Annotated in this window: 105 protein-coding genes, 1 tRNA gene and 1 pseudogene (2 of these 107 running past the window's edge); 92 read left to right on the top strand and 15 right to left on the bottom strand. The window is 49.3% G+C overall.

What is annotated here, in order from left to right; all coding sequences use genetic code 11:
- The 29 genes and pseudogenes from flhA to PJI16_18180 form a co-directional block, all read left to right on the top strand.
- Positions 1-1838, top strand: partial view of a flagellar biosynthesis protein FlhA gene (gene flhA, locus PJI16_18040; protein ID MDT3779468.1) — the 3' portion only. Its footprint begins 268 nt before the window's first position; the window shows 1838 of its 2106 coding nt (coding positions 269-2106); its start codon lies off the left edge, out of view; its stop codon occupies positions 1836-1838.
- Entirely contained in the window at positions 1819-3156 is a 1338-nt protein-coding gene (gene flhF / locus PJI16_18045; protein MDT3779469.1) for a flagellar biosynthesis protein FlhF, read from the top strand. The genes flhA and flhF overlap by 20 nt, the downstream gene beginning before the upstream one ends.
- Positions 3156-4088: a MinD/ParA family protein gene (locus PJI16_18050; GenBank protein MDT3779470.1), complete on the top strand. Its 933-nt coding sequence runs from the start codon at positions 3156-3158 to the stop codon at positions 4086-4088. The genes flhF and PJI16_18050 overlap by 1 nt, the downstream gene beginning before the upstream one ends.
- Positions 4089-4091: 3 nt before the next feature.
- Positions 4092-4886 (top strand): FliA/WhiG family RNA polymerase sigma factor, encoded by a 795-nt coding sequence (locus tag PJI16_18055; GenBank protein MDT3779471.1) that lies wholly within the window; start codon positions 4092-4094, stop codon positions 4884-4886.
- A 278-nt stretch (positions 4887-5164) separates the two neighbouring features.
- Positions 5165-6373, top strand: coding sequence for a SpoIIE family protein phosphatase (locus tag PJI16_18060; protein ID MDT3779472.1), 1209 nt, complete (start codon positions 5165-5167; stop codon positions 6371-6373).
- Between the two features lie 73 nt (positions 6374-6446).
- Entirely contained in the window at positions 6447-7361 is a 915-nt protein-coding gene (locus tag PJI16_18065; protein MDT3779473.1) for a response regulator, read from the top strand.
- 323 nt (positions 7362-7684) lie between these two features.
- Positions 7685-7981, top strand: coding sequence for an STAS domain-containing protein (locus PJI16_18070; GenBank protein ID MDT3779474.1), 297 nt, complete (start codon positions 7685-7687; stop codon positions 7979-7981).
- A 57-nt stretch (positions 7982-8038) separates the two neighbouring features.
- A complete protein-coding gene (locus PJI16_18075; protein MDT3779475.1) occupies positions 8039-9175 on the top strand; it encodes a methyl-accepting chemotaxis protein in 1137 nt (378 codons plus the stop codon).
- A 155-nt stretch (positions 9176-9330) separates the two neighbouring features.
- Entirely contained in the window at positions 9331-9702 is a 372-nt protein-coding gene (locus PJI16_18080; protein MDT3779476.1) for a response regulator, read from the top strand.
- Positions 9703-9752: 50 nt separating this feature from the next.
- Positions 9753-10184, top strand: a complete 432-nt coding sequence (locus PJI16_18085) for a four helix bundle protein (protein MDT3779477.1) — start codon at positions 9753-9755, stop codon at positions 10182-10184.
- The gene (locus tag PJI16_18090; protein MDT3779478.1) at positions 10174-12279 is read left to right on the top strand and encodes a chemotaxis protein CheA; all 2106 of its coding nucleotides are present in this window, start codon (positions 10174-10176) and stop codon (positions 12277-12279) included. Before PJI16_18085 ends, PJI16_18090 begins: the two co-directional genes overlap by 11 nt.
- Positions 12280-12439: 160 nt before the next feature.
- On the top strand, positions 12440-12955 hold the full coding sequence (locus tag PJI16_18095; GenBank protein ID MDT3779479.1) for a chemotaxis protein CheW: 516 nt from the start codon (positions 12440-12442) through the stop codon (positions 12953-12955).
- A gap of 77 nt (positions 12956-13032) precedes the next feature.
- Positions 13033-15270: a methyl-accepting chemotaxis protein gene (locus PJI16_18100; GenBank protein MDT3779480.1), complete on the top strand. Its 2238-nt coding sequence runs from the start codon at positions 13033-13035 to the stop codon at positions 15268-15270.
- 188 nt (positions 15271-15458) lie between these two features.
- Positions 15459-17267, top strand: a complete 1809-nt coding sequence (locus PJI16_18105; GenBank protein ID MDT3779481.1) for a methyl-accepting chemotaxis protein — start codon at positions 15459-15461, stop codon at positions 17265-17267.
- 202 nt (positions 17268-17469) lie between these two features.
- A complete protein-coding gene (locus PJI16_18110; GenBank protein MDT3779482.1) occupies positions 17470-18009 on the top strand; it encodes a DUF3365 domain-containing protein in 540 nt (179 codons plus the stop codon).
- An 833-nt stretch (positions 18010-18842) separates the two neighbouring features.
- Positions 18843-19682 (top strand): protein-glutamate O-methyltransferase, encoded by an 840-nt coding sequence (locus PJI16_18115; GenBank protein ID MDT3779483.1) that lies wholly within the window; start codon positions 18843-18845, stop codon positions 19680-19682.
- A 93-nt stretch (positions 19683-19775) separates the two neighbouring features.
- Positions 19776-20384 (top strand): chemoreceptor glutamine deamidase CheD, encoded by a 609-nt coding sequence (locus tag PJI16_18120; GenBank protein MDT3779484.1) that lies wholly within the window; start codon positions 19776-19778, stop codon positions 20382-20384.
- A gap of 120 nt (positions 20385-20504) precedes the next feature.
- Complete coding sequence (locus PJI16_18125) at positions 20505-21572, top strand: chemotaxis response regulator protein-glutamate methylesterase (protein MDT3779485.1); 1068 nt, start codon at positions 20505-20507, stop codon at positions 21570-21572.
- Between the two features lie 295 nt (positions 21573-21867).
- Entirely contained in the window at positions 21868-22137 is a 270-nt protein-coding gene (locus PJI16_18130; protein MDT3779486.1) for a hypothetical protein, read from the top strand.
- Between the two features lie 502 nt (positions 22138-22639).
- A complete protein-coding gene (locus tag PJI16_18135; protein MDT3779487.1) occupies positions 22640-22987 on the top strand; it encodes an STAS domain-containing protein in 348 nt (115 codons plus the stop codon).
- A gap of 294 nt (positions 22988-23281) precedes the next feature.
- The gene (locus PJI16_18140) at positions 23282-24550 is read left to right on the top strand and encodes a DUF3391 domain-containing protein (protein ID MDT3779488.1); all 1269 of its coding nucleotides are present in this window, start codon (positions 23282-23284) and stop codon (positions 24548-24550) included.
- A 48-nt stretch (positions 24551-24598) separates the two neighbouring features.
- Positions 24599-27589 carry an ATP-binding protein gene (locus tag PJI16_18145; protein MDT3779489.1) on the top strand — a complete coding sequence of 997 codons (2991 nt, stop codon included), beginning with the start codon at positions 24599-24601 and terminating at the stop codon, positions 27587-27589.
- Positions 27590-27709: 120 nt separating this feature from the next.
- Positions 27710-27868 (top strand): annotated as a pseudogene (locus PJI16_18150) (helix-turn-helix domain-containing protein).
- 610 nt (positions 27869-28478) lie between these two features.
- The gene (locus tag PJI16_18155) at positions 28479-28880 is read left to right on the top strand and encodes a chemotaxis response regulator CheY (GenBank protein MDT3779490.1); all 402 of its coding nucleotides are present in this window, start codon (positions 28479-28481) and stop codon (positions 28878-28880) included.
- A gap of 45 nt (positions 28881-28925) precedes the next feature.
- A complete protein-coding gene (locus tag PJI16_18160; GenBank protein MDT3779491.1) occupies positions 28926-29567 on the top strand; it encodes a protein phosphatase CheZ in 642 nt (213 codons plus the stop codon).
- Positions 29568-29655: 88 nt separating this feature from the next.
- A complete protein-coding gene (locus PJI16_18165) occupies positions 29656-31560 on the top strand; it encodes a chemotaxis protein CheA (GenBank protein MDT3779492.1) in 1905 nt (634 codons plus the stop codon).
- A gap of 154 nt (positions 31561-31714) precedes the next feature.
- Positions 31715-32671, top strand: a complete 957-nt coding sequence (locus tag PJI16_18170) for a chemotaxis protein (protein ID MDT3779493.1) — start codon at positions 31715-31717, stop codon at positions 32669-32671.
- Between the two features lie 83 nt (positions 32672-32754).
- On the top strand, positions 32755-34860 hold the full coding sequence (locus PJI16_18175) for a methyl-accepting chemotaxis protein (protein ID MDT3779494.1): 2106 nt from the start codon (positions 32755-32757) through the stop codon (positions 34858-34860).
- 40 nt (positions 34861-34900) lie between these two features.
- A complete protein-coding gene (locus tag PJI16_18180) occupies positions 34901-36577 on the top strand; it encodes a methyl-accepting chemotaxis protein (GenBank protein MDT3779495.1) in 1677 nt (558 codons plus the stop codon).
- 38 nt (positions 36578-36615) lie between these two features.
- Here the strand turns inward: PJI16_18180 and PJI16_18185 are convergent, their stop codons facing one another.
- Positions 36616-36897: a hypothetical protein gene (locus tag PJI16_18185; GenBank protein MDT3779496.1), complete on the bottom strand. Its 282-nt coding sequence runs from the start codon at positions 36895-36897 to the stop codon at positions 36616-36618.
- Between the two features lie 455 nt (positions 36898-37352).
- On the opposite strand from PJI16_18185, the gene PJI16_18190 reads away from it, so the two are divergent.
- The 30 genes from PJI16_18190 (at position 37353) to PJI16_18335 (ending at position 70019) form a co-directional block, all read left to right on the top strand.
- Positions 37353-37838: a chemotaxis protein CheW gene (locus tag PJI16_18190; GenBank protein ID MDT3779497.1), complete on the top strand. Its 486-nt coding sequence runs from the start codon at positions 37353-37355 to the stop codon at positions 37836-37838.
- A 19-nt stretch (positions 37839-37857) separates the two neighbouring features.
- Entirely contained in the window at positions 37858-38616 is a 759-nt protein-coding gene (locus tag PJI16_18195) for a flagellar motor protein (GenBank protein ID MDT3779498.1), read from the top strand.
- Between the two features lie 39 nt (positions 38617-38655).
- Entirely contained in the window at positions 38656-39396 is a 741-nt protein-coding gene (locus PJI16_18200) for a flagellar motor protein MotB (GenBank protein MDT3779499.1), read from the top strand.
- A gap of 330 nt (positions 39397-39726) precedes the next feature.
- A complete protein-coding gene (locus PJI16_18205; GenBank protein ID MDT3779500.1) occupies positions 39727-40446 on the top strand; it encodes a flagellar hook-basal body complex protein in 720 nt (239 codons plus the stop codon).
- Between the two features lie 94 nt (positions 40447-40540).
- Entirely contained in the window at positions 40541-41332 is a 792-nt protein-coding gene (flgG, locus tag PJI16_18210; protein ID MDT3779501.1) for a flagellar basal-body rod protein FlgG, read from the top strand.
- 14 nt (positions 41333-41346) lie between these two features.
- Positions 41347-42099: a flagellar basal body P-ring formation chaperone FlgA gene (gene flgA, locus PJI16_18215; protein ID MDT3779502.1), complete on the top strand. Its 753-nt coding sequence runs from the start codon at positions 41347-41349 to the stop codon at positions 42097-42099.
- Positions 42096-42797: a flagellar basal body L-ring protein FlgH gene (locus PJI16_18220; protein MDT3779503.1), complete on the top strand. Its 702-nt coding sequence runs from the start codon at positions 42096-42098 to the stop codon at positions 42795-42797. Before flgA ends, PJI16_18220 begins: the two co-directional genes overlap by 4 nt.
- Positions 42798-42847: 50 nt before the next feature.
- Entirely contained in the window at positions 42848-44062 is a 1215-nt protein-coding gene (locus PJI16_18225) for a flagellar basal body P-ring protein FlgI (protein MDT3779504.1), read from the top strand.
- 57 nt (positions 44063-44119) lie between these two features.
- Positions 44120-44476 (top strand): rod-binding protein, encoded by a 357-nt coding sequence (locus tag PJI16_18230; GenBank protein ID MDT3779505.1) that lies wholly within the window; start codon positions 44120-44122, stop codon positions 44474-44476.
- Positions 44477-44537: 61 nt separating this feature from the next.
- Positions 44538-44858 carry a flagellar biosynthesis anti-sigma factor FlgM gene (locus PJI16_18235; protein MDT3779506.1) on the top strand — a complete coding sequence of 107 codons (321 nt, stop codon included), beginning with the start codon at positions 44538-44540 and terminating at the stop codon, positions 44856-44858.
- 33 nt (positions 44859-44891) lie between these two features.
- Positions 44892-45389, top strand: coding sequence for a flagellar export chaperone FlgN (gene flgN / locus PJI16_18240; protein MDT3779507.1), 498 nt, complete (start codon positions 44892-44894; stop codon positions 45387-45389).
- A gap of 7 nt (positions 45390-45396) precedes the next feature.
- Complete coding sequence (flgK, locus tag PJI16_18245) at positions 45397-47043, top strand: flagellar hook-associated protein FlgK (protein ID MDT3779508.1); 1647 nt, start codon at positions 45397-45399, stop codon at positions 47041-47043.
- 79 nt (positions 47044-47122) lie between these two features.
- Complete coding sequence (locus tag PJI16_18250) at positions 47123-48274, top strand: flagellin (protein ID MDT3779509.1); 1152 nt, start codon at positions 47123-47125, stop codon at positions 48272-48274.
- Between the two features lie 71 nt (positions 48275-48345).
- The gene (locus PJI16_18255; protein ID MDT3779510.1) at positions 48346-49317 is read left to right on the top strand and encodes a diguanylate cyclase; all 972 of its coding nucleotides are present in this window, start codon (positions 48346-48348) and stop codon (positions 49315-49317) included.
- Positions 49318-49319: 2 nt separating this feature from the next.
- Positions 49320-51674: a response regulator gene (locus PJI16_18260; protein ID MDT3779511.1), complete on the top strand. Its 2355-nt coding sequence runs from the start codon at positions 49320-49322 to the stop codon at positions 51672-51674.
- Between the two features lie 85 nt (positions 51675-51759).
- Positions 51760-52236 carry a flagellar assembly protein FliW gene (fliW, locus tag PJI16_18265; protein ID MDT3779512.1) on the top strand — a complete coding sequence of 159 codons (477 nt, stop codon included), beginning with the start codon at positions 51760-51762 and terminating at the stop codon, positions 52234-52236.
- Positions 52237-52346: 110 nt separating this feature from the next.
- A complete protein-coding gene (gene csrA, locus PJI16_18270) occupies positions 52347-52598 on the top strand; it encodes a carbon storage regulator CsrA (protein MDT3779513.1) in 252 nt (83 codons plus the stop codon).
- A 548-nt stretch (positions 52599-53146) separates the two neighbouring features.
- Positions 53147-57793, top strand: a complete 4647-nt coding sequence (locus tag PJI16_18275; GenBank protein ID MDT3779514.1) for a glycosyltransferase — start codon at positions 53147-53149, stop codon at positions 57791-57793.
- Between the two features lie 243 nt (positions 57794-58036).
- The gene (locus tag PJI16_18280; GenBank protein MDT3779515.1) at positions 58037-59062 is read left to right on the top strand and encodes a glycosyltransferase family 9 protein; all 1026 of its coding nucleotides are present in this window, start codon (positions 58037-58039) and stop codon (positions 59060-59062) included.
- Positions 59063-59130: 68 nt separating this feature from the next.
- A complete protein-coding gene (locus PJI16_18285; GenBank protein ID MDT3779516.1) occupies positions 59131-60948 on the top strand; it encodes a DUF3880 domain-containing protein in 1818 nt (605 codons plus the stop codon).
- Between the two features lie 39 nt (positions 60949-60987).
- The gene (locus PJI16_18290) at positions 60988-62643 is read left to right on the top strand and encodes a glycosyltransferase family 9 protein (protein ID MDT3779517.1); all 1656 of its coding nucleotides are present in this window, start codon (positions 60988-60990) and stop codon (positions 62641-62643) included.
- Positions 62624-63172 (top strand): hypothetical protein, encoded by a 549-nt coding sequence (locus tag PJI16_18295; protein ID MDT3779518.1) that lies wholly within the window; start codon positions 62624-62626, stop codon positions 63170-63172. Before PJI16_18290 ends, PJI16_18295 begins: the two co-directional genes overlap by 20 nt.
- 333 nt (positions 63173-63505) lie before the next feature.
- Positions 63506-64333, top strand: coding sequence for a flagellin (locus PJI16_18300; GenBank protein MDT3779519.1), 828 nt, complete (start codon positions 63506-63508; stop codon positions 64331-64333).
- Positions 64334-64464: 131 nt separating this feature from the next.
- The gene (locus PJI16_18305; GenBank protein ID MDT3779520.1) at positions 64465-64800 is read left to right on the top strand and encodes a flagellar protein FlaG; all 336 of its coding nucleotides are present in this window, start codon (positions 64465-64467) and stop codon (positions 64798-64800) included.
- 129 nt (positions 64801-64929) lie between these two features.
- Positions 64930-66345 carry a flagellar filament capping protein FliD gene (gene fliD / locus PJI16_18310; protein MDT3779521.1) on the top strand — a complete coding sequence of 472 codons (1416 nt, stop codon included), beginning with the start codon at positions 64930-64932 and terminating at the stop codon, positions 66343-66345.
- 15 nt (positions 66346-66360) lie between these two features.
- Entirely contained in the window at positions 66361-66753 is a 393-nt protein-coding gene (gene fliS / locus PJI16_18315; GenBank protein MDT3779522.1) for a flagellar export chaperone FliS, read from the top strand.
- A 13-nt stretch (positions 66754-66766) separates the two neighbouring features.
- Positions 66767-67081, top strand: coding sequence for a hypothetical protein (locus PJI16_18320; protein ID MDT3779523.1), 315 nt, complete (start codon positions 66767-66769; stop codon positions 67079-67081).
- Positions 67082-67398: 317 nt separating this feature from the next.
- A complete protein-coding gene (locus tag PJI16_18325; GenBank protein MDT3779524.1) occupies positions 67399-67650 on the top strand; it encodes a hypothetical protein in 252 nt (83 codons plus the stop codon).
- 85 nt (positions 67651-67735) lie between these two features.
- Positions 67736-68341 (top strand): PilZ domain-containing protein, encoded by a 606-nt coding sequence (locus PJI16_18330; GenBank protein MDT3779525.1) that lies wholly within the window; start codon positions 67736-67738, stop codon positions 68339-68341.
- Positions 68247-70019: a CsgG/HfaB family protein gene (locus PJI16_18335; protein ID MDT3779526.1), complete on the top strand. Its 1773-nt coding sequence runs from the start codon at positions 68247-68249 to the stop codon at positions 70017-70019. The genes PJI16_18330 and PJI16_18335 overlap by 95 nt, the downstream gene beginning before the upstream one ends.
- A 51-nt stretch (positions 70020-70070) precedes the next feature.
- On the opposite strand, the gene PJI16_18340 is transcribed toward PJI16_18335, so the two are convergent.
- From PJI16_18340 to lon, 4 genes are all read right to left on the bottom strand, one after another.
- Entirely contained in the window at positions 70071-71486 is a 1416-nt protein-coding gene (locus PJI16_18340) for an HD domain-containing protein (protein MDT3779527.1), read from the bottom strand.
- Positions 71487-71610: 124 nt separating this feature from the next.
- On the bottom strand, positions 71611-72060 hold the full coding sequence (locus tag PJI16_18345; protein MDT3779528.1) for a DUF2062 domain-containing protein: 450 nt from the start codon (positions 72058-72060) through the stop codon (positions 71611-71613).
- Positions 72061-72081: 21 nt separating this feature from the next.
- The gene (thiL, locus tag PJI16_18350; protein MDT3779529.1) at positions 72082-73125 is read right to left on the bottom strand and encodes a thiamine-phosphate kinase; all 1044 of its coding nucleotides are present in this window, start codon (positions 73123-73125) and stop codon (positions 72082-72084) included.
- An 8-nt stretch (positions 73126-73133) separates the two neighbouring features.
- Complete coding sequence (lon, locus tag PJI16_18355) at positions 73134-75611, bottom strand: endopeptidase La (protein MDT3779530.1); 2478 nt, start codon at positions 75609-75611, stop codon at positions 73134-73136.
- Positions 75612-76310: 699 nt separating this feature from the next.
- Here lon and bamA point away from each other — a divergent pair.
- The 23 genes from bamA (at position 76311) to rfaQ (ending at position 98805) form a co-directional block, all read left to right on the top strand.
- Positions 76311-78512 (top strand): outer membrane protein assembly factor BamA, encoded by a 2202-nt coding sequence (bamA, locus tag PJI16_18360; GenBank protein ID MDT3779531.1) that lies wholly within the window; start codon positions 76311-76313, stop codon positions 78510-78512.
- Positions 78513-78563: 51 nt separating this feature from the next.
- Positions 78564-79139, top strand: a complete 576-nt coding sequence (locus PJI16_18365; GenBank protein MDT3779532.1) for an OmpH family outer membrane protein — start codon at positions 78564-78566, stop codon at positions 79137-79139.
- A 68-nt stretch (positions 79140-79207) separates the two neighbouring features.
- Positions 79208-79663, top strand: coding sequence for a 3-hydroxyacyl-ACP dehydratase FabZ (fabZ, locus tag PJI16_18370; GenBank protein MDT3779533.1), 456 nt, complete (start codon positions 79208-79210; stop codon positions 79661-79663).
- A gap of 68 nt (positions 79664-79731) precedes the next feature.
- Positions 79732-80541 (top strand): acyl-ACP--UDP-N-acetylglucosamine O-acyltransferase, encoded by an 810-nt coding sequence (lpxA, locus tag PJI16_18375; GenBank protein ID MDT3779534.1) that lies wholly within the window; start codon positions 79732-79734, stop codon positions 80539-80541.
- 27 nt (positions 80542-80568) lie between these two features.
- A complete protein-coding gene (gene lpxI / locus PJI16_18380; GenBank protein ID MDT3779535.1) occupies positions 80569-81438 on the top strand; it encodes a UDP-2,3-diacylglucosamine diphosphatase LpxI in 870 nt (289 codons plus the stop codon).
- 87 nt (positions 81439-81525) lie between these two features.
- A complete protein-coding gene (locus tag PJI16_18385) occupies positions 81526-82482 on the top strand; it encodes a Gfo/Idh/MocA family oxidoreductase (GenBank protein ID MDT3779536.1) in 957 nt (318 codons plus the stop codon).
- A 48-nt stretch (positions 82483-82530) separates the two neighbouring features.
- Entirely contained in the window at positions 82531-83661 is a 1131-nt protein-coding gene (gene lpxB, locus PJI16_18390; protein MDT3779537.1) for a lipid-A-disaccharide synthase, read from the top strand.
- The gene (msbA, locus tag PJI16_18395) at positions 83658-85412 is read left to right on the top strand and encodes a lipid A export permease/ATP-binding protein MsbA (protein MDT3779538.1); all 1755 of its coding nucleotides are present in this window, start codon (positions 83658-83660) and stop codon (positions 85410-85412) included. Before lpxB ends, msbA begins: the two co-directional genes overlap by 4 nt.
- A gap of 19 nt (positions 85413-85431) precedes the next feature.
- Positions 85432-85947, top strand: a complete 516-nt coding sequence (locus PJI16_18400) for a lysophospholipid acyltransferase family protein (GenBank protein MDT3779539.1) — start codon at positions 85432-85434, stop codon at positions 85945-85947.
- 2 nt (positions 85948-85949) lie between these two features.
- A complete protein-coding gene (locus PJI16_18405) occupies positions 85950-86156 on the top strand; it encodes a hypothetical protein (protein MDT3779540.1) in 207 nt (68 codons plus the stop codon).
- A 7-nt stretch (positions 86157-86163) separates the two neighbouring features.
- Positions 86164-87525: a 3-deoxy-D-manno-octulosonic acid transferase gene (locus PJI16_18410; GenBank protein MDT3779541.1), complete on the top strand. Its 1362-nt coding sequence runs from the start codon at positions 86164-86166 to the stop codon at positions 87523-87525.
- Between the two features lie 61 nt (positions 87526-87586).
- Positions 87587-88687: a tetraacyldisaccharide 4'-kinase gene (gene lpxK / locus PJI16_18415; protein MDT3779542.1), complete on the top strand. Its 1101-nt coding sequence runs from the start codon at positions 87587-87589 to the stop codon at positions 88685-88687.
- A 68-nt stretch (positions 88688-88755) separates the two neighbouring features.
- Positions 88756-89841 (top strand): lipopolysaccharide heptosyltransferase II, encoded by a 1086-nt coding sequence (gene waaF / locus PJI16_18420; GenBank protein ID MDT3779543.1) that lies wholly within the window; start codon positions 88756-88758, stop codon positions 89839-89841.
- A complete protein-coding gene (locus PJI16_18425; GenBank protein ID MDT3779544.1) occupies positions 89838-90440 on the top strand; it encodes an HAD family hydrolase in 603 nt (200 codons plus the stop codon). The genes waaF and PJI16_18425 overlap by 4 nt, the downstream gene beginning before the upstream one ends.
- An 84-nt stretch (positions 90441-90524) precedes the next feature.
- Complete coding sequence (locus PJI16_18430; protein MDT3779545.1) at positions 90525-91631, top strand: glycosyltransferase family 9 protein; 1107 nt, start codon at positions 90525-90527, stop codon at positions 91629-91631.
- Positions 91632-91649: 18 nt separating this feature from the next.
- The gene (locus PJI16_18435; GenBank protein MDT3779546.1) at positions 91650-92429 is read left to right on the top strand and encodes a glycosyltransferase family 2 protein; all 780 of its coding nucleotides are present in this window, start codon (positions 91650-91652) and stop codon (positions 92427-92429) included.
- Positions 92430-92514: 85 nt separating this feature from the next.
- Positions 92515-93639 carry a glycosyltransferase family 4 protein gene (locus PJI16_18440; protein ID MDT3779547.1) on the top strand — a complete coding sequence of 375 codons (1125 nt, stop codon included), beginning with the start codon at positions 92515-92517 and terminating at the stop codon, positions 93637-93639.
- Positions 93640-93696: 57 nt separating this feature from the next.
- Positions 93697-94467: a polysaccharide deacetylase family protein gene (locus PJI16_18445; protein MDT3779548.1), complete on the top strand. Its 771-nt coding sequence runs from the start codon at positions 93697-93699 to the stop codon at positions 94465-94467.
- A 165-nt stretch (positions 94468-94632) separates the two neighbouring features.
- Positions 94633-95463 carry a glycosyltransferase family 2 protein gene (locus PJI16_18450; protein ID MDT3779549.1) on the top strand — a complete coding sequence of 277 codons (831 nt, stop codon included), beginning with the start codon at positions 94633-94635 and terminating at the stop codon, positions 95461-95463.
- Positions 95442-96647 (top strand): glycosyltransferase family 1 protein, encoded by a 1206-nt coding sequence (locus tag PJI16_18455; protein MDT3779550.1) that lies wholly within the window; start codon positions 95442-95444, stop codon positions 96645-96647. Before PJI16_18450 ends, PJI16_18455 begins: the two co-directional genes overlap by 22 nt.
- Before the next feature lie 25 nt (positions 96648-96672).
- Positions 96673-96993 carry a hypothetical protein gene (locus PJI16_18460; GenBank protein MDT3779551.1) on the top strand — a complete coding sequence of 107 codons (321 nt, stop codon included), beginning with the start codon at positions 96673-96675 and terminating at the stop codon, positions 96991-96993.
- 89 nt (positions 96994-97082) lie between these two features.
- Positions 97083-97721, top strand: coding sequence for a hypothetical protein (locus PJI16_18465; GenBank protein MDT3779552.1), 639 nt, complete (start codon positions 97083-97085; stop codon positions 97719-97721).
- 85 nt (positions 97722-97806) lie between these two features.
- On the top strand, positions 97807-98805 hold the full coding sequence (rfaQ, locus tag PJI16_18470; GenBank protein MDT3779553.1) for a putative lipopolysaccharide heptosyltransferase III: 999 nt from the start codon (positions 97807-97809) through the stop codon (positions 98803-98805).
- Between the two features lie 414 nt (positions 98806-99219).
- On the opposite strand, the gene PJI16_18475 is transcribed toward rfaQ, so the two are convergent.
- Both PJI16_18475 and PJI16_18480 read right to left on the bottom strand, forming a co-directional pair.
- Positions 99220-100281, bottom strand: coding sequence for a hypothetical protein (locus PJI16_18475; protein MDT3779554.1), 1062 nt, complete (start codon positions 100279-100281; stop codon positions 99220-99222).
- Positions 100282-100412: 131 nt separating this feature from the next.
- Positions 100413-100503, bottom strand: a tRNA-Ser gene (locus tag PJI16_18480).
- A 366-nt stretch (positions 100504-100869) separates the two neighbouring features.
- Between PJI16_18480 and PJI16_18485 the strand changes: the two genes are divergently transcribed.
- A complete protein-coding gene (locus PJI16_18485; protein MDT3779555.1) occupies positions 100870-101151 on the top strand; it encodes a hypothetical protein in 282 nt (93 codons plus the stop codon).
- On the opposite strand, the gene PJI16_18490 is transcribed toward PJI16_18485, so the two are convergent.
- From PJI16_18490 to PJI16_18500, 3 genes are all read right to left on the bottom strand, one after another.
- A complete protein-coding gene (locus PJI16_18490; protein ID MDT3779556.1) occupies positions 101152-101481 on the bottom strand; it encodes a hypothetical protein in 330 nt (109 codons plus the stop codon). It abuts the gene before it with no gap.
- Between the two features lie 104 nt (positions 101482-101585).
- On the bottom strand, positions 101586-101801 hold the full coding sequence (locus PJI16_18495) for a hypothetical protein (GenBank protein ID MDT3779557.1): 216 nt from the start codon (positions 101799-101801) through the stop codon (positions 101586-101588).
- Positions 101802-101855: 54 nt separating this feature from the next.
- Positions 101856-102491: a thioredoxin domain-containing protein gene (locus PJI16_18500; GenBank protein ID MDT3779558.1), complete on the bottom strand. Its 636-nt coding sequence runs from the start codon at positions 102489-102491 to the stop codon at positions 101856-101858.
- Positions 102492-103006: 515 nt separating this feature from the next.
- On the opposite strand from PJI16_18500, the gene PJI16_18505 reads away from it, so the two are divergent.
- Both PJI16_18505 and PJI16_18510 read left to right on the top strand, forming a co-directional pair.
- Entirely contained in the window at positions 103007-103327 is a 321-nt protein-coding gene (locus tag PJI16_18505; protein MDT3779559.1) for a cupin domain-containing protein, read from the top strand.
- Between the two features lie 258 nt (positions 103328-103585).
- Entirely contained in the window at positions 103586-103780 is a 195-nt protein-coding gene (locus PJI16_18510) for a hypothetical protein (protein ID MDT3779560.1), read from the top strand.
- Between the two features lie 124 nt (positions 103781-103904).
- Here PJI16_18510 and PJI16_18515 read toward each other — a convergent pair whose 3' ends face one another.
- From PJI16_18515 to PJI16_18530, 4 genes are read right to left on the bottom strand one after another with little or no spacing between them, the layout of a single operon-like run.
- Positions 103905-105278 (bottom strand): DUF4340 domain-containing protein, encoded by a 1374-nt coding sequence (locus tag PJI16_18515; protein ID MDT3779561.1) that lies wholly within the window; start codon positions 105276-105278, stop codon positions 103905-103907.
- 1 nt (position 105279) lies between these two features.
- Positions 105280-106788 (bottom strand): Gldg family protein, encoded by a 1509-nt coding sequence (locus PJI16_18520; GenBank protein ID MDT3779562.1) that lies wholly within the window; start codon positions 106786-106788, stop codon positions 105280-105282.
- 5 nt (positions 106789-106793) lie between these two features.
- Positions 106794-107564, bottom strand: a complete 771-nt coding sequence (locus tag PJI16_18525) for an ABC transporter permease (GenBank protein MDT3779563.1) — start codon at positions 107562-107564, stop codon at positions 106794-106796.
- A 26-nt stretch (positions 107565-107590) separates the two neighbouring features.
- A complete protein-coding gene (locus PJI16_18530) occupies positions 107591-108553 on the bottom strand; it encodes an ABC transporter ATP-binding protein (protein MDT3779564.1) in 963 nt (320 codons plus the stop codon).
- Between the two features lie 244 nt (positions 108554-108797).
- Here PJI16_18530 and PJI16_18535 point away from each other — a divergent pair, with 244 nt between their 5' ends.
- The 4 genes from PJI16_18535 to PJI16_18550 all read left to right on the top strand — a co-directional run bounded on the left by PJI16_18535 (position 108798) and on the right by PJI16_18550 (position 111671).
- Complete coding sequence (locus tag PJI16_18535) at positions 108798-109427, top strand: OmpA family protein (protein MDT3779565.1); 630 nt, start codon at positions 108798-108800, stop codon at positions 109425-109427.
- 187 nt (positions 109428-109614) lie between these two features.
- Positions 109615-109986: a hypothetical protein gene (locus tag PJI16_18540; protein MDT3779566.1), complete on the top strand. Its 372-nt coding sequence runs from the start codon at positions 109615-109617 to the stop codon at positions 109984-109986.
- A 363-nt stretch (positions 109987-110349) separates the two neighbouring features.
- Positions 110350-111144 (top strand): YdcF family protein, encoded by a 795-nt coding sequence (locus tag PJI16_18545; GenBank protein MDT3779567.1) that lies wholly within the window; start codon positions 110350-110352, stop codon positions 111142-111144.
- 203 nt (positions 111145-111347) lie between these two features.
- Entirely contained in the window at positions 111348-111671 is a 324-nt protein-coding gene (locus PJI16_18550; GenBank protein MDT3779568.1) for a hypothetical protein, read from the top strand.
- A gap of 128 nt (positions 111672-111799) precedes the next feature.
- On the opposite strand, the gene PJI16_18555 is transcribed toward PJI16_18550, so the two are convergent.
- Complete coding sequence (locus PJI16_18555) at positions 111800-112351, bottom strand: hypothetical protein (GenBank protein ID MDT3779569.1); 552 nt, start codon at positions 112349-112351, stop codon at positions 111800-111802.
- A gap of 193 nt (positions 112352-112544) precedes the next feature.
- On the opposite strand from PJI16_18555, the gene PJI16_18560 reads away from it, so the two are divergent.
- The 3 genes from PJI16_18560 to PJI16_18570 form a co-directional block, all read left to right on the top strand.
- A complete protein-coding gene (locus PJI16_18560; GenBank protein MDT3779570.1) occupies positions 112545-113126 on the top strand; it encodes an HAD hydrolase family protein in 582 nt (193 codons plus the stop codon).
- Between the two features lie 135 nt (positions 113127-113261).
- Positions 113262-114710, top strand: a complete 1449-nt coding sequence (locus PJI16_18565) for a mannose-1-phosphate guanylyltransferase/mannose-6-phosphate isomerase (protein MDT3779571.1) — start codon at positions 113262-113264, stop codon at positions 114708-114710.
- Positions 114711-114733: 23 nt separating this feature from the next.
- Positions 114734-115343, top strand: partial view of a phosphomannomutase/phosphoglucomutase gene (locus PJI16_18570; GenBank protein MDT3779572.1) — the beginning only. It continues 788 nt past the right edge of the window; 610 of the gene's 1398 nt are visible here — the first part of the coding sequence; its start codon is at positions 114734-114736; its stop codon lies off the right edge, out of view.

The raw sequence follows: 115343 nt of genomic DNA on the forward strand, positions 1-115343 counted from the left end.
CGACGCGGGCCATTCTTATGCATGGGAACGAAGGTCCCGCTGCCGCCGGGCAAGTCATTGCCGTGTTTGGGGAATTTGTGGTCGGGGGAAATTATGCCGTGGGCATTGTGGTCTTCTCCATCCTGGTGATTATCAATTTTGTCGTGATTACCAAAGGTGCCACCCGGATAGCTGAAGTGGCCGCGCGGTTTACCCTGGATGCGATGCCCGGCAGGCAAATGAGTATCGATGCGGATCTCAATGCGGGAATGATTGACGAAGCCGAAGCCAGGAAGCGGCGGGAGGCCATTTCGCAGGAAGCTGACTTTTATGGATCGATGGACGGTGCTAGTAAATTTGTTCGCGGCGATGCGATTGCCGCGCTGCTCATTATCTTTATCAACGTCATCGGCGGGTTGGGCATCGGCGTGTTGGAACATGGGATGTCCATCGTGGAAGCCGCGAAACGCTTTACCCTGCTGACGGTCGGCGACGCGATCGTGGCTCAAATTCCCGCCCTGATTATGTCGACTGCCGCCGGTATCATTGTGACACGGGTTTCGACCAAAACCAGCCTTGGCCGTGATTTAACCGACCAAATCTTTTTTAATCCCCATCTTGTGGCCGCCGTGGCCGGCATGTTGGTCTTTTTGGGATTTCTTCCCGGATTGCCGCATGTCGCGTTTTTGATGTTGGGAGCGATGACCGCCGGTTTGGCTTATGTATTGAGGAATCAAAAGCAAGAAGCCGCTCGCCTCAAAAGTCTCCCCAAGAAAAAAGATCCATCGACATCCCCTAGCACGGAATCGGTGGATACCGTCACTCCTCCGGATCTGATGGAGTTGCATGTCGGTTATGGACTTGTCCCGTTTGTCGATCAGGCCCAGGGAGGGGAGTTGCTAGAACGGATTCGGTCCATCCGGCGCCAAACGGCTCTTGATATGGGATTTGTCGTGCCCGCCGTGCATATCCGGGATAACCTCCAGCTCAAACCGCATGAGTACAGTATTTTGTTGAAGGGGATTCAGGTGGCTAAGGGGGAACTGGTGCCCAGGCATTTATTGGCCATCAATCCCGGTCATGCAAGAAAGGGCCTACAAGGTAAGCCGGGAAAAGATCCGTGTTTCGGTTTGCCGTCGGTCTGGATTGCCCCCTCCGAAAAGGAGCGAGCTCAAATGGAGGGTTATACGGTCGTCGATGGGCCGGCCATTATTGCCACTCATCTAACGGAATTTATTAAATCCAATGGGCATGAATTGCTGGGTCGGCAAGAGGTCCAGAATTTGCTGGATAACCTCGCTAAGACGTATCCCAAGGTGGTGGATGACTTGATTCCGACTCAAATAACGTTAGGAGCAGTGGTGAGAATCCTTAAGAATCTCTTACGAGAACGAGTGTCGATCCGCGACCTGCGGACCATATTGGAGACTGTTGCGGATTACACCACTCAGAGTAAGGATCCTGACACCCTGACGGAATATGCTCGGCAAAATCTATCTAGAACTATTTCGTCCCAATATGCCAATGCCGACGGATTGCTGCAGGTGATAAGTCTGGATCCAATGCTGGATCGCCGCTTGATGGAGGCGATGCGGCCCAGTGGTGGAGAACAAGGGGGATTGCCTCCCAGTTTGTTGAATCAAGTGATTGTGTCCGTCCGTCAGGCCATTGAGCGCGTGGTCAGTCAAGGGTATCAACCCGTGTTGTTATGTTCCCAATCGATTCGATCCCAACTCTATCGGTTAGTCTCGCCGGGTGTACATGCTCTGGCGGTGCTCTCGCCGAACGAGTTGGACCCTAAAACTCAAATTCAAGCTATTGAAGTCGTGAGGATGCCACATGAAGCTGAAACGGTTTGAAGCCCTCTCATTACAAGAAGCTCTCCAAGCGGTGAAAGCGGAACTGGGTCCTGAGGCGGTCATCGTTTCGTCCCGCCGGATTCAAAAAGGGGGAGGCCTGTTTGGTCTGCTCAGTCAATCGATCATTGAGGTGACGGCAGCGGTGGATCGTTCATCTCAGGCGGAAGTTGAGCCCGCACGTGTTGATCGATCTTTTCAGTCCCTTCTCGCCAAACGCTTTGTGCCTGATGCGCCTACTCCTCCACCTCCACCGGTGCCGATCAAAGCCGATCACGGATTTTCGGAAGCCCTGCAAGTCGCGAATGCGCTGGATCCGATGACTCAGCACCTTCATGCGATGCACCAGGAAATTCAACGATTGCGCGAAGAACAACAAGATCCTGAACGGGTGTTGGGGCCCTTGCGACAAGAGTTAGAAGGCTTGCGGATTGTGGTGGGACAAGTGTTGGGAAGTCAGATGGACAAACGGGTTGAAGGCTTACCTGGAGACCTGATGGATGTCTATCAGTCCTTGGTGTCTCAAGGAGTGAACCCTCAGACCGCGCATCATCTGGTGCGTGCGGTGGTGGAAACGCTCGGCACAGCCGGTATTGGCAATCGGGAGGCGATGAAAAGTCTGTTATGGGAACGAATGGAGGAGGCGGTGGCTGTCTCGGGTCCAGCGGTGTCCAAGCATTATGGCCAAAAAGTGATGATGCTGGTTGGACCGACAGGCGTGGGGAAAACGACGACCATTGCCAAGTTGGCGGGGTTGGCCCGTCAACAGGATGACCATCGGCGAACGGTGTTGATTACGTTGGATACGTATCGTGTGGCGGCGGTGGAGCAACTTCGGGTGTTTGCAAAAATTTTAAAAATACCTCTGGAGGTAGCGGTCTCTCACAAAGATTTCATGGAATGCATGGGACGGCATCAGCATGCGGATTTATTGTTGATTGATACGGCGGGACGAAGCCCCAAGGATCAAGCCGGGTATGATGAATTACTCGCGATCACCAGGGGACAAGTCCATGTGGAAACGCATCTGGTCTTAGCCGCCCCCATGGCCGAGTTGGTCCAGATGGAGACCATTCGTCGCTATCAATCGGTCCCTATTCATAAGCTCATCATTACGAAACTGGATGAGGTGTCGATGGGTGGCGGTCTATATAACCTGTTGTCACAGACGGGCCTGCCGGTTTCCTATCTTTCTGCCGGACAGCGTGTACCTGAAGATTTAGAGGTTGCCACCCGAACGCGCCTGGTGGAGTTGGCCTGGGGGCAATCACCGGGGCAGGTTCTTCAGGAACGTGTACCGTTGACGGGGGTCGCGCACTAATGGCCGGGTCATCATCTACACCACTCCTGGTTCCCGGTGTCTCCGTTCAACGACGACTGGATCAAGCTAGTGGATTACGTGCCGCCATGAACTCCAACCTACAGGATCCTTCACGCATTCAGGTGATAGCGGTCAGTTCAGGAAAAGGCGGGGTCGGGAAAAGTAATGTGGTTGCGAATTTAGCGGTGGCTGCGGCTCGTCAGGGACGGAAGGTGTTGATCATGGATGCGGATCTCGCTTTGGGAAATGTCGATATCTTATTAGGACTGACTCCACAGTTTACGATTGAGAACGTGCTTTCCGGGCAACGACGCTTGGAGGAAGTCCTGGTGACCGGGCCCGAAGGGATTCGTCTGTTGCCGGCAACGTCCGGAGGTCAGGCCTTCACTCAACTGACGCATGAGCAGCAACTCCATTTACAATCCGCCTTTCTTCAGTTGGCGTCTCCGCCGGACTTGCTGCTGATTGATTGTGCGGCAGGAATTTCGGCCAATGTGTTGTACTTTAGTTTAGTGGCTCACGAAACGCTGGTGGTGGTCTCGCCCGATCCAACCTCTCTGACTGATGCCTATGCCCTGATCAAAATTCTTTCCACCCGCTATCACTTGCGGAAATTCCGCATGCTTGTCAACAAAGTCAAGCATAGCCAGGAAGGCAAAGAGGTATTCAGAAAATTAAGTTTAGTGACGGATCGGTTTTTGACCATTTCGCTCGATTATCTGGGATGTGTTCCCACAGATGACTATCTGACGATGGCCGTGGCTCAACAACGTGCGGTGTGTGATGTTTACCCGCGCGCTCCGGCGAGCCGGGCCTTTACTTCTTTGGTGAAGGTTCTCAATGAGTGGAGGGGAGATTGTTCCTGGCAGGGGGGATTTCAACTTTTTGGCCCTGCTGCCTTGGGAGCCACTAGAACTGTGACGGAAGGATAACGCATGAAACGTGGCGCAGTAACAACAGTGTCAGAAAGACCGGTTTCGGAAAACACAGCACCGTCAATTCCGACGAAGCTTTCGCTCTCCCCCCAGGAACGCGAAGCGCTGGTTCAGGAGTTTTTGTCGGTCATTAAATACATGGCGATGCGAATGGCCATGCGAGCCTCGAGCGGGCTCAATGTAGAAGATTTGATGAGTGCCGGCATGGTCGGGCTTCTGGATGCCCTGACGAAGTTCGATCCCTCACGAGAAATTAAATTTCGAACCTATGCCGAATTTCGTATTCGTGGCGCAATGCTTGACGAAATCCGCGCGATGGACTGGGTGCCAAGGTCTCTTCGGGAGCGAATCGGGAAAATCCAACATGCGGCCAATGAATGGACAAAACGCAAAGGTCGGCCACCCACAGAAGAAGAGTTGGCGGAATCCTTAGGTATGCAAGCGCAAGAAGTGGATGAGACTCTTTTGCAAGCCAAAGGCGCTGTGGTCTTGAGTCTCGATGATTTGGGCTCCAATGATGAAGATTCCCATCCCATTTTGGATGCGTTGGCGGATCGCGATCAACCTTCGCCGTTGGAGACCCTGGTGTCCGAGGATGCACGCCAAGCCTTGGTTGATGCCATTGAGCGATTGCCTGAGCGCCAACGCCTTGTGTTGACCCTCTATTACTTTGAAGAGCTGACGATGAAAGAGATCGGTGTCGTCTTGCACGTCACGGAATCCCGCATTTGTCAGTTGCATGCGCAAGCCATGATTCGTCTGAAGGCTCTTCTCCATACACGGCTCGGTCCGTAATTAATTTCTGTCTCTGAGGAAAGCCCTCTAGGCGGAAACCTGTATGCGGTTTGTCCATGGGCTTAGGCCCCGCATCTTAACGGAGGTTTTACCCTATGGACGTCATGTCCATGCCGGGAACCCTTGTATCTTCGACCTATCGGATGCCGCACATTGATGGTGGTGAGGAAAGCTCCCTGTTTCCCCATGAAGGGCCATCATCAGAGTTGGATTTGTGCCCATCCCTGGCGAAAAACACAAATATTTAACATCGTCCAATAACTTCATTGAGAAAGATCATGCTACCGATGACGACCGGGAATATCCCGGATGGGGGAACCCTTACGGATAATTTTATCTATACCATTCTCATTGTGAATAATGAAAAAATTATGCGGATGGTTGCCAGGAAGCAATTGGCCAAACTGCAGTGTAGATTATTGGAGGCCAGTAATGGAGACGACGCTCTGGCCCTGCTTGATCAGGAGCCGGTGGATCTCATTCTATCTGATTGGGTGATGCCCGGTCTTGATGGTCCCGGACTTTGTGAAGCGATTAAACAAGATGAACGCTATCGGACGATCCATTTCATCCTGATGACGGAATTGGACCATCCGACGCAGATTGCCGAAGGACTCAGTCGGGGGGCCGATAATTTCTTATCCAAAACCGCTTCCGGTTATGAAATTGTCGCCAGAGTAGGCGCGGGTCTTCGAGCTCGACAGTTGATGCTGGATCTAGAAAAGATCAATCGTTTGTTGTCGCAAAAGCAAGCGGAATTACATTCTGAGCTCCGTTCGGCTTCCACCTTTGTTCGAGATCTCCTCCCGCGGAAAGGGGAAGTGGTTCCCGGAGTTCACGTGGAGTGGGAATTTTTACCTTCCTCGCATTTGGGAGGAGATTTCTTTCAGGTCGCCCGATGGGGGGATGATCACCTTGGTCTCATGATGCTGGATATGTCGGGGCATGGGATCGGGCCCGCCTTACGGGCTGTGGCGTTATCGTTGTTTTTCAAGGAAGAACACATCCAACAAATGTTTCCCTCATACGATCCGGGCGAGATCCTGACGAGTCTGAACAAACAATATCCCATGAGCGATGACGGGGCGTATTTCACAATCTGGGTTGGGGTGTGGCAAAGCTCCACGCGCCTTCTTCGGTATGCGACTGCGGGACATCCCGGGGCCATTGTGGTGAAAAGAGACGGACCTTCGGTTGTGTTGGGAGGGCGATCCTGGCCTATAGGTTTTTCGGGTGATGAGGTGTATGGAACGGATTCCGTCGTTCTGAATCCCAGAGACCGGATGTATCTTTTTAGCGATGGTATTTATGAAGTGATGAATCCTCAGGAAGAGATGTGGGGAAGAAAAAGGCTTCAGAAAGCATTTGAAGAGTTTGCCGGTCAGCCGTTGCAGGCAGGATTGTCCTGTATTATTGAGGGGAGCCGGACATGGAATGCCCAAGCCGGCTTTGAGGATGACGTGGCCTTACTCGGGGTGGAGTTTTAGCCGTGAGAGAGTAAGACCTGAGGAGTTAATTCACCCTCACCCCTCACGTTTGGTCGTTGTCGAGCGCACACACATGAAAAACACATTTTCCCGTATCTTATTAGTAGACGACGATGAGTCAAACCTGGATGTCCTTGTTGAATGTCTTAAGGATGAACCCTATGAACTTGTTCAAGCGCATAACGGCGAAGAGGCCTTAGCGCAATTACAACAGGATCAACAAGGGTTCCATGCCATGGTTCTGGATCGAATGATGCCGGGGATGAGTGGCCTTGATCTGTTGTTGCATGTGAAACGCGAGGAACACCTCCAATGGCTTCCGGTTGTGATGCAAACCGCAGCGGGATCCCCCCAGGAAATATGCGAAGGGATTGAAGCGGGGGTCTTTTTTTATCTGATCAAGCCCTTTGACCAACCGTTGTTATTGCGGATTGTGAACGCAGCGGTGGAAGAGGGGTTGAAATGGAAACGGATATTCCGAAATCTTAGCCAGCAGTCCCGGATTATTGAATTATTACAGCAAGGCCGTTTCCACGTTCGAACCATGGAAGAGGCCTATGATCTCGCCTTCTTGTTGGGGCGAGCCTGTCCCAATTCAGAAAAAGTCGTGTTCGGATTGAATGAATTGCTGATGAATGGAGTGGAGCACGGAAATTTGGGAATCGGGTTCGATGAAAAAACCGCTCTTCAGGCAAGTGGAACCTGGGAGGAAGAAATTCAATATCGGGTGGGACTTCCTGAGTACGTCCATAAAGTGGTCGACGTACTGTTTGAACGATGCTTGGATTGCATCCGGGTGACAATAACCGACCAGGGTTCCGGCTTCGACTGGCGGAGGTATGAACAGATCAACCCCGACCGGATTTTGGAAAGTCACGGACGGGGTATTGCGATGGCCAAAGCCTTAAGTTTCTCACGAGTTGAGTATCGGGGGAAAGGCAATCAAGTCGTGTGTGTCATCAAAACAGACACGCCGATCGGCGAGTAATGTATCTCAATTGGCTCTGAAACCTCCGGGAAGGCTCACCAATTGGAAAAGGCATGAGGAGTAAAGCGTGAAAGTAAGGAATGCGGAAAAAATGATTTTGTCTTTCGGACATTCTTTTTTCCTATCTTCTTTCACTGCGGGTTGTGGCCACAATAAAGGAATGTGGAGTCTTTCTAAAGTAGGGTCCTTTGGGTTCCGATAGTCCTGTTTGTCCCCTGTTTGTTTCTGACCATGTCAAAGGCGCTCAGGCGGGAAACTAAAGCATCAGGCCAGGAGAGTCGTCTGAATATTCACGTTTTTTCCCCGAGAGATGAGAGGATAACATGGAAGAATGTCAAGTCATGCCAACGATTCCTGATGAGTCGATTCTCAGTCCTCTGGGCGATCTCACCATTTTTGAAGCAGCTCAATTTCATGCCGATCTGGTGGCCTTGCATCAACAGGAAGGGCCCCTCAAAATTGATTTAAGCGGGGTGACTTGTATGGATTCCTCCTGTGTACAGCTGATGGTGGCAGCGACCCGATCCGGGCGGGTATCCGTGCAAGGGTATTCCAGTCGTATTCGTGACAAGTTTGAGCAAATTGGATTTGCACAGTTTCTCCCCACCCAGGAGTCGTAATACAGAGCCAATAAATTATGCAATCGATAATCATCGAGATTCAAAATGAGGTGACGTGTGAATGGTGATTGGATCGTATGGATGTGTGTAGTGATGGTCGGAACAGGGATCGGATATGCCTTGGGCGTCAAAAGCCGCCAGACGCGTATCCACATGTTGGAAATGCAACTTCAGGAAGGTATTCAGGCCCAGCGCCGCTGGCTGGAGAACTGGAAGGCCTTTTGCCAATGTTTGGCCCCGGTGTTTCCGGTATTTGTGGGACAGATTAAAGCGGTCATTCAAGAAACGGGACAAGCAGCCGACGGCTTGATTCAGCGATTTCAGGCAATTTCACGGAATGCCAGGGAGCAGGTAGAGGAAACCGAAGCGCTATTAAATATGGCCGAGGGGCATGGCGGGAATGATGACTATACCGTCGATCGGATTCTTCATGACACACAAAAGACCATAGAAATGTTCGTCAACCAAGTCACACAGACGACCACGGTGACGCTCGCAACGGTTAGCGTGATGGAGCAAGCCTTGGAAACCACCTCTCGAATTTCAGAGGTGGTGGAAGAGGTCGAATTCATTGCTGATCAAACACGATTGTTAGCACTCAATGCGGCGATCGAAGCCGCACGGGCGGGAGAGCATGGCCGAGGGTTTGCCGTGGTAGCGGACGAAGTGACGAAATTGGCGAATCGGTCTGCTCAAGCCTCAGAGCAAATTCGAACTCTTGCGACGACGGTCAAAGGTACAACCGAATCCGCAATGTCGGAACTCCAGGTGCTGGCCTCATTAGACTTATCGAAAACGGTTGAGGCTCAGAACAAAGTTCTGGAGATGATCAAGATTATGGGTCAAAAAAATGATGCCCTAAAAAAGAGCGTTGGACACAATTCGGGGCGAACCAAAGAACTTGGAAAGGATATCGGACAAATTGTGATGTCCATGCAGTTTCAAGATATCACCCGCCAAAAGTTGGAACATGTCTACCAACCATTGGAGCGAATTCATGCGCCGCTTCAAGCGGTGGTCAACGATACTGAAGGAATAGACATGATGCCCCAAGTGCTTGAAGAAATCCGGAATCTCGAACACACCTATACGATGGAGTCTGAACGCCTCACCATGGAGGCTGCCAGATCGGGGCAAGGGACGGTGATGGTCGGAACCGGGTCTGATGGAGGGGACAACATCACATTATTCTGAAGAAGTTAGGTGTGGAGGGTCAGGCGTAAAAAGGTGGGTATTTTTCTTCCGTCCCACTCCTGACGCCATACGAAAAATTGGGTAGAAGCCGAACGAACAGTGGTGATCGTACAGGGTTAATAATGAAATACACAGAACCAGAGTGAGGGAATGCTATGGGCAAGACTGTTTTAGTTGTGGACGATTCCGTCTCAATGCGTCAAATGGTGAGCTTTACGCTGACCGGTGCCGGCTACGAAGTGGTTGAGGCTGGAGACGGGAAAGAAGCCGTGGATAAACTCAATGGTGGGGCAAAGCCGAATTTGGTGATTACGGATCTGAATATGCCGAACATGGATGGAATTTCTTTGATAAAGGCAGTTAGAGGGATGCCCGCCCATAAATTCACCCCGATTCTGATGTTAACCACCGAATCATCTGAGGACAAAAAGAAGGAAGGCCAAAGTGCAGGAGCAACTGGGTGGGTCGTGAAGCCGTTTAACCCAGAACAAATGTTAGCCACGATTAAAAAAGTATTGCCAGGGTAGGAGACATGAAGCCTAAGGCGGGAAACGTAAAGCGAAAGTTGATGTGAAATTTGAAAAATTCACACAAAACATTGAATCTATGGAATGTGGCACAGCCACTTGTGGCTAATGAGTACAGAAGATCAAAAACTTATCCTGACCAAAAGAGATTTTGGGCTACCAATCAAATACTGGGAACTGTAGTCCGTATTTCCAGTCATATCGCGGAAGGTGCGGCGGGGCAGACATCAACAGAATGCATTCAGTATTTTCACGTTTTTCAGAGGTTGGGAACCAAACCGGATACTCAACTGGGAATTGCCAAGCGACTTGGGTGGTTACAGAAAAAGAATGGGGATGAGCTTGAGAATGCAATGAGCCGAATGGATAAGATGCCGAGTGGTTTAAACCGGCATCAACAATCGTCCCGCCCTTCACGCGTTATCCTTCACGAAAGAAAAATCCTCAGTACATTCGCAAAGGAGTCGAATAATGGCGGTTGATCTCTCACGTTTTCAAGAGTCGTTTTTTACTGAATCCGCAGAACATGTGGAAACCATAGAATCCGGTTTGTTGGCGTTAGAGCAACGTCCGAAAGACCTGGACTTACTAAATAGAATTTTTCGGGGTGCCCATTCGATTAAAGGTAACGCGGGGATGTTTCATTTTACCGCCATTGCCGGGTTGACTCACAAAATGGAAAACATTCTGGATGATCTCCGGAATGAGAAAATGCCGGTGACCCCTCATGCCATCGATGTGCTGTTGCGGGGGTTGGACGGCTTGAAAAGTCTGTTGGATGCGGCGCAAGGGGGTGAGTCGGCAGATGAGACAGCCATTCAGGTCGTAGAAGCTGAACTGGAAGCCTGTCAGAAGGGATCGACTGCCCATGCACATGAGGAGTCTTCCTCAAAAACTGCTCCCAAGAGTTCTCCCCCTCAAACGGCGGCTTGGCGAATGATCCAAATTGATTGGAGTCCCTTACCTGAATTATTTCAGCGAGGAATGGATCCGGCTCAGATTTTCAAAGAACTTCATGAGTTGGGCCTGGTGAAAGTGCTGCAAGTAAGAACTGATGGTCTTCCTCCCTTGGAAACTCTCGATCCGGAACGTTGTTATCTCAGTTGGACCGTGGAATTGGAAACCGATGCATCTATCGGTCAGGTCGAAGAGGTGTTCGCATTTGTACGGGACGGGAGTGAATTGACCATCATTGATCGTGCTCCGAAACAGGCAGAACGCTATAAACGGGTGGGGGATATTCTGGTAGAAGAAGGGGTGGTGACCCCGGAGCAAGTAACCGAAAGTCTGGCCAAGCAAAAGCCTCTTGGCGAAATTCTGGTGGAAGAGAAAAAGGCGTCTCCTCAACAAGTCGATAAGGCCCTTCAAAAGCAGCAGCAATTGAAAAAGAATGAAGTGGCATCCATTCGGGTCGATACGGAAAAAATCGACAAGTTGATCAATTTGGTCGGAGAATTAGTGATTACTCAATCGATGATTACGGATCTCAGCGAGAAGTTCTCCATCGATCAGCTCCCCGTTCTCCAGGAACGTATTACCCAATTGGAACGCAATACCCGAGAGATTCAAGAACGGGTCATGTCCATTCGGATGATGCCGATCGGCAGTGCGTTCCACCGGTTCCCACGGTTAGTTCGGGATCTCGCAGGCAAAAGTGGTAAGCAGATCCAATTAGTCATGTCCGGCGAGGAAACGGAATTGGATAAAACGCTGATTGAGGCGATTGGCGATCCGCTCACCCATCTGGTTCGCAATTCGGCCGATCATGGATTGGAGCTACCCGAAGACCGGTTGTCACAAGGCAAGTCGGCCCGTGGAACGATTCGACTCCATGCCTATCATGATGGCGGGAATATTTGTGTCGCCGTGGAAGATGACGGGCGAGGATTGAATCGGGAAAAAATCATTAAAAAAGCGGTTGAAAAAGGGATCATTGCCGATGGAAGCAATATGTCGGATGAGGCGGTGTATCAACTGATTTTTCGTCCGGGTTTTTCGACCGCCGAGAGTATTACCGATGTGTCAGGTCGAGGGGTAGGCATGGATGTGGTGAAGCGGAATATCGAAGGGCTTGGTGGGTCGGTGGACATTCAGAGCACGATGGGCAAGGGTTCTCGTCTTACGTTGAAATTGCCGCTCACGCTGGCCATTATTGATGGGATGACTGTCCGGGTCGGTCAGGATAACTACATCATACCGCTTATTGCGGTCACCGAGTCCATTCGGCCTAAACCCAATGAATTGCAACGGATTGTGGGGAAGGGTGAGGTGGTCAGTCTTCGAGGAGAATGGGTGCCTGTGGTCAAACTTTATGAGGCTTTTAACCTCACGCCGGATTTTACTGATCCTTCACAAGCCTTGTTGGTGATCGTGGAAGCCGATGGTCGGCGATTGGCCGTGTTGGTGGATGAACTGACAGGACAGCAACAAGTAGTTATTAAGAGTTTGGAGCAAAATTTCCGAAAGGTTGAGGCTATTTCCGGAGCCACAATTCTTGGGGACGGGCAAGTAGCCTTGATCTTGGATGTGCCGGGGTTAGCCAAATTGGCAAGGGTTGGGCACATCGCGGCGGCATAAGAGACCGTGAGGGGAAAAGGACAAAGGGCACTGAAGTTGTGAAGTTTGTTATGCGCCTTATACTTCACACGTTTCAAGACAAAATAATATATGTGTTGAGCCAAAACCATGACGTACAAAACAAAGGAGTCTAACCATGACCACCGCAACGGCTGAACCGATGGAGCAACGCTCGATTCGAACGACGTATGCCAGCGACGATCAACAATATCTGACCTTTAATCTGGCTGATGAATATTACGGAGTAGATATTCTGAAAGTACAGGAGATCAAGGGATACACCACGGTAACCAGGATCCCCAATACCCCGGATTTCCTCAAAGGAGTGCTCAACCTTCGTGGCACCATTGTACCCATTGTGGATCTTCGGATGAAATTCGGCATGGGGGTGACCGAACCCACTTCGTTTACCGTGGTTGTTGTCGTCAATGTCCGGAATCGTGTGATGGGGTTTCTGGTTGATGCGGTTTCCGATGTGTTGGATATGAATGCCAAGGATATCCAGGCCCCTCCGGACATGGGTACCTCAGTCGATGTCACGTTTATCGCCGGCATTGGTAGTGCCCAGGATCGCTTAGTGACTCTGTTGGACATTGATCGGGTTCTCACGGAGGAGGAAGTCACCGTAGTGGGGAAGATTCAAGATGTGGAAGAAAAAGCTGAAGTCCATGCCTGACCCGAATCGACATAGGCCATGGATGGTCCAGGAGGCCAGAGGCCTTTAACAATTTCAAGGAAATCAGCGAGGCTTTTATGAACAGGATGGTGAACAAAATTTTCCGTTTGGGAATCGCAACCAAGTTGGTGGTGTTGTTCGCCATCTTTGGCATAGTGCCGATGGCCGCGGTGGGGTATTTAGGGGCTTCCGCTACGGGGGAAATGGAAACAGCCGCCGGACTGCGCGTGCAAGCGATGGCTGAGACCATTGGAGATAAAATCGACCGTAATTTATTCGAACGGTATGGGGATCCTCAATCCTTTGGTCTTAATAGGATCGTGGGTGAGCGCTACCATTGGTACAGCAAGGAGAATAATGCGATAGCGAGTGCCATGAATCAATATGTCGCGACTTCCGGAATTTATTATTTGACGATATTGGTAGATCCTGCTGGAGATGTCATGGCTGTGAACTCAAAGGATGCCAAAGGGAATCCGATCGACACCACGGCAATTTATTCAAAAAAATATACGGACGCTCCCTGGTTTAAGGCGGTGGAAGCGAAAGAATTTACCACAAGACAACCCTTTACGAGCCCCGGCAATGATACGGCGACCGGGACCTACATTGAAGACGTTCATGTCGATGAAGATGTGAAGTCGGTGTATTTGGGAGATGACGGGTTGACCTTGGGTTTTTCTGCTCCGGTGTATGTGGATGGCGATTTGATCGGGTATTGGACCAATCGGGTCAAATTTTCTTTGGTGGAAGAAATCGTGCAATCCGCTTATCAAGAGCTTAAAGGGGCCGGATGGATGGGGTCGGAAATTTCTCTGCTCGGAGATAAGGGGCAGGTCATCGTGGATTTTGATCCCTCCAATCAAGGCACAGAGGACATGACCCATGATTTTGAAAAGACGTTGTTTAAACTCAATCTGGCAGACAATGGAGTAGAAACGGCAAAATTCGCCGTTGCTGGAAAAACAGGCTATCAATTAGCCCTCCATGATGAGAAGAACATCTGGCAAATGGGTGGCTATACCCATCTGAAGGGCGCCTTAGGCTATCCGGGGATGAATTGGTCCGTCCTGGTGAGAGTTCCTAAAGCCGAAGCCACTGCTGCGGCCATTGCATTTAATCGAGATTTAACCATTACCGCCATTATTTGTCTGGTTCTGATTTTGGTCGTTGGATTGTGGGTTGGTCGTCGTGGGGCAAATAATCTGGTTCAAATTAGCGAAGTGGCTCAACGGGCGGCCGATGGAGATTTGAGTCGGCGGGTCACCGTGATGTCCAATGATGAATTGGGAACCATGGGCAAGGCGATGAATGTCATGTTGGATAATTTGGTGAGAGTGGTATCGGAAGTCCGCCAGGCTGCGGAACATGTCTCTATCGCATCAGGTGAAATCACCCAAGGTAATGAAGATCTCTCGCAACGCACCTCGGCTCAGGCAGGCGCCTTGGAGGAGACCAGCGCGTCGATGGAAGAGATGACGTCCACCATCAAGCAAAATGCCGATAACGCCAAGCAGGCCAACCAATTAGCGGTGGCCGCGCGGGAAGTGGCAGAGAAGGGTGGCGCGGTCACGGACAAGGCTGTGGTGGCCATGGATGAGATTAATAAGAGCAGCAAGAAGATCGCGGATATTATTAACGTGATTGACGAAATCGCGTTTCAGACAAACCTTTTGGCACTCAATGCTGCCGTGGAAGCTGCACGCGCAGGTGAACAAGGCCGGGGTTTTGCTGTGGTGGCCTCGGAAGTGCGAAATCTGGCACAACGTTCGGCCTCGGCTGCCAAGGAGATCAAGACACTGATCAATGAATCGGTGCAAAAAGTTGGTGACGGCAGCGAGTTAGTGAATCGCTCGGGCCAGACGCTGGGCGAGATTGTGAATTCGGTTAAACGAGTCACGGATATTATTTCGGAAATCAGTGCGGCCTCCCAGGAGCAGGCTGCGGGGATCGATCAGGTGAACAAGTCGGTGATGCAGATGGATCAGGGCACGCAGCAGAATGCGGCCTTGGTAGAGGAAGCTACGTCGGCTTCCCAATCCATGAAGCAGCAAGCGACTGAACTGTTGAATCAAGTCGCATTTTTTAAATTAGAAGATACAGAACAAAAACGGGTTGCAGGGACACAACCCGGATCGGGAGCCAAGGTTGCGCTTTCAAGTGGCAATAATTCCTCCGCCATGAGTAAGCCTTTACATTCAGTGAAGGGTGTCCTCCCTCCAAAGGCCACGGCGAAGACTCAACCGGTTGGCGTGGGCAGTTCGAATGGCCATGACCGCCGTCAACGTCAGGATGATTTTTTTGAAGAGTTTTAGAAGACGTGACGGGTCAATCGTGAGGGGAGAGACGAAATGACAGAAAAGAGGGAGACTGATGGCGTTGCATTTTCGGGCATCCCGGCCGGTTGGTAGGGGGGATCCATCCTACGCCTTACGGTTCACCCCTTACGCGGGACATTGAGGCAGGCAAGTTTGTTTATTTATCAAATAAGATAGGAGGTCGCATGGGTAAAGTATGGAACTCAATAGGCATCGGTCCAAAGGTGGTGATGACTATTATGGTGGTCTTTTCAAGTTTACTTGCAGGGGGAGCGTATTTGCTCGGACAGCAATTGCATTCCGATCTTGAACGGGTCTTGTCCGATCAGGCGTTTATTGTTCAAAAACAAATTGAGGTCACTCGTGCCTATGTGACCAAAGAGTTTGTGGTGAAAGCCAAAGCGGCTGGGATGAACATGGGTGTTGATCATAGTGCTCCCGATACGGTTCCCTTTCCCGCCACATTTGCCCGTGAAACCTCTGAACTATTGGCTGAGGAAGGGGTCTTTAATGCCCGGATCGTGAGTCTCTCTCCCCTGAATCCCAAAAATGCTCCGCAAGATGCCTTTGAGAAAGAGGCTCTAGCTGCCCTATCTGCGGGCCAAAAGGAATTTACCAAAAACGATACCGTGAATGGGAAAATGATGTTCCGGCGTGCGACCCCGGATCTGGCGACGACCCAGGCCTGTATAGGCTGTCATGAGGGTAAAAAAATTGGGGAGATGTTAGGAGCGGTGTCGGTACAAATTCCCATGGATGGTCCCGCGGCACAATTACAAGGGAATCTCAGCAATATGTATATGGGGATACTGGCCGTAGGTGTGTTGATGATGGGGCTGTTGTATCTGATGATTGCGAAGCTGGTGGTCAAGCCGATGAAGAGTCTGGAGTCCATGGCGGAGCGAGCCAAGGAAGGAGATCTCACTGGTCGGGCCAGCGTGAACAGTCAGGATGAAATCGGTCGAACCAGTGAATCGTTTAATATGATGTTTGACCGGGTGAGTGAAGTAATCGGGTCTGTAAAAACCGCTGTTTCCGGAATTACGACAGGGACTTCCGAGATTAATGCAGGAACCTCCGATCTCGCCGGGCGAACCTCGGCGCAAGCAGGAGCCCTAGAAGAAACCAGTGCGTCCATGGAAGAGATGACCTCTACCATTAAACAAAATGCGGATAACGCCAAACAGGCGAACCAATTGGCGGTGGCCGCTCGGGAAGTGGCGGAGAAGGGTGGCGCGGTCACGGACAAGGCCGTAGAGGCCATGGATGAGATTAATAAGAGCAGCAAAAAAATTGCCGATATTATTAATGTGATAGATGAAATCGCGTTTCAAACAAATCTCTTAGCTTTGAATGCCGCGGTGGAAGCAGCAAGAGCGGGCGAGCAGGGTCGGGGTTTTGCGGTGGTGGCCTCAGAAGTGCGAAATCTGGCACAACGCTCAGCCACGGCGGCCAAGGAGATTAAGACGCTGATCAACGAATCGGTGCAAAAAGTTGGCGGTGGCAGTGAGTTGGTCAATCGCTCGGGTCAGACGCTGGCCGAGATTGTGAACTCGGTCAAACGGGTCACGGACATTATTTCAGAAATCAGTGCCGCTTCCCAGGAACAGGCGGCGGGGATTGATCAAGTGAATAAGGCTGTGATGCAGATGGATCAGGGCACGCAGCAAAATGCAGCCTTGGTGGAACAGGCGACTTCAGCATCCCAGTCAATGGCCCAACAGGCTGAGGATCTGTTGCGTCAGGTCGAGTTTTTCAAAGTCCAGACTGAATTCGCGGGGCAACGTTCTGAGCCTGTGGCGAAAACCGGCTCATCTGTTCACACTCAATCAATCAGCGGAACGGGGTCTCAATATTCTCGTTCGGCCTCGTCTATGAATGGTAAAGCTCAGGGAAAACATTCCCCAACTAAAAAAGAGGTCGCTGTGGGTGTTGGAAGTTCGGGGACCAACGGGCATAAAAAGGCCGGGGATGATTTTTTCGAAGAATTTTAGACACCAGTAAGTCGTAAATCATTAATGGTAAGGAGCGTGGGGAAAATCTTTTTGGGATTTTCTTCCGCTCCTTACTCCTGCCTTTTCTCCTTTCGTAAATTTAATTGACTGTTCCTGGTTATGTCGGATAATCTACAGTCCCGAACCAGGGCATCTAATCCGTTCATATCATATTTTCAACACTCACAGGAGGAGGGTTGTTATGAGAAGATGGGCTGCATTCGCAATGATGTTTGTCGTCTTCATGATGGGATTGGCCCTGGTTGTACCGGTGGGCCAAGCCGCAGACGCGGCTAAGGATTTGGCGGCGAAGTACATCCTGGCCACGGCTAAAGCTGCCAGAACGGTGTACGTCAAAGGTGTGGTGGCCGATGCGGGCAAAGGTGGCATGAAACCTGATGAAAATTGGGTGAAGGATGACCACGCTATGATGCTCCCAGCTCAATTCGTGAAAGAGCTCGGAAAGGAATTAAAAGAATTTGATTTGTCCTTGGTGGGAACTGAGCCCTTGTATGCTTCCAATGCACCCAAGAGCGCAAAAGAAAAAGAAATGTTAGCAGAATTAGCCAAGGGGAAAGAAAAAGTGATCGTGGGAGAAGATGGTGGAGTGACCGTCGGTATGTCGGCCGATTATGCTATCGCTGATAGTTGTGCTGATTGCCATAACAAGCACCCTAAAACTACCAAAAAAGATTGGAAAAAGGGTGATTTTATGGGAGCCATTGTTGTCAGACTGAAATAATTTCGTTGTAAGACTAATCGTCTTGAGGAAAGGCGGGGAAGGTATCACTACCTTCCTCGCCTTTTTTATTCCCACCCCGGGCTTCCATTTTTTTAATTACCTCCGGTCCTTACATTCGGTCATAGGTGTGCCGATAACATGAAATGGAAAAGGAAAAAGAAGTGAGACTGAAGGGTGAGTGGTAAAACCAATAGGCCAACGTCGCATGCCACATGAAAAAATTTGATTCTTGTATCCTTCCAATTTTCTTCACTTCATTGATTCCCTGGAGTTGAAAACTTTCAACAGAGAATATGGTTGAAAAAAGTAATTTTTCGAATTGGGCTCTGGTCGGTAAGACCACCGCCCACAATCTTGCTCTTTTTGGGTGCAGGAGAAACTGCTGATGATTTTCCTCGGTATGGTAGCTCTTGAGTCAAAAGTCACCAATTAATTGAATGTCGGACATGAATAGTTGTACGGAACAGTCTGGCAATGTTGGGCCCAAGAATATGCCGAATCCTCGTGTGTATACGGACTCCGCGGGGATCACGATAGGATTGGGAACCACCAATACAGTACTTGAACTCCGGAAGCTTGGAAATGGAGTGGAGTTTGGTGGATGTGGGGAGGGTCACTTGGCATCGTCTTCCTCAGGCATATGATGCAATTGAAATTTCTGGAAAACCTTTTAGCGTTCTATATAGTCCATGGAATCCGATCTTTATGGGTTCCAGGATGGTGAGAAGCAAGGCGTAAGGGAGGTGTGAGGTGTTCTTTGACTCCTTACTTTTCACTCCTCACTATCAATCCCCTCCCTGTTTGGTTTGGATCAATTGAGGATAAAGGACAATATGATGACGACAACGTTGAGTGATAAAGAATTTGAACAGTTTAAACACTTAATTTATCAGCAGGTCGGGATTACCCTCGATGTCCCTAAAAAAACGCTCTTAGTTTCTCGTTTGGGAAAACGGCTTCGGGATCTTCAGCTTTCCTCCTATCAGGCCTATTACGACTGCGTGAGCGGGAAAGGTGGAGAAGAAGAGTTGATGAAGTTGTTGGATCTTGTGTCAACGAATAAAACTGATTTTTATCGGGAGCCTGTGCATTTTGATTTTCTCCGCGACCAGGTTCTTCCAGAGATGCAATCGGCCAAGACTTTGAGAATTTGGTCTTCCGCGTCTTCTTCCGGGGAAGAACCCTATACGATTGCCATGACCTTGTCCGATGCCATTGCCGATATCAATCGATGGGACATCAAAATTCTCGCCTCGGATATTTCTACGCGGGTGCTGGCAAAGGCCTCCTCGGGTATCTATGAGGAGGAGCGGGTGAGTCAACTTCCCAATGATCTGGTGATGCGGCATTTTCTCCGTGGGAAAGGTCCGCAAGAGGGGAAACTACAGGTGCGCCCGCAGATCGCGCGCCTTGTGACCTTTCGACGGATAAATTTGATGGATCCGACATTTCCTATACGCAGTCAACTGGATGTGATTTTTTGTCGAAATGTGATGATTTATTTCGATCGTCCCACACAAGCCAAACTCATGGATAAGTTTTTCCGATATCTCCGCCCTGGTGGATATTTGTTTATCGGGCATTCCGAAAGTCTGCAGTGGATCGACCATCAATTTACGTATCTGCGCCCAACCATTTATCAAAAACCAGTTAGCGTGAAGAGTGAGGCGTAAGGGGTGAAGGGTAAGTAGGGAGGAGTGGCGAAATGGAAATATTCATCCCGTTTCTCATGCTTCTGACTGGTGTCTCCGTACTTTAAGGAAATTATGTCATCTACAGGATTGATGGAATTTGGACATATTCGGCGGATGCAGGATACCCGCTTCCCCTACGAAGTGGCCGTCATTCTTCCAGGTGAATATTTTGTAAGCCGGGAACCCAAAGTTGTTTATACGGTATTAGGATCCTGTATCTCGGTGTGTCTGCGGGATCCAGAAGCCGGCGTGGGAGGGATGAATCATTTTATGTTAGCCGCACCCTCCAACACTGAAGGACACGATAATTGGGCGGATTCAGGACGATACGGGAGTTTTGCCATGGAAATGCTGATGAACGATATTTTTAAACGTGGCGGGAAAAAAGAGCGGCTTGAAGCGAAAGTTTTTGGCGGGGGAAAAATTTATGATGGCACCATTGATATTGGGGCTCAAAATGCCGCTTGGGCTCTTGCCTTTTTGGAACAGGAAGGTCTGTCGCCTATTAAGGCGGATGTCGGAGATGTCTGTCCTCGGAAGGTGTACTATTTCACCGATTCGGGGAAAGTACTCATGAAGAAGCTCGACCGTGTGGTGGCGAGTGCAATTGCGCAAGAGGAGGGGCAGTATCGAAGGAAACTGCAACATGCTCCTGTGCAGTCCGATGTCACACTTTTTTAAGAAAACACGAGAATTACATGGAGTAAGGCGTGAGGAGAGAGGAATGTCGAGAGAACAGACCATTTGCTTTTTACTCTTGATTCCTCACTGTTTGCTCTTTTCTGAATTAGGGGGATTAATATGAATGGGAAAAAAATCCGTGTGTTAATTGTTGATGACTCGGCGTTGATTCGGAATGTTATGACGGAGATTTTATCGCAAGACCCTGAAATTGAAGTGGTTGGAACCGCTCCTGACCCGTATGTCGCCAGGGATAAGATGAAAATCCTTCATCCTGATGTCCTGACCCTGGATGTGGAAATGCCTAAAATGGATGGACTCACCTTTTTGCAGAAAATCATGGCGGCGCGCCCTATGCCTGTGGTGATGGTGAGTTCCTTGACTGAACAAGGCGCGGCGACCACGTTACAGGCTTTGGAAGCCGGTGCTGTGGATTTTGTGACGAAGCCCACGGTGGATATTCAGCATGGTTTGTCGGACTTAGCTCATCAAATTATAAGCAAAGTCAAGATCGCGGCCCAGGCCAGCGTGAAAAGCCGAACCCCACCGGCCGACTGTACTGAACGCATTAAACTGCTGGCTGCCCAATCCGCAATGATTAAGACTACTGACACAATTATCGCTATCGGGGCGTCTACGGGTGGGACCGAAGCGCTCCGGGAATTATTGGAGGTGCTTCCACCGAATACCCCACCCATTATTATGACGCAGCATATGCCGGAACAATTTACCAAATCGTTTGCCAATCGGTTAAATGACCTGTGTCAGATTCACGTGAAAGAAGCTCGGGAAGGAGACAGCGTCATGCCTGGACAGGCCTTGTTGGCGCCGGGTAATTATCATATGGAACTTCGCCGGAGCGGGGCCCGCTATTATGTCTCACTTAATCAAGAGCCACAGGTTAACCGATTTCGTCCTTCCGTGGACGTCATGTTTCGATCGGTCGCCCGGTATGCCGGAGGGAATAGTCTCGGGGTTATTCTGACCGGCATGGGGAGCGACGGAGCTGTGGGAATGTTCGAAATGAAACAGGCCGGAGCATATAACTTTGCCCAGGATGAAGCATCGTGTGTGGTTTTTGGGATGCCCAAGGAAGCCATCAAGGCTGGAGGAGTGGACAAAATTCTTCCGTTAAACGATATTCCTTCGGCAATGTTGGCTCATTTGAAAATGTTGGCTCCCCGTTAATGGGGCCTCATGGGTATGTCGGATACTGAGGCATGAACATGATTGTCTTTCCGATGGTTATTATTTGATTTTTCTTCAATTGAAACAAGACTACAAAAAATCCTCAGGACCTTTGTTAGATCCGTCTCCGCAAAAAGAACGAATCCTGCCGGAAGTGATTCAAGCCAATTGGGACGCCAAGCGTTTATCTATCTGATGCAGGGTCAGTTCCAGCAGAGAGGAAACCTGTTTAATTTTCTTAATGATTTTGCATCATTTTTCAGAAATGATGGCCTGAAATATTCGTCTGTTCGCCATCGATATTTCCCGGGAAATGATCGGACGTGGACAGGATGGATCATTCGATGTAAGTCGAGGTCTTTCCCTCCATTTCCTCAATACCTACTTTTCATGGCAGTGGATGGAATGGCAGATTCGTGAAGATGTGCGGAATATGATCGAATTTCCGGAGATGAATCTTACTGGTTCATGGCTGGTCCTTTTAAAGATGGATCTGGTGTTTATCCGAACTGTTATCGCGAATTTCGATATGAAGACCAAAAAAGACATTCTTCGGCGTATTTGAGGCATTCTCGCGTCTAATGGGTATTTCATTTGTTTGCCACGAAAACGACATCCACAGTGCTGATCATTTCAAGCGTGTGTCGGTAAACAGTTCCTCAGTGTACCCAGTTAGGACGGATTAACGGAGGGCTTAGTTCTTTGTCTTGGCTAATCTTTTCAAACTGCCTCACTCGAAGGGCCTAATATTTCAATAGATTTTGTCTATGTTCTTCGGTGGGCTCAGGAGAATGTTCGTCAGGTTCCCTCGAATGGATTGCTCACTACATATGGACAAACTGCGTGCTGGTCTCGATTCGAATTGTCAGAAAGTCCGGGTGCATAGGACGGTATGGTGCCAACTTGGCCGCATCATCTCTAGTCTCGTAGTCGATAAAAAAAAGCAATCTAAGGTTTAAAGGATAGAGCCGGAATGGTTAATTCTTTGTAAACCCCCACCGATAAGGTGAATTGGATGATCACAGGATTGTCAAGAAGGATTCTTGTCATACACCATGGAGGAGTTTATGAATGTCACGCAAGAAAAAATTGAGAAAGCCGTGGTCATGCATTTGGCTGGGCGGTTCGACTTTGGTGCAAAAAAAACCTTCAAAGACAGCTTAGATGAGGCAATGAAAGAGGGATCGCCGATAGTCTTGGATTTTGGGCAGGTCTCTTTTGTGGATAGTTCCGCCTTGGGTCTTTTGGTGATTGCCCATCAAACACTCAAAAGTAGAAAAATTCCTTTTAGTCTGGTGAACCCGCAAACGTATGTTCGTCAGGTCTTGGATTTAGCCAATGTCGCCAAAATGATTCCCATTTATCAGACAATTGATGAGGTACCTCAATTGCCGGTCGTGCCATCAGGAGTGTAATCCATATTCATCTTTTTCCGACCTTGATGTTCTCTCTCACCAATGGAACCCAGATATGGATGGTGGAACATAAAAGATGAGTGTGAGAGGAAAGGAAGGAATGACTACATTTCCCCATCATCTCCGCCGGTCGTTAGTGGGGATCTATCTGAAAAAGCAAAAGAGTATTACCGATGAAAAATGTCGGGAATGCCAGTGTATGATGGAGGGCGAAGGTGGGAGGGAACAGGACTGCTCCTGACTTTCCCCATTCAATAATAAAAAAAAGACCTTTCTTACGGAGAGCCCTCATCTATGCCGACTCGAAAGCGTCTTGCCTGTTCACAGATATGTGCAGGCATGTATTTGGTTCGAATCCTCGATTCCTGGTGGAAGTCGCCGTTTTTTCGTCATCGCCGACTTCTATCCTCCCACGATGTGAAGCAATTGCGTCAGTCGGGAATTCAAGAAGTCGAAATTGATACTGCCAAGGGTCTCGATGTGTCGCCCGATGCAGAAGCCTTTCCGGTCGAGGACACCCAGGAGTGTCATCCGGAACTAGAAACGTCTTCCAGTCAGGCTGATCCATACAGCCAAGCGCCCAGGTCATACGCTCCAGAAGGAAAGGATGGAAGGGAGGATGAACATCAAGAACGGTTAATCCGGTTGCGCGGAGATACGATTGCAGCCTTGGAAGACATGTTCGAAGGCGTCAAAACCGGCCAGATCATTCCTCATGTCGCTATGCAGGAGGCGGCCAAGGCATTGGTTGAAAAGGCATTAGCTCACCCTACTGTGGTCGCCGAGATCCTCCTGATTGAGCATCTTGAACAGTTCGATCCCACTCTTTACTCGCATGTTGTCGATACCGCCTTGTTGTCGATTCTGGTTGGCCTTCAACTTAGGTGGGAGGTCAATCAGCTTGAACAGGTCGCCGTTGCCGCGCTTTTACATGATGTCGGCTATATGCGGCTTCCGCTCAACGTCGTCCAGGCACGGTGGGGAAGCATTGGAATTGATTATTCGTTGTTGCAACAACATGTCGATATGAGTGTGGCCCTGATTAATAAGAAATCGCAATTTTCTCAGGAAATCGTTCAAATTGTACAGGAGCATCATGCTTATCTAGACGGATCTGGATATTCCACGGATATGGGGGGGAACCCGGTCTCTGATTCTGGGACTTTATTGGGCCTCACTGATTATGTTGATGAGTTGCTTGCTGTCGGGAATTCCTCCGGATCATTTCCTGTGGCTTTAGCAATCCGCCGAGTCTACCAAGAAGCCAAAAGTGGGAAGTTCCCGACACGGTTTGTCGAAGCCATGATTCGGGTGTTGGGGGTCTATCCGGTGGGCACGGTTGTTCAACTTTCCACTGGTGAGGATGCCGTGGTGGTGAAACAGAATCCTGAGATGAGTGTGAGACCGCAGGTTAAAATTATCAAGACTTGCACTGGCGAAATCCTTAAGAAGCCAGAAGTAAGAAATTTAGGGATCCCTTCAGAATTAAAGTATGAAGTGAAGATTACGAAAGTACTTGATTCTGCGGATTCTTCTATAAACCTTCGAGAAATCCTGTCATAACTTATGTGGGCAAATTCTCTTTTGTTTCAGACTCTGTGGGATGGCCTGATGATCGGGGTGTGTCTAGTTGATCGGAATGGTCTATTGACACATATGAATTTGGCCGGCTCACGTCTGTTAGGGTGGGGAGCCGCCTGTCCCACGAATGTTTCGTGTCATGATCTTTTGGAATGTCTGGTCCCCTGTGAGAAAAATCATACAGAAATCTGCCCTCTTTCAGGATTACTACTGGAAAAAACCATGCTATGGGTTCCACGGACTCGTTTGCGAAGTCGGCAGGGGACATGGTGTTGGGTGGAATTGAAAGGGCTTGTGGTAGATGACGTGGAGGCTTCGGGATACCTGTTGATGTTTCGAGATCTCAGTTCAGAAATGAAATTGACCGAAGAGACACGCCGATTAGCGTCCATTCCAAAGGAAAATCCCTTCCCCGTGATTGAAGTCGATGCGGCGGGGCAACTTCTGTATGCCAATCCCGCTATGGTTCGCCTGATGGAAGAAGCCCATATCGGTCAGGACGGTTTTTCCACGGCTTTGCCGGATCGGTTTTTGGATTTGGCTAGACGTTGTTTGTCACAAAAACATCTAGAGATGCATTACGAAGTGAGTGTTGGGGAGAGGCAATATTCCTGGACATTTGCTCCCCATGCGGATTTGGGATTACTTCGCGGATATGGCATGGATATCACCGAGCCAAAGCGAGCCGCAGCAGAAATGTCGGCCTTTGCGGATACCTTGGAAGCAAAAAATCATGAACTGGATCATGCGTTAATTAAGGCTGAATCTGCTACTCGAGCCAAGGCCGCATTCCTGGCTGTGATGAGTCATGAAATTCGCACGCCCTTAAACGGAGTGATTGGTATGGCGGAGGTCTTGCTTGCGTCATCTCTCGATAAAGAGCAACAGGAATGTGTCAACATTATCCGTATGTCTGGTGAGGGGTTGCTTACCATCATTAATGATATTTTAGATTTTTCCAAACTTGAATCCGGTCAATTGGTATTGGAAAGCATTGGATTCGATTTGACGTCTCTATTTGAAGAGGTCGTCGATCTGTTTTCAGAGCGGGCCCATCGAAAGGGTCTGGATTTGGCAGCCTATGTCGATCCGGATGTGCCCTTCGAACTGTTTGGCGATCCTCACCGTTTGCGACAAATTCTATGTAATTATCTTTCAAATGCCCTGAAATTTACGATGGAGGGATCAGTTTTGCTGCGCGGTTCTCTGATTCATCCAGCGAATCCTGCGTGTAATGGTTCCCTGCATGGGCTGAATGATCGTTCCGGTGAGTCAGGCGAAGAGACTCAGTTGTGGGTTCGATTGTCGACCCAAGACACCGGCCTTGGTGTGTCCGAGGAGGTTCAGGAAAAAATTTTTCACGTGTTTACCCAGGCGGATAGCTCCATGAGCCGAAAATTCGGGGGGTCCGGTTTAGGGTTAGCGATTTGCAAACAATTAGCTGAGTTGATGCACGGGACTGTCGGGGTGAGTAGTCAACCCGATCAGGGATCGACATTTTGGTGTGATATTCCCTGTCGGGCATCACGGACTATACATGCGCCACGCCCTGACGTCAGATCCGTTGCTGGCAAAGAGGTCTGGGTGATCGGTCCTCAACAATCGTCTGGGTGGGTGATGGGACAACTTCTTCAGGAAGTGCGTGTCAAGGTTGTGCAGATAGAGAGCCTTCAACAGGCGAACATCCTGTTCGAAAGTGTCCACGAATCAGAACGTCACGTCGCAGGGGTTATTCTCAGTAATCGTCTGGAGAAAGCGGCTGTTCGGGAATGGGTTGGACGAATGCGTTTTTTTTCGCTGTTTCACGATGTCAAAGTTTTGGGTCTTAAGCCGTTTTGGTATGGCAAGGATGATGAAGAAAAAAGCTTGGGGTTTGATGGGATGATCACGCTTCCCTTACACCGGAAGCAATTTTTTCAATGCATATTTGGCGAAATGGACGATCCTGGACCGTCAGATATACCAAGACCCCCTGAGCGGCTTTCCGTTGAGAAAGTGCAGGGGACGCTTGAGGTGTTAGAATCACCACTTTTCCATAAACAGGCAGGACCTTCGGTGTTGGTTGTGGAGGATAATCCCGTCAATCAACGGGTCGCAGCGGGGATGTTAGGGAAACTCGGATGTCAAGTGACGATCGTGGACACGGGGTCCCAAGCTTTGACATTGTTGCAATCCACAGATGTGGATTGCATTCTGATGGACTGGGAACTTCCCGACATGGATGGACTGGCCATCACTCAGCATATTCGGGAATTGGAACATGCTGGAGCATTTCTCCATACATCGGCCTATTGGCATCGCCATTATGGGCCGGCGTTTCCTCCGGTTCACCATATTCCCATTGTCGGGATGACAGCCCATGTGCTTTCTGAGCATGGACAACAATGCCTGGAGAATGGCATGGATGATTGTCTTTTTAAGCCGGTTCATTTACGAGACTTTGAACGAATACTCAGGAAATGGGTAGGGTTTGTTCCTGGAGGTGTCATAGATCCGTCCTCATCGAAGACAGATAACAAGACTGATCGGAAAGGAACTTTTTCGGTTGCCACTAGAGACTTAGATCGGGAACACCATGCAGGAAATCCCTCCGAGTTCCCTGAGGACAGAACGCTCTATGACGTCTCAGCCGCTTTGCACGCCCTGGAGGGAGATGAGGGGTTGCTGTATTCCTTGTTTCACATATTTAAGGTCACAACACCGGATTTGATCAAAGGGTTGCATCAAGCTATTCACATGCAAAATCGCTCAGAGCTTCAAAGACTGGCTCATCAAATGAAAGGGGCGCTGGGTGCGGTACATGCCATGTCAGAATGGAAAGAAGCTGAACAACTTGAATGCAGGGCTGTCTCGGCAACATTTTCGCTTCTTCATTCAGCGGTCATCCAATTAGAGCAGAGGGTTAAACAGCTAATTTGTGTATTTGAACGTTTGATTTTTGTTCAAGGAGAAAAGGAGGGACGGTCTTCCCAAACTATCTCTTTCGCTGAGGGCGGAACACGGAATGACCATGTTTCGTAAGCCGGGATCGGTAGGTGAAGAGAGCACAATTTCCTACTATCTAAGAAGAAGTCTCAAGTTTTCACATGATTAGTCCGATATCACACACATTACTGACCAAACTCTAATGAGGGTGCCACAATGAAAGATTTGCTGACCTTAAGTGAAGTATCGACGTTCTTGAAAGTCCCAAAATCGACAATCTACAAGCTAGCGAGAGAACGTCGACTCCCAGGGCATAAAGTTGGGAAACACTGGCGTTTTGTTCGGGAGGAAATTGAAGCCTGGGTACAAAATGCTGGAGGAGAGTCCGTGATGGTTGGTGCTGGGCCCCAACCGGCGGCTCGGGACAGGTTTAGTTTGAATTAACTTCCGCAGGTGGCCCGTGACTTTCTTCCTGGAGGATAGGCCAGACGCCACATGAATTCCTTGCTCATATTCTGAGGGCAAGATGCCCCGGAATGAGCAAGTGAGTGTATCCCTGATCTTTGAACGTGGTCAGAGGCGTTATCGTTCATGGCTTTTCCGTCGCACGAGATAAAACTTCCTCTTCCCTCCTAACCTTGTCTGTCCAAAGCAATTCAATCCTGAGTTCTCGAATATTGTTTAAGGTCTTAGGTTTTAAGACCAGGGGAAATGGACTTCAATCAAGGTTCCGGTCCCGAAAACTTAAAAATACATTATCGATAGTCTACGACATGGGCAATCTACCAAGATGGTCTGATGAAAGAAGGAAAGCCGAGATGTGAAATTTTATAAGGACGGCTAAAGAAACAAGAGAAGAAAACCGAATTTCGAATAGGCCAGGTTAGTACAGGATAATAAGAATATCAACGAATTCAAGATGATTCTTTAATGGGAATACCCACATTGCCTGGGGTTTTATGGACCAAGGCGTAAGGAGCGCATCATGATTGATACCGGGATGAAAGTGTTGGTGGTGGACGATATGTCTACCATGCGTCGGATTGTCAAAAATGTGTTACGTCAAATCGGCTTTTCGGACATCATGGAAGCCGAAAACGGGCAGGATGCTTTGACGAAATTGAAGGGCGGTGGTTTTGGTTTGGTGGTGTCGGATTGGAATATGCCGGTGATGCAAGGTATTGAGCTTTTGCGGGCGGTTCGAAGCGATGCAGAATTAAAAACGCTCCCGTTTTTAATGGTGACTGCTGAGGCGCAAAAGGAAAATTTAATCGAAGCAGTCCAAGCCGGGGTCAGTAACTACGTCGTTAAGCCATTTACCGCGGAAGTCTTGCAAGGAAAATTAGAAAAAATATTTGCAAATGTTCAGCCGGCCAAAACGTCATAGCGGGGCAGAACATCTTCCGAATATGACGATATAAAGGAGATTCTTATGCTCGTGGATCGGATGATTGAGACCGAGGTGCCAGGCGATGGAGAGATGCCCGAGGAGGTTTTGAATGAAAAACGTTCCATTAATGCAGAAATGGAGGAATTGGCCAAGTACGTGGAAGTAATTACCAAAACCATTCGGGAAATGGAATCTCCTGTGACCTCCACCTCAGATCAACTGCCTCAAGCCACATCACATTTGTATGATCTTGCAAAAATGACGGAGGACGGAACGCATAAGGTTCTCAGCCTAACAGAGGAATTGGAACGGAACCGGGAGGGGATCCAACATCATTTGGAACAATTGCGTGCCAATGTGGCCGGGAGGGCCGTCAAGGATCTTGATGCAATTTTGGTCATGGTGAAGGCTGATGAAGGTAGATTGTTAAATATCCATGTAGCGTTGTCTTTCCAGGATCTCGTAGCCCAACGCGTGGCAAAGCTCGTGGCGATTTTAAATGAAATTCAACATAAATTATTAAAGTTGGTGGTAATTTTTGGAATTCAACAACAAAAAGGTGAGACCGGAGCATCGGGTGAGGGACGGGGGTATGAAATGCTGCGTCAGTTGGAATCCTCAAAAACTACGGCCCTTCAACAAGACCTGGTGGATAACATCATGTCTGAATACGGAATGTCCTAATTCCCTATACACGAACCTTCAAACCCGATGTCTCAGGGTGGGGGATGGGATGGAAGAGAAAAGTCTAGGAGCTGAGAACAGGTGATGGATGAATGACGAAATGAAAGAAATACTCAACGACTTTTTAGCGGAAAGCTCGGAAATGCTGGAAGCCCTTGACCAACATTTCGTAAAACTTGAAACGGAGCCTTCCAACAGCGAACTGCTTAACGAAATTTTCCGGTGTATGCACAGTATGAAAGGATCGGCCGGATTTTTGGGGTTTACCCATTTGGTTGAAGTGGCGCATCAAGCCGAGAGTTTGTTGAACAAACTGAGACAGGGGGAAATGTCGGTTTCTCCGTTCATTATCGACATTATTTTGGAAGCAGTGGATGCGGTGAAAATGCTCCAGTCTGATATTCGGGAGACCGGAGAAGATTCTCATGTCGAGACCTTTGGCATTGTGAATAAATTGGCGTTAACCATGGATAGCGCCGAGGATCTGATGCTGTCCGTCTCACCTCCCCATAAGGCCGAGAAGGACACAGTCACCTCAGCCCCTTCTCCACCTCCGGCAGAAACGATGCTTTCTCCTGTGGTAGTGCCTCCTGAAACCTCTTCCTGGTCTTCTTTGCGTGAAGCCCCGCAGCATGATGTACCCGCCGGGATTGAGGATGTGGCGGAATCAGCAGGAGCTTCTGACTGCCCAGTCGGGTTATCTGATGTATTAAATAAAATGAAAGAAGCCACGACTCGAACCGTTCAAGCCGCGAATGCTCCGGCCGGCAAGGCATCAGGTGGTAGAGAAGAGGACCAGACCGTTCGAGTCGAAACCAAACGCTTGGATCATGTTATGAATCTGGTGGGGGAGCTGGTTTTGAATCGTAATCGTCTTATTAAATTGGGGAATGGGCTGGAGGAGAAAGACGAGACCAGTCCTGCCCTCCGGGAATTAAACGTGACGTTGGCGCAACTGAATCTGGTGACCTCCGATTTGCAATTGGCGGTTATGAAAACACGGATGGTTCCTATTCGCAAGGTGTTTTCCCGATTCCCAAGATTGGTTCGGGATTTGGCCGGTAAGTTAGGTAAGCAAGTGCGTTTGGAATTACTGGGGGAAGATACTGAAGTCGACAAGTCCGTGGCGGACGAATTAAGTGATCCGTTGGTCCATTTGGTGAGGAATTCGATGGATCATGGCTTGGAAACTGCTGCGGACCGTAAGCAACACGGTAAAGGTTCCGAAGGCTATGTGCGACTGTCAGCCCAGCAGGAAGGGAACAGTATTGTTATTCGGGTGGAAGATAATGGTCGGGGGTTACAAGTTGAGAAAATCGCTGAAAAAGCTCTCGAAAAAGGCTTGGTGGCTCAAGCGGAATTGGAAGTCATGAGCCCTCGGGAAATCATGAATCTAATATTTCTTCCAGGGTTTAGTACGGCGGACCAGGTGAGTGATGTGTCCGGTCGTGGGGTGGGTATGGATGTGGTTCGTACCAATATCAGTCGCATGAATGGGAGTTTGGAGTTAGATTCTGATCCCGGTCAGGGGAGTCGCGTGACGATCAAGCTTCCACTGACCGTGGCCATTATTCAAGCACTAATGGTCGAGGTGGAATGTGCCACATTTGCCATCCCGCTGGCTTCCGTAGTTGAGGCCGTCAAAGTCACCAAGGATGAAATTAAAAGTATCAATGGACAGGCGGTATTGAATCTCCGAGAACGCATTCTTCCTCTCCTGGACCTTGGGGAAACCTTTCATATTCCCCGGGACCGGACTGGTGTTGAATGCTATGTCGTAGTTGTGAAGATTGGTGAACAACAGTTTGGAGTTGTGGTGAATCGTTTGCGGGCACAAGAGGAAGTCGTGATTAAGTCTTTGGGGGAATTTTTGGCCAACGTGAAGTGCGTGGCGGGGGCGACCATTACCGGAGATGGCAAAGTGGTCCTGATTTTGGATATGGCCGATTTAGTACGGGAAGTGCAGACTTCAACGTATACGGGTATGCGCTAATGTTTAAAACAGTGAAGCGTGAGGCCTAGGGTAAGTGAGTAGGGCTGACTAGACTGCCTGGGTCTTTATCCCGACAGGCATGAGAACAGCGGTGGAACTATAGAGAAGGCTGATCTGTGCTCCGTTTGGTAAGTGGAAGGATGAGGAAAGCGTAATGGCAAAATGGATGGCAGAAATTGATCAACGGACCGGGTTGGCCGGGGCCAATAAGATGGAACTTTTAATGTTCCATTTTGGGACTAATGAGACTTACGGGATTAATGTTTTTAAGATTCGCGAAGTCATGAAGCTCCCACCCGTGGTGAAAATTCCGGACTCCGATCCCCGAATCCTGGGTTTAGTGAATCTCCGTGGAGAAAATATCGCATTAGTGGATTTAAAACAGGCGATTGGACTCGGGCCCTTGGACCCGGTTGGCGCGAAGTTGATCATTGCGGAATATAACGATAACAAACAGGGATTTTTGGTAGGCGGCGTTGATCGGATCATTCGTATGTCGTGGGAACGGATTCAAATTCCCCCCCCGATGGTCCAGTCCAGCCGGCAAGGGGCGGTCACGGCTATTACGAAATTAGAGGATGGCCGAATGGTGTTAATTCTAGATGTGGAAAAGGTGTTGTCCGAATTGCACCCCAGAAGTGAAGAGGAAGTCCTCGTTGGGATTGAACTGAACGATGAATTAGCCGGAAAACGTGTGTTGGTTGCCGACGATTCGCTTGTGGCCAGAAAACAAATTACCAAAACGCTGGAACGGTTGGGCATGAAATACGAAGAAACACAGACGGGAAAAGAGGCGCTCACCCGGTTACGACAGTATGCGGAGTTGGGTGACAAAACGGATCGAACCATTTTCGACTTTGTCGTTGGGGTTATTACCGACATTGAAATGCCAGAAATGGACGGATTTTCCCTGACAAAGGCTATCCGTGAAGATTCCCGATTGCAGGGCCTTCCGATCTTGATGCATTCCTCCTTGTCCGGACAGTGTAATGTGGATAAAGGAAAGGCTTTGGGTGTGACAGATTATGTGACCAAATTTCATCCAACCGACCTTCGTGACAAATTAGTTCAACATCTCGGAAATTCTTCTGGAGTCGTGGTGTCCTCGTAAAGGAAAGAATAATTATTGTAATTGTTGAGAAGAATGTACTACCCCATCTCGAGATCCATGAAAAGATTAACAAGAGGATACCAATGAGGAAGCCCACGTGGAATGTAGGCATTACGACAAAATTAGTTTGGATTCTTGTGTTTTTTTCGCTGATTCCTTTGAGTGTTCAAGTGTATTCGTTGTTCCAAACTGGAGAGGTCTTGAAAAAAGAGGTTGGGGTTCAATACGAAGACGTGGCAAAAGTGATTGTTGAAAAAATTTCCCTCTATCTCGCTGAGCGTTCTGCGGATGCCCAGATCTTAAGTCGGAGTCCAATTCTGGGTGGTGCAGCATTATGGGAACAGGCTGTCCGTCCCTCACAGGAATTCGTCCAGGTATTGAATGCGTATGTTCAGGCAACCGGCATGTATTCTTTGGTTCAAGTGGTGGATTTGGATGGCAATCTGATCGCCGTAAATGATCAAGATGCAGAAGGCCTGCCTCTTCGGACGGAAAAGTTGTACGGAAAAAGTTATAGATTGACTCCGTGGTTTCGAGCCCTCCAACAGGGGGAAGAAAGTATACGCTTAACAGAGTCTTCTTTGACAAGAAATGTGCCCCAAGAGGTCTTTGTGGAAAACGTCATGGTCGATCAGGATGTGCAGGCACTCTTCCCCCAAGAGAGCAGTTTGACAATCGGGCTCTCGGTTCCTCTCTATGCTAAGGGGCGAGTGGTTGGGTATGGGAGCCATCGCATGAAGTTTTCAAAAATTGAAGCTTTTTTCCAAGAGGCATACCTGGATTTAAAAAAGGCCGGGTTTCCCCATGCGGAACTAACCCTACAGGATGGCAAAGGTATGACGCTGATGGAATATGCTCCGGCTGTCCATGGAACAGAGGAAATGATTCACGATTTAGAAAATGTGGTGTTTAAGGAAAACCTGCCTCAGTTGGGCCTTGAGGCCGCACAATTGGCGATTCAGGGCCAGTCCGGAAACGCCAGAAATTTTCATCCCGGGAAAAACGCGAATCAAGTCATCGGATATAGCCCGATGTCAGGGGCGGGGGGATCGTTGGGGATGCACTGGTCCGTGTTAGTGCAAGTTCCGGAGAATGAAGCATTCAGTCATGTCAGGAGCCTGACCAATAAAACCTTGTTGGAGATGCTGTTGGGGCTTCTCGTGGTGGTCCCCATTGGAATCTTTATGGGAAGAAAAGTCGTGAGCCGACTGAAACCCGTGTGGGAAGTGGCGGCGAAAGCCTCGAAGGGGGATTTCACTCACCGGGTTCCCGTGAAGACTCAAGACGAACTCGGGCAAATGGGTTTAGCCTTGAATAACCTGTTGGATGAATTAAACCGGATGCTTTTGCAAACACGGAACGTCGCTCACTCCCTGTCTCAAGCGTCGGTCCAATTGTCCTCGGTAGGCCATCAGGTCGTTCGCGCCAGCCAATCACAAGTTCACCAAGCCACTCAGGTTGCTGAAGCGGTTGAGGAAATGTCTGCTACCGCGGATGATATGGCTCGACACACGCAGGCCTTGGCCTCGACGGCCTCAGGGGTCAATGATTCGGCCGTCCGGGGTGGGGATATTGTGGTCTCTTCTATTCATGGGATGGAATCGGTATCCAACCGGATTCAGGAATCCGCCAGCCGTATTCAGAATTTAGGACAACGTTCCAAGGATATTGGGGACATTATTGGAGTAATCCAGGATATTGCGGAACAGACCAATCTTTTGGCGCTCAATGCAGCCATTGAAGCTGCAAGGGCAGGGGAGCAGGGTCGAGGGTTTGCTGTGGTTGCCGATGAGGTGCGAAAACTGGCTGAGCGAACGGGGAAAGCGACAAAAGAAATTGCGACGGTTATCGAATCTGTACAGGCTGGCACTCACGAAGCGGTTCTTTCGATGGAGGCGGGAACTGAAGAGGCGCATTCCGGCATGGTGCTGGCCAGGGAAGCGGGGAGTCGATTAACGGAGATCGTCCAGGGGGTTCAACGGGTGGTGGATATGATTCAACATTTTGCCGAATCCACGAAACAACAGTCTGCGGTCTCCGGAAAAATCTCTTCGAGTATTCAACAGGTCGCGCAACTCAGTCAGGATAATGAAAGCCACATTCAGGGGGTGGCGACGGCAACGAAGCAATTTGCGGCATTGGCAGAGGATCTCCAAACATCGCTTAGTCGGTTTACGCTAAAAAGATAATACCATCCTTTGTTCAATGTGTCCCTGGTGATGGACGTGTATGCAGTGCTTAAGAATCGGTCATAAACTCGTATTAATTCTGGGAACCCTAGCCGTTGGAATGATTGTCTGCGGCCTAACCGTGATTTACCAGCAAGAGCTTGGCAGGTTGCAGGTGAATTTGGAGGAAGAAGGAAGGATTATTCAAGCGCAACTTGAAGTCACGAGAGCCTATATTGCCAAAAATTATGTGGGGAAAATAAAACAATCGTCCATGGGGCCTCATCTGCATGTGTCTCGTGATCATGAGCAAGATCCCGATGCCGTTCCTTTTCCCGCCACTGCCATACAGGAAATCGGCAAGGAGTTGAGATTGGCGGGAGGGTATCAGGCCCGGTATGTGAGTGATCAGCCGATGAATCCCGCCAATGCGCCGAAAGATACGTTCGAGCAGAAGGCTCTTGATCTACTGAAAAATGGGGCAAAGGGTCTCAGCGAAATTGAGACGATCAACGGGGTTCCCACCTTTCGACGGGTGAGTGCCGATGTGGCTACCGTGGAGGCCTGCGTAAATTGTCATGGCGGGAAAAAATTGGGAGATGTGCTTGGAATGTTGTCTCTTTCAATTCCGATAACGCAGGCGAAAGAGGCGATGGTCAGTTCGGTGCTCCATTCAGGAATGTGGTTGATCGGAATCGTCGGCATTTTCGTGAGTGCGGTGCATTGGTTGGTTTATCGACTTGTGTTGAAACCTCTATATGCCTTAATGGGTATCTGTCGTGATATTGCACAGGGCGAAGGCGATCTGACGAAACGAGTGCCGGTTGGAAATGGCTCTGATGAAATCGTGGAACTCAGTCACGACCTCAATTCATTTATTGAAAAGATGCAGTTGGCGTTGTCGTTGGTCAGTCAAGCAACAAACCGTCTTGTAACGTCCACCGTTCGGCTTTCTGCGACCGTGGATGGGGTAGTTTCAACCGCTGAAGGGCAGGATGGCCGTTTTTTGCAGGCAGCTTCCGTTGTGGAGGAAATGACCAGGACGGCGGGGGAAGTGGCGCGACATTCTACCGAAGCTGCACGGATTGCTCAGGAAACGGCCCAAACAGCCCGTGGCGGGCAGAATGAGATGAAGCAATCCGTGATGGACATGCAGCAGGTTTCTCATGCAGTGGTCCATGCCGCAAACATTATTACCGCACTCGGGCGGTCTTCGGATCAAATTGGTGAAATCGTTCGCGTGATTGAGGATATTGCGGATCAGACAAATCTTTTGGCACTCAATGCGGCGATTGAGGCTGCTCGGGCGGGTGAACAAGGACGAGGGTTCGCTGTGGTTGCCGATGAAGTGCGGAAGTTAGCAGAACGGACGACCAGGGCAACAAAAGAAATTGGGGATATGATCCGAGAAATTCAGAAGGATACACGAAGTGCTGTTTCGTCGATGGAGCAAGGGACAAATCAGGTCGGACAGGGGGTGGCGTTAGCCAAGAAAACCGGAGAGGCTTTGGCAAACATTCATTCTATGATCAATGCTACGGCGGGGATGATTCAACAAATTGCCAATGCTACGGAAGTGCAATCCACGGCCACGCGACAAATTGCCAGCGATTTAGAATCCATGACCCAGGCAACACGTCAGGCAAACAGAGGAGTCTTTCAATCGGCCCAAGCCTGTCATGATTTACGGGTGGTGGCCGTGGATCTTCAGAAGTTGGCCGGATCATTTAAGGTGTAACTCAAAGATTCCCCTGTTCAGTGGGTTGTCAAACATCCTTATGGGGCGGATGGGGGGTTCTGGTTGATGGAACCGTTGAGTCCTGTTGATTGGTCGGTCGAGTGAGGAAGCTTTTTCTTGGCGACAACCTGTTCCAGCATGGTGACAGAGTCCTTGAGTAGGTCCGCTGCGCAGGCCAAGGTGACATGCAATTGTTTCCAAGCATCATCCCAGCGGCCCTCAAGTTGTAGGTCCTGAAAACGTCGATGTTGTTCTTGCAGAATGGCTTTTTTTGCATCAAGGAGTAATCGGTCGGCTTGTGAACTGGCTAGTCTGTCCATGGAATGAATCCTTTATTTCGCTGCATGATAATGAAGTAATAATGGTGTTCACCCTATCAGAGCCCTTGTTGAAGCCTCAAGGTACTGATGATTGACGTTGGTGGGGAATGTGGAGGTTTCGGTGAGATTGTTTCAAATTGTCACATACCTCCAAGGGAGCCTAATGCCTGTTGCTGGGGATCAATGAGAAGCAATGACTTTCACATTGCAAAATCGATGGTGGATGGTTGGAAATTGCTGACGAATCGAGTTTTGCATTTAACAAAAATGAACTGCCCGTATTGAGGAAAATGATGCCACGGGCGATGGGGTTCCATGCTGCAGGTTCAGTGAATGAGCTATGTCATTGAGGTGATTGGAGAAAAAAGCTTGGTGATGGTTCTTACCCAACGATTCTCACAAGGTCGGAACGGGACAGGAGAAAGACTTTTGACGCGTCTGGAGGGACACAAGTCATGCAGAATACATTGACGAAGGTCTTACCTCATGATGATTTTGGGGAGGACTGTGGAGTTGTTCTCCAAATGGTGAGTTTTCAGTTGGGGGACGAAATCTTTGCCATTGATATTTTAGGGGTTCAAGAAATTATTCGTATGCTGGACATCACTCAGGTTCCGAATGCGCCTCATTATGTGGACGGGGTGGTGAATCTGCGTGGAAAAGTGATCCCCATTATTAACCTTCGGGCCCGCTTTGGTCTGTCTGGGACGGAACCAACCAAGGATACTCGAATTGTGGTTGTAGAAGTCGCTCATATGATTTTAGGATTTGTCGTCGATTCTGTTGAAGAAGTCTTACGCCTGTCGGAAGAATGTATTGAAATACCCCCCCCTACTGGTCGAGGAGGAGCCGAAGAATGTCATAAGGGGGTCGGACTGGTGAATGGGTCTTTGGTGCTACTGCTGGACCTTGAACGCTTGTTTAATAATCAGACTTTTTAATAAGAAAGAGTCGTCCATTATGGATATTTTATCGGTATTGGGCATCATAGTTTCCCTTGGCGCCATTGTGGGGGGGCAACATCTGGAGGGCGGGCATTTAAGTTCCATTCTCCAAGGGACGGCATTTTTGATTGTGATGGGAGGCACCTTAGGTGCGGTGATGCTGCAATTCCCTCTTCCAATTTTCCTGAAAGCTCTTTCCAGTGCGAGCATGGTATTTGGAAATGTGAAGGTTGATATGAAGGGCATTATTGCCAAGATCGTGGAGTTATCAAATATCTCCCGGAAACAGGGTCTTTTGGCCCTGGAAGGGCAAATAAAGTCCTTGGCCGATCCATTAATGGCCAAAGGGGTGCAATTGGTGGTCGATGGGACAGAACCTCACAAAATAAAAGAAATTCTGGAAGTAGAAGTCGAAATGTTTGAAGAAGAATTTGGCACGACAAGCAAGGTGTATGAAGCATTTGGAGGATATGCGCCGTGTGTGGGTATTATTGGTGCCGTATTAGGGTTGATTCATGTGATGGAAAATCTGGCCGACCCTTCGGCATTGGGTGGTGGGATCGCGGTAGCATTTGTGGCCACGGTCTATGGGGTGGGAGCGGCCAACCTCTTGTTTCTCCCCATGGGCAGTAAAATCAAATTGAAAGCGAAGACCTTGATCATCGGAAAAATTATGGTGATAGAAGGCCTTGTGGCGGTGGCTCAAGGTGAGAATCCCAGAATGATTGAGGAGAAGTTGAGTGGATTTCTACCCTCGTCGGAGAAAAAGAAATAGAAAATTGAGGACCATTGGATTGTTGGTGAGAGGGAGCGTGTGAAAAAGAAACATGAGGAACATGAGAATCACGAACGATGGCTGGTCTCGTATGCGGATTTCATTACCTTGCTGTTTGCCTTTTTTGTAGTGATGTACTCAGTCTCCTCCGTTAATGAAGGGAAATTCAAGGTCCTCAGTGAATCCCTGGTGAGTTCTTTTAACAACAAGAAGACCGTGGGAGAACTTTCAATCGTGAGTCTTCCCATAAACAGAAATACTCCTATTCAGGTGAAAGTCAAACCTTCTTCAGGGGACAATGCTCGGGCCTTCTTAAGCGTGGCCAATGCAATTACTGCAGCGAATATTCCTCAAGGGGTGCAGATCACCACGACGGAACGTGGTTTAAATATTAGGATCAAAGACGATGCGTTGTTTCAAAGTGGTAGTGCCAGGCTGAATCCCCAGATTAAAGAATTTATTGATCTCATTGCCGGCCTCGTCAAGGAGTTACCCAATTCTATTGCCGTTGAAGGGCATACGGACAATCAACCCATTCGATCCTCTCTCTACCCCTCCAATTGGGATCTTTCGACCGCCAGGGCCAATACCTTGGTCCGATATTTGATCGACCAGCATCATCTCGCGGATTATCGACTGTCCTCAACAGGCTATGCGGGGACTCGTCCTGTCGAGTTAAATGATACACCTCAGGGACAAGCCTCTAACCGTCGAGTAGAACTCATTGTGCTGAAGAATACTCCTTCCGACACAGATTCCTCCCACCCCTACCTTCCCTAGAGTCTATTTCACGATCTGTCAACAATTCAGAAGTATTGTCTGACCCGGTTCCTCCCTTTCGCTAGGCAGGATCAGGCCAATGGGGAAAGTAATGCCGGTATGGGCCATTGCGCTTCCCGTGGTTACAACGGCTCTCGGTTTTAGACAAGAACGGATCATCAGGCAGCCATAGCCAATTTGGCTGCACTGGTGCCAGGTTTGTGGAGTGAAAGGTTCTCTTCCCTGGAAAATTCTATCTTCCGACCCTCTTCATGGTTCAAAACATCTGTCCTTTCCTTATTGGCACATGCGTTGCAGAATTCTTCAGGTATTCACCTCAAGGAGGAAGCAATGAACCGAGGTATCTATCCCCCCTTAGCCGGGGCGATTACACTTGAACACCGCCTGGAAGTTCTCTCTCATAATATTGGGAATGTGCATACCACCGGGTTTAAAAAGGATAAGCCGGTTTTCGCCACCATCCTGGGGCAGACCTCAGGACCGTCAGTGGCGGGAATAGATTTATTTCCCACAATGGACGGGCTTCCGCCAGATCGTTCCCAAGGCGCGTTGTTTCAGACGGGAGAACCGTTAGATGTAGGGTTGGAGGGCAATGGGTTTTTGGTTGCTCAAACGCCGGATGGATTGCGCTATTACCGTGGTGGGAAATTATATCGAAATGCGAACGGTAACTTGGTGGCGCATACCGGTGACCCCCTCCTAGGAAAGAAAGGGGCTATTACTCTTCCGCCTGGGGATGTTGTGATCGGGGCCGATGGGACTCTTAGGGTCAACAATCAGGTTGTGGACAAGTTGCGGGTGGATACAATTGCGGATGGACAAGAAACGGTCAAGGTGGGCAATTTATTCTGGACCGTGCCAGATCAGGTTGTCGCCGATAAGCAGACCACGGTGCACCAAGGCATGTTGGAACAATCCAACGTGAATCCGGCTTTGGATATGGTTGAGTTGATTAAAGTGACTAGAGAATATGAACAAATGCAGAAGGCGATTAAAGCGATGGACGAACTGGCGGCTCAAGCTATTCAAGCAGGTCGGGTTCAAGGATGATGATTCACATGCATCCTGAAAGCCATCTGACGGTATTGCTGTCAGACCATGTCCCGGCGATTAAGGCACAGTACAAAAAGGGAGACCATCCAGAATGATTCGAGCGATGCATACTGCTTCAACGGGCATGTCTGCCCAACAACTCAATATTGACACGATCGCCAATAATCTCGCCAACGTGAATACGACCGGATTCAAACGAAGTCGAGCTGAATTCGCGGATCTTTTGTCTCAGATTGCTCGGCTCCCTGGCGCCAGCGCTTCGAATGTTGGGGTGTTTCCGGTTGGCATTCAGGTCGGGCTAGGCGTGAGACCCGTCAGTGTGTCCAAGGAATATGTTCAAGGAAGCCTCAAGCAAACGACCAATCCGTTGGATCTGGCAATCGAAGGGGTTGGGTTTTTCCAAGTTACACGTCCGGATGGGACTACGATGTATACGCGGGCGGGATCCTTCAAACAAGATAATACGGGCAACGTGGTATCGGGAGATGGCGATCAGCTGATTCCGAGCATTACTATTCCGTCCGGAGCACTCCAAGTCGATATTGGGCAGGATGGAACTGTATCCGCGTTATTACCAGGAGTATCCCAAGCCACGCAGGTCGGGCAAATTCAATTGGTACGATTTGATAATCCGTCAGGATTGATTGCCCAAGGCAATAATTTATTTTCAGAAAGTTCGTCTTCAGGTCCTGCTCAGCAGGGGACACCGGGATTTTCCACAGGATTTGGAAATATCCAGCAAGGATTTCTTGAAATATCCAATGTGAATATTGCGGATGAAATGGTCAATATGATCATTGCTCAACGTGCCTATGAACTGAATGCGAAAGCCATTCAGGCATCGGACGAAATGATGCAAGTTGTGAATGGACTCAGGCGTTAGAGGATAAGAATTTGATGCCAAGCATTTTATTATTGGGATTGCTTCTGTGCGGGCATGGGTGGTGGACAGCCGAAGGAATGGCTTGGGCGGAAGAGCTGGTCTCACCGACCCCAGTCCGTCTGAATACGCAAACGGTAGGTGTCAAAGATTTCGAGCGGGTAATCGTGTCTGAACTGACACGTCGATATGGACGTCCGCATCATCAGGTGTCGTTTCGGGTATTGTTCCCCAAACAATTGATGGAGGTACCCAAAGGAAAACTCCATCTTGAAATCGGAGCATGGTCAGGAGGCGGAAGGACTGGGCGACGTGCCTTTCGAGTAGGGATCTTTGTCAATCAGCAGTTTCTCCAAACCGTGAATGTTGTGGGTGAGGTGAAGGCCCAAGTCGAAGTGGCGACTCCAATTCGCTGGTTGAAACCGACAGAGGTCGTGACGGTCGAGGACCTGTCATCAATGATGGTCGATGCACCTTCACTGACGCATGATTTTATTCTTGATCTTGACGAAGTCGTAGGGAAACAGGTTCTACGTCCATTGCCTCCAAGCCAACCGATTCGGAAAACAATGTTGGACGACCCACCAATGATTCATAAGGGTGATCGAGTGATGATTGAGGTCAGGGGCGAAGGCCTGCTGGTTCAGACCGTTGGAGTAGCCAAATCGGCTGGGAAAAGGGGGGAAACCATTCCCGTAAAAAACCAGACGTCGGGTCGGGAGGTGTTAGGTACGGTTATGGCATCGGGGCTAGTGGAGGTGGGATTTTGAGTGTTACACGGTTAATAACCAGATTCGGAGCTGGAGGATTCGCTCTACTGATAATTGTGAGTGGTTGGACGGGCTGTGCCAAAGAAAAAACAATAACACAAATCGAAGCCGAGCCGAACATCCATAAAAAGGATACACCATCCTCCCTGGGTTCCTTGTGGGATCCCGAAAACGGGCGGGCCTTCATGTTTGAGGATCGACGAGCCGGTCGCATCGGGGACATCGTTGTTGTGCAAATTGTGGAACAACACCGAGGTTCCAAAAAAGCCAACACGAAAGCAGACCGGGATTCCAGCCTATCAGCTGGCGTAAGTGGGGGACTCTTCGGGATTAACACCCTCACCCAGAAGTTTGCGGAATATTTCAATATTGATGCTGGGACCTCCCATGAATTTGAGGGCGACGGGTCGACCAGCCGGGAAGATACTCTGACGGGCACCATTGCCGCCAATGTGATTGAAGTCTTTCCCAACGGGGATCTACGAATTCGTGGAAAACGGGAGGTAACGGTTAATAGTGAAACGCAAACAATGACCATAAAAGGCATTGTCCGCCGGATCGATCTGGATACCGAGAACATGGTCTTGTCATCCAAGGTCGCTGATGCAGAAATTTCCTATACCGGACTAGGGGTGGTGGACGATGTTCAGAGACCGGGATGGGCCACCAGAATTTTTGACTGGATTACGCCGTTTTAGGGTTTTGAGCTGAATTAATTTTTCTTACTTTGACCCAACGGGAGAGTTTTGTGATTCATCCATCGTCCTTTATGAAAAGCCACGAAAAATTACAACAATTCACGCGAACATGGTTTTCCCGATGGGGTTTGGTCTTGGTTTGCTGTAGTGGATGGCTCATAGCTGGTACTGGGTCTTTGACCGAACCGGCGGAAACTCAGGCTGCCCGGATTAAAGATATTGCCTCTATCGAAGGCGTGCGGGAAAACCAGTTGGTTGGGTACGGCTTAATTGTTGGTTTGGACCGGACCGGTGATTCCGTCGTCGGTGGTCAGTTTACCGCGCAAGCCATTATTTCCATGTTGAATACCATGGGACTTAAACTCAATATCGATCCCATTCAATTGCTAACTAAAAATACCGCGTCGGTGATGGTGACTGCCAAATTACCGCCCTTCGCAAGACCGGGCATGAAATTGGATGTCCAGGTCTCTTCGATGGCCAATGCCAAAAGCTTGCGAGGAGGCACCTTGTTGCTGACCCCACTCAAAGCGGCCAATCAACAGGTGTACGCCGTTGCACAAGGGCCCCTCTCCACTTCGGGGTTTGAAGCCGGGGCTGGGGGAACCACAGTGAAGAAGAATCAACAATCCGGTGGAATTATTCCCGGTGGAGCGATTGTTGAACGATCGGTAGATTTGGATATGCAGGCGTGGGAGAAATTTTCATTGACTATGCACCAGGCCGATTTCGTGACGGCATTGCGAGTGTCTGAGGCCATCAATGCGCATCTTGGCGATGGTGTCGCCTCGGCGCTCAATTCCGGACAGATTCAAGTGGGGGTTCCCGAACGGTTTCAGGGTAAGATTGTTCAAATGATTGCTGCGGTTGAAGGGTTAGATGTGCATGTAGATGTCCTGGCTAAGGTGGTGGTGAATGAAAGAACGGGAACGATTGTCATGGGGGAACATGTCCGATTGGCGAGTATGGCCATCTCTCATGGCGATCTGACCATCAAGGTTGGAACGCAGTTTAATGTCTCTCAGCCTGAGACTGCCTTCATTGGTCGGGGAGCGCAGGGTGCCGGGAGGACCGTGGTGACCCCTGATGTACAAACCGATGTTCAAGAAGAGGAGGGTCGGGTGATTCAAGTCGATAGTTCTGTGACGCTTGGAGATTTAGTGAAGGCATTGAATTCATTGGGTGTGACTCCTCTGGATTTGGTTGCTGTGCTAACGGCGGCCAAGGCGGCAGGAGCGCTCCAAGCAGACTTGGAATTGATCTAATTTCGGAACAGAAGGCAGCGGGGTGTTCATGACGGTCTGTTGGAAAGGATAAAGTCCATGATTCCTGACATGTTTCCTTTGGATATGACGGGTCTCTCCCATTCTGTATCTAGCGGCAAAATAGATCGCGTGGCAGAATCGGCTCGTCGAGGGGAATTATTGCGCGCCAGCCAGGAGTTCGAATCCTATTTCCTGTCCTATTTGATGAAGGTGATGCGAGAGACGGTCCCCAAAGGCGAATTAACGTCCAACCCCATGGGGGAGATGTATTATTCATTTTATGACGAAGAAATTGGCAAGCGTGCCGCTCAATCGGGTGGGATTGGTCTTTCGGCCTATGTCTTGGACACGGTGGCCAGGAATGAAGATCTCAAGCGTTCTCCCTCATCAGGTCCCCCTTTTTTGAAATCATAAGAGGTTCTGTAAAGTTTAATGGTGTTGCTTCCGATACATATAGAGAAGGAGGCAAGATGCCATGACCATACGGGGCCTTGATCCCAGTGGAGAGCTGGGGAAACTATTTTTTCACGTTCAAGCTAAAAATCTTCAGACCCAGGAGGCTGGCCCGTCGCGGGCCTCCCAGCACCCTTCGTCTGCTGACCCTGTCGATCTTTCCGTCCTGGCACAGGAAATTCGTGACTATTCGATTCGAGTGGCGCAGTTTCCTGAGGTGAGAGAAGACAAAATCAACCGCATTCAGCAGGCCTTGGAAACGGGGACCCAATTAGCGACCTCCAATCAGGTCGCTGATGCCTTGACCCGGGAGACGATACTGAACGAATTGGGAACAAAATAATTATCGGAAGTTCATGAGGGGAAAGGCAATCCGATGAATCACCCTCAATCGGCGAAGTGGGAGCGACTACTGAAGGCATTAGCCGAGGCTCAGGCGGCTTTTCAGCAGTATGGTGTACTGCTTTTTCAAGAAGCCCATAGCCTACGCATCATGGATCAGCCCAAGTTGGTCGAAGTGAACAGCCAAAAAGAACAAGTTTTGAATTCGATGCGCCGATTAGAAAAGCAGGTGGAGGGTGCCTTGCATCAGTTGGTTGGGGACGTCGCCCAAGAAACCATTTGGACCTGGTTGAAGGCAAATCCGGATCCACAGGCACAGACGGTGCAAAGCATGTTGATTGACCTTCGCCGTTTGGCACGGCTTATTCAGGAGCAAGGCAAAAAAAATGAATCTGCAATTCGGCCGATCTATCACAGAGTCTGTGAGGCGATTCAAGTGATGTATACAGGGTTGGGTACAGGTCCGGTGTATCAGGGATCTGGAACATTATATTTTCCATCGGTTCCTAGCTCGGTCTATCTTCAGGGATAGGACTCTTATGGCGGGGATTAGTGATATCTTTAATATCGCGCGTTCGGGAATTCGTGCCAACCAACAGGGGCTCGCGACCACATCCCATAACATCGCCAATATCAATACCAAAGGCTATTCCAGACAGGAAGTTGTCCTCGAGTCAGCGCGGCCCGCTGAAGGGAAAATTGGGAGCGGAGTCCGAGTTGCTGCTATTCGTCAGACCGTCGATACCTTCCTGGAAAACCAATTGACCGCCCTCCATGAGGATCTGGGATCTATTTCCGCCAGGAACAATTACCTGGTTCAGGCCGATGGGATTTTCACCGAAACGGATAATTCCGGACTATCGTTGAGTCTGACGGAATTTTTCAATGCGGTTCGGGATGTTGCCACGAATCCAGAGAGTACCATTCAGCGGACGGTTCTGTTGGCCAAGGGGCAATCCCTTACGGACCAGTTTAGGACGGTGGCTAAAGGGTTAAATCAAATCCGCCTGGATGCCAATGGGGAAATTTCCAGGCATGTCAACACTATTAATGGGTTGGCAACCAAAATCGCCTCGCTGAATGATGTTATTTTTAAAGTAGAATCCAGTGGACCTGAAGCCCTTGATTTACGGGATCAACGACGGGTCCTCATTAATGATTTGGCGGGGCTAGTGGATATTGAGCAAGTAACCATGAAAGATGGTATCGGAATTCATGTAGGTGGACAATTGTTGGTAGGAGGAAATCATGCCAATAAGCTGTCGACTAAATCCGACCCCGACAACCCCCCGCTCCATGATGTGACGTTCGTGCGCAGTGACGGGAGTGAGTATTCAATTTCCGATAAGATTTATGGAGGACAAATCGGCGGATTACTCGCTCTGCGTGATGGGGATATTGTGTCGTTTCAGGACCAAGTCGATCGATTGGCGGCCGTTTTAACTACCGAATTTAATCAACAGCATCAGGTTGGGTATGGGTTGGACGCCACCACGAATAATAATTTCTTTTCCACGTTAACTCCCCCAGCCCCTTTGGCCAATGAGCGGAATACGGGAGGCGCCACCGGCAGTTCGGTAATGATTGCAGATTCTACTCTTGCAACGTTTCAGGGATATGAGGTGCAGTTTTCCGGAGCCACTTCCTATTCGGTGGTCAATACGGCAACCGGAGCGAGCGTGACCTCCGGTTCCTATACCTCCGGAGCTCCATTGAGTTTTGATGGATTAGATGTCGTGATTAACGGCACACCGGCTGCGGGCGATGTATTTTATGTGAATGCTCAAAAAGGCGCCGCACTGCAATTTGGTGTGGCCCTGTCGGATACGGACAAGATTGCGGCTTCTTCTACGGCCGCAGGAGTACCGGGGAACAACACCAATGCATTGGATATGGTGGCTGTTCATACGAACCGGCAACTGGATCTGGGTAATGTGACACTCAATGATTATCACACCATTACTATTGGAGATGTCGGGAGTGCCACGCAGAAATCGACACAGGCGTTACATAGTAAACAGCTCGAAGTCGATCAAGTGACGGCCTTGCGAGAAAGTGTATCTGGTGTTTCATTGGATGAGGAACTGACTAATCTACTCAGTTTCCAGCGTTCATTCGAAGCCTCGGCCCGGATGATTACGGTGGCGGATGAATTGATGCAAACCATGCTGTCCATGGGTCGCTAACCTTCTTGGTGAGGCAACTGGCTGGGATAGGACTCATCGATGACAAATCGATGTCAATCGGAAAAGGACGAACAATCGAATGCGGGTGACTGATCGTCAACAGGTTGATGCTCTGCTAAGGGCGATTCAACGTATTCAGGGAAATATCGGGGATCGCAATGAGCAGGTTTCTTCAGGGAAGCGAGTCAATCGCCCCTCGGATAATCCTGCGGCATCGGAAAGGATCAATCAGTTTCGAAATGTCCTACGGACCACTGAACAACGTTTGACCACAGTGAATGAAGGAGTGGGAAGGCTCAATTTATCCGATAGCGTTCTGGGGACGGCTGGAAGTACGGTGCAGCGGGCAATAGAACTAGCATTGAATATGGCGAGCGATACCAATACGCCGGTGGAGCGACGGAATGCAGCTCTGGAAGTTCAACAAATCATCCTAGGGTTGGCCGGTATTGCCAACACTCAACTCAACGGAAGATTTGTGTTTGCGGGAAGTCAAACCCAATCCGAACCATTTGTGCCGAGATCAGCAACGGGATCAGCTAGCATCAACAATGGAGGAAGCGCAAATATTGCTGTTTCTGTCGTCACGGCGTCGGCCTTACAACCGGATGCGTATCAAATCCAATTTACTTCCTCAACGCAGTTTGATGTCCTGAATCTGACCACGAATCAAACCGTCTCATCAGGTAATACCTATTCATCCGGCGCGGTCTTCTCGTTTGATGGATTGGATGCCACCATTACTGACGGAGGCGGGCCGCCTGCCGCTGGCGATCAATTTTTTGTAAGAGTTGGCTATACCTATCAAGGAGATGGAGCGGGGATCGAGGTAGAAATTGGTGATGGCCGGACCGTGGAAACCAATGTTCCGGGAAACCAAATTTTTTCCGGGCCCACGGTGGATCTATTTCAGGATCTTCAGGACTTTCATCAGGCCCTGGTGACGAACGATGGCAAGGGTATTCAAGCCGCCATCGGACAATTGAATCAGTCCCACTCCCAAGTCACCGACGCCCGGGCTACGATCGGGGCCAGAGTCAATCGTTTGGATACGGTGAAGGATGGATTGGAACTGTTGAGCGTGAATACGCAAACGCTCCGGTCCAATTTTGAGGATGCCGATATCGCTCAAGTGGCCTCTGATTTGGCTACATTGCAAAACACCCTTGAAGCTTCGATGAGCACCCTCGCGCGTCAATTTCAGACGAGCTTGTTGAACTTCATAAAATAGGGCATGAACTCGGCCTTTTTCCATTGAACTAAATACGTTATCCGTTTTAATAAAATAGGCACGACATCTCTATGCGAATTCTTGTTGTTGATGATGATCCACTCACACTCCATATGGTTGTCTATCGATTGCGTCAATGGGGGCATGATGTCATATCCTGTACTGATGGGGATTCCGCGTGGAAGGTGTTGGAACGAGGAAGCGTGCCCAATGTGGCTATTGTGGACTGGATCATGCCCGGGCTCAACGGTCCTGAACTGTGTCAAAAAATCCGGGGGAGAACTGATTGCCCTTATGTATATATTGTTATGTTAACAGGGCGGAAAAACCTTGAGGATCTCATTGCCGGGTTGGATGCTGGAGCTGATGATTACCTGACCAAGCCATTCCTCTTAGAAGAATTGGATGCTCGATTACGAGCAGGGAAGCGAATTGTGGATTTGCAAAATGAATTAATTTCGGCTCGAGAAACACTTCGGATTCAGGCGATGCAAGATCCCTTGACGCAAATTCTGAATCACGGCGCCATCGTGGATACCTTACTCCGGGAAATTGACCGGGCTCATCGGGAAGAGCAACCCCTGAGTCTCATTCTGGCTGATTTGGATGGGTTTAAGAATGTGAATGATTCCTATGGGCATGTTGCGGGTGATCACGTGCTGGTCGAGGTCTCTAGGCGGATGCGGTTTTGCTTGCGTTCATATGATGCCATTGGCCGGTATGGCGGGGAGGAATTTCTCATGGTATTGCCCAATAGTGATGCGGCCCAGGCCGTGCGGCTCGCTGAACGCATTCGAGTGGCGGTTTCCCAGAAACCCTTTCGGATTCACAATGTTGATTTAACGGTGACGGTCAGTCAGGGGGTCACGACCTGGACCGATCCCTGTCCAATTCCCATTGAGCAATTGATACAATCTGCAGACGGTGTTCTCTACTTAGTCAAAAATAGCGGTCGAAATGGGGTGGAATTTGCGCAATTTCATAGGCATGCGGACGATACCTTTTCCCGGCTCACGATTTCGCCGAGTTCATTGAAACAATAAATATGGCGTCCATCCTTGTAATTAATGATGATCCGGTCCAACTCCATCTTCTTGCGAGTTGGCTTGAGAAGGATTACTTTGCGGTCAATCGCTTTGTCTGTTCTGAAGATGCCTGGCGGTGGCTCCAAGAAGGAAATGTGCCGGATGCCATTGTCCTCGATCTCCATATGCCGGGAATTAGCGGATGGCGATTTTGCGAATTGTTGCATTCATTCTTTGGTTCCACACAGGCAGTGCCCCCTGTTCTTGCGGTTTCCGCCACGTATACTGGAATTGATGCTCATGACATTTTGAAAGATTTAGGGGCTTCGGCATTTCTTGCTCTCCCGACAGAACCTCAACGCTTTCGTCAGCAGGTTTGCGAGTTAGTGGAGAACCCTCCTAGTCCTCAACGCCCACATGTTTGGATGGTTTCCACCCACAAGTCCGAAATCCAACGAATTCATCACATATTTGGTGAACGGGGATGGCAGGTGGTGGAATGGCAAGCGGGGAAACAGGTTCAGGTGGCAGTGAATCTTGTGCTTCCTGATATTGTCCTCATTGACCATCCGCTGTCGGACATGACAAGCGAAGAGTTTGTGATTTGGTGCAAAGTCCAATATCCTCAGGCAATGTGCATTGTCCTTGGACAGGAATCTACAGCCCGAGGATACCCTGCTCATTCGATCCATGCTGATGCCTATCTCCCAAAAGAGTGCGATCCATTGCATATTATTTCACTATGTGAAAAAGGGCGCTGGGAACGGGCACTCTCACGAGTAGAGCATTTACTGGATATCCGTACTGATGATTTACGCGAATCTGAAGCCCAATTTAAAGAGTTGTTCGAAACGCTTCCGGATGTCTTGGTGATTTATGATTTCCAGGGAAAAATCACCCATGTTAATTCGCTTGGAGCGCAGCAATTGGGGTATCTCCCGTCTGTCTTGAATGGGAAAGCCTTCTCTCTTATCAGACCTGAGCCATCAAGTGGGGAATCCGGTCCCACGTTGCCAAGCTCTGCCCCTGGGGGGGCGAGATGGGAGGAAACGGTCCTTCGTCAAAAGAACGGCAGCAATCTTCCCGTAGAGATGATGGAACGGGAGGTTCAGTTTTTAGGCCAGCGTCAAACTCTTTTTATTGGACGCGATTTGACGGCAAGAAAGCGCATGGAGGAAGAGAATATTGCCCTTGAGCATCAGTTGCGGCAGGTTCAAAAAATGGAAGCCATCGGTCGACTAGCCTCAGGGGTTGCCCACGATATGAATAATACGTTAACGGCAATCATGGCCCATGCAAGTTTGTTCAAGATACAGGAAAAGACCGACACCCCCTTGTGGGCAGCGGGCGATGTCATCGAAAAAGCCGTTCGTCGTGGAAAGGAATTGACATCCCAGCTCTTGGGGTATGCCAGGCAGGGAAAGCATCATGATGTGACGGTCGATACCCATGATGTAATTCAGGAGGTCATGACACTGCTCGGAAGGACAATCCATAAAATGATCACCTTCCGAACTGACCTGTCCGCTACGAAGCCTTATGTGTTGGGGGATCCCAATCAGTTATACCAGATTCTCATGAATTTAGGTGTCAATGCCTGTGATGCGATGGGTGAGCGTGGGGAATTGCTTGTGCAGACTTCGAATGAAACGGTCACCCAGGAATACGCTTCACGTGTCCCAGGACTTCACGCAGGTGATTATGTGGTAATTCGGGTTACGGATACCGGGACCGGAATGTCATTAGAGACCCAACGACATATTTTTGAGCCATTCTTTACGACGAAAGGCCGAGGACAGGGAACAGGAATGGGATTGGCGATGGTGTATGGAATCGTCAAAAACCATCGCGGGTATATCGGGGTGACCAGTTCTCCTGGGTGTGGAACGACAATGCGTTTATATCTTCCGGATGCCCTATGTGCGAGCCTTAAGGACACACCTGTTCAGACGACGAAGCCTTCTCACGGAACCGGGCATATTGTAGTGATTGATGATGAGAAGGATGTGGGAGAAGCCGCTCAGGCCATACTTGAATTCCTTGGCTATCAGGTTACGGTTGTGTTGAATGGGAAGGAGGCCCTGAAAATCTGCCGGGATTTGACTGTTCCCGTTGATGTTGTGCTGTTGGATATGGTGATGCCTGAAATGTCGGGAGCGACATGTTTTGAAGAATTGCGAGCGATTCGACCAGATCTCAAGGTAATTCTCTGTACGGGGTATGATCGGAACCATGCTGTGCAAGATTTACTCAATCAGGGTGTCGTAGGGTTTATTCAAAAACCGTATGATGTCGACGAATTGGCTCATGCCTGTCAGATTGTCTTGAGAGATGACAATCCGGTCCAAATCTGTGGTACGGAGAGGGTGTCCTAATCACAGAAAAAATGAAACCGACCCCGAGGCGGGGTTGCCTTGGCATGAGGAAGAAACCATTGAACTATTTGGAGAACATACCATCATGAAAGTTCAGACTAGTCGGTTCGGTATGTTGGATGTGTCGGATGACACGCTGTTAACTTTCCCATCCGGCCTCGTAGGTTTCCCAGATTTCCGACGGTATCTCGTACTTGATCCGCCAGAGGATGCCGACTATCAGTGGTTTCAGTCGGTGGATGAACCAAGTTTAGCTTTTGTGATTATGGATGTGGATTTGTTGCAACCCGATTTTCGTACAAACCTATCCGGAGAAGGATTGGCTGAATTGGATATGACTCCTGCCGATCCAATTTCAATTATGGCCGTTATCTCGATCCCTTCAGATCATCCAGATCAGGCGACAGCAAATCTTCGTGCCCCTCTGGTCGTAAATGGGCGAACCAGACAAGGGAAACAATTGATTCTCCATGAATCAATCTCCTTGCGCCATCCATTATTCCATGATGTGGCGGAAGGTCAACCCCACCCTGAAGGGGTGACAGAGGCTGCATCGGTCTAAACTATGCAGTCACGCCTCCGAAGAAGCAAGATCGTCCAGATGTAATTCGTTGATGATGTACATGCCATTGTTTTACATGTGACTTTTACCCCAAAGCCAAGGAAGGCACCATGCTCATACTCACCAGAAAAATTGATGAAGCTATTCGATTAGGAGATGACATTCGCATTGTCCTTGTCCAAATTAAAGGAGGACAGGTGCGACTCGGAATTGAATGTCCGTCGCATGTCCGTGTTCTTCGTGAGGAATTATATGAAGCCGTCCGGCAGGAAAATTTGAATGCCGTATCCTCGGATCCGAAGCTTTTGGCCAGCCTACCCAGACAGAAAAGACCTCAGGCTAAACCTACCGAATCAACCTAACGGGAAGAGGCTCCAGTTCAGGGGCATTCCTGGTAAACAATCCCATGGTCCCTACAGGTCCTTGTGAGAATTGACTGGAATGACAAACTTTCCCGTTTGGGCGAAGGAATAAAACACGTAGCCTCGGTCAATAGGGCTGTTTCCCTCTTTTCAAAAGGTAGGGTTGAAGTTCCAACATTGGGAGCCCTGCTGCGAAGTGGTAATAAAAGCGGAAGCTCCATAATCCTTCAGTGCCTTCTCAAGTCTTGCCTTCAACAATCCTTTCCTTTCCAGGCAGAAATTTCCCGGTTTATTAGCAAGGAATTCCTAGTCGGTAGAATTTTTTCGAGTGATGTGGGAATCGGCTTCATTGTGACCTGATACCTTGCCTTTTGATCTTGAACTGTATGGCATAAAACTTGAATTCATATTAATTTGAAATGATCTTTTGGGAAGTGTTGAAAACCCTCATATGCGAATTCGCTTGGATGGTTTTCTACCTTAGAATTCATCCAAAATTTGGCACATCAATGGCTCATTCTTAGAATATTAGGAGTACAAGTTCGCCTATGAAATCCTATTTCACAAGCGCCGGTTATTTTTTCAATAAAGATGAGGGAGTGTGGCATCGCCCTGGATATAAAGGCATCAATTATAGTGATGGCGAGCAAATTGAAAACCGATTGAAAACGATTATTTCCGGTGCGAGCGATGTCAGTGTGATGTCGGGCGAATTGGCAAAATCCTGTACGGATTGGCATTCGCTGTATCATTTATCACGGAAACGCGTCAATCTGCTTCGGCCCTTTGAGGAACAATTACAAGGGAAAAGTGTACTTGAAATCGGTGCGGGGTGCGGTGCGCTCACGCGTTATCTCGGTGAAATAGGAGCGGAGGTGGTGGCACTGGAAGGGAGCCTCCGTCGCGCATCGATTGCGTCATTGCGTTGCCGTGGCCTGAGCAATGTCACAGTTATTGGGGAAGTTGTTCATCATTTTAATCCTGGACCACAGTTTGATGTCGTGACCGTTATTGGAGTTTTAGAATATGCCAGGAAATTTTTCCCAGGTGATGGGGCAGACCCAGTTGATGCTATGTTGGTTTTTATGAAGGGTTTGTTAAAGCCTGGAGGTACATTGATTATCGCTATTGAAAACCAGCTAGGGTTGAAATATTTTGCCGGATTTCCCGAAGACCATATGGGCAAGCCCATGTTTGGCATCGAAGAACATTACACCAAAGGGAGCATTGTGACCTTTGGCCGGAGAGAGCTTAGCCGAAGAGTCGGTCAGGCTGGCCTACCTGAACAGGAATGGTGGTATCCCTTTCCGGATTACAAGCTACCAAGCTTGATGGTGTCGGAACGCGGGGCCATGCCGCAGGACGGTATTGATCTGACCCCGGTCCTGCGTAGTGCGTGCACCGACGACCCGCAATTTCCAGCTCGTATTCATTTTAATCAGGAACGAGCTTTGCGCCCAATTGTTCGTAATGGTCTTTTGCCTGATTTGGCGAATTCCTTTGTATTACTGGCCACAGACCTCGCTTGTAAGGAAAAATCAATTGTTCCTCTCGCGGTACATTATGCAACTGGGAGAAGGCCAGAATTTGCCAAAAAGGTCGTTTTTACACAGGAGAGTCAGCGTGCCGATTATACCTCTCAAGTGCGGCTGTACCCTACTGACACCCCAAATAAGAATTCATTGGTTACCCAACGGCTTGTTGATCAAACATTTGTGAAAGGCGAACTTTGGCAAGATCGGCTTGTACAAATCATGACCAGCCCTGGGTGGCGGGTTACGCAAATAGAAGAATGGTTAAAGGTCTGGCTGAAGGGGTTTTTCGACGTTGTGGGTATCCAGAAGTCAAACGATATGACTAAGAAGAAGGTATCAGGCCAATTCCTTGATCTTATTCCACGTAATATGATCATGGAAGGAAATGGTGAGGTGACATTTTTTGATCAAGAGTGGGTGCTTGGCGAAGACCTGGAGGTTGGTTATGTCGTCTTTCGTGCTTTGTTCTCTTCATTTTATGCTTTAGGCATGATAGCGCCAACGGGAGAAAAGACACTTCCTTCGATTCTTTCTCTTATCAAGGATATTGGACAAGGGGCCGGCTTTTCGTTTACCGATCACGACATTAAGCACTATCACGATCTGGAATGTGAATTTCAGCGGCTTGTCGTAGGGGGTTGTAATCTCAGTTACGGAATGATGTCCGCGATGCAGTTCCGTGTATCCCATACGCAGTCGAATCAGGATGGTTATGGTGCTGAAGTTCATGGACAGAACATTATCCTTCAACAGGCCCTATTGGAAAAAACCCGACAAATTGCGGATCTTACGCAAACGGTAAAGGATTTAGATGAGCAGTTCATCCGCATTAATCGAGTCTTGTCTCAGAAGGAACTCAACAGAAACCTATCAGAGCCAAAAATGTGTTTGGATGATAGGATTTCCACCTCAGGTCAAAACTTTCAGTTGGCTCCACGCGTTGTGGCAATTATTAATGATCCCATATGCAGCCAAATCCGAATACTCCAAGCACTCACCGCGAGCGTAATGAAATCCTGGTTTGGCGGAATGGTGAAAATTGAAGGAGCGGAGGGGAGCCATCCTCACCAATTACCAAGTGGTCCAGGAACGGTGTGGATTGTTCAGCGAACGTGTAGGATGGAAATCGCTGATATGGTTATTGCGCGATCGAATGGTACCCGTTTGGTCCACGATATCGATGATTTGCTCTGGAAGATCCCGGAAGATAATCAAAATCATCAAGTGATGAAGAAATGGCTTATTGACCATTTGATGAAATTGCTTGAATTGTCCGATTGCGTAACAACTTCTACCATTCCCTTACAAACCGCTTTGGAAAGTGTAGGAATCAAGGCTGCCCTTCTGCCGAATTGCTTGGTCTCCGAAGAGTGGAGGGATTTGGCTCCTCTCCGAGGGGGTGGCTCCAGGCCACGTATTGGTTGGGCTGGACAGGTTGGGGTACACCGTTCTGATCTCCGCTTCCTTGGTTCGGTGTTCGAGGAGTTAGGTGATGAGGTTGAGTGGGTATTTTTAGGAGAGGTGCCGGAAGATCTTCGACGGACCGGGGTCAGATCTGAAGTCCATCCCATGGTTCCTTTAGGTCAATTTCCATCTAAACTTGCCAGTCTGAATCTTGATCTGGCTTTAGCTCCATTAGCCATAAATGAATTTAATGAGGCAAAAAGTGACCTTCGTCTTTTGCAATATGGTGTATTAGGATTTCCGGTCATTGCCACTGATATTTATCCTCATCGAACTGCACCGGTCACCCGAGTTCCTAATGATCCTCAAGCCTGGGTACGAGCAATTCGGGATCATCTTTATAATTCGGATCATTCTGAGAAAGAGGGCAAAGTTTTAAGGGAGTGGGTCCTAAGGCATCGAATGTTGGAATCCTGGCTACCACAATATCGAGCCGTATGGCTGGGTGAATCTGCTAACAGGCGGGATCATTCAACCTTTTCCGTATTGGGGAATAACGAGGCTCGATCAACTCCGACTTCCTACATGCCAATTGTTGATACACAATATGAGTGTTCTATTATTATTCCCGTGTGTAATCGTGATGATTTAACGAAGCAATGCCTGTTGCATTTGGCCGAAGTGACACAAGGATGCCACTATGAGGTTCTTGTGGTGGATAATGCGTCGACGGATGAGACTCAGAATTTTCTGGCTTCATTCGGGGGGGATATTCAGATAATTCGGAATACTGAAAATCTAGGATTTGCAAAGGCCTGTAATCAAGGGGCTCGTGCCGCACGAGGAAAGTATTTAATCTTCCTGAACAATGACACTATTCCACAATCAGGATGGTTGACAGCTTTGTTGGAGGAAGTTGAGACGCACGATGATGTTTCCATTGTCGGCAGTAAACTGTTGTATCCGAATGACACCATTCAACATGCCGGAGTGGTTTTTTCTAAAAACTGCCTGACTCCCTATCATATTTTCAGTGGAGCCCCTGCGGGTCTTCATGCAGCCAATGTTCGCCGTGAATTTCAAGCAGTGACGGCGGCCTGTTTTCTGATTCGCAGAGAAGATTTTGAGTCAATCGGGGGATTTGATGAGGAATTCCGAAACGGGTTTGAGGATGTTGATTTGTGTTTGAAAATCCGAGAGCGCGGTAAAAAAATTATCTACCAACCCAAGAGTGTATTGTATCATCTGGAACATCAAACTCCCGGTCGCAAAGATCCGGAAGCAGAACGTCATAACGGGAATCGCCTGATGAGCCGCTGGGGTTCAAAGATTGTAGTGGATGAAGACGTATATACCGTTCCGGAAGGCTATGCCAATCGCTATTATTTTCGTGACGGGTGGCTTCGGCAGTCGCTCGAACCATTTCGGAGCGATGGAGAACGGACCCAGTGGAATCGGGTCCAACGCGTACAAGAGCTCTTATTATCCCGGCGATATGACCCAATTCGAGGCATTAAAAAACAGGACAATGGTGAATTACATGCCCTTCTTTCCGATTTTCGCGAGTGGCCAGATGATGGAGAAGTGTTGCGGTGGGCCGTGAAACTCTGTCGAACATTGCAGTTATTCGATGGGGAGCGGGCATTTTTGACACGCCTTCTGAGTCTTGGAGAAGATCGAGAGATCCGGGAACAGCTAGCAAAACTGGCACTCAACGTGAAAGATCTGTCCGACGCGGCTCAACATGTCCAGGCCCTCATTCAAACAGACCCCAACGATGGTTCAGCACATTGGTTACAGGGGATCCTGTTCATGCAATCCCAGGAATGGGGAGAAGCGAGAAAGTCTTTTCGGCGCGCTCTTCAATATGGCTCAGATTCCCGAAAAACCAACATCGGCTTGGGAATGGCATGTATGGGGATGGGAGACGGGGAAGAAGCCTGGAGGGTTTTCGACGAAGTTGTGGCAGATCATCCTGATGATGTTGAAGCCATGAATGGGTTGATTCAAGCCGGAACATCTCTGCAACGATGGAAAGACTTAGGGGAACGGCTTTCACGGTATGTCGAACGCAATCCCGCAAACTGCGATATGCGGTTTGCTTTGGCTGGTGTGCATTTTCGTGCTAGTCGGCTTGATTTGGCCAAGCAACAATTTGAGATGTTGCGCCTCTTAATGCCCGACCATGAGGGATTACTTGATTTAGGGGCTCTCCTCCAGACCGCACCTCGAGACCTCCATGCCATCGCAACATAATTAGAGGAACTTCTTGCCTGGTCAAGTTAGCCTATGTCCCGAGCACTCTTAATTCAACTCGCTCGGTTAGGTGATCTGGTCCAATCCCTTCCTGTTTTGACAGCCCTACAATCTGCCAAACCTGAGCGACCCCTTGACCTTCTTTGCCCATCTCCCTTGGTGGCGCTTGGAGAACTTTTTCCTTGTGTGGACAGGGTTTACCCTTGGTATGGGGAACAATGGCATGAATTGGCCAGGACAAAGATGACGGATTGTGACCAGCAGTTAGCCCAAGCCACGCGCTATTTGGCTGAACATGCCTTCCCCACGTATTCATTGGCCTATAATTTGAATAACCATCCTCGAGGGATACTTGCTGCCCATGTTTTGAGTAGTCTGGTGGTCGGCCCGGGAGAAAATGGGCCTCTGAATCAGAGGCTTCCCGCATGGGCGGGATATTTACGTCAGATTGCTCAAGATCGAGGGAGCAACCGGGTGCATTTAGCGGATGCATTTTGCGGATTGTGTCAAGTTTTTCCGCCATTGGACATTCCCTACTTGAAGGCCCCGCTGGTGGAATTGCCTCTTGAGCTGGAATGGATGGTGAATGATCGATCTTCTACCCTCATCGGAATTGTTCTTGGTGCGGGAGATACCGAACGGCGGGTTCCCCTTTCTGTGTGGCAAGCCCTGATTTCCACATGTGCTGAGTACATGCCTCAGAGCTACCTGCTTTTGATTGGTGGGGAGGGAGAACGGGAAGCGGCATTGGCCCTGGAACATCGCCTTCCCGCTAAATATCTCAATCGGGTGGTGAATGGGTGTGGTCGTACCTCGTTGCCCCAGCTTGTGGCTCTTTTTAATCGATGTCATTGGGTGGTCGGATCGGATACGGGACCGTTGCATCTCGGAGCGATGTGTGGGACACGGGCGATCGGTTGGTATTTCTCCCAGGCCAGAGTCCATGAAACCGGTCCCTATGGGGTTGGCCATTATGTGTGGCAACACGATCAAGGGCGATCTGGGGATGTTCTGGATGCTCGTGAATTACGAACGGAAGAGTCATCCTTTGCCCATTGGCCTGTGATGGAAACGGTCAACTTAATACGGGATGAACGGGTGAATTCAAGAATTGACGAGTGGGATCTCTGGATCAGTAATAAAGATGAGTGGGGGGCGTTTTATACCACTGATGGCCTTCCTGACGAGGCTGTTCTTCAGCGAAAAGATACGTGGGAGGCGCTGTCTCAGCTGGCGAATCATAATATTCGGATGGAAGTCGCGAAGTAGTAGGAAATACTCCCGGTAGGTTGAAGGCTGGGGGTGTGTTTCATTGTTAATAAACCAGGAACAGATAAATGGACGTGTTGAAAAAGAATATCGATATTCTTCGAAGCCAGGATCCGATTCTTGCTGCTCAGATCCTCCAGGTGCCAGGAGGAACCCTGTCGATCCATCCAGCTAAATCCGGAATGCCAACCGCGCTGGTTAACTCCCGATATCTTCATAGTGCGTATGATCCAGTTCGCGAAGCAGGGCGCTGGGCTGAAGAACGCGTGAAAGACTGTCAAGCAGGGGAAACGATTGTCCTCCTCGGCGTGGGACTGCTTTACCACGTGGAAGCCTTGCGTCAGATGTTGCCTCATGACCAGAACATGATGGTCGTGGTGCCGGACCTTTCCGAATTCGCAGATTGTGTTTCCGTCCGGTCCCTGGAAGGGTGGGGTGAACGGCTGATGTGGATGACGGGTTCCATCACTGATATGGCTGTCCAAGTGACCCAGAAAGCCAAGCGGGTTCGCATTCTGAGTTACGAACCTGCCGCCACGGTTCATCACGACCTCTATGAACATTTCCGTTTGCAACTTCGTGATCATCTCGCTCAAGGCTTAAGCGGAACGCTTCACATCATGGTGATTGGTCCCATTTATGGCGGGTCTTTGCCCATTGCCCGATATGTGGTGAACGCCTTGGAAGGCCTTGGACATCGTGTGAGTTGGGTGGATCATAGTCCACATTATTCGGGATATCAGAATTTGGACACAATCCGTGATCATCGGCTGCGACTCACAGTCCAACAACGGATGAGTGAAACCTTGGCGGTGATTAGCCTGGCTCATGTGGCAGAAGATCCCCCTGACCTGGTTTTAGCCTTGTCCCAGGCGCCATTAACGATGGCGGTTTTGGAGCAGATGCGTCGAAAAAAGGTGTTAACGGCCATGTGGTTTGTAGAAAATTTTCGTCATCTAACCTATTGGCAGCAGATGGTGTCGGGATATGACTTTTGGTTTGTGATGCAACAAGCCGCATGCTTGGACGCTTTCAGGAAGGCCGGAGCCAAACAGGTGTCGTATCTCCCCTTAGCTGCTGATCCGGCCATTCATCAACCAATGATCCTTACCCAGGGAGCGCAATACGAGTTTGGTGCCGATGTGTCTTTTTTGGGGGCAGGGTATAGAAACCGGCGGCAGATCCTCCCATCCCTGGTCGGCCAAGGGTGGACTTTTAAATTGTGGGGGAATGAATGGGACAACCTTGGGCCGTTAGCCCAGGTTCTTCAGAGAGGGGGTGCACGCATTGATACCCCCACTAGTGTAAAAATTTTCAATGCCACCTCGGTCAATATTAATTTGCATTCTTATACGGGGGACGGATTCGATCCAGAGGGAGATGGGGTGAACCCCAGAACATTCGAATTAGCCAGTTGCGGGGCGTTCCAAGTGGTCGATGCTCGCACCTTGCTTCCGGCGCTCTTTGATGAATCGATGATGGCGGTCATCAACAGTCCGGATCAGCTTCTCCCAACCGTCCAAACTTATTTGCACGAACCAGCCAGACGAGTGGCCATGGCTGAATTGTCCCGGAAGCGCGTTTTAGAGGCGCACACGTACGGGCATCGGATGAGGACGTTTTTAGGTGCCGTGGGTATGGCGAGTCCTGATCGGCTAGGAGCCATTCTTCAGGGGGACCGTACGGCTGAATCGCTAGTGGCTCGGAGTGGACAGTCCCCCGAATTGATTCCCATGCTGCAGAAGTTTCTTCCGACCGATCGTGTGGAGTTAGTGGATGTGGCGAAAGACATTCGGAAGAAAGGGCCGGAAGCCCGGTTGAACCGTGAGGAATTACTAATTTTGATGATGGATGAATACCGACAGGAAAAACGAGATTTTCTTTAAAACCCTGATGGTAAAAAATTCTTTTATGGTCAATTCTTAATGAATAAACAAATCCTCATTATCAATATTACCCGGATGGGTGATTTGATTCAGATGGTTCCCTTGCTTTCACGTTTGGAGGAAGAATGGCCTGGTGTGGGCATTGATCTGATTGTTGATAAAGAATTTGCCCATGTGGCTAGCCTTATTCCTGGAATTCGACAGGTGTTGATGTTTGATTTTCAGCTGCTGATGGACGAGAGCCGCGTGGGAATACGGGATGTGGTGACCCTCTATCAGGATATTGCAGGTTGGGTACGACCGTTACTGCAGGTTGGGTACGATCGTGTCGTGAATCTCACCTTTAATCGTCGCAGTGCGTTTCTGGTGAAGTATTTTGGGTGTGCAGATGAGCGAGGAATGACCACGACCCAGGATGGGAGTTTCGTGGTGAAAAATCCTTGGATGAAATATTTCGTGGATTTCCAAGTGTATCGGCAATTGAATCGGTTCAATATTGTTGATCTTTTTTCACTTGGTGGCAGTGGAACTGGATCGTTCCATCCTCTTCGTCTACATGTGCCACAGGACATGAAAGAATGGGCACGGACCTATTTGAGACGAGCAGGCACGGCGGATAAATGGATTGCCATTCAAGTCGGCGCCAGTGATCCGATGAAGGCCTGGCGACCGGAATATTACGGACAAATGATGGCGAGTCTTAGTCAAAAACAGCCAGTCGGATTTCTCTTGATCGGGACCAAGAAAGAAGAGACGGATGTTCAGGAGGCTATTCGGTGTTACCGGCAGGCGGGAGGGTTGGGAATTCTTTGCGAAGCGGTCGGCCAAACTACAGTGCCGCAACTGGTGGCATTGCTTGAACATTGTCAGTTGATGGTGACCAATGATACAGGGCCTATGCACATGGCCGTGGGAGTGAATACGCCGGTTCTTAACGTGTCAGTAGGTCATGTGAACTTTTGGGAAACCGGACCTTTTGGGCCAGGGCATTGGGTGGTTCAGCCCGAGATCCTGTGTGGCCCATGTGGGTTCGATAAGGTCTGTCCTCACCATGCTTGTAAAGACCAGATCATTCCTCAAGAGATGGTCGATCTCTGTTTACATCTTATGGGTACTCGTCCCTTTCCTTCGTTTTCGTCCAAGATTCGGGTCTATGAGGGTGGCGTCAATGAAGATCAGTTAGGGACATTTACGATAAGAGCGGGAACGGAAGAACAAGCGGCCTCCTGGTATGCGGAGTATTGGCGCCAACATTGGTATGAATTTAATACCGGTACCTCGAGCCTGGTCCATTTTCCCCCAACTTCTCCACCGGATTTCCAAGAATGCGAGCAGGTATGGCGTCGTTTGGCTCCACAGCTCGATCAGTTGTGTATTCAAGCCGAGACGGTATTAGATATGTGTCGTCAAAGGCCCATTCCAGTTAATAGGTTGAAGGCGCAACAACATCAATTAAGTGTTGACACACTCACAATGCAACTGGTGGCCAGGCCGTCCTTGGCTTTTGGCCCGTTAGCAATGGCTTTTTATCGAGATACGTTAAGCTTGGAGTCCGCGACCCTCAGCGGCATGGCTGAGGAACATGTTCGAGCATATCATGTATTTCGCACCCGTGGGGAAGAAAATTATAGGCGGTTGAAAGAAATGTATTCTCATGATCCAAGGAGGGCTCTCTATGCATGTGCAATTGGATGAAGAAATCTGGGAAGTGAGTGATCGTGTTCAGCTAGGGGAAGTTTTGGCCAATTTGAGTGACCGCGCTCAGGCCAAAGGGTGTTTGGTAACGGAATTAAGGGTTGGTGATCGGAAAATGACGGATCGGGAGTTAGTGCCTCCCACCCTGGCTCAGGTGGCGAGTTCGTTTGGCTCTATCGCGGCCGTGAGCAAACATGTTGAAACCATAGTGCGGTATTCTGAAAAAACGGGAACACAATTCGGAGCACAGCTATGCGATGAAGGGCAGAAGTTTGTGGATGCTTTCCGACAAGGGGATGGAAAGTTTCACCACTTAGACAAATGGTTTGGTCAAATTGCGGACTACCTGGAGTGGCTGAAGATTCATGAAATTGTGGGGCTTAAAAATCCCGAGGCTACAAGAGATTTATCGTTTTGGGTGAACGAATTATTGAATGCTCGGGAAGTCGAAGATGAGGTTCGAATTGCGGACATGTTGGAGTATGAGGTCATTCCACGTCTTGTCCAAAAAAATCCTTCTCCCATGTAACGGCAAGCAGTTTTGGTCTGGCCCTTCTCTGTGGTGCGTGTGAACCGTTCTGTTTCCCGTAGTTTGCTATGGGGTTCCCACTGGAAGATATGAAGTTGCTCTTTTTCTATTTACCCGTTCAATTGCTGCCAGGGTCTGTAATGGGATTCTGCCAGAGCGACCGAGTGATCGGCATTAATCCCTCCCTCAAGTTTTGCTTCTGGTAGTCGATACATACGACAGAAGTGGAAATTGGTTCACTTCAAAACTTTCGAGGAGGCCAAGAGGCTCAACTCATTTATTTCATTCCTCAAGGGACGGATCCATTGAGGCGCAGCCATCAAGGAGGAAAGTATGGCACTTGTCGTTAACAACAACATCGCATCACTTAACGCTCAACGAAACTTGGGCGTGTCCAGTGCTCAATTGGAAGGGTCGGTCGCCCGTCTTTCTTCGGGTTTGCGAATCACCCGGGCGGCGGATGATGCGGCGGGATTAGGAATTTCTGAAACCTTACGGGCGCAAATTCGGAGCATTAATCAAGCCGTCAGAAACTCAAATGACGGCATTAGCTTATTGCAGATTGCAGACGGTGGCGCGGAAGGTATCGGTAATCTGTTAGGTCGGCTTCGTGAACTTGCCGAACAATCAGCCAGTGGAATCCTTGGATCGAATGAGCGGTCCTTCCTTGATCAGGAGTTTGTGGCCCTTCGGTCTGAAATCGATCGAATCTCCTCGGTGACCGAGTTTAACGGAGTGAAACTGTTAAGTGGAACCGCTAATGACTCCTTAAGCATCCAAATCGGTTTTCGTAGTTCAGCGAATGATACGTTATCACTGTCCCTTAAGGATTTGAACACCACGACATTAAGTCTGGGCAGTGTCAATGTGTCTACTTCTGGCAATGCCTTAAGCGCACTGTCTAATATTGATAGTGCCATTAGTGCTGTGGCGTCTGCTCGAGCGAATATCGGGTCTTTGCAAAACAGGATCGATGCGGCTGTGGGGAATTTGCAAGTAGCCGGTGAGAATATCACCGCCGCAGAATCACGGATTCGGGATGCGGATATTGCCTTTGAATCAGCGAAGTTTGTTCGGAATCAGATATTGGTTCAGGCGGGTACGTCAATTTTGGCTCAAGCCAATACGTTGCCTCAACAAGCCCTTGCCTTGTTACAGTAATCAGTATTAAGGAGAAACCGGGGCTTCGTCCCGGTTTCTCCCTAAAAGAAAGTTGGGGTTAACCCATTATGATTTCAACACTTTCTGACAGCGCCTCTTTCATCACTGTCTCAGTTGGAAATGAGATCCGCGTGCGGGCTGAGCAGAAATCCATCACGGGGGATACTCAGCGCAAATCAGAGACGAAGCAGGTCCTTTTATTACCGGAGCCAGCTGAAGATTCAATGGTCCATGAACCATTGACCACAGAGCAGGTGCAATCAACCGTGGCTCGCCTTCAAGAAACATTGAAGCATATTCAACCTCGATTAGAAATTTCTCTGGAAAGGGATATAAATCAGGTGATTTTTCGAGTCGTGGATAAAGAATCAGGTGACCTTATCCGACAAATACCTTCAGAGAAGATGGTAGATCTTGCGCGGTTATTTTCGGGGCAGTCAGGGCTGCTTGTGGAGGAAAACATTTAGTCAACTTCTCAACCCGATTGCCGTTCATGAGCCCAGTGACTCAGTCCTTGAGAAATCCAGGTTGTGTAATTCGATTAAAGTCCGTTGAACGTTTCGTCATGTTAAAGAAAATGACGAGAGGAATGTCGGATGGCTATTAGTTTCGGTGGGCTTGGGAATGGGGTAGATTTTGGACCTGTTGTCGATGCGCTCGTTCAGGCTGAACGCTTTCCCATTGATGCCCTTACCCAGAAAAAACTTCAGGCCCAGAAAAAACAAACCGAATTGGGTTTGTTAGGGGCTAAATTACTAAGCTTTCAAGGTCTGGGGAACAGTCTTCGTAATCGGGTCAACTTTAACAAGAATCAAGTCAATGTTGCCTCAGCCAGTGCCCAAACCCCTTTGTCGGCATCTGTTTCTTCGTCGGCAGCTTCTGGTACGTATCAAGTGACTGTGAACCGGTTGGCCTCCGCACATCAAATTATTTCCAAGGCTTCCACGGCAGTTTCTGAATCTGATGCGGATATTGTTAGTGGCGCATCCAGTACATTTCAATTTCAGGTGGGTACAGGTTCAATTCACACTGTAAATCTTGATGCCGCGAGTACATTGGATGATTTACGTTCCGCGATAAATGATCTGGGTGCCGGAGTGAGTGCTTCAGTTTTGAATACTGGGAGTGAAGCCTCCCCGCAGTTTCGTCTCGTATTATCAGCGAATGAGACTGGGCTTGATCAGGCTATCACGATTGTGGCTGATGATACGAACTTAGATATGGTGACCACAGGAGTGGATACGTTTCAAGCGGCTCAAGACTCCGAAGTTGTGCTTGGGGCGACGGACGGCGAGGCAGGGACCACCGCCATTACGATCAATCGTTCGAGCAATACACTTACCGATGTTGTGACCGGGCTCACCCTCAACCTCCAAGCCGTGGATGCCAGTAACCCTGTGACGATTACGGTGAGTCAGGATCATAGTGCTGTCAAGACAGCCATCTCGGATTTTGTGAAAGGATACAATGAAATAGTAATCTTTGTTAATGAACGAACGTTTTATAATACAGAAACCAAGGAACGTGGTATTTTCGTCGGTGAGAGTTTAGCCCGAAATGTTCTTGATCGGGTCCGAGAGTCCGTCTTTTCCCAAATTGGCGGGTTAACGACGTACACTGGAGCTTCCCAAATTGGGTTTGAGACGCAAACCACGGATGGAACGATTAAGCTAAATGAAGCGACTTTAGATTCTGCCCTCAGTACAAATTTTTCCGCGGTGCGTGATTTGTTTGTCAAGAATGCTACCACCGGCACAAAGGGGATTGCGGAATTAGTCGTGGATGCCATTGATGGATTGGATGACATCGACACGGGTTCCCTCACGCGCCGCCAAAACGCCTTGACGAAACAAGTGAAAGATTTTACAAGTCAAATTACTTTTAAAGAGGAAGCCTTGACGCGATTCGAGCAGCAACAACGTTTGAAATTTGCCAATTTAGATGGGTTGCTGGCCAGATTACAAAGTCAATTGAAACAAATGCAGAGCGCATTTCCCACGACTAATGGGTAACGAGAGGATGTTCGTATGATGGTTGGTGCTCAGTCTTATGCAAACACGCAAATCCAAACTGCGTCCAATGTCCAAGTGATTGTGTTGCTGTATGATGGGGCCATTTCTTCCATGAAACTTGCACAAGAGGGAATGTGTGCATTGAATTATCCGGACAAGGCCCGATTCCTCGATCGTGCGCTTCGAGTGATTGGGGAATTATCGGCTGCCCTTAATATGGAGGAAGGTGGTGGGATCGCCAAGGATTTACGCCGGATGTATGAATACATTCAATTTGAGTTGACTCAAGCCAACCTGAAAAATGAACCCCGTCGCTTAGAAGGCCCTATTCGTTGTCTTTCCCTTATTCGAGAAGCCTGGGTGGAATTGGCCGTTCAAGGAGTAAAGCCTCAGGCGGTCGGGATCTAAACACTGGGGTTGTATGCCAGAAATTAACTGCCTTGTCGAACAGCTCACCCAAGATGCCATTGAGGCAGCCAAAAATGGTCAATGGGATCAAGTTATTGTTCTCTATGATCAGCGTCTGTCTCAAGGACCACAACAATCCCTTACCTCAGAGGCCGTCAAATTTCTCGTGGCATCTGATCAATGGTTGGTCAAGAGGGTTCGAGAAGCCCAAGCCGCGATCCAGCAACATCTGAATGATATGCAGGATCAACGACGCAAGTTAGAGGTTCTGAAACGGCAGTGGGGAGCCAACTCCACGACCCAGGTGCGACATCTCCTGACAATTTGAAAGTTGAGGGTATGTATGAGGGTTTTCCGTGCTTTGCACCATAGAGAATTCTCCAAAAAACCAAATCCAATATCTGTGCCTGAGATGACGGAATTTCCACGTCACTATTTTGACGGGCAATGCCAAGCTAATCTTCATGCTTCCATCAAAATTTCTCATGTTTCCTTCTATCCTACATTTTCCTGAACAAACAGCCGAAAAGAAAGGGAAGCTGTCCAGGTATAACAATTGTGTGATTGCATACTTCAAAGCTGTGATTTCCCCTTTTAGAAAATGACATGCCCGGTTGTTCACTCTCCATCTGAAGGAACGACATCATGACTCAACAATCGGCATCCACCGCAAACCCTCCTTTGTCTGTATTGCCGGATAATACAGTGCAAAATGAAAAGTTATTACATTCGCTCTCCAATAAATTACTCCCTATTGTGGTGTTCTCCGAGTTGGCGTTACGTCGGTGCGAAGATGACCAGCTGAAGCGACAATTGGAGAAAATTCATGGGGCCGCCGAACAAGCCAGGGATATTCTTGTGGAAATTCGGAGCCTTTACAAAGGGAAGAGCTCCTAATATGAACTCAGGGTTCCCAGATTCTTCAATTGTACTATTCCCTGGTTTAGGTGTGATGGAATGACTATTCTTATAAAGGTGTCTTATGGATATTGTGGCTTCTGAGGATCGACGTCAAGATTGCCGAGTGGATGTGCCCGTATGTCTGTGGGTTGAGGTTCCTCTTGCCTTCTCTTATGAAACGATTGATCTTGATGGGGCTGAATTCAGCCAGTGGCAATGGGATGAGTTAGCTGTTTCCCCGGATTTAGTCAAGGCCATGGTGGATGAAAAGGATCTGACCATTCGTGATCCTTTGCTCTTACAGATGGTTACCCGTATTGACTGGATGTTGACCTCAATTCTCCGAACATTGGGAAAAGAAAAAAATCTCAAGGGGGCTATTCCAGAATTTACGAAAGTGAGTCTATGCGGTTCCGGAATAAAATTTTTTTCCGAAGACACATATCCCCTTGATTCCTTTCTCGTCCTACGCCTCATTCTGCGGCCATTTATTCCGATTCAGGCTGTTGGCAAAATTGTTAGAGTTGATTCTACGCGAAAAGGCAAGGAACCGGGATTTGAGATTGCGGTGGAATTTACCAAGATTTCTTCTGATGATCGCGAAGCGATTATTCGACACACACTTCGGTCTCAAGCCACCATGCAACGGCTTCGGCTCAAGCAACCTGTCGATTCCGTTCTTGATTAAGGCTTCGGGAATTTTTTGCTGTCTGTTGTCCTGTCTCGTAATCGTGGCAGGATGTCAGAGGGCACCTGACGTTCCCCTTTCTCCTCATTCGGTACCTTCATCGTCTATTTCCTCTCCGCCCCCTCGTCTTCTTGGTCGACCGTATCGTGTTGCTATCCTGCCTTTTGAGAATATGACCCGGCACCCCCAACTAGATTGGTTACGTCGTGGGCTACAGGAAATGCTGGTTAGTGATTTAGCGCAATGGTCGCAACTTGAGGTGGTATCACGTGATGTTCTTGGTTCGGTCTTACGTGAGCAATGGTTGCAACAGCGAGGGTTTTCATCAGATGAGAATGCTGTTGGTCTTGGACGGTTAAAAGGAGTGCGGTATCTCATTCAAGGGAGAATGTATGCACAAGAGGAGGCCCTTGCAGTCGATCTGCAGATTGTCGACGTGGAGACGGGGGTGGTTGTGGGGGCCGTCAACGCCAAGGGGTTAGAGTCGGATATTCCTGGTTTGGAGCAAGACATTGTGACTCGCGTCCTTGGTATGTTTGACCCTTCTCTTAATGTGGAAACCGGATCAATGTCAGATCAGATGGCGGAAAGCTCCCAGCTTTCCTCCAATCGGCATCTTGAGATTGACCGGGAAAGGGGATCCTTGCCATTTTTGGGATCAGTTCCTTCACATGCGGTTAATCAAATCGATGCTCTCCTATCATTGGAAATGCTTACTCATAAGAGAAGGGAGGCGTATTGGTTAGCAGAAACCATTTGGCATGAGGGTTGGGTATCTGAAATTGGGAACCCCCTCCACCAGGTTTGGCAATTCCCGAATGCTTCTCTGAGCAATTTACCGATTATGGCTATTCCAATTTCACTGTTTTTCTCTCCTCATCGGCTCGCCCATATTTTTGAGCAAACGCAGAAGACCGAAACCGGTTATGGGGGATATGTGGATTCTGATGGATTCCGGACGACCATCGATGAAGCTTCTGGGGCTCAGTTATTATTTGTTGAACATTTTCAGAAGCGGCGGCGTGTATTTATTCGTGCAATTAATGAACAAGGAGATGTGGTGGCCATTTTTTCCGATTGGGGATGGCGAACGGAACGTAAATTTACAATGCAAGGTACTCAGGGGGTATCTGTGCCCATGTGGCCGAACCCGTTTATAACCGGGTTCGTTAAATTTCCTGTTGATTGGGTTGAGCGGGAAGGGCGCCATGTGACGTTTGATAGCGTGGTGGTTCCGGTGCCAGACGAGCAAGTTCTTGTTTTGCTGGAGCCAATTGGAGAGCTTCAAAAAGAGGAAATCGAGATTTCCTCACAAAATGATCAGGAGGATATTTTTCTTAAGGAATTGGGGAATCAAATCAAATCGAATTGGACCCCTTCGATAACTGAAGGACTTCCAGTGCGTGGGTACCTGCCAGGCAATAAACGGACAGCGGTGGGTATTGTCCATGCCCAAGATGGGAAAATTCGTGACATTCAATTTCAGCATTGGCCTGAGGATCCGTTTTTTTTGAAAAGCTTACAAGATCTTCAACTAAAGCTATTGGGGAATTGTCTGGAATGTCGGAACTCCGGTCAGGTTCTCCCCCCTCTCCCTGCTTCCTTCAAAACCTTTCGTTTACAACTCACGCTGGTGAAAGACATTCACGCCCTTCACCTGGGCAGTCGTTCTCACTAACCTGGAACTATTGAGATCCATAAGTGGAGTGACTGTTCCGGTTCTGGTCACTCAGGATGGTTGTATTAAGGTGGGCCAATGCCGTCGGAGGGTTTCCTCGGCGGCGTTGGCAAGTATCTTGTCGATGGAATGATCCTGGCTGAAAACTCGCAGGGTGATCATCCGAGCGGGAAGATATTGGAGGAATTTCTGAAGGCTATCTTTTTCCACCGTGCCTTTGGCAGGGTTCCAGACAAATATTTGAAAGTTCCCCATGTTGAGCAAATTAATGGGGCGGGGGTCTTTATGAGCAAAATCTACTCGAATATCTTGGGAACGATATTTTGAAGGTAACAGTCGGCGCATCCGTTTCAGAAATACCTGAGGTTGAAAGGATGATGCTGCCGGCTGAATGATGGGGAGCAGCGTGCTGAATGCCGTTTTCCATTTCACGTGTCTTCCAATAATTTGACTCCACTCTAATCCTAGTTGGCGTTTGTGCATGGAGCGAGCGTGCTTCCAGGAACGAACGGTTTCGATGACATGCCAATCGGTTAGATGGAGGTATTGAGGTAAGGATTGGAGGGGATTTTTTTTGCACAGGATCTCCATGGTGGGTTGAAAAATTTCCTGAAGATGAATGTCGATCGCCCGTGTGGTGCGATGATAGTAAACATTGGCATAGAGATAAAGCCTGGCGTGTAAAAACATTTGTAACGCAGGAAGTCCTGATTGGTGGATCGTGAGACCATGCGAGGAAAAGAAGGTGTAATGAAGGAGTCGTTCTATATCCACGGGTCCAATGGCCACTCCGCACATATAGGAATCCCTGAGGACGTAATCACAATTGTCCGGGGTGTAAATTCCGCCGAGAAGGGGTTGTAAGGCGATAACCCATGGTGGAAGGCCCTTTGTCGATTTGTGAGGATCCTTCAGAATGAGGAAGGCAATATGATCCGGATCCAAGTGCTCTCCGGGAGCAAAAGGCCCTGAAGGACTCCGGCAGATCTTTTTGATGATTGGAGCCAAATGGTCACGAATAATGTGTTGGCCGAGCACTTCATGCGTCAGGTCAAATTGATGCAGGTAATGGTGATCAAAAAAATGGCAGAACGGTCCATGCCCGATATCATGGAGCAAGGCCGTGATACGAATAAATTCTTCCAGGAAATGACAAGATGGTACTTCGGAGACGGTTTGGCAAAGCGAAGGATAGAGGCGAACCATAAACCGACCTGCCAGGTGCATGGTTCCTAGAGAGTGCTGAAAACGGGTATGTTCGGCGCCCGGATAGACCCAATGTGCACTCTGAAGTTGGAGAATATACCGAAGGCGTTGAATCCAGGGAGAATCAATTAGATCTTTTTCGGTTTGTTCCGTAAACTGTGGTACTGAATAGGGAACGGTGATGGAAATATAACCGTGAATGGGATCGGCAAGAAGGGAAACGCCATCAAATGGAGATGAGAATGGTTGTGATCCGGGCATGGGCTAAGAGTTTATCCCTTTGTTCAATTCCTTCCATGTTGGAGAGTGCTGAGGTATCGCAACCAGCATGAGGGGAGAACTGTTCCTGTTTTCGATCTGCTGCTGCCCCATGTTTTTTATTCTTCTAGGAATTTTTGAATCCCCGGTATCGGGTCATGACCCATCGCATGATGGGATAGGCCATCAACGATCCGACAATCGAAAGGGCACAGGCCCCAACAAAAAAAGGTATGAGATAGGGGGAAAGCATGTCAAACATATTGTCCACGTTCATTTGATCCCACTCAATCGTGGTAGATGAAGATGTGCCTACCAACAGCATTCCGGTATAGAGACTGGCGGCTAAAATTGGAACAAGTGTCCAGGGATTGTTGATCAATGACCCCAGAAAGAGAGCTAGTATATTCAGCCGGAAGGCCCAAGCGCAGAACACGACGCTGGCCGTGTGGAAAAAATAATGTGGCGCGAACGCGATAAACACACCAAGAGAAAATGCCAAGGCTGTGCGGTGAGGAGTTTCCTGAAGGTGGAGGACCTGGGTCAGTTGTTGTCGGATCGATTCAAGCGTTAGCATAGACATTTCCCTGACAATCTCTTACTCCGAAAAATGCACATAACTTTTTGGTACAAGTTGGTGAGTCCTACCGTTTTTTTTCGTGATTTGAATTCCCGAACGACGAGAGGTCATGACGCCAATGGCGGTCGCAGAAATCCGTAGTCGTTTAATCGCTGATTCAAGGCTGTGTTGTTTTTTTGGAGATACAGTAAACAATAATTCGTATTCTTCTCCTCCGTGTAGGACCCAAGGTAGGGGCTCTGCGCCCACCTGTGAAGCATAGGCGAGGAGATGAGGGGACATGGGGAGGTTGGCTTCCAGAATGAGGGCACCTACTCGGCTTTGTTGGCACAAATGCGTGATATCTCCCGAGAGGCCATCAGATAGATCCAACGCCGCCGAAGCCAAGCGGCGGGAAGACAGCAACCGTCCTAATGCAATACGAGGGGTGGGTTGGAGATGGCGCCTAACTAAAAACTTCATGGGTTGCCGCAGGTTCGAAATCTTTCCGCGGGAACCTTGATGTGTCAGGCATGCCAAACCTGCAGCCGAGTTTCCCAATGATCCACTGACATAGATAATGTCTCCTTCCTTAGCCCCACCTCGTGTTAATGCATGACCGGGCTCAACCTGTCCCAGTATGGTGATTGACAGAAATAGAGAAGAATGTGAGGCTGAAGTATCTCCACCCACGAGTTGGACCCCATGCGACTTGCAAGGAACGGAAAGCCCACGATACAGGTCTTTCCAGTCCCCAAACCGCACATAGGAGGGAAGGGCTATAGCCACCAGTATATAGGTGGGAGTGGCCCCCATTGCGGCAATGTCGCTGAGATTGGCTACGGCAGCCTTGTAGCCTATATCATAAAATGAAGCGGTATTTTTTGAAAAATGAATGCCTTCAACGAGTAGGTCCGTGGATATAACAATATGGGTAGATGAAGGATGTGCCAGAAGTGCCGCATCGTCTCCCATGCCAATGAGTGTCCTGGAACCGGGTGGGGAAAATCCACGATTCAGGGCGCGGATGAGTTGGAATTCCCCTATTTTTGACACGGGCGCCTGGCGGCGGGAAGGAGACATGATAAAAATCAGCGTGTCTTGGGGACGGTTTGTCGTAAAGGGCGACGGGTGACCGACGAGGCCACCTTTTTTCGACGGCCGGAAGAATTATTTCCATGAGTTATTGCCGAGTTCAGAGTGTGTCGATTTTTAGGGCGAAGGGCGACTTTGAGAACTTCCGACATATTCTCTACATAAATAAACTGAAGGCCTCGCAATAAATGTTTGGGAATATCATTCAGGTCTTTTTGATTTCTTTTAGGCATGACAATGGTTTTGATATGGGCCCGTTTTGCGGCGAGAACTTTTTCTTTTAACCCGCCAATGGCCAGTATTCTGCCGCGAAGCGTGACTTCTCCTGTCATCGCCAGGTCTCGTTTGACGGGTTGGTTGGTGAGGCAGGACGCAAGTGCCGTGGCGATGGTTATGCCTGCGGAAGGCCCGTCTTTGGGTATCGCGCCGGCAGGTACGTGAACGTGAATGTCTTGTTTGGCGAAGATGTCAGGATCGATTCCCAGTGACTTGGCCTGGGAACGGATATACGTCAGTGCGGCATGGGCAGATTCTTTCATGACTTCGCCGAGATGCCCTGTTAAGGTTAAAAGGCCTTTACCCTTGATGGCCGAAGTCTCAATGTACAGGACATCTCCACCGGTTTCTGTCCATGCGAGTCCGGTTGAGATGCCGACTTCATCTTTCTCCTGCTCCTGATCCGGCACATATTTGGGCACGCCTAGATAGTGGTTGAGGTTTCGAGGTGTGACCTGATGCTGTTTTATCTTTCCTTCTGCAATGTGTTTGGCTACTTTTCGCATCACATTCGCGAGTTCGCGCTCTAGATTGCGAACACCGGCCTCCCTGGTATATTGAGAGATGATGCGTGCCAAGCACGGATCGGTGAGGAGTAAATGCTCCTCCGTAATCCCGTGTTCTTCTAACTGTCGGGGGATCAAATAGCGTTGCGCAATGCCAAGCTTTTCTTCCTCTGAATACCCTGGAATTTCAATGATCTCCATTCGGTCCCGTAGTGCGGAGAGAATGGGGTCCGTTAAATTTGCGGTCGTAATAAACATCACTTTACTCAGGTCAACGGGTACCCCGAGATAGTGGTCCATAAAGGCATGATTCTGTTCGGGATCGAGAACCTCGAGCAGGGCCGCAGACGGATCCCCGCGGAAATCTGTCCCGATCTTATCGACTTCATCCAACATGAACACGGGGTTATTGGTTCCGGCCTGTTTGATCCCCTGAACAATCCTCCCTGGTAAAGCTCCGACATACGTTCGGCGATGCCCGCGAATTTCGGCTTCGTCTCGTGTTCCACCTAAACTCATGCGAACGAATTCCCGACCCATGGCACGAGCAATCGATTTACCTAAGGAGGTTTTTCCGACTCCAGGAGGGCCCACAAAACACAAGATGGGCCCTTTCATATTGGCTTTGAGTTTGCGGACTGCGAGATATTCCAGAATTCGTTCCTTGACCCGTTCCAGGTCGTAGTGATCCTCATGCAGCACCTGGCTTGCCTGTGGAATGTTGAGGTTATCCTCAGAATGATGATTCCACGGTAATTCAACCATCCATTCCAAATACGTTCTGATCGTCCCGGCCTCGGCCGTATCCTGGTGCATTTTTTCTAGACGTTTCAGTTGCTTCTCCGCCTCTTTCAGGACCTTGTCCGGCATGGTGGCTTCTTGAATTTTTCGACGAAATTCAGCCACTTCTTCTGATCGGTCATCGAGTTCTCCCAACTCTTTTTGGATCGCCTTGAGTTGTTCACGAAGGAAGTATTCGCGTTGCGTCTTATCCATTTCACCCTTGGCTTCAGCTTGGATTTTCTGTTGCATGGACAAAACGTCTTGCTCGTTTCCCAGGATTTCATTGACACGCCTCAGACGGAGAAGGGGGTCTTCAATTTCAAGGACTCCCTGTGTGGTCTCAACATTGAGCCCAAGATTAGAGGAGATAATGTCTGCCAGGCGCCCAGGTTCTTCCATGTTTTCAATGACGGTGAGCACATCCGGCATGAATATTTTTCCTAAGCCGATGACTTTACCTAATGCTTCTCGGGTGGAACGCACGGTGGCTTCTTTTTCTAATGAAGGAAGCGCGGTGGACAATTCTGTGCAGGTTTCGATGCGGGCAGAGAAAAATGGATTGGTTTGGGTAAATTCTTGAATGCGGGCTTTGGTGACCCCCTGAATGAGTATTTTAATACGGGCATCCGGAAGTTTCAGCATGCGCATAATGACACCGACTGTTCCCACTTGATAGAGGTCTTGAGTCTCCGGAACTTCCACCTCTTGATTTTTTTGGGTAGTTAAGAAAATTAACCGGTTGGAAGAGAGGAGAGCGGCTTCAATGGCCTTAATTGAAATGTTACGCCCAACAAAGAGGGGAAGCACCATATAGGGAAAGACGACAATATCCCGTACAGGCAGGAGTGGTAATTCATCTGGGATCTGGTCAATGGAAGGTGTGGGAATCTCCGGGTAGTCTTCAGTCATCAGTTTCAATTTCTAAGGATGAACGAATAGATTAAGCCAAGATATGGCAAGAATGGTGAATCCTGTTTTGCTGAAATTCTTCATGCCCAAGGAGCCCCTGGCAAACATAGCAGGGATCACTTCGGACGCAAGGTGAACGGAATAATGGTCCCGGCTTCCACAGCTCGTGCCGAAGATAGTCCGGGATTAGGAATGGGTCCCTGAGTGAAATCCAATACCTTGTTGTTTAAGAATAGCTAGATGATTTTCAATGATTTTGATACTAGGAGAAGGTGAAAAATGTTGTCAAGGTTTATGCCCGTTCACCGATCGGAATGTCTCTGAGAGTAGGGGGTGCATAGATTGTTGCCTTTACAAGGAATCCTGCCACGAATATAATCTGGCACCTTGATCCCAACATGATGATTTTCTTCCCATTTTCCAGGCTTCCTCCCCATTTCATCAACATCTCAAAGGTTTAACTGTTGGGGAACAAATTGAAGGGGCAATTCTGCTGTCCCGCTGACCATACAATTTTTCTGTGATACACCCTTCTTGTTTTTACCATCGCTTCAGAGATGCTTCATGGATCTAGTGGTGTCTCGGTCACTTGGTCTTGGGCAAAAGAGAAGGCGTTTTCGAATTTTTTCCTTACCTTCTGTCGTCTTTTTTCTCCTTGTCGGCCTTTTCGTTTTGGCAATACTTTCGTTTGAGGGGCCAGTGTTGGCTCAATCTTCCCAATCCCAAATTGAGGCCATTAAGGTTGAAGGAAACCAGCACATTGAGGAGCAAGCCATTTTAGGGAAATTATCCATCAAACCAGGGGATCCATTTACCCAAGAGTCTATTCGGGAACAAATTCAGCTCATTTATGGGATGGGTTTTTTCGAAGAAGTCGAAGTCTCAACCGAAGTCAGGGCCGAAGGAGTCCTCGTGGTTTTTGGTGTAAAGGAGAAACCGTTTACCATCGAAGTGGTGTTTGATGGAAATGAAGAGTTGTCAGACGATAAGCTTAACGAAAAAAATGTCATAAAAAATCAAGTGTTTTTAGATAAAGAACAGGTAAAAATTTCTGTAGAAAATTTCCGGCAGTTGTATCACGACAAGGGGTTTTACCATGCTCAAATTATACCTATCACTGATATCGTCGAGAACAATCAAGTCCGATTGACCTATTACATCGAAGAAGGGACCCAAGCCCATATCCGCACGATCGTGTTTGAAGGCCGAAATGTCCTTCAGAAGAAGGAATTGACGTCGTTTATGGCCAATCGGGAATATTCATGGCCCTGGTCAATTTTTTCGGATGCCGGCATTCTCCATCGCGATGAGCTTCCCAATGATGTCGAACGGATAAAAGAAGTGTATCTCAATAAAGGCTATTTAGATGTTCAAGTCGGGATGCCTCGAATGGATTTGGATGAGACGAAGGAATGGTTTACTCTGGTATTTCCGATTGTCGAAGGAGAGCCCTATGTCGTGAGTCAAATCCAGTATACCGGAAATACACTTTTCTCGGACGCAGAATTGCGGGAAGGTCTGATCATTGAGCCTGGTGAAGTCTTTCAGCGGGCCAAAGTCCGTGATGAGATTACCCGTCTGACGGATTTATATGGCAGTCGTGGTTACGCATTTGCCGAAGCCAATCCTTCGGTAGAGCCGGATCCGCCCACTCGGAGTACTCGTATTGGTTTCTCTATTGAGGAAGGCGAAATGGTCCGGATTCGTGATATCCGCATTACCGGGAATAATAAGACTCGTGACAATGTAATCCGGCGTGAATTGCGGGTGGATGAACGGGATATGATCGATTCCCCTGGAATAAAGCGAAGTTTCGAACGCCTCAATAATTTGAATTTTTTCGAAACAGTGGAAATCCTTCCGAAACAAACTGCTCCGGGAGAGGTGGACTTAGATGTCAAAGTCAAGGAGAAACCTACCGGCTCCTTCAGCATTGGTGGGGGGTTCAGTACGTTAGACCAATTTACGTTAATTGCAGATATCACCGAGGGGAATTTATTCGGGCGGGGGTATTTAGCCAGGATTCGAGGGCAGGTTGGAGGGCGACGAACTATTGGGACGATTACCTTTCGAAATCCGGCCATTTTTGATACGTTAACCTCCGGCCAAGCCGATCTATTCAGCTCTCGCACAAATTACCTGACGTACCTCGAAAAAAAGCAGGGTGCGAATTTGACGTTTGGTCGGGGGTTTTCCGAATACTTGACAGGGACCTTTACCCTTGTGGCTGAAAAGATCAAAATTGATGATGTGGACTCTGATGCAAACGATCTGATTAAAGATCAGGAAGGTAGTCAATCCACAACTGGATTTCGTGCCAGTTTATTCCGGGATTCGCGTGATTATTACCTAGATCCCCGGCGGGGTACTCGAATCGGTGTCCGCGCGAGTTTTGGAACCGATGTCCTTGGAGGATCAAATAATTTTTATAGTATGGCGTTTGATGCGATGAAATTTACGCCTCTCCCCTTTTGGGATTTGCGTCATTCGATTCGAGGTCGTATCGGGTATGGCGATGGATTTAATGGGTCAGACTTTCCTATTCCTGAGTTTTTTTACGTGGGAGGTATTAACACTGTGCGGGGGTTTAAATATGGCCGTGCCGGACCGGTAACCGATGGAAACGATCCTGAAGGAGGCAATAAACAAATCATTTTTAATAATGATTTAATTTTTCCGGTGCTGCCTGATGCCAAGTTGAACGGGGTTCTCTTTTTTGACTATGGAAGAGGATTTTCCCAGGGAGATAAATTGGATCTTGATCTTCGAATGGCTGCAGGCATGGAAGTGCGATGGATTTCACCATTTGGGCCTCTTCGGGCGGCGTATGGCCGTCCTATAGATGGTCCAAAGGATGACAGAAAGTGGGTATTTGAATTTTCTGTTGGATCGGTTTTTTAGATGAAGTCTGGAAAAGAAGCATGAATGGTTAGGAGGGATAGAGAGAACTATATGAGAAGTAGTACAGATGTTGGAGGTATGGGCAAGTGGATGGCTTTTGGGAGTTTAGTCCTCAGTCTTGCCTGGGGATGCGCGGGTATGGGCTCTAATAAACCATCGGATCTTCCGGTCGGCGTCGTTGATCCTCAGCGGATATTGGCTGAGACGGTCAAAGGCAAGCGACTGTCGGATGCCCTGAATGCCTTCATGAAGGATCGACAGACGCTTGTGGAATTAGAGCAAAGAGAATTACGGAAGCTGGAAAGTGAATTAATGGCGCAAAGTACGGTATTAAGTCAGGAGGCCAGGGATCGGAAGGAAGAACAGTTCAGGGCAAAAATGGCTGGATATCAACAAAAAGTCGCCGATTTAAATAGAGAAGTTCAAGAAAAACAGCAGGAATTGCAAAATGAATTTCGTCTCCAGGTACAACGGGTTGTAACGGAAGTTGCCGGTCAACGCGGCTTGGGCCTGGTCTTGGAGTACGGAGTCAATTCAGGCACATTGTTTTATGAAGCTGGACTGGATATTTCTACTGATGTTATTCAGGCGCTGGATCGGGAGAGCGGTGCGATCAGTGTGCCATAGTCCGTGGGATGATTCACGGTCAGGAGGAACAATGGTGGCCGAGGAGCAAAAAGAGAAAGGGGTCAATTATGGTTGAGGGCGAGTTGGATATTCTCCACATTCAGGACTTACTTCCGCATAGATATCCCTTCTTATTAGTGGATCGGATCCTGGAAATTCAGGATGGGACCAGGATTGTGGGTATTAAAAACATCACGGCCAACGAACAGTTTTTTCAAGGACACTTCCCCGGGCGTCCTATTATGCCCGGCGTATTACTCTTAGAAGTGATGGCACAAGTTGGCGGGGTGTTGGCCAGAAAAACGGCCAAGGAGATCGGGCGCCCTACCGTTTTTCTCACAGGAATTGAAAAAGCCAAGTTCCGTCGACCGGTTATTCCTGGCGATCAATTACGGGTTGAGGTTGAGGTCGTTCGAAGAAAAGATCCATTTTGGAAGATGGCCGGGAAAATTCTCGTCGAGTCCTCCTTAGTCTGTGAGGCTGAAATGACCGCTATGGTCAAAGTTGAAGAAAGTGAGGCCTAGTCGAGACCAATAGGGTCGTTGCGCGAGGCTGGCTTTGAAATCATTTTCAACCAAAAAGTGAGAATTTGATGAATATTCATCCCACAGCAATTGTCCATCCCAAAGCCACAGTAGGAGAAGATGTCGTCATCGGGCCCTATTGCGTGGTGGGCGAACATGTCACGATAGGAGATCAAACAGAATTAGTGGCCCATGTGTGCGTGGAGGGGCATACGGAAATTGGTCGGTGTTGCCGGTTTTATCCATTTGTGTCCATTGGAACCCCTCCCCAGCATTTGCAATATAAAGATGAGCCCACCAGGGTCTGTATCGGGGATCATAATATTGTTCGTGAGAATGTGACGATTAATCGGGGTACGGCCTTTGGAAGCGGAGTGACCAGAATCGGGCACCATAACTTTTTCATGGCCTATACCCATGTGGCTCATGATTGTGAGCTGGGCAATCATATTGTGATGGCCAATGCGGCCAATTTGGCCGGCCACGTTTCAGTGGGAAATTCTGTCGTCATTGGAGGCCTAGTCGGGGTGCACCAATATGTACGGATCGGTGAATATGCCATGGTGGGAGGGTGTTCGGCCTTAGGACGGGATGTCCCGCCCTTTGTTCGTGCAGCCGGAGGCTATCGTGCCCAAATGTTCGGGCTGAATACGATCGCCTTGAGACGCCATGGGTTTTCCGGAGCACGTATGAATACCTTAAAAGCCGCATTTGAACTCTTATTCCGTCAGGGACATCGTCTTCAAGAAGCCATAAAGCTTGCTCGTAACGAGTACGGTGAAAGTACAGACGTCATGACGTTTCTCACGTTTTTAGAAAGTACCAGTCGTGGGATATGCCAGGTGTCTTCTCGGGAGTTGGATGATGATGAGGAATAAGTTCGCGGCCGTCCGGGGTCGTAGGGTATGATTTCTCCTGAACAGGATGAGCGGATTGGTCTGATTGCGGGAAACGGACGCTTTCCGATTATTTTTGCCGACAATGTTCGACGATTAGGGTTTTCGGTTTCCGCGATCGCACATGTGGGTGAGACCCTGCCGGAACTTGAATCTCATGTCGATCGCATTCATTGGCTCAAGATCGGGCAATTTAGCAAGGCATTGGCGGCATTAAAGGGGGATGGCATCCGTCAGGCCGTCATGTTGGGTGGCATTCATAAAACGCATGTCTTTACCGCACTTCGACCCGACCTCCGAACCTTGGCGATTTTTAGCCGATTAAAGCACTGGAAGGACGATGCGATTCTCAGAGCGGTTGCTGGAGAATTAGAGCGGGAAGGGATTCAGATTCGAGATTCTACCTTTGGCCTTGAAGGGATTCTGGCGGGAGAGGGCAATCTCTCCTACAGGAAACCAACAAGTAAAGAGTGGGACGATATTCAGTTTGGGTGGGATACGCTGGAAACCTTGGGAAAGTTAGATATTGGGCAATGTGTGGTGGTGAAAAATCGGGTGATTGTCGCTGTTGAAGCCGTTGAGGGAACGGATGGAACGATTACTCGTGGTGGAACCCTTGGTGGAAAGGGTACCGTGGTGGTCAAACGAACCAAACCGCACCAGGACCTTCGGTTTGATTTGCCGGCCGTCGGCCCTCAAACCATTCAGTCAATGGTCGCCGTAAAAGCTTCGGTTCTTGCTATTGAAGCCGGGCGCACCGTCGTCCTTGATCGAGATGAAATGTTTGTGAACGCCAAATCAGCAGGTATCGCGATCGTTGGAATCGCCCCTATGGACCCTTTACACTCTCCTGCCGGGTCTTCTGATGCTCCACCGTAAGGGGATGTTTTCCCACTCGTGGTGTTTCGGGTGGTGTAACACGAACCGCTGTCATTGTTCTCCTATTCAGCGACCATCTATCCCTACATGACACAATCAATACGAGTTGGGGTAATTGGTGTTGGTCATTTGGGCCGACACCATGCTCGCATTTATGGAATTCTGCCTTCTGTGACATTAGTAGGGGTCTCTGATACCGATACTTTACGCGGGCATATGGTTGCGGATGAATGTGGCGTACGATATTTCCAGGATGTGGACGAGCTCCTGTCTTTGGTCGATGCGGTGAGTGTGGCGGTCCCGACCTCGGTGCATGGTGTTGTGGTCACGACCTGTCTGCAACGCGGGTGCCATGTGCTCGTTGAAAAGCCGATTGCCAGCCATGTGTGGGAAGGTGAGCAGTTGGTCGAGCTGGCCAAAGTCCGTGGGAGGATATTGCAGGTTGGGCATATTGAACGGTTTAATCCGATTGTAGAAGTGATGCGTCCTCTGGTGAGTCAGCCCGGCTTTATTGAATGTCACCGTCTAAGTCCTTTTCAGCCTAGAGGGACAGATGTCGATGTAGTACGGGATCTCATGATTCATGATTTAGACCTCTTGTTATCGTTGGGGTTGGGGCCCATTATGCAGGTCGAAGCGAGAGGAATGCCGGTTTTTACGGATCTGCCGGATATTGCCAATGTGCGAATTCTGTTTGAAAGCGGGTGCTTGGCCAATTTGACTGCAAGCCGTATCTCGACAGGACGACTTCGAAAGATCAGAGTGTATCAACGTGATCGCTATCTATCCGTTGATTTTGGAGGAAAAGAGGCTGTCATGAACACCAGGAGAAGTTTGGAGGGTGGAACGTTTGAAGTTGAAACGCAACATATCAAGGGGGATGAAGGCGATGCCCTGACTCGTGAATTGGACTGCTTTATTCAATCGATTCTGGGAAATCCGTCCGCCCGAGGTGTCTCAGGGGAAGAAGGGGTGGAAGCCCTGAGAGTCGCGACTCAAGTTGTCTCGCTCATTCAACAACATGCCGGGCACTCGCCACGATAATCGGTGTCCGTGGGAATTTTCCGCCCTGAGTGATCTGTTAGAGTCTCGATGCCAAAAATTTTCTTAGTGACCGGTGAAACGTCCGGCGATATTCACGGAGCGCACTTAGCCCTGGCACTTCGGGAACTGAATCCCGCTGTTGAGTTAATCGGTGTGGGTGGAAGTCGGATGTTGGAAGCCGGAGTCTCGCTTCTTCCCGGTGTCAAACGGGTCGATGCCATGGGCGTCCCGGGTATCCGGCAGCTCCTACAGGGATGGAAGACGTTACGAACGCTTGCTTGTTATCTTAAACATGAACGGTTTGATGTCATTATCCTTATTGATAGTCCAGGGTTGAATCTTCGTTTGGCCAAGGCTATTGCAAAGAGGTCACACAAAATCATCTATTATATTGCACCTCAGGTGTGGGCATGGGGAAGCCGTCGATTAAAAGTTATTCGAAAAGTAATCAGCCATGTATTAGCGATTCTTCCATTCGAAGAAGCCTATTTCCAAAAAGCCGGCATCCCCTGCACGTATGTCGGGCATCCATTATTGGACGAACTAAAGCCTGCATACGATATTGTTCATGAACGTCAACAACTAGGGTTAGAGAGAGAAGATCTGGTAATCGGTCTGCTGCCTGGGAGTCGTGTCCGGGAAGTCCGGGAGGTGTTGCCGGTCTTTCTGCGTTCGGTTGAACAGATTCGGAGTCAATACCCTCGCATTCAGATCCTTCTTGCCCAAGCGCATTCACTGTCCGATTCTGTGGTGAATGAAATTCTTGGACATGTCGGACAACAGGTGAAGGTGGTCAAAGGCCGGTCCAATGAGGTGATGGCGGCCTCAAATCTTCTGTTGGTGACATCCGGGACGGCGACGTTGCAATCGGCATTGATTGGAACGCCGATGGTCGTGGTCTACCGGGCATCACCCTTGACCTATCATATTGGCAAATGTCTGGTTAAAATTCCCTATATTAGTTTAGTGAATATTTTAGCCGGTCAAGAAATTGTTCCAGAGCTGATTCAGGATCGTATGACTCCCGACCGTATTGCACATGAAGCCTTAAAAATTTTACAAGACGCACGCCGTCAAAACGACATGACACAGGCTTTCCAGGCTATTCGGAATTCCCTGGGGGAGGCGGGTGCGTCAAAACGGGCTGCCGCATTTATCCTTGCTGAGGCGATCGTATGAAGACCTTATGGCGAATCTTGTCTTATCTGAAGGAGTACCGCCTGCGCTTGATTGGTGCGTTTGTCTGTTCTGCCGGAGTGGCAGGATTATCAGCGGTCTATGCCTGGCTTGTCCAACCGGTTCTGGATGGAATCTTCATTGAGCGCAATCAAGAGATGTTGGTCATCCTTCCGTTGGCTGTCCTGGGGGTCGCGATTTTGAAAGCGTCATTTGCGTATGGACAAGGGTATCTCATGAGCTATGTGGGGCACTGGCTTGTGTCCGATATTCGCCAACAATTGTTTATTCATATTGTGCGGCTGCCTATTCGTTTTCACGATGCGAATGCGTCAGGACGGTTGATGGCCAGGGTGATTAGCGATGTCAACGAAATGGCGAATGCCATTCCCAGTGTGTTGAAGGATATCTTTCAACAGGGGCTGACGTTTGTGGCGATGCTGTCAGTGGTGTTCTATCAAAATTGGAAACTCGCGACTATTGTGTTGGTTGTCTTACCCTTCTCCTCATTGGTGTTGGTCCGGGTTGGCCGGCGGATTCGTAAACTTTCAAAACGTGGCCAAGAGTCGATTGGAAAAATGGCTTCGGTATTAAAAGAAGCCTTTTCCGGCATCAAGATTGTGAAGGCTTATGGTCAGGAAGAGAAGGAAGCTCAACGATTTTCTTTGACAAATCAAGCATTTCGAACAGCAAAAGTGAAGTCGTCCCAAACTTCAGCGATGGCCTCTCCTCTTCTTGAAGTCATCGGGGTCTGCGGTGTGGCCTTTATTATATGGTATGGGGGAGGATTGGTGATTGCCGGAGAGATGAAGCCGGGGGAGTTCTTTTCATTCCTGGCTGCCATGTTCATGGCGTATGCCCCCCTCAGAAAAATGTCCGGAGCCAATGAGTCGGTTCAACGTGCGCTTGCGGGAGCTCAGCGAGTGTTTCATGTTCTCGACTTAGAAAGCGAGATAGCGAAAGACGAAGGGAAAAAATCTCTTCCACCCATAGCGAAAGATTTGGAGTTTTCCGCTGTCAATTTTAGCTATGAGGGTTCTGAAGAGCCCGCCTTGCACGAGATCAATTTCACCATCAAGGTGGGGGAGGTGGTGGCGTTCGTCGGGGCCAGTGGAAGTGGAAAAACCACTCTCGTGAGTTTGGTGCCACGGTTTTATCGTCCGACGGAAGGAACCGTGAAAATCGATGGTCAGGATATTCGCCTGGTGGATCGATCCTCTCTGAGACGGCAGATTGGCATCGTGTCTCAAGAAACTGTGTTATTCGATGATACGATCAGAAATAATATCGCCTATGGCTGTCTGGATGCGAGTGAGGAGTCGGTTATTGATGCGGCTCGCGCCGCTTTTGCCTGGGAGTTTATTGAGCGACTCCCCCAGGGACTGGACACGCTGGTTGGGGAGAATGGACTGCGATTATCGGGTGGACAACGCCAACGACTCGCTATTGCCAGGGCGATTTTGCGGGATCCCCCGATTCTGATACTTGACGAGGCGACATCCGCTCTGGATTCGGAATCGGAAAAGCTGGTCCAGAAAGCGCTGGTCAATCTGGTGAAAGCCAGAACGACCTTGATCATTGCCCATCGATTGTCCACAGTTCAACATGCTGATCGTATTGTGGTCATGAATCGTGGAAGAATTGAAGAGATTGGTACCCATTCGGCCTTGCTTCAGCAAGGAGGCCTCTATACTCGACTGTATCAAACGCAATTTTTATTCACCCAACCCGAACCGTTGCCAACGATCTCCTAAATCGAATGACGCCGTTCCTATGCTGAATTGGATGAAACTGTCGGTCGCGCCTCCTTTGGCAGCGCGAATCATTCGCCTCTTGGGACTGACGATGCGCATATCTACCGTGGGAGGGGAAGCTGTTGACGAGTTGTATCGCCAGGGCCGACATATCATAATTGCCTTTTGGCATGGCCGACAGTTGATGATGCCGTTAGCCTACCGAGGGCAGCAGGCCTCAATCTTGATAAGCCAACATCGGGATGGAGAAATTATTGCCCGCATCATGGGTTATTTTGGATTTCTGTCCATTCGCGGATCGAGCACCCGAGGGGGACTTCGGGCCACCAGGCAATTATTGAAGGCCGGGCGAAATGGCGGGGATCTGGTGGTGACACCCGATGGCCCGAAGGGACCAGCCTGCACCGTACAACCAGGAGTGATTTATCTGGCCAAAGCGACGGGGTTGCCAATTATCCCTTTGACCTTTGCCTGCTCAAAAAAAAAGTCTTTACGAGTTGGGATCGCTTCCAGATTCCCTATCCCGGTGGGGTAGGGTTGTTTGTTTGGGGACCACCCATCTGGGTCAGCGAGGATCTTTCCAACGAGCAGCTCTCCGGTCCAGGGTTGGAACTGGAAGGGTCGTTAAATAGACTCACCGCTCAGGCCGAATTGGCAGTTCAGGATTCCGACCCGGTCAAATCGTTTCTCCGCAGGATGTCCTCCCCCGACATGATCGAGAAAACACAGACATTCGACGGGTGACCAACTCATGTATTATGTGATGTATAATGTGCTGCTGGTGCTGGCCTTTCCCATTATTATCGGACTCCTGCTGACAAAAAAACGCAGTCAACGCGGTCTATGGTGCCGGCTTGGTGCGGTTCCTCTCGAATTGCGGAATCTTCAGAAACCCGTCATTTGGATCCATGCGGTCTCCTTGGGAGAAGTGGCGACCATTGTTCCTCTGCTCCAGGCGATGAAACAGCAGTATCCTCAATGGCCGTTGGTCGTGTCGACTGTGACAGAGACCGGCCGGGAAGTCGTGATCAAGCGTTTGGAAGGTGTGGCTGTTCATTGTTATGCTCCCGTCGATTATTTGTGGGCGATTGACCGGTATATCCGCATCCTCCAGCCTCGGCTCTTTATTTTGGTCGAATCAGAATTCTGGCCGAATCTGTTGATCCGTCTTCAACGGCATCAGGTGCCAATTTGTCTCGTCAACGGGAGAATCTCTTCACGATCTTTTGCCAGGTATCGCTGGATTAAAAGCATGATGAACGAGGTGTTGACCTGTCTGGATCTTGCCTTGATGCAATCGGAACACGATGCTGAGCGGATCGGCTACTTGGGGGTCAACCCGAATGCCATTCATGTCACCGGGAATATGAAGTTCGATCAAGGGCTTGAGCAAGGCCAGTCTGCCGATGCCCCTCTCTCTTTCAGGTCACTCTTCACGTGTCATGCTGCTGAGATGCTGATTGTGGCCGGGAGTACGCACCCTCAGGAAGAAGAGTGTTTATTGGAGGCGTATCGGAAGGTGGTTGTGCAACACCCCCAGGCGGTGCTGGTGATGGCTCCACGACACATCGAACGTGTGGCTAAACTTGAACAGGTTATTCGGCAGTATGGACTTTCCTGTGACCGTCGCAGTCGGTTGGGACAGGGTCCCGGAGAGCAGGCTATTACTCATGGTCCTCGCGTCATTGTGTTAGACACCAGGGGGGAATTGGCCTTTGTCTATCGGGAGGCCTGTGTCACGTTTGTGGGGGGGACACTGGTTCCCGTTGGAGGACATAATTTGTTGGAGCCTGCCCAATGGGGTCGCCCCGTCCTGTTCGGTCCCCATGTCGATCATTGCCGGGACATTGCCGGGCGGCTTCTTGAAGTAGGGGGAGGAATACAGATACAGAACAAAGAGGATTTAGCATCGCAATTGATTCGTCTGATCCAGGATCCTTCAGAGGCCGAGGCCATTGGCCAAAGGGCGTTGGAAATGGTCCGGACCCATCGGGGGGTGATCGCCAGGAATCTTCAATGGATTGACCAATTGTTGAACAGGAAAAATTCGGCCTCTCTCTTCTCGTCGATAAAGGGGATTTCTTCGTGCACGTCTCAAGATGTGCTCCGATAAGTTTCCGTTCCGTGAAAGGTTGAAATGAGGGGGAAAATATGATCTACGCCGTGCGTTCTTTGTGAACACGACGTTTCCTTCGTTTGCTGTGAGTCCTGAAGGGCTCTGGCATTGGTTGCACCGTCGTAGCCCATGGGTCCTCCGGTGGTGTGCTGTTCCCTATGGTGCAGTTGGCCGCCTGCGGAGGATGGCGTATCAACATGGCTGGCTTCCTCAACATCGATTACCAAAACCGGTGATCAGTGTGGGGAATATGACCGTGGGGGGAACCGGTAAGACTCCCCTTGTGATGTGGTTGGCCGCCCGACTCCATGAGAAAGGGAAGCGGGTGGCAATTCTGAGCCGTGGGTATGGAAGGCAATGCCCAACAGTAAACAGACTGGTCTCCGATGGCGTGTCGCTGAAGGGTGACTGGCGATCGGTAGGGGATGAAGCCATGTTGATGGCTCAGAAGTGTCCATGGGCGATTGTGGCAGTGGGAACCGATCGCTATCAACTGGGGCAGTGGGTGTTGGAGCAGGCCTCATGCGATTGCTTTCTTCTTGATGATGGCTTCCAGCATCTTTCTTTGTTTCGAGACCTTGACGTGGTCTTATTCGATGCGACCGATGTTGAGGGTTTAAGCGGAGTCCTGCCTGCCGGCCGCATGCGTGAACCGCTCTCCGCAGCAAAATGGGCTACCACCATTGTCTTCAGTCGAACGGAACAAAAGGTATCGGTGGAAGCACTTCAGCATCGAATCGAACAAAGCGTGGGAAAATCCATTGTCCCCTTGCGTCTGGAAACCGAACCTGGAATGTTCACGCATATTGCGACAGGTGAAACCCAACAGGCCAAGGCCTTCAAGGACAGATCCTCCTTGCTCTTTAGCGGAATAGGCAATCCATGCTCCTTTCGATCGAGTATCGTTTCCTGTGGGTTGACGGTGAGTGAGGAGGTTCGGTACCCCGATCATTTTGCCTATTCGGAAAAAGATGTTGAAGCCATTCGTCTGAAGATGCGACGTTCAGGGCTTGATCTCGCGATCACAACGGAAAAAGATGCTCTGAAAATTAAAGAGCATCTGACACGCGATGATGCGTTTTGGGCGCTTGATGTGCGAGTGCGGATGACTCAAGGCGAAGACCGGTTACGTGAGCAACTCCATGCGAGTTGTCCATAGGACTCAGTGGTGGTTGGTCAACTTGCATCTAGCCGATCAGTTCATGATGGAGGGGCTATCGTTTTTCGATGAACATTCTCGTACGTGTTCCCAACTGGATCGGAGATGCCGTGATGTGTCTTCCGGCTCTCATGGATTTACGGAATCATGACCCGCATGCCAAGGTGACGGTATTGGCCAGACCGATCATCGGAGAATTGTTGGCAGGGCATCCGGGTGTGGATGAGGTGATAATGTATGTTCATCAAGGAGAACACAAGGGCCTCCTCGGGCTCTGGGAGCTCATTCAACTTGTGAAGAGCAAGCAATTTGATCGTGCGGTGTTATTCCAAAATGCCTTTGAAGCCGCTTTCATTGCCTGGGTGGCTGGGATTCCATCCCGCATCGGGTACGCGACGGATGGGCGAGGTTGGCTTCTGTCTGAGCCTGTGCCTAAGCCGGAGCAGCCTCATCTGCATGATACGGAGTATTATCAGGAGATCGTGAAGGCCATCACCCACTCTTCTGGGAAAGGCTGCACCCCTCAACTTTTTCTCTCTCCTGAGGTGAAAAATGCCTGTGCTGGACAGTTTCCTGAGGTCTTTCTTCCATCAGGCAGTCTTGTCATTGGGATCAATCCCGGTTCGGTGTATGGATCGGCCAAACGATGGATGCCGGAACGTTTTGCGGAGGTTGGTGATCGGCTGGTTGAGCGTCTGACAAAAGAATATCCTGATTCTCCGTTGGTCCGCTGTGTCCTGATTGGAGGCAAGGGAGAAGAAGAGCTTGGACAGGATATTGCCAGGCGAATGCAGTATGAGCCGATCGTCTTGTCAGGAAGGACGACGATTCAAGAATTAATGGGAATTCTGACACGCTGCTCCGTCCTGGTGACCAATGACACGGGACCTATGCATGTGGCTCAGGCTCTGGGGGTGCCGGTCGCTGCAGTGTTTGGTTCAACCGATCCCTTGACCACCAGCCCTCATGGACAATCCCGGGGGGTGGTGACGGCGTCGGTCCGCTGTGCACCTTGTTTATTGCGCGCCTGCCCGATCGATCATCGTTGCATGACCCAGGTGTCTGTTAAGCAGGTTTTGGAGGTCGCGCTGTCTCAAATCAGGATGTCCTCAGACTCCCTGAACGAAGATCGGATCAGAGGGCATGTTGGATGAGTAATATGTTCACGGCACGGAGTACGGCCGTGTTTCTGGATCGGGATGGCACCTTGAACCATGATACGGGGTATGTCACTACCCCGGAACAATTAGTGTTGTTTCCTGGAGTCCCGGAAGCTATCGCCAGATTAAACCAACTAGGAGCTATGGTGCTTCTGGTCACCAATCAGTCGGCCATTGGTCGGGGGATGATGACCATCGAAGGTTTGGAGGCGATCCATGAGAGGTTGGCTGAGATGATTCGACCCTATGGAGCCTGGATTGACGGTATTTTTTTCTGCCCCCATCATCCTCAAGACGGGTGTGAATGTCGAAAGCCTAAAGCGGGATTAATTAATCAAGCGGTCAATCGATTTGCTCTCGATGTATCCCAGTGTTATCTGGTAGGGGACAAGCGGAGTGATTTGGAGGCGGCCCAAACAGCCTCGGTACCTGGTGTCCTGGTCATGACCAGCACCTATAGTGCGGATGTGGTGAGGGCGAGAGACGCGGGACAGGTACAGCTTGACTATATTGCCGACAGTTTTGTTCATGCCGTGGACTGGATTGAACAGCAGATGATGAGCCGAGGCAACCTAATCAGGCAAAACCGATGAAGCAACTGGGTTTAGAGCTAATCCATTCATCCGCGTTGTTGGAATATCGTATGTTATCGACGGGCTAGAGGATTCTCGCGAGTCATGATGGACATCACTCCTCAGCGCATACTGGTCATCAAATTCAGTTCGTTGGGTGATATTGTTCATGCTCTTCCAGCGGTGGCTGCTTTGCGTCAGCGGTTCCCGGATGCCCGACTGACCTGGATGGTCAAAGAGATCTGGGCGCCGATTCTGGAGGGAAACTCTGATATCGATGACATCTTGTCCGTGAATGTCTCTTGGCGAAATTGGCCGACTATCATTTGGAAACTCCGGAAAGGACAGTTTGATCTGGTTGTGGATTTTCAAGGGCTGTTCCGTTCAGGAATCTTTGGCCTCATGACCGGGGCTCAAACCCGTGTGGGTTTTGCGCGAGCCAGGGAAGGGGCGACATGGTTCTATACCCACAAGGTGCCCCTTCCCGAGGCGAAACCTTCCTCTTGGCGGTTGCTGGAAATCCATGCTGTGGATCGGAATATCGCAATCAGCACATTCCTGGGCGCATGCTCATCTACTTCGGTGTTCCATCTACCTCAATCCTCCGTTGATCGTCTCACCATTGAAACCATGCTTCAGGATGCGAATGTCCAAGACTACGAATACCTGATTGCTTTGGCACCTTGGACCCGGTCTGTCATGAAGTCCTGGCCGTATAAACGGTTTGTGGATCTGGCTATGGAACTGACGCATTGGTCCAATATTCGTGTTGTGCTCTTAGGCGGGCCTTCAGATATATCTGCTGCCATGGAATTTGATCGTCTTGTGCCACAGGGACTGATCAATCTGGTCGGACGACTGTCTCTTTCCCAATTACCCGCACTCTTGCGAAGAATGCACCTGCTCATTGGAAACGATTCGGCGCCCATTCATCTGGCAGCGGGACTGGGAATTCCTGTCCTTGCGCTATTTGGCCCTACGCATCCCAAAGCCACAGGTCCCTATCCCTTAGAGAATCATGTTATCGTGCGTACGGAATTGTCCTGCAGTCCCTGTGGTGCACGAACGTGTAAAAACCCCAATTATCTGGAATGTATGGAATCGATCTCTTTCGAGCGTCTCCTTCTTGAGATCAAAGTGATCGTCGGGGAATTCTCTCATCGAAAAGACGATCGCGTGGGTTCGGGTGCCCATTCCCACGTGAAATCCTAAATCTTTGTGGATGTCGAAGTGAAAAGTCCTATGACGGACCCACGCACGAGAGAAAAAGTTTCCGCTGTGGTGATCGCCTATAATGATGCACCAAACATACGGAAATGTTTGGAGAGTCTTCATTGGGTGGATGAACTGGTGGTGATTGATTCTCATAGCACGGATGGGACGACGGATATTTGCCGTGAATTTACCTCCAAGATTTTTCACTATCCCTTCCAGGGGTTTGGCGTTCTTCGGAATCAGGCCCTCACTCATGCCACGCATGATTGGGTTTTCAGTTTGGATACGGATGAACGGGTCACGCCAGCGGTGCAGGAAGAAATTGAACGGTTGCTTCTGGAGGGGCCTTCGGCACAGGCCTATAAAATTCCAAGGAAAAATCTTTTCCTTGGGCGGTGGATCAAACATTGTGGATGGTACCCTGATTACCGGCAACCTCAGTTTTTTCATAAGGGACATATGCATTATCGAGAGGAGTTAGTACATGAAGGATTTGAGCTGAAGGGAAAACTTGGATATCTTCAGGCCAGTCTGGAGCAGATTCCTTTTCGGGATATCGATCACTACTTCCGCAAAATGGATCGGTATTCCAGCTTGCGGGCGGAGGATATGAATCGTGAAGGCCGGACCTTCCGTCCCCATCAGTTGGTGCTTCGTCCTTTATTTACGTTTTTGAAAATGTACGTGTTTCGGGGAGGGATATTGGACCGAAAGCCGGGACTGATTTTATCCATATTGTATGCCTATTACACCTTTGTGAAATACGCCAAGTTGTGGGAAATGCAAAAAAGTTGATCTTATGGATTTCATTTGCGATCCCGTTGATTCTGCAATGGTTAAGCCGAAGGTAAGCCCAACTCTCTCTCCTCATCAGAGACCCATGCGCATTCTTCACACGGAATCTTCTTCAGGGATGGGAGGGCAGGAATATCGGGTGTTGGAGGAAGCGCAAGGCATGGAGAAGCGTGGCCATACGGTGTTCGTGGCTGCCCCGCATGGGAGTCAGTTGGCCGCCCTGGCCGAACAACGAGGGCTCCAGGTCCAGACAACCACTGCAGGCAAGCGAGGGTGGATCACATTGGTTCCTTGCTACTTGCGAATGTTGAAACACTATGAGATTGATGTGGTGAATACCCACGGGTCGCTTGATAGTTGGACGGCTGCAATTGCCGGACGGATCTCGTCCCGACGCCCTATCATTGTCCGGACCCGCCATAAAAGCACTCCCGTGTCACTGACGTGGCGGCATCGGCTCCTGTATGGGAAATTGCCGCATGTCGTTACCACCACCGGTGAGGCAGTCAGACAGGAATTGATGACGAGAAACCGGCTGAGCCCTTCCCGGGTCATTTCGATCCCCACGGGAGTTGATTTGGAGCGGTTTCATCCCCAATCACCCGATGCGTCATTACGAAAGAGTTTGGGCCTTGGAAGTCAGGGCCCCCTGATCGGAGCGGTCACCTTTCTTCGTCCAGAAAAGGGCATGATGATCTTGATCGAGGCGGTCGGATGGCTCAAGAAACGTTTTTCCACCGTCGAGTGCGTCATCATCGGAGATGGCGGAGAACGACCGGCACTGTTGGATCGCATTCAAGAGCTTGGCTTGGAGCAATCTGTCCACCTCGTGGGGTTTCGGCAAGATGTTCCGGCTCTGCTGGCGATACTTGATGTGGTGGTCATTCCTTCCTTTGAAGAAGGTATTCCTCAATCTCTCACTCAAGCCTTAGCCATGGAACGTCCTGTGGTCGCTTCTGCGGTGGGAGGAGTGCCCGAAGTGGTGCAGGATGGCCTGAGCGGACTGTTGGTCCCTCCAAGAAACCCCGAGATCTTAGCCGAAAAAATTGCCTACCTTCTTCATGATCCCATTGCCGCGACCCGAATGGGGAAGGTCGGGCGACAGGTTATTCAAGAACGATATTCCATGGATCACATGTTGACTCAAACGGAGACGGTGTATCGGCGATTGATGCAATCACAATCCTCTGTTGCCGTGAAAAGTTCATGAACGGGTGTCGAGGGCATTAGCGAAATGGCGGGGTTGAGCCGCAAAGGATTCTAGAAAATGGTTTGCCTGACAGGTGATGTACATCAACGCTCGTATCGGGGAACCGATACGCCGTTTTCTTCTCAAACAGAAGTCGCGTTAGCCGCGAAATATTGTGATATTGCCGGGAAATACGGCGTGAAAGTCACGCTGTTTTTTACCGGGAGAGCCTGTCAGGAAGAACCGGACCGGGTGAATATCCTATCGGATCTGCCGCATTGTGAAATTGGTGGCCATACCTTTGCGGCTTTTCGAGATCCGTTATCTCGAATATTCAAGAAAGTGTATGGCACGCCATGGGGAACCACGGCGCACCAACTTCGTGATATTCAGAGGACCATTGCGAGCATTCAGCAGGTGACGGGTCAAAAAATTCAGACCTGGCGAAACCATAGTTATATACGGACAGCGGAGACCGATCAGTTGTTAGAATCCTGTGGAATTCATGTGGTGTCCGATGAGGTATCCGATTCGAAAATATCCGCCGAATGGGTCCGTCCCGGCTATCGTTCGGTACCGATGAATGTTCTGCCTGATCACGAACATATCTTACATGGAAAATATCAACATGGGAAAACCAAGCCGGATCGTCTTACCAACCGCGTGCCTATCACGGAATGGGCCGATCAGGTGAAGTCGAGTATACGGAGTATATGTGAGCAAGGAGGGACGGCCACGGTTCTTGCTCATCCGATGTGCATGGAGGTTGCCGATGGCATGGTGGTGTTTGAGGAGCTTTGTCGATATATCCAGCCGTATGGGACGGCTTGGGTATCAGAAGTGCCATGAAAAAGTGCGGTTGTTAAAGGAAATATCCCGAATGGGGAGATGTGAGGGGGGATGCCTGATGCGCAGGGATAGGTCAATTGACGATGATGGAACATTCAAGCCTCGGTCCGGGCATAGACTTTCCTTTTTACCCCTGGTGGTTAAAGAAAATGGATGATTCATATCATGAAGAAGCAGAATAGTCCTGTTCAAGAGAGTGCCACGTCGGCCAAGCGGGAAACGGTCTCTTGTGCCGTGGTGGCATTCAACGAAGAGAAGAATCTTCAGCCTTGCCTGCAAAGTGCAAAATGGATGGATGAAATCGTCGTGGTGGATTCCTTCAGCACTGATCGCACCATGGATATTGCCAGAACGTTTACGGACAAGATTTTCCAACGCCCCTGGCGAGGGTTTGGGGATCAGAAAAATTATGCGATGGATCAGGCGTCCATGGATTGGGTCTTTATCTTAGATTCCGACGAGCGAATTCCCGCCGAACTTCAGGCTGAGATAGAAGCGGTGCTGTCTGCCGGTTTAAAGGATGGACCCGTGGCGTATTATGTTCCACGGCATAATTATTATTTTGGTTCGCTGGTGTTAAACGCAGGATGTTACCCCGATTATCAATTACGGCTGTTCCGCCGTGGGATCGGCCATTTGGATGACGCAGAGCCGCATAATAAGTTTCTATTTTCGGGAGAATCCGCCTATCTCTCCTGTCCATTGGTGCATCTCACGAGGCCCACCCTTCACAATTATTTTGAAAAATTCCCGAACTTCACGACCTTGGCCGCTCAAGACCGGGCCAGAACCAAGCGCCATGTGCGTGGCACAGATCTCCTCTTTCGTCCGATCTTTACGTTCTCGAAATATTATTTCGTTCGCAAAGCCTATCGGGATGGCATGGCGGGGTTTTTGGTCAGCGCCTTGTCCAGTATGTATACCTTTGTGAAATATGCCAAGCTTTGGCATATGAGACAGCTCGAAGCCCAGGGATGTTCTCAGGAAACGAATTAACGAGTGGTGACGCACCAGCCAGGAAATCAGTTTATGGCGCGAAGGCTTTGTCCGATGATTCGAAACGGTTCATCCAGCTGATGCGGGTCGGGTTTGATGCCGGGCCCATGCGTGCCTCCTATAGCGGGATTGGACAGTATGTCCGATGTCTGTTCCCTGCCATGTTTACCTGTTCTCAAGATATTGAATGGGTGGCCTATGCCTCATCGAGTAGTTCTTCCCAAACCTTCCCCGTTCACTTTCCTTCGCATGTCTCCGTGAAATGCTCCAAGTCATCGTGGGGATTTAGCCGAAGGGAGAAAGATCGGACCCCGCTCGATATCTTTCATGGGACCAACTTCAAGGCTCCCGATTATGGCCAACCTCATACCATACTCACAATTCATGATGTCTGGTTGCCACGTCATCCACAGTATTCGAAAAAACTTTTCGGGCAGGCTCTTTCCTCATGGAAACTGGGTTTTCGTGCCAGACAGGTCTCTCGGGTGGTTGCGGTCTCACACTTTACTTCCAGGGAACTCCAAGAGATGTTTCATCTCGCGCCTGACCGTATCGCGGTGATTCATCATGGGGCTTCTCCCGACATGTTTCCTGAACGGGATCATCAGAAGTTTCAGGATGTCCAAGCACGATTGCGCATACCTTCCCGTCCATTTGTGCTGTTTGTGGGTGGGGCTGAACCACGGAAAAATCATACCGTCGTGTTTAACGCTTTTGCCCGATCTCCGCGGCTTGCCAAATTGTTGTCTCTGGTCGTTATCGGAGAGGTTCAATCACGTGGCGCCAGCCTCACGGAGACGGCGAGAGAGTTGGGGATCATGGACGCGGTCTGTTGTCCCGGATATGTGTCCAGCGAAGATTTACGGCTACTGTATTCCCAGGCGGAAGCCTTTGTGTTCCCGTCCTTGTATGAGGGTTTCGGCATACCGCTACTTGATGCCATGGCTTGTGGTGCCCCGATCATTACCGGGACGGGAAGTGCGTTGCCGGAAGTGGCAGGGGATGCCGCTCTGTATATCGACCCCCAAGATCCGGAACAATTGGGAATGGAAATAGAACGGCTGGTGGGTGATCGGGAATTACAAACGCAAATACGCAACAAGGGATTCGAGCGGGTCAAGCAATTTACGTGGGAGCGGGCGGCACAGGACACGCTGAATCTCTATAGGGACGTGCTTGGCTAATCAAAGGTGCTTTATGAAAATGGTAATGGGTTGGATAACATCCTGGCCGGTTTGGATGGTATTGCTATCGGCAGGGGTAACGGTAGGGCTCCCTCGCGTTCCGTATTATCAGCAGGGACTTCCATATATCTATGACCTCGGGGGGATGGCTTTGGTGGTTTGGTTCATAGGACTTGGGCTTCTCATTCTTGGACTCTATTTCGTCGTCATGGGAATTGTGGGTGCCGAATGGTTCCTGAGCAGGAGGCTCTCTGCGGTACTCTTTGGAGGCGCAGCGCTGATTCTTGGTGAATGCTGTCATTGGCTCTATCTGTTTTTGTTGGAGATGTCAGTCAGAGTGACATGAGACCTGGATTTCTTCAAATGCTCTCGGACAAGCCTTCACTTCTCGATGATACACGTCAAGGACAGGCACGGCTGTGTTGGAGGAACTTTGTGGAGGCGCTCTTTTTTTGTGTGACGATGACGCTCCTGGCAAAATGGTCTACCAATTTGCCGGCGTGGGGGGACGTCATTGCCTCAGAAAACGGGCCGGTTGAGATGATGAGTGCGGGCGTATGGTTTGTCGCTATGGTGTGGAGCCTGACTGCGGGCCTCAGTCATTCCCATCATCGCATTGAGTGGTTGGGGCTCACGGCTCTCTGCCTCCTTTTTGGGCTGCGGGAGTTAGATGCGCATGTCTGGGCGACTGGATGGAACATTGATAAGGTTGCGAATTATTGGAACCCGACCTTTCCGCTTTGGGAACGACTGTTGGTGATTGGGGGTATGATTATTCCCGTCATGGTTATTGGAATAGTCCTCTGTTTTCGAATCTGGTCACGACTGGCGGCAGCATGGAATAGTCGGGCTCCCTGGATTGGGCAATTGACCCTGGGAGGCATGCTGCTGAGTTTCTGTGTGGTGGTGGATAAAGTGCATGGCTATTATCTTCCCATTCTTGGGTTGGAAGACGCACAGCTATTCTTCATGGCGCTGGAAGAATTTGGAGAATATGTACTGGGAATTTATACCGTGTCGGTCTTATGGCCCTACTGGCAAGCAGCTCTTCTTTTCCATGATGCGGATTCCTGAAATGACGTTCCTCTCGGACGGTATTCTCAACGGTTTCCCTATCTGAATATGGTTCCAGGATAGTCTGGATGCGACCACTATTCACATGAAACGTATTCTTCTTATTAAGCTTCGGTATATCGGGGATGTCGTGTTATCCACTCCTCTTCTCCCCATTCTGCGCAAGCGATTTCCGGAGGCCTCACTCACCTTTCTGGTGAATCCTGGAACGGAGAGTGTGTTAATCGGCAATCCTCATCTGCAGAAAATCATGGTGCTGCCTCGTGAGGGATGGGGCAAACAATTGGCATGTTACCAAGCGGTGCGTCAGGCTCGTTTCGATGGTGTGGTGGATTTAACAGACGGGGATCGCTCTGCATTTCTATCATATTGGAGTGGTGCCAGGATCAGGCTGGGGTTTAATCGGGAGGACCGGTGGCGTGGAAAACTGTATACGCATGTGCTGCCATCAGCTTATGGCTCCATGCACATGGTGGATTATCATGCCCAGGTCTTGCCCGCCTTAGGAATCAGTGATCCCGTCGGCAATCCGGAATGGTATCTGCGACCTGAAGATCACGAGCAAGGCGATCACCTGATGGCCTCGCTCCAGATCGGGCGGGCGCCATTGGTGCTTCTTCATCCTCCAGCGCGATACGCCAAAAAAGCCTGGCCTCTTGAACGATTTGCCGCCTTGGCCGATTGGCTGGCCGATCAGGGAGCGGTTGTGGCCTTGATCGGGCACCAGTCAGAGATGCTAATAGGACAACAGATTGTCAATCTGAGCAGGTCCAAACCGCGCAATGTGATGGGGCAAACCGGTTTGCGTCAACTGGCGGTAGTGATGAAGCGAAGCGCCTTATTTATCGGGAACGATGGGGGCCCGATGCATATGGCGGCAGCCGTCGGTTGTCCTGTTCTCGGGTTATTCGGTCCATCGGACCCTCATGTGTGGGGTCCGAGAGGGAAAAAGGTTTCCGTGATTTATAAGGGCCTGGACTGCGAAGAATGTTTTCATGACGCATGTTCCCGGGGAGAAGAAGGGTGTATGCGGCAAATATCAGTCGAGGAAGTCTGCCGGGTTGCGGACCTGTTCCTGGATTGAGTTTTCGTGATCACTCAGGAACTCAAAACTCTGTGACGGCAGTTGTTGAATATTTCAAATATGTTGTTTTTTTCAATGGGCATATGAATGACAGAAACCAACCTGAGGACAATGAGGGAGTCTTAAAGAGGCGTGTCCATCAACGCTCCTGTCAGTGTTGTTCAATATGGGAGTGTTGAATAATTATATTTTCCAATGGCATATTCATCCGCAGGAACGTTGCAAATTAGAGGCCTCGGGGCGGTTCAAAAAAGCATGTCCTGAGATTTTCGAAGGGTTCGTCCAGTCCTGCCCTGAGTCATGCCGAAGGGAAGGCCGCAGTCATTTTTGCGCGCAGAGCGTACTTCCAGTACGTGAGCACGGAAAAATGGCGAGAACGCCGCTGGCGGCTTTTTTCAACAGCTCCAAATGCCCTTACGGGAAGGCGGGTAAGGGTGCATAGATGAGGGGATGGCCAACCAATTCCTCCAGCCATTGTTCCGTGGCTTGATGAGAAAGAGGTCGTTGATTGAGTCGAATCTCCAGACGAAAGTCACCATTCGTGCCCACCAGACCCACGATGGCTGCGACGTCCTCACCTTCAGGAAGGAGATAGTCGGTCTGGAATTCCGCCAGGCTGCCATAGACCCGACCTTGCGGCTCCAAGAGCTGAAGCAACTCAGGCATATCGGACAGCGTGCAGTGAATAGAACATCGATACATGAACCGGGGATTGGGTGTGATTCCAGTGAAATCCAAGAGGGCAGGTTCGGGAAATCCTGTGAGATAGACGCGCAAATTGGCAGGTTGCCCCTGATAGGTCGCAGCCAGTTGACTGGCTGGAACCAAAAATTCAAAAGGATCGGGCGAGTTGAGTTCAAATTGGCAGGGTCCAAACGCATCCGGCCATGAGCAAAAGAGCGGTGTATCGGTTCGGTCTGTCTGCAGCAGGACTCGTGCGCCTTTTTGCGTCACCTCAATCGGAAGATCCAAGATCTGAATGGCAGTCCGAAAGGCACTTTCCCGGTCCGTGAGCCAAAATCTGTCTCGTGGTTTGGCAAGTATTTCGCCTGGTGTAATGACGTCGGTGGTATGAACCCGGACACGAATGAATCCATGAGTATGTCGGAATCCGAGCCAAAGCCAGGCTTCAGGAAGGAGTGTTGTCAGCGGCTGAGTCATACGCCAGGGATGCGCGATCGAGCAGTAGGTGTTGACCGATTGATGCGTTTGGAATATGGAGTGATAGTGGCCTGCCAAGAGAAAAAAGTCGCCCTGCCAGTTGTCGAGGAGATGTAATAAGGTGACATCCTCGGTGGGCCATGGCGCGAGCGTTTGGATGTGCTGTGGATGGCCCACCTCCCATTCTTCGATATAGCCGATCATCTCCTTGTCCTCATGGATGGAGGTTAGGCCTAACTGCCTCAATTTGCTCGCCACCAATAAAATATCCTCGAAGGAGAGCGTCGATTGGGTTTCCCAACGATGTTCACGCATGGGTTATATTCAGCAAAGCGAAATGCGGGGCAGGTGGATCATTCGGTTCCAACGATATCGGATAGAGATGGCCGGAGGAAGGGGTGAAGGTTAAGGAACGAAGGCAGATCTGGAAAATTTGACGAAAAATATGGCGGAGAGGGCGGGATTTGAACCCGCGGTAGGCTTTTGACCTACGACGGTTTAGCAAACCGTTGCCTTCGGCCACTCGGCCACCTCTCCGCGCAAGTGTATGTCAATTGATTGTGACTACTTATAGAGTAACAGCATGGGTAACTTCAAGAGCAGATTGCATCAGGATTGCGGTTGAACCGCTTGTTGGAAAATCCAATCCCCAAACCATGTGCCGACGATTCCCCATAAATATATATCCCTATCCATCAGATTGGTGATCCTACCATGCCCAAACGGTTCTTGGATATATTTTCCACAAGCTTTTTGTAGGATGATATAAGGCGCAGAGATAGGAAGTCGGGTCGCGGATTTTCCGAAATAAACCATTGGTCAATGGAATGAATTGGGGACTTATGTGATGACGCCGGGACAGGAGCATCGCGTGGTCTTAGCCAATCAAGTGGGGGCACGGTCATGGCGGATGCCATCAAGTTTCAAGCCGCCGGGTCGCCCACGCTGAATGGGCCGACCCTATCATTTCTAAAACAATGCGATTTCAAAACTTCCCTCCTAGGTGCACAGTTCAGCATTGGGTGGTTTGAAATCTCAGCCAGATTTCTCGTATTTGAATCGAAAACGGCTATCTTACCGGAGTATTTTCTCCTTTTTATTTCCCAGCAACTGAAGCTAGTGAAGCTTAGAGAATTGTGGTTTTTTGCGAGTGCGGCGCTATCAAGCCGCATAGAGCGCGGGTAATTATGTGGAAGCCAATTTGGCCAACTCAGTATCGACGAATGCGAGGATTTTTTCAGCATCCTCGACCAGGCCGTCCGTGATGTTGAGGCCTAGAGCGAGATCTTCCTCATCCAAGGTATCGGCCAATCCGTTATTTTGTAATAAGCTGACATCCCAAAATAATATTCCGGCAGTGGCCGGTTTCCCCTCGATGGAGGCGACCAGGTTAATATTATCGCCATGCTCGGTTGGAGTGCTCACAAACGTCGGCTCAGCATTCTGTTGCTTCGCTTGCCGGATAAGCTCCATGAATATTTTCAATCTTTGTAGGCTGGAAGGGTCTGTCCCCATAAATGTCTTTCCCTCTCATGAGAAGTTTGAACTGGTTCACCTGCAATTGGGAGTCCTGCGAGGTAATCGTTGAAGGTATAGAGCCTGTGGGCCAATATTTGGATTTATGCGGTTCCTTGATGGCCTGAGGTAGAAGGATCCTGCTGGTCTCGTTTCCGGGCTCGAGAGGCGATGTTTTCCATGAGCCCCGTGAGTTTTTGATATTGGGGATGGTCGGGAGAGAGTGGTTTGCCATCTTCATCGCACAACAGGTCTTGCATCCCTTCGAGCATGGCGGCCATTTCCGGAAAAATTTCGTCATCAGAATTTTTTCGTCCCATGGTGTCTTTCCTTTGCTATTGATTCGAGTCTGATTGATAAGCTCATGCTATACATTAAGATTTGCTATCTTGCTTAAGAATGCTTTCGATCACCGTCTTCAGGTTTTCGGCAGTTAAGTTTGCCACACGAATGTTTCCATCCAAAAGTACGGTTGGCGTATGCGTGACCTTGATCCGTTCTCCCCAGGTCCGGCCTTTGGCTAAGGTTTTGAAAGGCTTTCCACTGGCGAGTCCTGTTTCAAATTCTGTGGGATCGAGCCCGATTTCTTTCAGAAGGAGTGAGCGCATGGTCTTATCGAAGACTTGAATGTCTTTGTCGTGAATGGCCTGAAAGAGGAGTTCTTTCATTTCAGGACCTTTGCCCATAGTCACGGCCTGATTGTACATCTCAAAGGCCGTCGGCAGTTTGCCGGGTATGACGGGAAATCCCACCATTCTAATCTCTAACTGGTCGCCAAATTCTTTTTTCAGTTGGGTCCCGACAACCCGTTCGAACATGTGGCAATGGGAGCAGTAAAAGTCAGCGAATTCAAACAGAATGACCTTGCCGGCTTCATGCTGAGAAGGTTCCCCCTCCATCAGTTCGTATTCGCCCTGTATCGTGCTCAAGGCCACATTTGCCCATCCCATCAGGCTAAACAGGAGTATTCCTCCAATAATTCGGGCAATTTGTGTCTGTCCTGATTTCATGTTTGATCCTTTCTTGATTTCGCTTCTATTCCTGAAATTTTTCTCTCGAATCGCCGGGGCGTGTTCGGGTAACATGCTACGTTTCTGGAGGCACTCTTACTTTAGCCCATCATATCAGACTGAACCTAGGGTCATTCAAGGTTTCTGGAAAATGGGCTGTTGAAAAAAGCCGCCAGCGGCGTTCTCGCCATTTTTCCGTGCTCACGTACTGGAAGTACGCTCTGCGCGCAAAAATGACTGCGGCCTTCCCTTCGGCATGACTCAGGGCAGGACTGGACGAACCCTTCGAAAGGCTCAGGGCATGATTTTTTGAACTGCCCCGAGGCCTCTGATAGGCAACGTGCCTGTGGGTCAATAGGTCCTGGGAAAATAGTATTATTCAACACTCCTGGAAAATGAAATCGCCTCGTGGAGATCCGGGGTGGTGAGGGATTGGTCGGCGTAAGAGATTTTTGAGGATTATTCAGAGAGGGTCTAGTTGGTATCGACATTGTTCAATTGAGGAGGGCATTGACGTGAATGTGGTGAATATCCAAGACTACAGCCAGTTTTCGAATGAAAAGATGAAGAAACAGAATGTGTTTCAATCACCGAGATTTTTTTGTGATGTGTATGGTTTCGAGCCCGGCCAGGAACAAAAAGGCCATGTGCATGCCGACCAGGATAAAGTCTATTTGGTTTTGGAAGGGCAAGGCACGTTTCGGGTCGGGAGTGAAAGCCGGATACTGGGAGAAGGGCAGGGGACGATGGCTCCGGCCGGGGAAGAGCATGGCGTGGTGAACCATACGACCACCCGGCTCCGGGTGCTGGTCTTTATGGCTCCCAATCCAGGGTAAGGTTTGGGAATGAGTTGACCAATATTGGCGGTGTGACGAAAGAGAAAGGTGCCGGGGTTGCGTGGATGGTCATAGTCGATTCCTCATGCAAGGATGTAATGGTGAGATCTCATGAACGAAGAACGGTAGCAGATTCCTATATCCTAGTTATTTCAAGTCTGTGTGTTGATCGATGCCCAGGGTGCGCTGTAGGCTATGAACGTGTCAATGTTCTAAGAATATCCATCGCATGTTCAATTGATTTGGGAGGAGACGATTATGACTTGGAGTGATGCAACAACCCAGGCGACCTTCATCATGTGTGTTATTTTCTTGTTGGGAACGATGATGGTGGGGTGTTCTTCCGCACCCGAACCTCAATCGGACCCGTCCAAAAAAGACATTCAACAGGATTCAGATCGGTTCTTTAAAAAGATGAGCCAGGAAGAAAACCAACAAACTCCATCACGTTAAGAGAGAATTTCCAGAAGGCTCGGTTCGTTTTTTATCGTGCCCATCTGTTGCTCTGCTGCTCATGCAAAAGAAGCAGATATGCTACTCAAAGTGTGAAGTTGTGATGAAGGAGTGAAGAGGATGGCTATTCAGTTGAGTTGGTTTCCCGTATCAGTTTGGTTTTTGGGGGTATTTGATCAAGGATAGCCGATCGGACCTGGAATAAACCTGGCAAGCTTGCTCCTTTGGCGAAGACCAGTCCCCGTTCCCTCTTTCCCAAAATTAATTGTCCGATTTCCTTCCCATTGCGGTTCATGCCGGAAATGGTAGCGTTGGGTGAGGCCATCCCATTGTCTTTTGAGGCGGGAGAGGAATCGGGGTGGAATATTTCCGCTGGAGTATCCACGATCCGACTGACAAAAAGTTTTACCACTTCCTGATTTAACTCTGCTGAAGGATTGTCCTCTAAGATCCACTCATCGTGTTGATTGATGAGGACATAATGATCTTGTGGGGTGTGGACGGTCAGCATAGCAATGTCGGCGACTTCCATGCCAAAGAGACGTTTGTCTTGAAAATGAAACATGCCTTGAGTGATGGGTTTCAGTATCCCCGTGGGAATTTCATAGAGTGGGCCGGAGGCGGACGTAATGGCATAGGCCTTTTCCGGATCAGCAAATTGATAGAGTTCCAGATGGTGCGTGCGTGCGCCTTCTACGACTTGGATGGTGGCTTGAATGCGTGCCGGTTGCTCCAGAATCCGTTTCTTCTCTTCTTCGGTATCAATGAACCCTGTGGCGGCCAAACCTCCCAAATCCATGAGGAGGGTGCCCACGGCCGTTTTATCTGCAGGTCCTTTCACAGGACTTTGAAACATCCAATTCGGCGTCAAGCTATGGGCTCCTGCCATCCGTGTCATGACCATGGTGGAAGATCCGAGTTGAATATGAAGCTCCAGGACTCGATCCCGCTCGAAAAATAATAGGTCCTTGAGCCGAAAGTTTGTGAGAGACTTTTGAGCAAAGGTCATCACATCCAAAGTGGTGAGCACGACCTGATTGTCAGGTTTCGTTTGGACGTAAAGGGACGGAGCAAAGGGGCCGGCATCCCCTAGAGCTATTTCCTGCGTCTCAGTCGGAGTGGTGAGGGTAAGGGTGAGATAAGGGGGAGCTAATCCGTATGCTGACAAATTGCTTGGACCATCCTCGATATACCGTTTAATTTTTCCTATCGTGAGGGCTCGGAGGATCCTGCGGATTTCACGCGCATCCGCAGGGGATCGCATAGGTTCGGTCATCATCCACCGCCATTGGTCGTCACGTTCGAGGCGGATGGTGTCCGTGGGAGTGGCCCAGGTGATCTGCGTGATAGCCCGGTCATCAAAGGGCAAGATCTGTCGTTCCTGGGTTTCCTGTTTTTCCAGTTTGCGGGATTGAGGGATATCAATGAGGAGGATATAGCCTCCCAAGCCAAGAACGACCAGAGCCAGGATGAGCGTCACTCGAACGGGATTTATCATGTCAAAGACTTCGCCGCCTTTTCCAAACGGATAAACCGATAAATAAAGTAAGGAGTGGAAGGAACAGGACCTGAAAAAACACGAGCGCCTGTTCCTGCGAGGGATTCGGTATGAATGGATGAAAGGCCGGATCTTTTGGTGTCAAAGAAACTAAGGCGTCCTCTTGGGCAAGCCATGCGATGGCCTTGAGGAAAAAGTCCGTGTTTCCCGGATAGGTCAGATACCCATTGGTTGCAAACGCCGCATTGCCCACGATGAGAATGGCAGATTGAGCTGTTGGGGACTGGTCGACCGGTTTAGGGATTAAGAGGCCCGCGACGGTAAAGGGGCCTTTGGGGTCCTGCCCTGCGGTGAATTCAGGTTGAGGACTGTTCAGGTCCGTTTCTTCCCAGCTTTCCGGAGACGTTTGTGCTAAGGCGACATACTCCCAGGTCTTTCCCTGTGCCGTGTCGAAGGTCACTGAGCGGGACACAGGAAATAGGATTGGAGTGGTGAAGTCTTCGGTGATGTCATGGGTCGTAAAGGTGCGAACGAGCAACGCGGTGGGACTGCCACGTCCCAAGCGGTCCTGTTCATCGGCTAGGATGCCGGCCCCCAATTGAATGCCCCAAGGTGTGATCAGGGGATCTAACGAATCGCCACTGGCTGGATCAACCATCACCAGTACCCGTCCTCCTTTTTCCAGAAATTGACGTATCCGGTGTTGGTGCTCGACGGATACGGCTTCTGTGGAGGAGGCCACAATGAGCACTGCTGCTTCGTGAGAAGCCGTGTCTTGCCAATCCACTGTCCCGACCTCATAGCCTTGCTTGGTCAGGGCGTCGCCGGCACGAGATAATCCTGACGATTCGGTATCGGTTAGACTCTTTTCGCCATGGCCCGTAACAAAGGCAATGCGCTTTTTCTTGTCCTGTGTGACGCGGAGCAGCGCATTGGTCATGTCGGCTTCAGAAGACCGTTGGAGATAGACCTTTTGGGGACCACTTTCCACGACGACGGTATCGATTCGAGTCACTTGATACTCTTTGGCTTTGTCTGGTTGGCGTTCAGGATCGATGAAGGTCAGGGTGATGAGAGGACTCTCCTTCGCATAGGTCGTCAAGAGATCCTGGTAGCCCCCATAACCCGGGCTCCCTTCATGGGTGAAGGCGGTCATTTTTACTTCTCTTGGCAGAGTCCGAAGGACTTGATAGGTCTGTCGGCTTAGGGTGAAATTTTGCGTCTCCGAGAAATCCCATTCCGGGGCATGCTTGGCTGCGAGAAAATTGAGTAAGGCAACGACGACGCCTGCAAGCAGGACCGAAAACAGGCTGTGTGCTCCGAGTCGGGTAGACCGGGTTCGCGCTAACGCGGTGAGGCTGCGAAAATGGAAGGCGAAATAGCCCAGGAGGCACAGTGTCCCCAGGCCGAGCAGGATTGAGGAGAGGCTCCCTCCAGCAGGCTGGAACAAGGGGAGACCAAGTCCTATCAGGACTAATATGGTTCCGGCTATTCCGAGAATGGAAGCCACACGGGTTACTTCCATCGGTAGGCGTCGACGGCTTGGTGAGCGGCAAACCACATAAAGGCTATACCGGAGACGTAATAGAGAATATCTTTGAGATTAAAGAGACCACGAATCAATCGTTCATAATGTTCGCTAAACGAGAGATAGGACAGAATGTGTCCGACCGTGGTGTCCCCAACAATGCCTCCCAACGCCCCGAGCATCCAGAGACCTAAGATGCAGCCAAAGCTTAAAAAAGCCGCAATAATTTGATTCTCGGTCAGAGCCGAGGCAAACAGACCGATGGAAATGAGAAGGGCTCCCTGGAGGAACAGGGCGACATACCCAAGATAAATCGGTCGCCAATCAAAGGTTGCATAGGCGGACAGTGTTATGGGGATGAGGCTTGTCAGTGATAACAGGCCGCTATAGACGATTATCACGCTCATGAACTTTCCGGAAACGATTTCATTCACCCCAATGGGAGACGTGAGAAGGAGCTCGAAGGTTCGGAGTTTGCGTTCTTCGGCGAACAAACGCATGGTGAGTAATGGCAGAATAATCATGAGGATGAGGTTGATACTTCGAAAGAGTGGCCTGAACAACATATCATTGAGATTGAGTTGTGCGTAGGTGTTTTGAATTTGCATCAGGCGGATGGCCTGGTTACTCGCATTGGCTGCTGCGGAATAGGCCAACAGGCCCACGATGGCTAAAAATATAGCTGCGATGACATAGACCACTGGAGACACAAATGCACTTCGTAATTCTTTGGCAACAATCGTGTGAACGGGGGTCATAATTAAAGTAATCCGGCTATCTGCGGTTAGTGTGGACCACCAGGCGAGAGGTTGGGAGCGCTGGGAGTGTTGGTTTGTGTGAGCACCTTAAACGCATCCTCAAGGGTAAGGGGTTGGGTTTTTAATTCCAGGAGGCCCACATTGCGTGAGACGATAAATTGGGTCAATTCCTCTCGGATATCACGGCCCATCAGCGTGTCCAGAAGATAGGTGTGAGATGTTGCCCCTTGAGAGACTCGGATGACTCCGGGAATATGGTGAAGCGCCTCCAACAGGTCCGGGTCAGATTGCTTTACGGTCAGGCTGAGCGTTTCCGATTCACGGAGTTTGGCCCCTAGCTGTTCCGGCGTGTCCACGGCGACGATTCGGCCATGGTGAATGATAATAACTCGTTGGCAAATAGCAGTTGCCTCAGCCAGCAGATGTGTACTTAAAATAATAGTATGGGATCCCGCCAGGCTTTTAATGAGTTCCCTAATCTCAATGATTTGATTCGGGTCTAACCCTGTCGTTGGTTCGTCCAAAATCAACACGGGAGGATTGTGCAAAAGGGCTTGTGCCAAGCCGACGCGTTGTCGATATCCACGGGATAGATGTCCGATGACTCGTCCCCGAACATCGGCTAGGCCCGTTTGGGTGATGATGGTATCCATCCGTTCTGTCAATTGGTCATCAGAAAGTCGTTTAATTCTTCCCACAAAGGTTAAATATTCACTAACGGTCAGTTCCAGATAGAGCGGAGGGGTTTCAGGGAGGTATCCGATATGTTTTTTGACTTCCCATGGTGTTTCCAGGCAATCAAACCCTGCAATGCGAACGGTCCCTAGGGTTGGGGGCATAAACCCTGTCAGAATACGCATGGTCGTGGTTTTTCCTGCGCCATTAGGCCCGAGAAATGCCACGATTTCTCCCTTGTTAATGGAGAAAGAGATGTCATCCAACGCGGTTGCGTTCCCGTAGCGTTTGGTCACATGTTGAACGTCAATCATACGGATGCCCAGCTAGTTGTGTCGTGAGATGGTGAGAAAAGTGACTTTAAACAGCAATGCCTCGACAGGAGTCCGATCATACCTATGTGAAAAAAAACCCGTCAAGTTTAAACATGAGGACAGTGCCGACCGAGATTGACTCTTTTGTTGAAAGTTGTATGATAGATTTACTTTTGGAGATGATTGGGCCGTAGGAGGGATAAAACTTCGAGCTTGCCTTTGGATATTGGAGTAACGGCCACCATTGAGGAAGTTGTTTCAGGGAAATTATGCAGTCCTTGGGTTTTTAGTTGCCCTTCTAAGTGGGTGTAGTTCCTGGCATCATGTGGCAATCGTCAGTCATGGTGCTGACTTGAGGAGTGAATCTTCCTCTTCCGATTCTTCTCCTCCTTCGTTGGGGACTGCCCCATCCACTTCTGTGCCAAAGCCGGAACCGCTTCTTCCCCTAGTTTCGCAACCTACAAAATCAGAGAATCTTCCACCCGAAATAAACTCGGGTGTTACTGCCCAATCTGCGGATGACTCCCTTCTCCCCTTGAAGTTGGAAGATGTGTTTTTTGACTATGACCAATATTCCATAGAAAAGGAGGCTGTTCCTACCCTGACGCAGAACGCTCAGGTACTCCTGAAACGATATCCTTCTCGTGAAGTATTGATTGAAGGGCATTGTGATGAACGGGGAACCGAGGAATACAACCTTGTTCTGGGTGAGCGACGCGCGATGGCGGTGAAGAATTACCTTGTAGATTTAGGCGTAACCGCTTCCTCTATTCGAGTCCTTAGTTTAGGAAAACATGAACCCTTTTGTCTTCAGTCCACACTTCGGTGTTTTCGGCAGAATCGGCGAGCCCACTTTGTGTTGAAGAAACACTGAGATCTTTAACTCCATTCGTTGCCTCTTCAGTTGGAGTACTGTTCAGAACTCATGGGGATCGAGTCCATCTTGGCTGTCCCTCCTTTTAGGCTATTGAAGGCGTCCAAACCTCGGGATATCTTGGGAGAAAAATTGCAGGTTTGCCAACGAAATTCTAGCACTTTTCCTCAAAATGAGGAGGACGTCTATGCGGTTTTGGTCTCTAATAATCTGGTTCCTCCTATTGTTTCCCTCGTCGGCCCTCCCGGAGGTATGGGATTTTTCCTGTACCGAGGCTGTCTCTCTTTTGAGGGCCGCTCAGGACCGGGTCGTCCGGCAGCATGACCAATTGCAGGAAGCTAAATTTAGTCTCCGGCATGCCCCAAAAGAATTTGATGGGTGCAGGCGGAGTCGTCGTGGATTTCAAGGGGGAAAGATTCATTGTGTGACTCATCAATCCCCCCAAGGGAATCTTTTGAGAGATATCCTTGTTGCTCAACGAAGCCTTGATGCATCCATCCAGGATTTTAAAAAATACCAGAAAGATCTGGGTTTATCCTGCTCTATGCCTTCTCCCTAGCCAGGTATTCTGTTCTCTCCACTCTTATTCCACTCCACCCACAAAATACTGTCTCGGAGGGTGGTTCTCCTTCGATCCTGCTTTCAGTGTTTGGTCTGAGTTAAAACCGTCAACATGCCATGGCTGTTTTTTATCTCTTCCCGAGGAGGGCGACTTTAATCATTGGTTTAAACTCCCCCCATCTCGGGCAGAGATCATGACTGTTTTTGCTTTCATGCTCGATGAAAATGATGCTGTCCCCGGGCTAACCGTTGTTTTGCCAAACAAGAAGTGATGTTTACGTAAATTCATGTAATCATCGACCGGTGCCACTGAATAACCAGGCAAAGCTTTCCTTTCATCGATAGGAGGAAGAGATCTTTGATGCTCAGTCTTAAAAAGATTTTAGCCTCATTTTTTTCTCCTCTCTCTCTTTGTATCGAGATGATTGCTTTTGGGCTTCTCCTATTGTGTTTTTCCCGGAAGCAAAATGCTGGGAAAGTTTTCATTACCCTGGGGTTTATTCTTCTTGTCGTCAGCGGTTACGAAGGAGTGTCGGGGAGAATCATACAAACGCTGGAATCACAATATCCTCCAATTAATCTTTCTCAGGTTATGCCTCCTGGGGGTGTCGCAAATGCCCAAGGTTCCGTGAAATGGATTGTTGTCCTGGCCAGCGGCATTGCCGGAGATGCGACGTTACCTTATCAACTTCAAGTGTCCTATCATTCCCGTGTTCGGCTGATGGAGGGGATTCGGCTTCATCGCCTGCTACCCGGCAGCAAAATCATCCTGACAGGGGGGACTGGATTTGATGGGTCCCCTGAAGCGACTGCAATGAGTAGGGTGGCCGAGGAATTGGGCGTCAGTCGAGCAGATATGGTTCTGGAGGTTGAATCCCGTGATACCAAGGATCATCCTCACTATGTTCGGGAAATCGTCCATGATGAGCCTTTTATCCTGGTGACAAGTGCCTTCCATATGCCACGCGCGGTCAGGTTATTTGAGAAACAGGGTCTAATTCCAATCCCGGCATCAACAGGACATTGGGTTCCTCCCATCCAGTTTTGGTCTTTGGTGAACTTTTTTCCCAGTTCCACAGGTGTGCGCCTTGCCGAATTGGCGTATCATGAATATCTGGGATTATTGTGGGCTCGGTTTCAAGGCCAGATTGAATGAGTCGTGATGAGACGCGCTGAATCTTAATCTTTTAATGCGGATGGAAAATTAGTTGAGAAGGTTGATGCCCCTACCCTGAGCGGGGGGAGTTTACAGCAGGCCTTATTTCTCAGCTTGGGCTGTCCGATAGAGATGGAAAAGGATGTAATCGGGTAGGTTTCTTTACTTATGTTACCTGAGACTTTTTGGAGATCAGTAAACGTATGATTGGGCAAAAATGTGGGGGAGGAGCCCTCATTTTGTGTCTAATTTTTTTGTCTATAGGAGGGTGTAGTATTTGGGAATCGTATTCCCACCCCGACCATGGTCCTACTCGTGCTGATCGTATTTGCCATCCTTATGGAGACTGCGTGCAAGGGGTATGGGTTGCCACCGATAGAGCAGAGACGGGTACGGCTGAAGCACATGCACACTGTGTTACGCAGGTTGGCGCAGAGCAGGGGAACGATTGGAAGAAAAAGTCGGTCACTCAGGGGTTGGAAATAGGTGAGTGCATGGAACGACGCGGATTTTTGCTCAAGCAGTGATAGAAGGAGAAAGTTTCATTAAGTTATCTTAAGCAAGTGATCTCCTAATACTCATCCACATACCTCTCTCTTGACCCTTTCATGATGCGTGTGGCTGAAGAAAGTAATCATTTCCCATCTGCTAGGTTTTATTTCTCTTGGCCATTCGAATCGGTGGCGGTTACACAAATTGTGGCATGAAGGGTTTCCTCTGGTTTAAGGTTGAAAAGAACTTTTTCTTGAATGGTCCCCCCCCCTCCTGGATTGGTCGCACTCATCTCTTTATATTTGATTAATCCTTTTCCTATATCTTGGTAAATGGTAGTCTTGGCAAGATTTGTGAGCGTCTCGCCGTTGGCTTTTGTTGTGGGTTCGATGTATGAAATGTTGACAACAGGGTTGGATCCCGTCACCGTGATATTGGCAGAGGTGAGACAGGTCAAGGCAGCTTTAATTTCAGAAGTAGAGATCGGCGGAGATATGGGTTGAGGCTCTTCTGAGGAAACGAATGAATCGGTTGGGTTTGAAGGGATATCGGCCTGAGGCGTACTTGCGTTGGTGGATGGGAGTTCAGAGGGAAGGCAAGAGGGGCGTAGCCAACATAATACGGTGTCCAGTCTTTCCTGAGATTGTGGAGATGAGCAGGCAAGAAGACTGGAACAAAGAGCCAGGATCATAAGAAATCGGATTTTAATATTCACAGGTAATGGTACTCTTTAACCGGTTTTGCAAAGCTGGGTTGCGACAATAATAAATCGGACGATTGATTTTTGAGGTTGGCTGCCTTTGTATTCTATCCCTCCTCTGGTCTTAACGGAAGGCTTGCTTTAAGCTTAGGAGTATCATCAGGCTAAACGGATATTAAATGGGAAATAGAAAGGTGGACATGAACAGGTGAGAAAAAACCAATCAATTGCTTCTTTGTCCAAAGGGGTAAAAACAGTAAAATCTCTCAAAAAAAAAGATTCTCCCCGATCGTTAAGTAAGCCGAAAAAAGTTTTAAAGGCGCTGAGACTGTTTGCAACAGATGTGGATGGGGTTCTGACCGATGCCGGAATGTATTATGGGGAATCAGGGGAAGAATTGAAAAAGTTTCACACCCGTGATGGCATGGGGATTAAACTTCTACAGGCCCAAGGGTTGATCACCGCTATTATTACAATGGAAAACACCAAAATCGTCGCTCGGCGAGGAAAAAAGCTTGGCATTCCCGAGGTTTTTCAGGGAGCGAAGGATAAGGTGGCGGTCCTTGGTCATTTGTCTGAAAAATACAAAATTCCTTTTGCACAAATGGCTTATATTGGAGATGATGTGAATGACGTGGAGGCTTTGAAAACTGTGGGATATGCCGCAGCGCCTGCAGATTGTGTGGAGCAGGTCCGTCAAGTTGTGCATTATGTATGCAAAAAAAATGGAGGTGAGGGAGCTGTTCGGGAATTTATCGATACAATTTTGGCTGTAAAAAACCCTTTGTAGTTTTACAAGTTTTTATTGTCTTTTTGAACGACATAATTCGAGAATTTGAGGTGTGGGTTTATAATCCATACCAAAATACTTATGGTTTTCTATTTGGTCCATTGGAGGAGTTGAAACGCTTTTTAGGAAAAAACTATGAATGCTCATGTCTATGGAGTGATTTTAGCCGGAGGAAGTGGTACCCGGTTTTGGCCATTGAGCCGGGAACGATTTCCCAAGCAATTTTTGAGAATATTGGGAGAAGGAACCCTTCTACAACAGACCTTTGAGCGTCTATTACAAAAAATTCCTGCGAATCGGATGGCAATTGTCACCAACGCGGTTCAAGCGGAATCCATCAAGCTCCAACTCAATCAATGGAAAGATGACATCGCTGAAAATGTAATTCTCGAGCCCGAAGGAAGAAATACCGCACCGGCTATCGCTTTAGCCGCCTTACAATTGATACATCAAGATCCTGAAGCGGTAATGGTGGTGGTTCCAGCTGATCATGTTGTGAAGGCCTCTAAGAAATTCATGCAAGCCGTACAATTTGCGAGTGAATTGGCGGTGGAGGGGCATCTTGTGACGTTTGGGATTCAGCCGACTCGTCCCGAGACAGGTTATGGCTATATTCAGCCTTTGAAGCGGCGGAAGGTAGGGACCAAAGGCGATTTTATCGGCTATTCGGTTGGCCGCTTTGTTGAAAAGCCGAACCTCACAACTGCCAGGCGCTATTTGCAATCTGGAAACTATTTTTGGAATAGCGGAATTTTTGTCTGGAAAGCTTCACAGATTTTATCAGAAATAGCCATTCATCAACCGGCGTTATCCAAGTTGTTAAGTGGTATTAAGCGTCGAATGGGAAGTGAGGAGTTCCCCTCCTACCTTCGGAAGGTATATGCCAAAGTCGAATCGCTTTCCATCGACAATGCGGTGATGGAGCATTCTTCTCGAAGCGTGGTCGTACCAATAGACTTTGGTTGGTCGGATGTGGGGAGTTGGAGTAGCCTGGAGGAAGTGGTCCCCCTGGATAAAGATGGAAATGTCCGGAATGGGAATATTGTCGATCTGGGGAGCCGCAACTCCGTGCTATTTGCGGATCGAAGGGTCGTTGCGACGATTGGCCTCAATAATATGGTGGTGGTGGACACGCCTGATGCCACTCTGGTCTGTCCTAAAGAGCGAACCCAAGATGTCAAAGCCGTCGTCAATCTGTTGAAACGACAGGGAGCGCCTGAACATTTAGAGCACCGAACCGTGGATCGTCCTTGGGGTTCCTATACCGTCATGGAAGAGGGTAAAGGATACAAGGTCAAGCGGATTGAAGTTACGCCTGGAAAACGGCTTTCCCTTCAACTTCATCATCAGCGTAGTGAGCATTGGGTGGTCATTGCAGGGACCGCCCGAGTGACCCGTGGCGAAGAAATCTACGATTTGCAGGCTGGCATGAGCACAGGGATAGCCAGGGAAGTTCCGCATCGCTTGGAAAATCCTGGGCGGATCCCTTTAGAGATTATTGAAATTCAAAATGGGCCCTACCTGGGGGAAGATGATATCGTTCGACTTCAGGACGATTTTGGTAGGTTGAGACCGATTGGGTAGGACTCGGAGGGAAAGAAAGCCAGATGGGAATTTTTCGAGAGTATGATATTCGCGGGATTGTTGAATGCGATTTAGGTCCAGATGTGGTTGAGCGAATAGGCCGTGCGTATGCGACCTTGGCTAGAGCACGTGGTGTTCGCAATATTACGGTGGGCCGGGATGGTCGCTTAACATCACCAACCCTTCGAAATCATCTTATTGCCGGCCTGACCAGTTCAGGGGTGAATGTATCGGATCTTGGCTTATGTGCGACCCCCTTACTGTATTTTTCACTGTTTTCCTGTGATGTGGACGGGGGCATCATGATTACCGGCAGCCACAATGCTGCTGAGTATAACGGGTTCAAGATGTGTATAGGCAAGGAAGCCTTATACGGAGATGATATTCAAGAATTACAGAAAATTTTTGAAAGTGGCGAGTTCGCATCTGGGTCAGGAACGGTTTTAACGCAAACCATCATTCCCGAATATCTTAAATTTTTACAAGACCATTTTTCTTTGCTGAGGGGACAGGGGCTTCGGGTCGTGATTGATTGTGGGAATGGGGCGGCTTCTCTAGTGGCCAAGGAAGCTTTAGAGCAATTGGGATGCGATGTGACCGGATTGTATTGCGATCTTGATGGTCATTTTCCCA

The sequence above is a fragment of the Nitrospira sp. MA-1 genome, from assembly GCA_032139905.1.
Taxonomy (GTDB): Bacteria; Nitrospirota; Nitrospiria; order Nitrospirales; family UBA8639; genus Nitrospira_E.

Bases quoted from the DNA above. Each gene is read 5' to 3' on its own strand.
- flhF (MDT3779469.1), top strand. From the start codon at position 1,819: ATGAAGCTGAAACGGTTTGAAGCCCTCTCATTACAAGAAGCTCTCCAA.
- PJI16_18050 (MDT3779470.1), top strand. From the start codon at position 3,156: ATGGCCGGGTCATCATCTACACCACTCCTGGTTCCCGGTGTCTCCGTT.
- PJI16_18055 (MDT3779471.1), top strand. From the start codon at position 4,092: ATGAAACGTGGCGCAGTAACAACAGTGTCAGAAAGACCGGTTTCGGAA.
- PJI16_18060 (MDT3779472.1), top strand. From the start codon at position 5,165: ATGCTACCGATGACGACCGGGAATATCCCGGATGGGGGAACCCTTACG.
- PJI16_18065 (MDT3779473.1), top strand. From the start codon at position 6,447: ATGAAAAACACATTTTCCCGTATCTTATTAGTAGACGACGATGAGTCA.
- PJI16_18070 (MDT3779474.1), top strand. From the start codon at position 7,685: ATGGAAGAATGTCAAGTCATGCCAACGATTCCTGATGAGTCGATTCTC.
- PJI16_18080 (MDT3779476.1), top strand. From the start codon at position 9,331: ATGGGCAAGACTGTTTTAGTTGTGGACGATTCCGTCTCAATGCGTCAA.
- PJI16_18090 (MDT3779478.1), top strand. From the start codon at position 10,174: ATGGCGGTTGATCTCTCACGTTTTCAAGAGTCGTTTTTTACTGAATCC.
- PJI16_18095 (MDT3779479.1), top strand. From the start codon at position 12,440: ATGGAGCAACGCTCGATTCGAACGACGTATGCCAGCGACGATCAACAA.
- PJI16_18100 (MDT3779480.1), top strand. From the start codon at position 13,033: ATGAACAGGATGGTGAACAAAATTTTCCGTTTGGGAATCGCAACCAAG.
- PJI16_18105 (MDT3779481.1), top strand. From the start codon at position 15,459: ATGGGTAAAGTATGGAACTCAATAGGCATCGGTCCAAAGGTGGTGATG.
- PJI16_18110 (MDT3779482.1), top strand. From the start codon at position 17,470: ATGAGAAGATGGGCTGCATTCGCAATGATGTTTGTCGTCTTCATGATG.
- PJI16_18115 (MDT3779483.1), top strand. From the start codon at position 18,843: ATGATGACGACAACGTTGAGTGATAAAGAATTTGAACAGTTTAAACAC.
- PJI16_18120 (MDT3779484.1), top strand. From the start codon at position 19,776: ATGTCATCTACAGGATTGATGGAATTTGGACATATTCGGCGGATGCAG.
- PJI16_18125 (MDT3779485.1), top strand. From the start codon at position 20,505: ATGAATGGGAAAAAAATCCGTGTGTTAATTGTTGATGACTCGGCGTTG.
- PJI16_18135 (MDT3779487.1), top strand. From the start codon at position 22,640: ATGAATGTCACGCAAGAAAAAATTGAGAAAGCCGTGGTCATGCATTTG.
- PJI16_18140 (MDT3779488.1), top strand. From the start codon at position 23,282: ATGCCGACTCGAAAGCGTCTTGCCTGTTCACAGATATGTGCAGGCATG.
- PJI16_18145 (MDT3779489.1), top strand. From the start codon at position 24,599: ATGATCGGGGTGTGTCTAGTTGATCGGAATGGTCTATTGACACATATG.
- PJI16_18155 (MDT3779490.1), top strand. From the start codon at position 28,479: ATGATTGATACCGGGATGAAAGTGTTGGTGGTGGACGATATGTCTACC.
- PJI16_18160 (MDT3779491.1), top strand. From the start codon at position 28,926: ATGCTCGTGGATCGGATGATTGAGACCGAGGTGCCAGGCGATGGAGAG.
- PJI16_18165 (MDT3779492.1), top strand. From the start codon at position 29,656: ATGAATGACGAAATGAAAGAAATACTCAACGACTTTTTAGCGGAAAGC.
- PJI16_18170 (MDT3779493.1), top strand. From the start codon at position 31,715: ATGGCAAAATGGATGGCAGAAATTGATCAACGGACCGGGTTGGCCGGG.
- PJI16_18175 (MDT3779494.1), top strand. From the start codon at position 32,755: ATGAGGAAGCCCACGTGGAATGTAGGCATTACGACAAAATTAGTTTGG.
- PJI16_18180 (MDT3779495.1), top strand. From the start codon at position 34,901: ATGCAGTGCTTAAGAATCGGTCATAAACTCGTATTAATTCTGGGAACC.
- PJI16_18185 (MDT3779496.1), bottom strand. From the start codon at position 36,897: ATGGACAGACTAGCCAGTTCACAAGCCGACCGATTACTCCTTGATGCA.
- PJI16_18190 (MDT3779497.1), top strand. From the start codon at position 37,353: ATGCAGAATACATTGACGAAGGTCTTACCTCATGATGATTTTGGGGAG.
- PJI16_18195 (MDT3779498.1), top strand. From the start codon at position 37,858: ATGGATATTTTATCGGTATTGGGCATCATAGTTTCCCTTGGCGCCATT.
- PJI16_18205 (MDT3779500.1), top strand. From the start codon at position 39,727: ATGAACCGAGGTATCTATCCCCCCTTAGCCGGGGCGATTACACTTGAA.
- flgG (MDT3779501.1), top strand. From the start codon at position 40,541: ATGATTCGAGCGATGCATACTGCTTCAACGGGCATGTCTGCCCAACAA.
- flgA (MDT3779502.1), top strand. From the start codon at position 41,347: ATGCCAAGCATTTTATTATTGGGATTGCTTCTGTGCGGGCATGGGTGG.
- PJI16_18230 (MDT3779505.1), top strand. From the start codon at position 44,120: ATGATTCCTGACATGTTTCCTTTGGATATGACGGGTCTCTCCCATTCT.
- PJI16_18235 (MDT3779506.1), top strand. From the start codon at position 44,538: ATGACCATACGGGGCCTTGATCCCAGTGGAGAGCTGGGGAAACTATTT.
- flgN (MDT3779507.1), top strand. From the start codon at position 44,892: ATGAATCACCCTCAATCGGCGAAGTGGGAGCGACTACTGAAGGCATTA.
- flgK (MDT3779508.1), top strand. From the start codon at position 45,397: ATGGCGGGGATTAGTGATATCTTTAATATCGCGCGTTCGGGAATTCGT.
- PJI16_18250 (MDT3779509.1), top strand. From the start codon at position 47,123: ATGCGGGTGACTGATCGTCAACAGGTTGATGCTCTGCTAAGGGCGATT.
- PJI16_18255 (MDT3779510.1), top strand. From the start codon at position 48,346: ATGCGAATTCTTGTTGTTGATGATGATCCACTCACACTCCATATGGTT.
- PJI16_18260 (MDT3779511.1), top strand. From the start codon at position 49,320: ATGGCGTCCATCCTTGTAATTAATGATGATCCGGTCCAACTCCATCTT.
- fliW (MDT3779512.1), top strand. From the start codon at position 51,760: ATGAAAGTTCAGACTAGTCGGTTCGGTATGTTGGATGTGTCGGATGAC.
- csrA (MDT3779513.1), top strand. From the start codon at position 52,347: ATGCTCATACTCACCAGAAAAATTGATGAAGCTATTCGATTAGGAGAT.
- PJI16_18275 (MDT3779514.1), top strand. From the start codon at position 53,147: ATGAAATCCTATTTCACAAGCGCCGGTTATTTTTTCAATAAAGATGAG.
- PJI16_18280 (MDT3779515.1), top strand. From the start codon at position 58,037: ATGACGGATTGTGACCAGCAGTTAGCCCAAGCCACGCGCTATTTGGCT.
- PJI16_18285 (MDT3779516.1), top strand. From the start codon at position 59,131: ATGGACGTGTTGAAAAAGAATATCGATATTCTTCGAAGCCAGGATCCG.
- PJI16_18290 (MDT3779517.1), top strand. From the start codon at position 60,988: ATGAATAAACAAATCCTCATTATCAATATTACCCGGATGGGTGATTTG.
- PJI16_18295 (MDT3779518.1), top strand. From the start codon at position 62,624: ATGCATGTGCAATTGGATGAAGAAATCTGGGAAGTGAGTGATCGTGTT.
- PJI16_18300 (MDT3779519.1), top strand. From the start codon at position 63,506: ATGGCACTTGTCGTTAACAACAACATCGCATCACTTAACGCTCAACGA.
- fliD (MDT3779521.1), top strand. From the start codon at position 64,930: ATGGCTATTAGTTTCGGTGGGCTTGGGAATGGGGTAGATTTTGGACCT.
- fliS (MDT3779522.1), top strand. From the start codon at position 66,361: ATGATGGTTGGTGCTCAGTCTTATGCAAACACGCAAATCCAAACTGCG.
- PJI16_18320 (MDT3779523.1), top strand. From the start codon at position 66,767: ATGCCAGAAATTAACTGCCTTGTCGAACAGCTCACCCAAGATGCCATT.
- PJI16_18325 (MDT3779524.1), top strand. From the start codon at position 67,399: ATGACTCAACAATCGGCATCCACCGCAAACCCTCCTTTGTCTGTATTG.
- PJI16_18330 (MDT3779525.1), top strand. From the start codon at position 67,736: ATGGATATTGTGGCTTCTGAGGATCGACGTCAAGATTGCCGAGTGGAT.
- PJI16_18335 (MDT3779526.1), top strand. From the start codon at position 68,247: ATGATCGCGAAGCGATTATTCGACACACACTTCGGTCTCAAGCCACCA.
- PJI16_18340 (MDT3779527.1), bottom strand. From the start codon at position 71,486: ATGCCCGGATCACAACCATTCTCATCTCCATTTGATGGCGTTTCCCTT.
- PJI16_18345 (MDT3779528.1), bottom strand. From the start codon at position 72,060: ATGCTAACGCTTGAATCGATCCGACAACAACTGACCCAGGTCCTCCAC.
- thiL (MDT3779529.1), bottom strand. From the start codon at position 73,125: ATGTCTCCTTCCCGCCGCCAGGCGCCCGTGTCAAAAATAGGGGAATTC.
- lon (MDT3779530.1), bottom strand. From the start codon at position 75,611: ATGACTGAAGACTACCCGGAGATTCCCACACCTTCCATTGACCAGATC.
- PJI16_18365 (MDT3779532.1), top strand. From the start codon at position 78,564: ATGAGAAGTAGTACAGATGTTGGAGGTATGGGCAAGTGGATGGCTTTT.
- fabZ (MDT3779533.1), top strand. From the start codon at position 79,208: ATGGTTGAGGGCGAGTTGGATATTCTCCACATTCAGGACTTACTTCCG.
- lpxA (MDT3779534.1), top strand. From the start codon at position 79,732: ATGAATATTCATCCCACAGCAATTGTCCATCCCAAAGCCACAGTAGGA.
- lpxI (MDT3779535.1), top strand. From the start codon at position 80,569: ATGATTTCTCCTGAACAGGATGAGCGGATTGGTCTGATTGCGGGAAAC.
- PJI16_18385 (MDT3779536.1), top strand. From the start codon at position 81,526: ATGACACAATCAATACGAGTTGGGGTAATTGGTGTTGGTCATTTGGGC.
- lpxB (MDT3779537.1), top strand. From the start codon at position 82,531: ATGCCAAAAATTTTCTTAGTGACCGGTGAAACGTCCGGCGATATTCAC.
- msbA (MDT3779538.1), top strand. From the start codon at position 83,658: ATGAAGACCTTATGGCGAATCTTGTCTTATCTGAAGGAGTACCGCCTG.
- PJI16_18400 (MDT3779539.1), top strand. From the start codon at position 85,432: ATGCTGAATTGGATGAAACTGTCGGTCGCGCCTCCTTTGGCAGCGCGA.
- PJI16_18410 (MDT3779541.1), top strand. From the start codon at position 86,164: ATGTATTATGTGATGTATAATGTGCTGCTGGTGCTGGCCTTTCCCATT.
- waaF (MDT3779543.1), top strand. From the start codon at position 88,756: ATGAACATTCTCGTACGTGTTCCCAACTGGATCGGAGATGCCGTGATG.
- PJI16_18425 (MDT3779544.1), top strand. From the start codon at position 89,838: ATGAGTAATATGTTCACGGCACGGAGTACGGCCGTGTTTCTGGATCGG.
- PJI16_18430 (MDT3779545.1), top strand. From the start codon at position 90,525: ATGATGGACATCACTCCTCAGCGCATACTGGTCATCAAATTCAGTTCG.
- PJI16_18440 (MDT3779547.1), top strand. From the start codon at position 92,515: ATGCGCATTCTTCACACGGAATCTTCTTCAGGGATGGGAGGGCAGGAA.
- PJI16_18445 (MDT3779548.1), top strand. From the start codon at position 93,697: ATGGTTTGCCTGACAGGTGATGTACATCAACGCTCGTATCGGGGAACC.
- PJI16_18450 (MDT3779549.1), top strand. From the start codon at position 94,633: ATGAAGAAGCAGAATAGTCCTGTTCAAGAGAGTGCCACGTCGGCCAAG.
- PJI16_18455 (MDT3779550.1), top strand. From the start codon at position 95,442: ATGTTCTCAGGAAACGAATTAACGAGTGGTGACGCACCAGCCAGGAAA.
- PJI16_18460 (MDT3779551.1), top strand. From the start codon at position 96,673: ATGGGTTGGATAACATCCTGGCCGGTTTGGATGGTATTGCTATCGGCA.
- rfaQ (MDT3779553.1), top strand. From the start codon at position 97,807: ATGAAACGTATTCTTCTTATTAAGCTTCGGTATATCGGGGATGTCGTG.
- PJI16_18475 (MDT3779554.1), bottom strand. From the start codon at position 100,281: ATGCGTGAACATCGTTGGGAAACCCAATCGACGCTCTCCTTCGAGGAT.
- PJI16_18485 (MDT3779555.1), top strand. From the start codon at position 100,870: ATGGCGGATGCCATCAAGTTTCAAGCCGCCGGGTCGCCCACGCTGAAT.
- PJI16_18490 (MDT3779556.1), bottom strand. From the start codon at position 101,481: ATGGGGACAGACCCTTCCAGCCTACAAAGATTGAAAATATTCATGGAG.
- PJI16_18495 (MDT3779557.1), bottom strand. From the start codon at position 101,801: ATGGGACGAAAAAATTCTGATGACGAAATTTTTCCGGAAATGGCCGCC.
- PJI16_18500 (MDT3779558.1), bottom strand. From the start codon at position 102,491: ATGAAATCAGGACAGACACAAATTGCCCGAATTATTGGAGGAATACTC.
- PJI16_18510 (MDT3779560.1), top strand. From the start codon at position 103,586: ATGACTTGGAGTGATGCAACAACCCAGGCGACCTTCATCATGTGTGTT.
- PJI16_18515 (MDT3779561.1), bottom strand. From the start codon at position 105,278: ATGATAAATCCCGTTCGAGTGACGCTCATCCTGGCTCTGGTCGTTCTT.
- PJI16_18525 (MDT3779563.1), bottom strand. From the start codon at position 107,564: ATGACCCCCGTTCACACGATTGTTGCCAAAGAATTACGAAGTGCATTT.
- PJI16_18530 (MDT3779564.1), bottom strand. From the start codon at position 108,553: ATGATTGACGTTCAACATGTGACCAAACGCTACGGGAACGCAACCGCG.
- PJI16_18540 (MDT3779566.1), top strand. From the start codon at position 109,615: ATGCGGTTTTGGTCTCTAATAATCTGGTTCCTCCTATTGTTTCCCTCG.
- PJI16_18545 (MDT3779567.1), top strand. From the start codon at position 110,350: ATGCTCAGTCTTAAAAAGATTTTAGCCTCATTTTTTTCTCCTCTCTCT.
- PJI16_18550 (MDT3779568.1), top strand. From the start codon at position 111,348: ATGATTGGGCAAAAATGTGGGGGAGGAGCCCTCATTTTGTGTCTAATT.
- PJI16_18565 (MDT3779571.1), top strand. From the start codon at position 113,262: ATGAATGCTCATGTCTATGGAGTGATTTTAGCCGGAGGAAGTGGTACC.